84 protein-coding genes and 1 tRNA gene (1 of these 85 running past the window's edge) are annotated in these 115,343 nt (G+C 57.9%); 47 read left to right on the forward strand and 38 right to left on the reverse strand.

The genetic code is table 11. The annotated features are described in order from the left end of the window. The first annotated feature begins 171 nt into the window (after positions 1-171). The 11 genes from HY011_06220 (at position 172) to HY011_06270 (ending at position 11,443) form a co-directional block, all read left to right on the forward strand. Complete coding sequence (locus HY011_06220; protein ID MBI3422517.1) at positions 172-513, forward strand: hypothetical protein; 342 nt, start codon at positions 172-174, stop codon at positions 511-513. Further along, on the forward strand, positions 486-722 hold the full coding sequence (locus HY011_06225; protein ID MBI3422518.1) for a hypothetical protein: 237 nt from the start codon (positions 486-488) through the stop codon (positions 720-722). Before HY011_06220 ends, HY011_06225 begins: the two co-directional genes overlap by 28 nt. A gap of 63 nt (positions 723-785) precedes the next feature. After that, a complete protein-coding gene (locus tag HY011_06230; GenBank protein MBI3422519.1) occupies positions 786-2,525 on the forward strand; it encodes a protein kinase in 1,740 nt (579 codons plus the stop codon). A gap of 18 nt (positions 2,526-2,543) precedes the next feature. Beyond that, on the forward strand, positions 2,544-4,028 hold the full coding sequence (locus HY011_06235) for a hypothetical protein (GenBank protein MBI3422520.1): 1,485 nt from the start codon (positions 2,544-2,546) through the stop codon (positions 4,026-4,028). A 465-nt stretch (positions 4,029-4,493) separates the two neighbouring features. Next, on the forward strand, positions 4,494-4,883 hold the full coding sequence (locus HY011_06240; protein MBI3422521.1) for a hypothetical protein: 390 nt from the start codon (positions 4,494-4,496) through the stop codon (positions 4,881-4,883). Positions 4,884-4,908: 25 nt separating this feature from the next. After that, complete coding sequence (locus tag HY011_06245) at positions 4,909-6,012, forward strand: polysaccharide biosynthesis/export family protein (GenBank protein ID MBI3422522.1); 1,104 nt, start codon at positions 4,909-4,911, stop codon at positions 6,010-6,012. Positions 6,013-6,078: 66 nt separating this feature from the next. Then, complete coding sequence (locus tag HY011_06250; protein MBI3422523.1) at positions 6,079-8,526, forward strand: polysaccharide biosynthesis tyrosine autokinase; 2,448 nt, start codon at positions 6,079-6,081, stop codon at positions 8,524-8,526. A gap of 225 nt (positions 8,527-8,751) precedes the next feature. Continuing rightward, the gene (locus HY011_06255) at positions 8,752-9,948 is read left to right on the forward strand and encodes a phosphoglycerate kinase (GenBank protein MBI3422524.1); all 1,197 of its coding nucleotides are present in this window, start codon (positions 8,752-8,754) and stop codon (positions 9,946-9,948) included. Between the two features lie 104 nt (positions 9,949-10,052). Then, positions 10,053-10,814 carry a triose-phosphate isomerase gene (locus HY011_06260; GenBank protein MBI3422525.1) on the forward strand — a complete coding sequence of 254 codons (762 nt, stop codon included), beginning with the start codon at positions 10,053-10,055 and terminating at the stop codon, positions 10,812-10,814. Positions 10,815-10,853: 39 nt separating this feature from the next. Continuing rightward, positions 10,854-11,327 (forward strand): preprotein translocase subunit SecG, encoded by a 474-nt coding sequence (gene secG / locus HY011_06265; GenBank protein ID MBI3422526.1) that lies wholly within the window; start codon positions 10,854-10,856, stop codon positions 11,325-11,327. A 34-nt stretch (positions 11,328-11,361) separates the two neighbouring features. After that, positions 11,362-11,443 (forward strand) — tRNA-Leu (locus tag HY011_06270). 249 nt (positions 11,444-11,692) lie between these two features. Here the strand turns inward: HY011_06270 and HY011_06275 are convergent. The 8 genes from HY011_06275 to HY011_06310 all read right to left on the reverse strand — a co-directional run bounded on the left by HY011_06275 (position 11,693) and on the right by HY011_06310 (position 25,162). Continuing rightward, entirely contained in the window at positions 11,693-12,619 is a 927-nt protein-coding gene (locus HY011_06275; GenBank protein MBI3422527.1) for a PHB depolymerase family esterase, read from the reverse strand. Positions 12,620-12,727: 108 nt separating this feature from the next. Further along, the gene (locus HY011_06280) at positions 12,728-14,251 is read right to left on the reverse strand and encodes a long-chain fatty acid--CoA ligase (GenBank protein MBI3422528.1); all 1,524 of its coding nucleotides are present in this window, start codon (positions 14,249-14,251) and stop codon (positions 12,728-12,730) included. A gap of 92 nt (positions 14,252-14,343) precedes the next feature. After that, the gene (locus HY011_06285) at positions 14,344-17,787 is read right to left on the reverse strand and encodes a TonB-dependent receptor (protein ID MBI3422529.1); all 3,444 of its coding nucleotides are present in this window, start codon (positions 17,785-17,787) and stop codon (positions 14,344-14,346) included. A gap of 289 nt (positions 17,788-18,076) precedes the next feature. Further along, positions 18,077-19,453 (reverse strand): sigma-54-dependent Fis family transcriptional regulator, encoded by a 1,377-nt coding sequence (locus HY011_06290; GenBank protein ID MBI3422530.1) that lies wholly within the window; start codon positions 19,451-19,453, stop codon positions 18,077-18,079. 10 nt (positions 19,454-19,463) lie between these two features. Further along, a complete protein-coding gene (locus HY011_06295) occupies positions 19,464-21,365 on the reverse strand; it encodes a GAF domain-containing protein (GenBank protein ID MBI3422531.1) in 1,902 nt (633 codons plus the stop codon). Positions 21,366-21,375: 10 nt separating this feature from the next. Beyond that, a complete protein-coding gene (locus HY011_06300; GenBank protein ID MBI3422532.1) occupies positions 21,376-22,368 on the reverse strand; it encodes a ketoacyl-ACP synthase III in 993 nt (330 codons plus the stop codon). Positions 22,369-22,620: 252 nt separating this feature from the next. Continuing rightward, positions 22,621-22,833: a hypothetical protein gene (locus tag HY011_06305; GenBank protein ID MBI3422533.1), complete on the reverse strand. Its 213-nt coding sequence runs from the start codon at positions 22,831-22,833 to the stop codon at positions 22,621-22,623. Between the two features lie 115 nt (positions 22,834-22,948). Further along, positions 22,949-25,162, reverse strand: coding sequence for a PD40 domain-containing protein (locus HY011_06310; GenBank protein MBI3422534.1), 2,214 nt, complete (start codon positions 25,160-25,162; stop codon positions 22,949-22,951). 226 nt (positions 25,163-25,388) lie between these two features. On the opposite strand from HY011_06310, the gene HY011_06315 reads away from it, so the two are divergent. From HY011_06315 to HY011_06355, 9 genes are all read left to right on the forward strand, one after another. Beyond that, on the forward strand, positions 25,389-28,511 hold the full coding sequence (locus HY011_06315; protein MBI3422535.1) for a TonB-dependent receptor: 3,123 nt from the start codon (positions 25,389-25,391) through the stop codon (positions 28,509-28,511). Positions 28,512-28,571: 60 nt separating this feature from the next. Then, the gene (locus HY011_06320) at positions 28,572-29,438 is read left to right on the forward strand and encodes a hypothetical protein (protein MBI3422536.1); all 867 of its coding nucleotides are present in this window, start codon (positions 28,572-28,574) and stop codon (positions 29,436-29,438) included. Beyond that, positions 29,408-29,914, forward strand: coding sequence for a hypothetical protein (locus tag HY011_06325; protein MBI3422537.1), 507 nt, complete (start codon positions 29,408-29,410; stop codon positions 29,912-29,914). Before HY011_06320 ends, HY011_06325 begins: the two co-directional genes overlap by 31 nt. A gap of 14 nt (positions 29,915-29,928) precedes the next feature. After that, a complete protein-coding gene (locus HY011_06330; protein ID MBI3422538.1) occupies positions 29,929-30,432 on the forward strand; it encodes a cytochrome P460 family protein in 504 nt (167 codons plus the stop codon). Positions 30,433-30,453: 21 nt separating this feature from the next. Next, entirely contained in the window at positions 30,454-30,894 is a 441-nt protein-coding gene (locus HY011_06335; protein MBI3422539.1) for a hypothetical protein, read from the forward strand. An 89-nt stretch (positions 30,895-30,983) separates the two neighbouring features. Continuing rightward, complete coding sequence (locus tag HY011_06340) at positions 30,984-31,877, forward strand: hypothetical protein (protein MBI3422540.1); 894 nt, start codon at positions 30,984-30,986, stop codon at positions 31,875-31,877. Positions 31,878-31,939: 62 nt separating this feature from the next. Next, complete coding sequence (locus tag HY011_06345) at positions 31,940-32,251, forward strand: transposase (GenBank protein MBI3422541.1); 312 nt, start codon at positions 31,940-31,942, stop codon at positions 32,249-32,251. Then, complete coding sequence (locus tag HY011_06350; protein MBI3422542.1) at positions 32,248-33,087, forward strand: IS3 family transposase; 840 nt, start codon at positions 32,248-32,250, stop codon at positions 33,085-33,087. The genes HY011_06345 and HY011_06350 overlap by 4 nt, the downstream gene beginning before the upstream one ends. A 136-nt stretch (positions 33,088-33,223) precedes the next feature. Then, positions 33,224-33,559 (forward strand): VCBS repeat-containing protein, encoded by a 336-nt coding sequence (locus HY011_06355; GenBank protein ID MBI3422543.1) that lies wholly within the window; start codon positions 33,224-33,226, stop codon positions 33,557-33,559. Here the strand turns inward: HY011_06355 and HY011_06360 are convergent. Then, positions 33,552-33,866: a hypothetical protein gene (locus tag HY011_06360; GenBank protein MBI3422544.1), complete on the reverse strand. Its 315-nt coding sequence runs from the start codon at positions 33,864-33,866 to the stop codon at positions 33,552-33,554. The two genes, HY011_06355 and HY011_06360, sit on opposite strands and share 8 nt — an antisense overlap. A gap of 50 nt (positions 33,867-33,916) precedes the next feature. On the opposite strand from HY011_06360, the gene HY011_06365 reads away from it, so the two are divergent. The 3 genes from HY011_06365 to HY011_06375 all read left to right on the forward strand — a co-directional run bounded on the left by HY011_06365 (position 33,917) and on the right by HY011_06375 (position 40,927). Next, positions 33,917-37,222: a hypothetical protein gene (locus HY011_06365; GenBank protein ID MBI3422545.1), complete on the forward strand. Its 3,306-nt coding sequence runs from the start codon at positions 33,917-33,919 to the stop codon at positions 37,220-37,222. 263 nt (positions 37,223-37,485) lie between these two features. Next, positions 37,486-38,682 carry a DUF3500 domain-containing protein gene (locus HY011_06370; protein ID MBI3422546.1) on the forward strand — a complete coding sequence of 399 codons (1,197 nt, stop codon included), beginning with the start codon at positions 37,486-37,488 and terminating at the stop codon, positions 38,680-38,682. 214 nt (positions 38,683-38,896) lie between these two features. Then, positions 38,897-40,927, forward strand: a complete 2,031-nt coding sequence (locus HY011_06375) for a S9 family peptidase (protein ID MBI3422547.1) — start codon at positions 38,897-38,899, stop codon at positions 40,925-40,927. Between the two features lie 68 nt (positions 40,928-40,995). On the opposite strand, the gene HY011_06380 is transcribed toward HY011_06375, so the two are convergent. The 8 genes from HY011_06380 to HY011_06415 form a co-directional block, all read right to left on the reverse strand. Continuing rightward, entirely contained in the window at positions 40,996-41,166 is a 171-nt protein-coding gene (locus HY011_06380) for a hypothetical protein (protein MBI3422548.1), read from the reverse strand. 234 nt (positions 41,167-41,400) lie between these two features. Continuing rightward, positions 41,401-42,615 (reverse strand): PQQ-binding-like beta-propeller repeat protein, encoded by a 1,215-nt coding sequence (locus HY011_06385; GenBank protein MBI3422549.1) that lies wholly within the window; start codon positions 42,613-42,615, stop codon positions 41,401-41,403. Next, positions 42,603-43,745 (reverse strand): iron-containing alcohol dehydrogenase, encoded by a 1,143-nt coding sequence (locus HY011_06390; GenBank protein ID MBI3422550.1) that lies wholly within the window; start codon positions 43,743-43,745, stop codon positions 42,603-42,605. Before HY011_06390 ends, HY011_06385 begins: the two co-directional genes overlap by 13 nt. 65 nt (positions 43,746-43,810) lie before the next feature. Then, the gene (locus HY011_06395) at positions 43,811-44,869 is read right to left on the reverse strand and encodes a Glu/Leu/Phe/Val dehydrogenase (protein MBI3422551.1); all 1,059 of its coding nucleotides are present in this window, start codon (positions 44,867-44,869) and stop codon (positions 43,811-43,813) included. A gap of 13 nt (positions 44,870-44,882) precedes the next feature. Beyond that, positions 44,883-46,391: a PQQ-binding-like beta-propeller repeat protein gene (locus HY011_06400; GenBank protein ID MBI3422552.1), complete on the reverse strand. Its 1,509-nt coding sequence runs from the start codon at positions 46,389-46,391 to the stop codon at positions 44,883-44,885. A gap of 53 nt (positions 46,392-46,444) precedes the next feature. After that, positions 46,445-46,777, reverse strand: coding sequence for a type II toxin-antitoxin system PemK/MazF family toxin (locus HY011_06405; GenBank protein MBI3422553.1), 333 nt, complete (start codon positions 46,775-46,777; stop codon positions 46,445-46,447). Beyond that, positions 46,758-46,955: an antitoxin family protein gene (locus tag HY011_06410; GenBank protein ID MBI3422554.1), complete on the reverse strand. Its 198-nt coding sequence runs from the start codon at positions 46,953-46,955 to the stop codon at positions 46,758-46,760. Before HY011_06410 ends, HY011_06405 begins: the two co-directional genes overlap by 20 nt. A 25-nt stretch (positions 46,956-46,980) precedes the next feature. Then, positions 46,981-49,272: a PQQ-like beta-propeller repeat protein gene (locus HY011_06415; GenBank protein ID MBI3422555.1), complete on the reverse strand. Its 2,292-nt coding sequence runs from the start codon at positions 49,270-49,272 to the stop codon at positions 46,981-46,983. Between the two features lie 270 nt (positions 49,273-49,542). On the opposite strand from HY011_06415, the gene HY011_06420 reads away from it, so the two are divergent. From HY011_06420 to HY011_06450, 7 genes are all read left to right on the forward strand, one after another. After that, entirely contained in the window at positions 49,543-50,346 is an 804-nt protein-coding gene (locus HY011_06420; GenBank protein ID MBI3422556.1) for an ankyrin repeat domain-containing protein, read from the forward strand. A gap of 212 nt (positions 50,347-50,558) precedes the next feature. Next, positions 50,559-51,884 (forward strand): PQQ-binding-like beta-propeller repeat protein, encoded by a 1,326-nt coding sequence (locus HY011_06425; GenBank protein MBI3422557.1) that lies wholly within the window; start codon positions 50,559-50,561, stop codon positions 51,882-51,884. Positions 51,885-51,934: 50 nt separating this feature from the next. After that, the gene (locus tag HY011_06430) at positions 51,935-53,302 is read left to right on the forward strand and encodes a PQQ-like beta-propeller repeat protein (protein ID MBI3422558.1); all 1,368 of its coding nucleotides are present in this window, start codon (positions 51,935-51,937) and stop codon (positions 53,300-53,302) included. Between the two features lie 6 nt (positions 53,303-53,308). Further along, positions 53,309-53,782 carry a Uma2 family endonuclease gene (locus HY011_06435; protein ID MBI3422559.1) on the forward strand — a complete coding sequence of 158 codons (474 nt, stop codon included), beginning with the start codon at positions 53,309-53,311 and terminating at the stop codon, positions 53,780-53,782. Positions 53,783-53,902: 120 nt separating this feature from the next. Beyond that, on the forward strand, positions 53,903-55,252 hold the full coding sequence (locus HY011_06440; GenBank protein MBI3422560.1) for a PQQ-binding-like beta-propeller repeat protein: 1,350 nt from the start codon (positions 53,903-53,905) through the stop codon (positions 55,250-55,252). 21 nt (positions 55,253-55,273) lie between these two features. Then, positions 55,274-55,768: a hypothetical protein gene (locus HY011_06445; protein ID MBI3422561.1), complete on the forward strand. Its 495-nt coding sequence runs from the start codon at positions 55,274-55,276 to the stop codon at positions 55,766-55,768. Positions 55,769-55,865: 97 nt separating this feature from the next. Continuing rightward, a complete protein-coding gene (locus HY011_06450) occupies positions 55,866-57,233 on the forward strand; it encodes a PQQ-binding-like beta-propeller repeat protein (protein MBI3422562.1) in 1,368 nt (455 codons plus the stop codon). Between the two features lie 123 nt (positions 57,234-57,356). On the opposite strand, the gene HY011_06455 is transcribed toward HY011_06450, so the two are convergent. After that, complete coding sequence (locus HY011_06455; protein ID MBI3422563.1) at positions 57,357-60,569, reverse strand: TonB-dependent receptor; 3,213 nt, start codon at positions 60,567-60,569, stop codon at positions 57,357-57,359. A 470-nt stretch (positions 60,570-61,039) separates the two neighbouring features. On the opposite strand from HY011_06455, the gene HY011_06460 reads away from it, so the two are divergent. Next, complete coding sequence (locus tag HY011_06460; GenBank protein MBI3422564.1) at positions 61,040-62,059, forward strand: methyltransferase domain-containing protein; 1,020 nt, start codon at positions 61,040-61,042, stop codon at positions 62,057-62,059. Positions 62,060-62,152: 93 nt separating this feature from the next. Here the strand turns inward: HY011_06460 and rsgA are convergent, their stop codons facing one another. The 4 genes from rsgA to HY011_06480 all read right to left on the reverse strand — a co-directional run bounded on the left by rsgA (position 62,153) and on the right by HY011_06480 (position 67,187). Next, positions 62,153-63,244 carry a ribosome small subunit-dependent GTPase A gene (gene rsgA, locus HY011_06465; protein MBI3422565.1) on the reverse strand — a complete coding sequence of 364 codons (1,092 nt, stop codon included), beginning with the start codon at positions 63,242-63,244 and terminating at the stop codon, positions 62,153-62,155. Positions 63,245-63,815: 571 nt separating this feature from the next. Then, positions 63,816-64,784 carry a substrate-binding domain-containing protein gene (locus HY011_06470; protein MBI3422566.1) on the reverse strand — a complete coding sequence of 323 codons (969 nt, stop codon included), beginning with the start codon at positions 64,782-64,784 and terminating at the stop codon, positions 63,816-63,818. 139 nt (positions 64,785-64,923) lie between these two features. Further along, the gene (locus tag HY011_06475; GenBank protein ID MBI3422567.1) at positions 64,924-66,087 is read right to left on the reverse strand and encodes an alcohol dehydrogenase catalytic domain-containing protein; all 1,164 of its coding nucleotides are present in this window, start codon (positions 66,085-66,087) and stop codon (positions 64,924-64,926) included. A gap of 119 nt (positions 66,088-66,206) precedes the next feature. Further along, positions 66,207-67,187 carry an NAD-dependent epimerase/dehydratase family protein gene (locus tag HY011_06480; protein MBI3422568.1) on the reverse strand — a complete coding sequence of 327 codons (981 nt, stop codon included), beginning with the start codon at positions 67,185-67,187 and terminating at the stop codon, positions 66,207-66,209. A 476-nt stretch (positions 67,188-67,663) separates the two neighbouring features. Here HY011_06480 and HY011_06485 point away from each other — a divergent pair, with 476 nt between their 5' ends. Both HY011_06485 and HY011_06490 read left to right on the forward strand, forming a co-directional pair. Continuing rightward, positions 67,664-68,506, forward strand: a complete 843-nt coding sequence (locus HY011_06485; protein ID MBI3422569.1) for an outer membrane lipoprotein-sorting protein — start codon at positions 67,664-67,666, stop codon at positions 68,504-68,506. 39 nt (positions 68,507-68,545) lie between these two features. Next, a complete protein-coding gene (locus HY011_06490; protein MBI3422570.1) occupies positions 68,546-70,819 on the forward strand; it encodes an MMPL family transporter in 2,274 nt (757 codons plus the stop codon). 87 nt (positions 70,820-70,906) lie between these two features. Here HY011_06490 and HY011_06495 read toward each other — a convergent pair whose 3' ends face one another. The 12 genes from HY011_06495 to HY011_06550 all read right to left on the reverse strand — a co-directional run bounded on the left by HY011_06495 (position 70,907) and on the right by HY011_06550 (position 87,977). Further along, a complete protein-coding gene (locus HY011_06495; protein MBI3422571.1) occupies positions 70,907-72,391 on the reverse strand; it encodes a hypothetical protein in 1,485 nt (494 codons plus the stop codon). Positions 72,392-72,405: 14 nt separating this feature from the next. Then, positions 72,406-73,593 (reverse strand): GNAT family N-acetyltransferase, encoded by a 1,188-nt coding sequence (locus HY011_06500; protein ID MBI3422572.1) that lies wholly within the window; start codon positions 73,591-73,593, stop codon positions 72,406-72,408. A gap of 36 nt (positions 73,594-73,629) precedes the next feature. Continuing rightward, entirely contained in the window at positions 73,630-74,475 is an 846-nt protein-coding gene (locus HY011_06505; protein MBI3422573.1) for a proline dehydrogenase, read from the reverse strand. Next, positions 74,472-75,701, reverse strand: coding sequence for a GNAT family N-acetyltransferase (locus HY011_06510; protein MBI3422574.1), 1,230 nt, complete (start codon positions 75,699-75,701; stop codon positions 74,472-74,474). Before HY011_06510 ends, HY011_06505 begins: the two co-directional genes overlap by 4 nt. A gap of 155 nt (positions 75,702-75,856) precedes the next feature. Beyond that, positions 75,857-76,942, reverse strand: a complete 1,086-nt coding sequence (locus HY011_06515) for a glycosyltransferase (protein MBI3422575.1) — start codon at positions 76,940-76,942, stop codon at positions 75,857-75,859. A 126-nt stretch (positions 76,943-77,068) separates the two neighbouring features. Next, positions 77,069-77,827, reverse strand: coding sequence for a WecB/TagA/CpsF family glycosyltransferase (locus HY011_06520; protein MBI3422576.1), 759 nt, complete (start codon positions 77,825-77,827; stop codon positions 77,069-77,071). A 315-nt stretch (positions 77,828-78,142) separates the two neighbouring features. After that, on the reverse strand, positions 78,143-79,198 hold the full coding sequence (locus tag HY011_06525) for a polysaccharide deacetylase family protein (GenBank protein MBI3422577.1): 1,056 nt from the start codon (positions 79,196-79,198) through the stop codon (positions 78,143-78,145). 16 nt (positions 79,199-79,214) lie between these two features. Further along, positions 79,215-81,857 (reverse strand): glycosyltransferase, encoded by a 2,643-nt coding sequence (locus HY011_06530; GenBank protein ID MBI3422578.1) that lies wholly within the window; start codon positions 81,855-81,857, stop codon positions 79,215-79,217. Next, positions 81,854-83,317 (reverse strand): O-antigen ligase family protein, encoded by a 1,464-nt coding sequence (locus HY011_06535; protein ID MBI3422579.1) that lies wholly within the window; start codon positions 83,315-83,317, stop codon positions 81,854-81,856. Before HY011_06535 ends, HY011_06530 begins: the two co-directional genes overlap by 4 nt. Before the next feature lie 197 nt (positions 83,318-83,514). Then, a complete protein-coding gene (locus tag HY011_06540; GenBank protein ID MBI3422580.1) occupies positions 83,515-84,912 on the reverse strand; it encodes a sugar transferase in 1,398 nt (465 codons plus the stop codon). Between the two features lie 203 nt (positions 84,913-85,115). Then, a complete protein-coding gene (locus HY011_06545; GenBank protein MBI3422581.1) occupies positions 85,116-86,759 on the reverse strand; it encodes a hypothetical protein in 1,644 nt (547 codons plus the stop codon). A gap of 450 nt (positions 86,760-87,209) precedes the next feature. Then, positions 87,210-87,977 (reverse strand): polysaccharide export protein, encoded by a 768-nt coding sequence (locus HY011_06550; protein MBI3422582.1) that lies wholly within the window; start codon positions 87,975-87,977, stop codon positions 87,210-87,212. Between the two features lie 426 nt (positions 87,978-88,403). Between HY011_06550 and HY011_06555 the strand changes: the two genes are divergently transcribed. Continuing rightward, positions 88,404-90,635, forward strand: a complete 2,232-nt coding sequence (locus tag HY011_06555) for a bifunctional (p)ppGpp synthetase/guanosine-3',5'-bis(diphosphate) 3'-pyrophosphohydrolase (GenBank protein ID MBI3422583.1) — start codon at positions 88,404-88,406, stop codon at positions 90,633-90,635. A 148-nt stretch (positions 90,636-90,783) separates the two neighbouring features. Beyond that, positions 90,784-97,044, forward strand: a complete 6,261-nt coding sequence (locus HY011_06560) for a hypothetical protein (protein MBI3422584.1) — start codon at positions 90,784-90,786, stop codon at positions 97,042-97,044. A gap of 424 nt (positions 97,045-97,468) precedes the next feature. Here the strand turns inward: HY011_06560 and HY011_06565 are convergent, their stop codons facing one another. Both HY011_06565 and HY011_06570 read right to left on the reverse strand, forming a co-directional pair. Further along, positions 97,469-98,074, reverse strand: a complete 606-nt coding sequence (locus tag HY011_06565) for a TerB family tellurite resistance protein (GenBank protein ID MBI3422585.1) — start codon at positions 98,072-98,074, stop codon at positions 97,469-97,471. Between the two features lie 498 nt (positions 98,075-98,572). After that, positions 98,573-99,694, reverse strand: coding sequence for a DUF1611 domain-containing protein (locus HY011_06570; GenBank protein MBI3422586.1), 1,122 nt, complete (start codon positions 99,692-99,694; stop codon positions 98,573-98,575). On the opposite strand from HY011_06570, the gene tgt reads away from it, so the two are divergent. The 12 genes from tgt (at position 99,644) to HY011_06630 (ending at position 113,159) form a co-directional block, all read left to right on the forward strand. Continuing rightward, on the forward strand, positions 99,644-100,927 hold the full coding sequence (gene tgt / locus HY011_06575; GenBank protein MBI3422587.1) for a tRNA guanosine(34) transglycosylase Tgt: 1,284 nt from the start codon (positions 99,644-99,646) through the stop codon (positions 100,925-100,927). The two genes, HY011_06570 and tgt, sit on opposite strands and share 51 nt — an antisense overlap. A gap of 112 nt (positions 100,928-101,039) precedes the next feature. Further along, positions 101,040-101,375, forward strand: coding sequence for a preprotein translocase subunit YajC (gene yajC / locus HY011_06580; GenBank protein MBI3422588.1), 336 nt, complete (start codon positions 101,040-101,042; stop codon positions 101,373-101,375). A 68-nt stretch (positions 101,376-101,443) separates the two neighbouring features. Beyond that, a complete protein-coding gene (secD, locus tag HY011_06585; GenBank protein MBI3422589.1) occupies positions 101,444-103,084 on the forward strand; it encodes a protein translocase subunit SecD in 1,641 nt (546 codons plus the stop codon). Between the two features lie 85 nt (positions 103,085-103,169). Then, on the forward strand, positions 103,170-104,546 hold the full coding sequence (gene secF / locus HY011_06590) for a protein translocase subunit SecF (protein ID MBI3422590.1): 1,377 nt from the start codon (positions 103,170-103,172) through the stop codon (positions 104,544-104,546). Positions 104,547-105,037: 491 nt separating this feature from the next. Continuing rightward, positions 105,038-105,808: an energy transducer TonB gene (locus HY011_06595; GenBank protein MBI3422591.1), complete on the forward strand. Its 771-nt coding sequence runs from the start codon at positions 105,038-105,040 to the stop codon at positions 105,806-105,808. A gap of 153 nt (positions 105,809-105,961) precedes the next feature. Next, positions 105,962-106,714 (forward strand): MotA/TolQ/ExbB proton channel family protein, encoded by a 753-nt coding sequence (locus HY011_06600; protein MBI3422592.1) that lies wholly within the window; start codon positions 105,962-105,964, stop codon positions 106,712-106,714. 176 nt (positions 106,715-106,890) lie between these two features. Then, positions 106,891-107,337, forward strand: coding sequence for a biopolymer transporter ExbD (locus HY011_06605; GenBank protein ID MBI3422593.1), 447 nt, complete (start codon positions 106,891-106,893; stop codon positions 107,335-107,337). A gap of 39 nt (positions 107,338-107,376) precedes the next feature. After that, the gene (locus HY011_06610) at positions 107,377-107,805 is read left to right on the forward strand and encodes a biopolymer transporter ExbD (GenBank protein ID MBI3422594.1); all 429 of its coding nucleotides are present in this window, start codon (positions 107,377-107,379) and stop codon (positions 107,803-107,805) included. A 127-nt stretch (positions 107,806-107,932) separates the two neighbouring features. Continuing rightward, positions 107,933-108,790 carry a hypothetical protein gene (locus tag HY011_06615; protein MBI3422595.1) on the forward strand — a complete coding sequence of 286 codons (858 nt, stop codon included), beginning with the start codon at positions 107,933-107,935 and terminating at the stop codon, positions 108,788-108,790. 292 nt (positions 108,791-109,082) lie between these two features. Further along, the gene (gene gyrA, locus HY011_06620) at positions 109,083-111,560 is read left to right on the forward strand and encodes a DNA gyrase subunit A (GenBank protein MBI3422596.1); all 2,478 of its coding nucleotides are present in this window, start codon (positions 109,083-109,085) and stop codon (positions 111,558-111,560) included. A gap of 86 nt (positions 111,561-111,646) precedes the next feature. Then, the gene (locus HY011_06625; protein MBI3422597.1) at positions 111,647-112,468 is read left to right on the forward strand and encodes a tetratricopeptide repeat protein; all 822 of its coding nucleotides are present in this window, start codon (positions 111,647-111,649) and stop codon (positions 112,466-112,468) included. Between the two features lie 193 nt (positions 112,469-112,661). Then, the gene (locus tag HY011_06630) at positions 112,662-113,159 is read left to right on the forward strand and encodes an RNA chaperone Hfq (protein MBI3422598.1); all 498 of its coding nucleotides are present in this window, start codon (positions 112,662-112,664) and stop codon (positions 113,157-113,159) included. Between the two features lie 76 nt (positions 113,160-113,235). On the opposite strand, the gene purH is transcribed toward HY011_06630, so the two are convergent. Together purH and HY011_06640 are read right to left on the reverse strand one after the other, a co-directional pair. Beyond that, complete coding sequence (gene purH, locus HY011_06635; GenBank protein ID MBI3422599.1) at positions 113,236-114,918, reverse strand: bifunctional phosphoribosylaminoimidazolecarboxamide formyltransferase/IMP cyclohydrolase; 1,683 nt, start codon at positions 114,916-114,918, stop codon at positions 113,236-113,238. A gap of 53 nt (positions 114,919-114,971) precedes the next feature. After that, positions 114,972-115,343, reverse strand: the 3' end of a protein-coding gene (locus tag HY011_06640) for a sigma-54-dependent Fis family transcriptional regulator (protein ID MBI3422600.1). The gene runs 975 nt beyond the window's last position; the window shows 372 of its 1,347 coding nt (coding positions 976-1,347); the start codon falls outside the window, past its right edge; the stop codon is at positions 114,972-114,974.

Consider the following 115,343-nt stretch of genomic DNA (forward strand, 5'->3'; position numbering starts at 1 on the left):
CGCCGCCGTGACCCGACGCGTCACTCGCCCTTTGCGGATTTGAACGGTTTTGTTTATCACCAGAATTGGTTACACAACTTGCTGATTGCCGCTTCGCTCGGCGGCCATAGATGCTGACCCACAAAATTCGATGGGATCAGGGAATTTGAACTGGAAGACACGGGCGAACATTTGCGCGCCCGCACTTTGCCGAACAAAGAGAGCGTCGCCGGGCTGTTGCTCATAGACGATCTGGAAAAGGCGCGCCAGCAATGGTTGGGACAGATACTGTGGTGCCGGCAGATGCGGCTCTCGACGTATGACGATGCGACCGACCAGTTGAGCAGCCTGCCGCTTGCCAAGTACGCCCCGCTCAAAGTCATCGCGATCCAACCCGGCTGGGATGAAGAGAAGCCCTTGCGCTTTGTGCTGCAAACGAGTGAGGGCAAACAGGGCTTTTTGGATCTGAATCTCACGGCACCAATGTGCAGCCGGAGGTGCGGCACTTGCACCGCTTCGACGAGTATTTCCTGACCGAAGACCCCAAGGCCAAATACAAATGGCCCGCGCGGATTTGGACGGCCATCGAAAACAACCGCGTCATTTCCGGTATGACCGCAGAGCAAGTGCGCATGAGTTGGGGCGAGCCGGAGAAAACCGTGCGCACGGCAATGGGCGAGCAATGGACGTTTGCGGCAGGCGTGCTGACCTTCAGAAACGGCGTGCTCACGGGGATACAATGAATTTACAAGCGTGTGTCTGAGTGCGGTTGACACGCAAAAGCGGCTCTCATACTGTACGCCGCGATGGCCGCTAAATTCTGTTCCTATTGCCAGCAAAGCTTTCCGACGGCGCACACGGTTTGTCCGCACGATCAAACCGTGTTGTCGTTGCCCGATCCCTATCAAATGATCGGGCGCACGCTGCTGGAAAAATACCGCGTCGAAGCACTGGTGGGTTTGGGCGGCATGGGTGCGGTGTATTGCGCCTATCACACCGGCCTGGATCGCCGCGTCGCCTTCAAGATTTTGCAACCCAACATCGCTGTGGCCGACGAACACCTGGTTGAACTGTTTGAACGCGAAGCCAAAGTCGCCGGGCGTTTGTCGCACCAAAACATTGTGGATGTCAGAGACGCCGGACGCACGCCGGACGGCACGGCTTACATTGTGATGGAATGGCTGGAAGGGCGCACGCTGGACGAAGAGTTGCGCGCGCAGGGGGCGTTAAGCTTTGCGCGCGCCGGCGAGATTTTGCGGCAGATCACCGCCGCCCTCGCCGAAGCGCATTCCAAACAGGTCGTGCATCGCGATTTGAAACCGGCGAATGTCATGCTTGTGCGGCGCTCTTTCGATGGCGAAGGCGGGCGCGAAATTGTTAAGGTGCTCGATTTCGGCATCGGCAAGATTCTCACAGAGACAGGCGCTTCTGTTTCCGCCGTGATGGGCACGCCGAGTTATGCCAGCCCGGAGCAATTGCAACTGGGCGGCAAGATTGACGGACGTTCAGACATTTATTCGCTCGGCGTGATTCTCTATCGCATGCTGAGCGGGCAGTTGCCGTTTCAAAGCGGTTCGTTGTCGGATTTGGTGCAGATGCAATTGGTGATGATGCCCGCGCCCTTGCGTTCGTTGCGGCCCGAGACGCCCGCGGTGTTGGACGAACTGGTGATGCAGATGCTGGCCAAAAATCAGGAGCAGCGTCCGGCGAGCGCGCTGGAAGTGGCGCAACGTTACGACCAGGCCTTGGGCGCAATCGGGGAAGCCAATACGCTCAACTGGGCCGCACAGGCGCCGACGCTTTTACAGGATAGCGGACGCAGTGCGCTACCACCGCCGCCCTTGTTTCAACGCACCGAATCACTGCCGAATGCGCCGACGCCGCGCCGCTTCGAAGTCAAAGCCGGACAGACGGCCAACGCCCAACCCGCCGAGTTGCCCTCACACGCCGTTGCACCACCGCGTCGTTCACTGTTGGCGCCTGGCGTATTGTTGGGTGCGGCTTTGGCGGGCGGCAGCTTGATGCTCTATCGCTACGGGTTTGACGCGGGCGCGAACAGTCGTCGTGACCTGGCCATGACGCTGACTTCACCAACGCCGCTGCCCACGCCCAGCGTGACTGTTACGCCCACGCCTAAGCCGTCGCGCCCCGTGAGCGAAGTGAAAACGCGACCGGCGGAAAAAAAAGCAACGCCGACCCCGACGCCCTCACCGACTGCCTGGCCTGGGCCGCCTCGTGACTTCCGGTTTGGCACACCACCGGATCGGCGGAATGGACGACGGCCTGGCTTTGGGGAACCACGCGTGTCTGTCAACGGGCGACCGTCCGAATCGCCCTCGCCCGCTGAGCGCGAACAGTTCAACCGCCAATTCTCGCAGCAACAATTGTCAGTCGCGCGGCAGCTTTATCAGAAGGGTCTCTACAAAGGTGCACTCCGCAGTTGTGAGCAAGCACTGCGTCTTGATCCCAACAATACCGAAGCGGCTACCCTGCAAAAGAAAATCCGCGAGGCAGTGAAGATTCTCAATGACAAGAATGAGCAATAGCCGGTTGCGCCCTGGGCTATGAAATCAATTAAGCTGAACTTGCCAATCTTTTGTCTCTGGCTCGCGTTGCTGCCGGCGGTCTTGGCCAGCATGGCACGGCCTTTCCAAACGGAGGTGCCGCTCAAACTCAATCAAATTGAACGCCTCCTGGAAATCAAATTTGAAGATGAATTGCTGGCCCGTGAAATCAGCCGGCGCGGCTTGGCCTTTCGCCTGGACGACCGTACTTGGGAGCGGTTGCAGAAACGCGGCTTGGGGGAACAAGCGCACCGTGCCCTCAAGCAGCAAGAAGAAACGCAAGCATACAACGCTTTCGCCAGTGCGGCGGATGATCCGGCCAAACGGCTGGCCTTTGGCAAAGCCTTTCTACAGCAGCATGCGCAAAGCACGCGCGCACCGGAAGTCAGCGCCGAAGTGCGGCGCTTGGAGTTGGAACTCTTCAACCACAGCTATCAACTTTACATCAGCAATCCTGATACGGCGAAGTTGCAACAACTCCTGCAAGCCGGGCAGGTGTTGCTGAAAGAGCATTCCGATGTTGCAACATCCTTGAACGTGACCACGCTGTTGGCCTTGGCGACGGCCAAAGCGACTGTCGAAGGCTTTTATCAGGAGCTTGAACAAAGCCAGGCGCTGGTCGCGCAAGCCATTCGCTTGTTGGTCAATGACGCCGCCGCCGGAGAGGCGCGCGCGTTACAACAGGAATTACGTGTGCGCGCCTTGGGTGAACTTTATCGCGCGCAGGCGCTGTATTTCTTACGGCAAAGCAACTCCGATCCGGAGCAGGCCTTGGCGGTGTTGAACAACGCCATCCAGGCGGCCCCGCTGACCGTGGGGAAAGAGGCCCGGACGTATTGGTTGCAGGCCCTGGCCCGTGAGCAGAGTTATCAACGGCAGTTCAAAGAACTCGCGACCCTGAACGATGAGGTGACAGGGAGACCGGTTCTTTGTGCGCGCCTGACAGAACTCCGAACCAAACTGGTTGAAGATTACACCCATGTAGTCGCACTGAGCGCGGCGGAGGTCAGGGAACGGGCTTTACACGAAGAAGCCAGCGCCGCGCTCAAAAAACTGGTGAACTCCGCGCCGCCGTGCACCCCAGCCTTGCCCGAAACGCATACGCCAGCGCCTCTGGCGCAGCGGGCGCGCAAGGTCAATGAAAATGCGCCCAAGCTGCGAACGATCTTTATTCGCTCAAAGACCGTTTACCTGAAACCCAATCAATTGGAAGCCGCCTTGCTCAAACGGCCAGACTTTCAAGCCGGCGAGTGGCGCATCATTCGCAATGAAAAGGAGGCGGATTTGGTCTTGGAAATCGCCCTGCCGTTGCTGACCTGGAATTGGACGTTTGAGCTTACCCAACAGAAAACCACGGCCTTGCTGGCTACCGGCAAGATCAGGGAAGCGACGGCGGGCACCGCCGTCCCGCGCTTGGGAGATGAAGTGGTGCTGGCGCTCAAGCAAATTCGCCAGCAAGAGCAGGCCGAACCGCAAAAACAATAAGGCGCAAGTGAGGAGTGATTGCCGCCAACCTGTGGGAAGGGCCGATATTCTTTGTTGACATCAATTAAGCAGGCGTGTTAGAAAGCGGTCGGTTGTCGAGGTTGGAACCAGCGCTTCAGACGACCAAGCTCACACGCTACATTCTCTTAATCGGTTCCACCTGAATAAATTTCTTCGATCCCCGTGTTCCTCCTCTTCCCGCTAAATAAAGCAAATGTCTTTGTGTTGTGATAAGCATTGTTCGGGCAAGCATATTGACACAGGACAGGCGCTCGTTGTTCCCAGCGCAGCCGGGAAGGCCGTGAATTAGGGATTGCTGGTTGCAGACTGGCATTGGTTTTTAAGTAACTTGTTAGGCCACATCCCCTCTCGTGATGCTGTTCTTGATTGATAAGCTGGGTTGCCAGTCGGGCTAATTCAGTAAGGTCAATTTAGGTGTTTGGTGAACTGTTAAGGTGAGAAGCGGTGCGCGCTGCTTCCATAGAACTCATCAAGATGACGATGGTTTTCTTTCCAAAGCTTCAGGCTCGATACTTCGGACAGCTCGCAAAAGTTGCCCGCTGGTTCGGCAGGCAAGGTATCTGCGTGGCAGCACCTCGACCTCACCTTGCAAAAGAATTATCGGCAGACAACCCGCTGATTCTTTTTCCTACTCTGAGGGCGTGTCCGTTTTCTAATCTCTTCAATACCAGCGTCGGCTTGCGTTGGCCTAAAAATAAGCCCCATTGGATTTTTACTCTTTCAGTATGCTTAAGAGATGGCGCTCAATGTTTGACCCGAAACAGCGACGCCGAGAATGAGCTTGCATTCAAATCATCTGTGGCCAAGCGGCTGGTTGGTAAGGCCGCGATCTGATAAAAGAACAAAGGAGGGTTTTGCCGTGATTCAATTTATGTATGCGAGACAAGCGATGAGACAGGATGAAACAGCCTTTCCCAGGTTGGCGGTGGTTCGCCAAGTCATGTCATTGGCGTTACTGATCGCCCTGGTTGTCATCCCGGCGCGGGCACAGAATCGGCAAAATCCGGCCTCCCAGCCCGCTCCTGCAACTACGTCAGGCCCGACGGCGACGGCGGGGAATATCTTGGTTGATCCGAATGAAGATTACCGGTTGGCACCCGGTGACACGATTGATGTTTATGTCGAAGACGCCACGGAATTGACTCAGACTTATCGCATTGCTGCTTCGGGGGCTTTTGAAATGCCCTTTTTAGGCGCGCTCAAGGCGCAAGGGAAAACCACGCAGGAATTGACGCGGTTCATTGCCGACAATTTGCGCGAGCAGGATTATCTGAAAAAACCTGTCGTGCGCGTAACGGTCAAGCAGTACAGCGGGCAAATCTTTTTTATCCAGGGGGCGGTGCGCTCGCCAGGCTTATATCAGTTGGAAGGTCGGCCTTCGTTATTGAAGCTGATTAGCTTGGCGGGCGGGCTGCAAGAAAATTACGGGCCGCACGCGCTGATCCTGCGCCCGGTGAAAAAAAATGGAGCGCAACTGGCGGCGGTGAGCACTAATCCGGGCGCGGCGCAAGACGAAGCCGCTGACAATGATGATTACGAATTGATCAAAGTGGCGCTCACGCCCATTGTGCAGGATGGAAATTTCGATCAGAACGTCAAATTGGAGCCGGGCGATATTGTCAATATCCCTGCAACCAAGGTTTTTTATGTCGCCGGCGAAGTCGTGGCACCCGGTTCGTTTCAACTAAAAGAGGGGACGACCTTGCGGCAGGCGATCTCGCTGGCGCAAGGCACCACCTTCAAAGCCGCGCTCGGCCGCGGCGTGATCTTCCGTGATGAGCCGGGTACCGGGAAACGGCAAGAAATCCCCGTGGATGTCGCGGCCGTGATGAACGGGAAAAAAGACGACATCGTGATTTTTCCAAACGATGTGATTATCGTCCCCAACAGCCGCGTGAAATCGGTCAGCAGTACGCTGCTCAATGCTTTCGGCGTGAATGCCGCAAGGATTCCGATTCGTTAATGACCCACTGGTAAAGCAGTCTGTGCTACGCGCGCGTAGCCGACGCAAGGAAACAACAGGTGTCCTATGGAAATCGTTCCACTGCCGTCTGATGACAATCGGCGGCCCGAACTCAAACAAGTCTTAAACGGTCAAACCGGGCAGCCGGCCTTAAATCAAAGTGGTTTCATTGTGCCCCCGGTTTATGGCGAAATCGGCAATGGGCCTGGTTCCTATTATCCCTCCTATGACAAACCTGAAAAGGAAGAAGCCTTCGATCTGCGCGAATTCTGGCGCAAGGTCATGCGGCGCAAATGGTTGATTCTGGCGATTATCGCCATCGCCACGACCGTCACGGCGCTGAAGATTTCGCAAGCCCGCAATATCTACCAATCCACCGCCACTATCGAAGTCGGTCGCCGCGTGCCGAAGCTCGGCAAAGACAGCAGCATGAATCTGTTTTATGACTTCGATAACTCCGAGATCAAAACGGCGATGTTTTTGCTGAAAAGCACGCCTTTGTTGGAAGACGTCGTCGTCAATCTCAAGCTCGACGAGAACGAAAAATTTATGGGTGGTGCGGAGGTGCGCTCACTCTCCAGTATTTTTAAGCGCAAAGAAACCCCAGCCGAAACCAAGAAAGCGGACTATCCGACCGATACGCTGAATGAATTGGATGGCGCAGATCCCAATGTGAGCTTGAATCTGCGCTCGCGGGAAGAACGCGATAAATTGGCTCCTTACGTGGGTATGTTGAACAGTGGATTGCAAGTGACTGAATTGCGAGGCACTCGCCTGGTACAGATTGCCTTTAACCATACCGATCCGGAAATGGCTGCCATCGTGACCAATGGCGTGGCGCAAACGTTCATTGAACGCGTTTACTTAAAGCAGAATGAGAAAATCGAGAAGACCTCGACTTGGTTGGATAAATCAACGCGTGAATTGCAAGCCCAGCAACAAAAGGCCGAGCAGGCCCTACAGGACTACACGCGCAATAACAATATGTATTCAACCGCGGAGGGCAAAGACGATTTAACCACGACCAAATTGGCTGAATTACATGGTCAAGAGATGAAGGCGGAAACCGACCGCTTGCTCAAGCAATCGCTTTACGAAGAAGTCAAACGTGGCAATGTCTCTAAATTGCCAGAAGCTTTTTCTGATCAAACGATCAATGAAGTACAGAAAAAACTCGGTGAGCTAACGGTAAGCGCCGCGCAATTGAGCGTGAAATACGGTTCCCGCAACCCGAAGTTCATCGAAGTCCAACAGCAAATGGAGGCGCTGCGCAAAGAGATTGACGAGAAAGTCGTCAAACTTGAGGATCGCCTGAAAGCGGATTATGAGCGCGCTGTCAGGGATGAAAACTCCCTCAAAGCTGCTTTGAATCGGGCCAAGGGGGAAGCTGTCCAGCAAAATCAAACCTCGATTCAGTACCGAATTCTCAAGCAGAATGTTGAGACCGCCAAATCGCTTTACACGGACTTTCTGCAAAAAACCAAGCAAGCCGAGATCGAGAAAGCCGAGACGACGCGGCACATCTCTGTCGCCCAACCCGCGACGCGCGGCTATCTGATCGGCCCGAAACGGCTACAGACGGTTTTTATGGCTCTCTTGTTGAGCCTGGCCGCAGGCATTGGGCTGGCCTTCTTACTCGATCACTTGGACAACCGTATCAAGACGGTGGATGACGTGAACCGTTATGTGCGGTTGCCCGCGCTGGGGGTGATCCCCGAAATCAACTCCAATGCACCGCGTAAATTGCTGGGTTCGCGCCACGGCAGCGGAAAGCAGGAGCAATCCGGTTTTGCCATTGCCGGCGGATCAAATGTCACGTCGCTGGCTGATCGCCGGGCCGCGCATTCCGTGGCTGAGGCCTACCGCTCATTGCGAACCTCGGTGCTTTTGGCCGCCGCTGGGCGTCCGCCGAAAACGATTTTGGTTACCAGCAGCCAGCCCGGTGAGGGCAAAACGACGACGATCGTGAACACCGCCATTTGTCTATCGCAACTCGGCGCCAAAGTTTTGCTGATTGACGCCGATATGCGGCGTCCGCGTGTGCACAAAGCTTTCGGCATCAAAAACCGCCGCGGCCTCTCGACCTATCTTTCCAATGATGTGCGCTTGCGCGATTTGATTCAGCCTACCAGCATTCCGAATCTGTCAGTCTTGCCCTCCGGGTTGGTGCCGCCCAACTCAGCGGATTTGGTCAGTTCGGAGAAGATGCGTTATATGCTGCATAAGCTGTCGGCGTATTATGACCACATCCTGATTGACACCCCGCCGGTGCATAGCGTGACTGATCCGATCATTCTATCGCGGCAAGTGGATGGCGTGATGTTGGTCGTGCACGGCGGCAAGAGCACCCGCGAAATGGTGCGCCACGCCCGGCAGGAATTGATCAATGTCGGCGCGAAAATCTTTGGCGTCGTGCTCAACAACGTCAACGTTCAGCAGGATGGTTACGAGTACTATTACCATCGTTACTACTACGGTCAGCAGGATGAAAAGAACCAGGTAAGAGGCGCATAGCGCAGCTTACCTTCGTTCGTTACAAAACAAGCGGTAGCCGCGTGGCTCAAACAAGTTTACCCACGCGACTACCGCTTAATCTTTTGGCTCGCCGTTGCGCCGCTGATTCTGACTTGGCTGCCATCGCGCAGGTCTTTTGCCCAGGCGCGGGGCCGTGTGTTAGCCTCTGCCACTACTTCAGTCTGACCACTAAATCCAAAATTCTTAAACCGCTAAGGAAGAACCATGCCCAAGCTTTCAATTCGTGACCTCGCTTTGCAGGGAAAAAAAGTTTTCATTCGTGTGGATTTCAATGTGCCGCTCGAAAACGGCCGGGTTGCCGACGATACGCGTATCACGGCGGCGATCCCGACGATTCAATACGCCACCGACAAAGGCGCGCGCGTGATCCTGGCTTCGCATCTAGGTCGCCCAAAAGGGCAGCGCAATGCCAAATACTCGCTCAAACCTGTGGCAGAGCATTTGGCCAAGGTGCTGGGCAAGCCCGTAGCTTTCGCGACGGATTGTGTGGGAGAAGCCGCGTCGAGTGTAATCAATGCGCTGAAGGATGGTGAGATCGCCTTGCTTGAGAACCTGCGCTTTTATGCCGAGGAGGAAGCCAACGCGCCCGCCTTTGCCGCACAGCTTGCGAGCCTGTGCGATGTTTATGTCAACGACGCCTTCGGCACCGCGCATCGTGCCCATGCTTCCACCGAAGGGATGACAAAGTTTGTCTCGCAAGCGGCAGCCGGTTTCTTGATGGAAAAGGAACTGCGCTATTTGATTGAAACGCTGAAAAGCCCGGCGCGCCCTTTCGTCGTCATTCTCGGCGGGGCGAAAGTCTCTGACAAAATCCAAGTCATCGAAAACCTGCTCAAATCCGCCGATGCTGTGCTGATCGGCGGCGCGATGGCCTACACATTTTTGAAAGCGCGCAGCAACGAGATTGGCAAATCGTTAGTCGAGTTGGACAAGCTCGAACTCGCGCAACGACTCGAAGCGCAAGCCAAAGAGCGCAACGTCAGTTTACTGTTGCCCACCGATCACCTGGTGGCCGCCAACCCCGACGACGGGGCGAACGCGCAAAACGTCAGCGTCACCGCGACGCCGGCAGATCGCATGGGCCTGGACATCGGCGCGGCCACACGCGCGGCCTATGCCGAAACGATTGCCAAGGCGCAAACGATTATTTGGAATGGGCCGATGGGCATGTTCGAGAAAGCGCCGTTTGATCAAGGTACGCGCGCCATTGCCCAAGCCGTGGCCGCCGCTTCGGAGCATAACAACGCGACCTCGATCATTGGCGGCGGTGACAGCGTCGCCGCGATTCATGAGACGGGCCTGGCAAACAAGGTCACGCATATCTCGACCGGCGGCGGGGCCACGTTGGAATTGTTGGCCGGCGATGTCTTGCCGGGCGTGGCGGCGTTGACTGAAAAGTAACTTCACCCAATACACACTTATCCACGGAGTCACACGAAGAGCCATGCCATAAACGCAAGCTTCTTCGTGCTTCTTCGTGCGACTTCGTGGGAAGAAAGAGAGAAATGAGAAAACCTGTTATTGCCGGAAACTGGAAAATGTTCAAATTGGTCGGCGCGGCCATCGAAACGGCGCTGGCGCTGAAACCGCTGGTCGCCAATGCCAATCATTGCGAAGTCGTCATCGCCCCGCCTTACACGGCGCTCAAAGCTGTCGCGGATCGCGTCGAAGGCTCGAATCTCAAAGTCGCCGCGCAGGATGTCTCGACCGAGATCAAACACGGCGCGCACACCGGCGAGGTTTGCGGCGATATGCTCAAAGATGCGGGCGCTGCGCACGTCATCATCGGCCATTCCGAGCGGCGGGCGCTATACGGCGACACTGATGCCAGCGTGAATCGCAAGCTGCGCGCGGCGCTGCACTTTGGTTTAACGCCCATTCTTTGTATCGGCGAAACGCTGGCTGAGCGCGATGCCGGCCAGGCTGAAAACGTCGTCAGCGCCCAATTGGCGGGCAGTTTGGCTGAGTTGACAGCCTCAGACCTGGCACGTATTATCCTCGCCTACGAACCGGTATGGGCGATTGGCACAGGGCGCACAGCCACTCCAACACAAGCCCAACAAATGCACGCATTCATTCGTCAGTGGTTGACTGAAAAGTTCGGCGCAGAGGCTGCCAACGCAATTCGGATTCTGTACGGCGGCAGCGTCAAACCCGAAAACATTGCTGAATTGATGCGCGAAGCCGACATTGATGGCGCGCTGGTCGGCGGGGCGAGTTTAGAAGCCGACAGCTTCGCGCGCATCGTCAATTACATCGGGCATTAAAGCCGGTAAAACAAGTCTTTCATCTGGTAGGTAACCGTTTTGTTTTTCTTAGCCCTTACACTCAAAGTGATTTTCGTGCTCACCTGCGTCTTTTTGATTCTGGTGGTGCTGTTGCAATCTGGCAAAGGCGGCGATGTGGCTTCGGCCTTTGGCGGCGCGGGCGCGCAATCGGCCTTCGGGCCGCGCGGCGCGTCCAAACCGCTAGAAAAGGCGACCGTGGTTGCGGCGATTCTGTTTATGTTTCTGGCGCTGATGTTTTCATTGCCAGGACTCAACGGACAAAGTTCCGTAGTGCGCGAAGGTGCTGCCGTGGCGGTGCCAACGCCTGGCCCGGCCTCCAATCCGGCGGTTTCACCTTCACCCGCTGCTTCGCCTGAAGCCAGCGCTAGCCCTGCTGCTGGCAAGGCTGACGCAAAGAAAGCGGATGACAAAAAAGGTGACAATAAAGCGGCAGCAGATAAAACGGCGGGCGCAAAAGACGCTAAACCCGCAGCCACGCCAGATAAAAAATAGCTCTTTGCTTGAAGCGTCGCGTCGCTTCCTAAATGCCGAAGTGGTGGAATTGGTAGACACGTACGTTTGAGGGGCGTATGGGGCAACCCGTGGGGGTTCGAGTCCCCCCTTCGGCATCCCCCAATTTTGGGGTCGAAAAATCTCGAAAGCTTTGTCCTGCAATTTTTGCTTTTGTCACTGAACCGCTGCAAGTGGCGAGTGTGACAGGAAGGGGACAAGACTTTCGAGATTTTTTTCATTGCTTGTTTACTCCTGGGAGTCTGACGGGGGAGGTAAGATTGATGTCGTGCTGATTGGCGAATAGTTTCAGCCAGAGTCTTCACTGTGCCCGGCATTGAGTGTGTCGAGTCACGATTTACGTTCGCTCATGCGCTGAAGAAGTGCCACATCGCCTCGCTGGCTGACGGCCCCAATGGATCGGTATAGCTGCCTGCCGCAGAGCCGCCCGACCAGGCGTGCTTCATTCCCTGCACGAGCCATTTTTCCAGCACGGCGTGGCCGCTGTGGTCGCGGTAAATTTCCCGCGTGTACGCCCGCGTGTACGAATGACCCTGTTCGACTGCGCCCCGGCTGACGCTGGCCGGGTTCAATTCAATCCCGGCGGCTTCGTGCACGCCCTCAACGCAAGCCCGCGTGCGCGCCCACTGCGCTATCACCTGAGTGGCATTGAGCGGTGCGACAGTCGCGTCTGCCGTTCCGTGAAACACGATCACGCGCGGCTTGTGGTTGCCTTCCCCCCGTGCCCGAAACGCCGCCAGCCCTTGTGCGCACGGGTCGGGGCCGCCTGCTTGCTGTGCTTTGAGCGCTGAGGGGACATCGCTCGCCGCCCTGTATTCCAGCCCCGAATGCACGCCGAGCGCGGCGAACAACTCAGGACACGTCGCGCCCAAAATCACCGCCATCGCCGCGCCTGCCGAAAGCCCGGCGACAAACACCCGCGCCGCATCAACGTTGTAGCTGGCTTTGATTTGCCCAACCAGGGCGGCAAGCTGCGCCGGTTCGCCGCTGCCGCGCGACTGATGCGCAGGCGCGAACCACTGCCAGCAGCGGAGCGCATTGCTGTGCGGAGTCTGTTCGGGATAGGCAACCAGAAAGTTGTGTTGTTCAGCCAGTTCATTCATCCGCGTTCCGGCGGCGAAATCATCAGGCGTTTGCGTGCAACCGTGCAGCATCAACAGCAGCGGCACGCCCCTGGCTCCATTATATTGCGACGGAATAAAGAGCTTGTACGTGCGCGCTGTGCCCGCGTGAACGATCCGCTCCTCGCTCCACTGTTTTCCACTCGTCGTCATCAGCGCTTCGCTTCCTCTTCAACGCTCCGCAACCATTCGGCTGTAAACCGCTTGAATTCTGCTTGCGAGAAAACCTTCTTCAGTGTGAACGCGCGTTGGTTCATCAGCTCACTCACCGTTCATCACCTGTTCCTTGATGACTCGTTTGAGGATTTTGCCGGAGGCGGAGAGCGGAAACTCTTCCGCAAAAAAGATGCGTTTCGGAATCTTGTAACGCGCGAGCCGGCTCTGACAGAACGCGATGATCTCTTCAGCAGTGACCGCCGCGCCGGGGCGTTTGATGAGCGCGGCCACTGCCCGTTCACCCCACTTCGCATCGGGCAGGCCGAAGACGGCGGCGGACGCGATGGCCGGATGTTCGTGCAGGATGGCTTCGACTTCCGCCGGATAGATGTTTTCGCCGCCGGAGATAATCATGTCCTTCACGCGCCCGGCGATGTAAAAGTAGCCTTCCTCGTCCTGCCGCGCCAGATCGCCCGTGAAAAACCAGCCGTTGCGCAGCGCGGCAGCCGTGGCTTCGCGCTTGCGCCAATAGCCAGAACAGACGTGCAGGCCGCGCAGCAACAACTCGCCCGTGTCGCCGCGCGCGACATCCTGACCGTGTTCATCCACGATGCGCGCTTCGGTGTGAAAGTTCGGAAAGCCAATGGAACCGGCCTTGCGCACCGAATCTTCGAGGGCGAGCTTGAAGCAGTTGGGGCCGACTTCGGTCATCCCGAACCCTTGTGTGAAAACGACGTCGCGCCGTTGATACGCCTCGATCAATGGCACGGGGCAGGGCGCGCCGCCCGTAATACAGAGGCGCAGCGAACTGAGATCGGCCTCGGCAAAGCGCGGCGCTTCCAGCATCATCTGAAACATCGTGGGCACGCCGAAGACGATGGTGCAGCGATACCGCTCAAGCGCTGCCAGCCATTGCGTTGCCTCGAAGCCGCGCATCATCACCAACGTGCCGCCGATATGCAGCAGCGGCGTCGTCAACACATTCAGGCCGCCCGTGTGAAAGAGCGGCGCGTGAATCGTCGTCACGTCGGACGAAACCAGGTCGAGCGCGAGATGCGTGTTGAGCGAATTCCACAGCAGCATCCGGTGCGAGAGCAGCGCGCCTTTCGGATGGCCGGTCGTGCCGGAAGTGTAAATAATCAGCAGCGGCATCTCAGCGTCGAAGTGTTCGACTTCCACCGGCGCGGCGTGCGACGCGGCAAGCGCCGTTTCGTAATGCGGAGCAGTGACGGAGGAATCGAAGGCAAGGTAATGCGGGATGGAAACGATTGCGCGCAGCCTGTCGGTCGTTGCCGCGAATTCCGTTTCGTAAAGCAAAACCTTTGGCTCGCAATCTTCGAGGATGTAGGCGAGTTCGGGCTGCGTGAGCCGGTAATTGAGCGGAACCAGAATCGCCGTGAGTTTGGCGGCGGCAAAGAGGGCTTCGAGCGTTTCGGCGCGATTCAGCGCCAGCACGGCGAGGCGGTCGCCGCTCCTTACGCCGCAGCGATCGCGCAGGTAATGCGCCAGCCGCGTTGCGCGTTCATCGAGTTCCGCGTAACTCAGGCGCGCGCCGGTCGCGGCGTTGATGATGGCTGTTTTCTGAGGCGTGAGCGCGGCGCGGCGCGCCATCCAGTCTCTGACGTACATTGCTTCTCGAAGGCGGAAGGCGGTAGTCGGTAGTCGGAATCCGGCAGTCGCTGCCCTCTTCCGAATTCCGAATTCCGGCTTCCGCCTTCGCCTCAGTAATTGAACTTGAACGCGAACTGAATGATGCGCGGATTGGTCGTCACCGAGATGATGCGGCCAAACGACGCGCCCGCGTTGAAGTCGCTCAGCGGATTCGCCAGGTTGACGTGATTGATGACGTTGAAGAACTCCGTGCGGAATTCAAAGTTCCGCGTCTCGCCGAAGTAGAAGCGCTTGAAGACCGAGAAATCCACGTTGGTCTGGCGCGGCCCGCGCAGGATATTGCGCCCGACGCTGCCGATGTCCGTGCCGGCGGCGTCGGCAATGAATTTGCCGCCCGAGCTGGGAATCGGCTGCCCCGCCGCGATGGTCGGTCGCGCGAAGGCTGCCGGATTGAAATAGTAACCCGCTGGCACGTTGCTCAGCGCCGTTTCGCGCGTTGCGCCCGCCGCGAAGTTCGGACGCGCGAGCGGCGCGCCGCCGCCCGACAAGCCGTAGAACGAACCCGCGCCCGTGTCCACGATGTCAATCGGCAAGCCCGACATCGCCGTCACAATGCTGGCAATCTGCCAGCCGCCCAACGCGATTTTGGCCGCACCGCCTTTCGGCCCCGGCAATTCATAAAATCCGCTGAAGACGAAACGCTGTGTGCGGTCAAAATCCGAGACGCCGCGATTGGCGCGGTTGTCGAGTTGATTGCCCAGCACGCCAATGGTTTCGCCCACGCCGCCGGGATTGATGACGCCGCCGATGCCTGCGCCGCCGCCCTGACCCGAAGCGTTGTCAATGGATTTCGCCCAGGTGTATGAGGCCAGAAATTGCAGCCCGCGCGCCAAGCGTTTGGTCAGACTGGCTTGCAGCGCGTGGTAACTCGATTGCGCCGTGGATTGATTGAGCGAGAAATTGTTGATGCCCACGCCTTGAAAGGGCGCGCGCAAGGCCGCGTTGGCCGGTGTGTTCGTCGTGATGGTCGCGCCCGTGGCTTCGTTGACGATGGGCGAGGCCGTGCTGGCGAGCCGCGCCTGATTGAGCGCCACCTGCCGGAACAGATTCAACCCGCGCGTGCCGACGTAACCGGCTTCAAACAATAAATCTTTCGCCAGTTCATATTGCACGTTCGCGTTGTATTGATGCAGGTACGGCGTGCGGATGTTGCGGTCAAAGAGATTGCCCGATAACGCCACGCCCGGCACGAAGGTCGGAAAGGCGGATTGCGGCGGGGCGGGGAAGAACGGATCGGCAACCGGAATCGGCGTGGGAATGCCCACGCGCGCGCCGAAGACGTAATTGGGCGGCGCGATCACATTCAGCGTGATGTACTGAAACGACGTGCGCGAATAAAACACGCCGTAACCGCCGCGCACTGCGAGCTTGCCCGAAGCGAGCGGCGAATACGCGAAGCCGATGCGCGGCGCAATGTTGTTCGGGTCAATGCTGTTGAGCACGCGCTTGCCGACATTCGGAATGTCGGGCGAATCCTTGACGGCATTACCCGCTTCGACGAAACCGGCGAGCGGCGCAATCAAGCCTGTGGTCGCCGTGTTGCTCGCCGGGCGCGCTTTGTAAAGCGTCGGATCGAAGGTCGCCAGCCGTCCGCGCGTGTCGTATGGCGGCAAATCCAACTCGTAGCGCACGCCGAGATTGAGCGTCAGCTTGCGCGAGACCTTCCAGTCGTCCTGAAAGAAAAAGTTGTAATCGTGCGCGCGCAAGCTGCGGTCGCCGTTGCCGCTGCCGAAAACCGAGACGAGCACCTGCCCCTGCAAAAAGCTCTGGAAGCTGGCGAAGTCGAGTTGGCCGCGCGTGAAAAAATTCAGCGTGTAGTTGTTTTCGTTGTAGCGGAACTCCGCGCCTGTGCGCAGCGTGTGCGCGCCTTTCGTAAGCGAGAGCGTATCGGAAGCCGTTGTCGAAGGCGCAGTCGCCTGCACGTCAATCGTCGCCGAAGTGCCGAAGACGATGCCGCCGGCGGCGGGTGCGATGCGAATCAGGCCGAGGCCGGGGAAAATGCCCGCATTGGCGCGGCGAATGCCGAGGTCGGCGTCATTGAGCGGCTCTTGCGGGAAGGCGTCCACGCGGATGAAGTTGTAACCGACGCGCGCTTCGTTGACGACGTTCGGTGAAATGACGCGCGTGTATTGCAACACGCCCAGCCGGTTGTTGTTTTTCTGAAAATTGCCGAAGCCCGGCACGTTCGGCCCGCCGCCGAGAAAGCTCGGCAACGCCAGCGTCTGCGGCGCATTCGAGAAGAAGAGTTTGAAAGCGAGCGTGTTCTTCTCATTCAAACGCCAATCGAAGTTGGCGTTGAATTGATCTTCCTGAAACTTAGAGACCGCCGACCCGCTGTAACGCCCGCTGGCCTGCGGCGTCGGAATCAGGAATTGGCCGTTGTCGAGTTTGAAATTGAGCAAGCGCAGCGCCACCGGATCAAGGCGCGTCCCGGCGGGCGTGGTCGGCAGGAATGTGCTGAGCAGCGTCGCCTCGGAACGGTTGTCAGTCAGCCCCGGCGCGACCAGCACATTCGATGACAGGCTGTTGATCGGCGACGCGCCGTTGTCTTCGCGCATGCCCTGATATGACAGGAAGAAAAAGAGTTTGTCTTTGACGCCGGGGCCGCCGAGCGTGAAGCCAAAGACGTTGCGATCAAGCACAGGCCGCTGGCCGCCGACTGATTTCAAGACCGGACTGTTGGCGTTAAAGGAATCGTTGCGCAGGTATTCATACGCCGTGCCATGAAATTCACCCGTGCCGCTTTTGGTCACGGCCTGCACGTTGCCGCCGCCCGAACGTCCGAACGTCGCGTCATACAACGAAGTCTGTACCTTGAATTCCTGAATCGTTTCGGGCGCGGGCACGGAAAGTGAGGGCGCGGAATTCGTCCCCATCGAATTGGCGTCCACGCCGTTAATCTGGAAATTGTTGTTCGTGACGCGCGCGCCATTGACCGAGATGTTTTGCGAATTGCGTCCGACCGAAGTGTGATCGGGCAGATACGTCGCCGCGCCCGGCGAGAGACCGAGAATCTGCGTGAAGTTGCGCGTGGCGAGCGGCAGTTCGGCGACCGTGCGCGCATCCACGACGCGGCCAAGCTGCGAGCTTTCGGTTTGCACGGTTGGCCCGGCGGCAGCGATCGTGACGGATTCCTGTGCGCCGCCGACAAGCAGGTCGGCGTTGATGACGGTCGTCTCGGTGATGGCGACGCGCACGTTGTCGAGCGCGGCTTGCTTGAAGCCCTGCGCTTTGATCGTGACCTGATAAAGGCCGGGCGGCAGCAGCGGCACGATATAATTGCCGTCGCCGCCGGTCGTCGTGGTGCGCGCGTCGCCGGTGGCTTTGTTGCTCGCGGTGACTTCCGCGCCCGCGATGAGCGCGCCTTTTTCGTCTTTGACAGTGCCGGTAATACGGCCCGTCGTCTGGCTCTGCGCCAGCGCCGAACTGCTGCATAGGATGATGCTGCAACAAACTGACAGGCACAGTGACAAGACGTCCTTGCTGGTGATCATTGGCTTTTCCTCCTGCGGCCCGTGCGGAGCCGGTGAAAGTTGCTGGACAAATGCTTGAAATCTCGCAGTGCAAATGGAGTGCAAGCCAAAGTCCCTGCAAACGGGATACCAAGCCGGGTGTGCGCTGGCGAGGTGGCGCGCTGCCCGGACAAACCAGCAATGTACCTTGGATTTAAGTTGGGCTTGCTTGTGCTTCGAACCGGCGCGGGAGCAGGCGACGAGAATGGCCTTGTGTAATTTCTGAGCAACCGCGTTGCACACTGCGCAAGAATTGAGCAGCACGAAAACCTCAAGACGCTGTGAGGTTGTATTTGCGGAGTTTGCTGTAAAGCGTGTTGCGCGTGATGCCGAGCAGTTCCGCCGCGCGGCTCAGATTGCCGCCGGTGGCGCTAAAGATGCGCTCAATGTGCAAGCGTTCCAGTTCTTCGAGCGAGAGAAATTGCTCGCCATCGGCGGCTGGCGCGACGGTCAGGTTTTGCTGGTCGCCCAGCGGCAGGTCGCTCGCGTGAATCAGGTCGCCGCCGCAAAGAATCATGGCGCGTTCGATCACATTGCGCAGTTCGCGGATGTTGCCGGGCCAGTGATAGCCGAGCAGCAGCGCTTCGGCTTTCGGCGTCACACCCGACACGCGGCGATTGAGCCGCTGATTGAAATGCGCGATGAAGTGCGCGATGAACGGCAGGATGTCCGCGCGCCGTTCGCGCAGGCCGGGCAGCGCGAGCGGCATCACGCTCAGGCGGTAAAAGAGGTCTTCGCGAAAGCGGCCACGTTTGATCTCGGCGGGCAGATGGCGGTTGCTGGCGGCGATGATGCGCACGTTGACTTCTTTTTCCTGCACGCCGCCGACGCGCCGAAAGCGTTTTTGTTCCATCACCGTCAACACGCGGGCCTGGATGGAAGGCTCCATCTCGGCAATCTCATCAAAGAAAATCGTGCCCGCGTGCGCTAATTCGAACAGCCCCGCCTTGCTCGTGACCGCGCTGGTGAAGGCTCCTTTCTCGTGGCCGAAGAGTTCGCTTTCGAGCAGTTCACGATTCAACCCGGCGCAGTTGATCGTCACGAACGGTTTGTCGCGCCGGTCGCTCAAACGATGAATCAGATGCGCGACCATGCCTTTGCCCGTGCCGGTTTCGCCCTGCAACAGCACCGTGGTGTCTGAAACGGCGAGCCGTTCAAGTGTCGCGTGCAGCCGCTGTATGGCTGCGCTCTGCCCCATAAAATATTCAGCCGCGAACTGTTGTTGCGCCAACCCGATCAGCAAGCGTTCGCGGCGCGCGCGGCTTTGTTCCAGCGTGCGCGCGATGAGAATCAACAGGCTGTCGGCGTCAAACGGCTTGGTCAGGAAATTTTCCGCGCCAGCTTTGAGCGCGCGAATGGCCGTCTCAATCGTGCCGTGCGCGGTGAGGACGATGATCGGCGCTTCGTCATCAATCGCCCTGATTTGCGGTAACAGCGTCAGGCCGTCGGTGTCGGGCAAACGCAGGTCGAGCAGGATCAATTGCGGCGCTTGTTCAGTAATGACGGCCAACGCCTGCGCGCCGGTTTCGGCTTCCAGCACGCGATAGCCTTCCGCTTCGAGCAGATTGCGCAGCCCGAAGCGCACCGAAGGCTGGTCATCAATGATCAGGATTTTATCCGGCAGAATTTTGACTTTGTTGTCGGGCATTGAGTTTCAATTATGCGATGAGCGGCAATTGGATGACAAAGCGGGTTCCGCTCTCAGGCGCTGAATGCACGGTGATCGTGCCGCCGTGATCGTGAATCGTTTTGCGCGTGATGGCGAGTCCCAGCCCCGTCCCTGTGGCGCGCGTGGTGAAAAACGGCTCGAAGATTTTCTCGATGTCAGCGGGCGCGATGCCAGAACCGGTGTCGCGGACTTCGATATGCAATTGCCTGGGCGCGTCATCCGGCGACGTGAACGCGGCGATGCGCACCGCGCCGCCCGGCCCCGTGTGTTGCAGGGCATTGTCGAGCAGGTTGGCGAATACGCCGTGCATTTTGCGGCGGTCGAAACGCAAGCCGGGCAGAGCGGTCTGACAGTCACAGCCGAGCGTCACGCCTTTGGCTTCGGCCTGCGGTTTGAATTCGGCCAATACCTCGTGCAGCACTTCGCCGATGTCGGCTGGCGCGGCTTCCAAACGCGGCGGGCGGCTGTGTTCGAGCAGTTGTTCCATCAGATGATTCAAGTGGTCAACTTCGCTGTTGACGACGGCGAGGAAGGGTTGGGCGATTTCGCGGTCTGCGAGTTTGCGCGCCAATGCGCTGAGCGTCGTCGTGATGCCGAAAAGCGGATTGCGGACTTCGTGCGCGACGCTGGCGACGAGTTCGCCGACCGCCGCCATGCGTTCGCTCAAGATCATCTGCTGAAAGAGCTTCACATGCGCCAGCAACTGCGCCGCCTGCGCCGCGAAAATCATCGCCAGTTGCCGGTCTTTTTCCAGAAAGCCGCCTGCTTTGTTCAGCACGGCCAGCGAGCCTAAATGTTGCTCACCAGCCTGCAACGGCGCGGCGAGCATTTCGCGCACGCCCAGCAAGGCGGCGGCGGCGCGGCTGATGTGCGGATCGCTGGCGGCGTCATTCGTCAGATACGGCTCGCCGGTTTTCAGCACGTGCGCGACGATGGAGGGCTGATGCAACCCCGTCTGCAAGCGGCTGAGTTTTTCATCGCTGACACCATACCCCGGCGTTTGTGCCCGCAGTTGCCGCGACGCTTCGTCGTAAAAGAGCAGGATGCACATTTCGGCGCCGAGCAAGCGCGCCACCTTGCGCGTCAGCAATTCGCACACGCGGCTGGCGTCATTGCCCGCGCCGATCAGCAGCGAGATGTGATACAGCCCGCTCAGCCGTTCGATGTCGCTGTGCAATTGCCCGGCGGTTTCATTCAGCAGTGCGGCCAGACGGCTGATTTCATCCTGCCCCGCGACCGTCACCGGGTCGTAATGGCTGCCAGTGGCAAGCTGGCGCGTCATCCGCTCGACCTGACGCACAGGCCGCAACACTTTGAAGTAATGAAACGCCGTCGTGAACGTTGCGCCGCCGAGCCACAGCAAAGCCGCCAGCATGAGCGCGCCGGTTGAAATCTGTGTTACGACACCGGCGACAAGCAGAATCATCAGCAGCGCCAGCCAGCCGGCCAGCAGTTGCGCGAGCAGGCTGCGGCGCGGATTGAACAGCGTCCAGCGCGAGTCCTCGGTTGCCGCTTGCAGGTGAGTTTCGATTTCCTGAATCGCGCGGATGGCTTCCGCGCGCGTGGCGAAGATGTTTGATTCGAGGTCTTGCGCCGCGCCCAGATAGCGCAGCATCGAACGCGTGAACCCGCTCGAGGAATATCGCACGGTCGCCAGCCCGTAGCGGTCGTGCAGCCCTTTGATGCGCTCGCCGTAGTAATCAATCAGCTCCGGCGCGATCTCCGTGCCTTCGTAATTAACGACCGCGTAAATTCGGCGGCCTTGTTGGTGGTAGGCCGTGCGGACGTATTGCTCCATTTCCTCCACCTGCGCGCGGCTCTCGATGCGCAGCCCGGCGAAGTTGATGAAGAGAATGTTCCGCGTCTCGTCGAGAATGAATCGTTCGCGCATCGCGTTTCCGTTACGTCCAGCGAAAAGCCAGACAGCCTAAAGCCACGCCGCCGCCTGAACCGCACAGGATAATCACATCACCTGATTTCAGCTTGCCCTGTCGCGCCGCATCGTCCAGCGCCATCGGGATGCAGGCCGAACCGGTGTAACCCCACTTGTCCATAATCGTGTGCGCTTTTGCCAGCGGCTGCGCGAGCGTTTTCATCACCGTTCTGATGGTACTCAGGTTGAGTTGGGTGAAGAAAAACATGCCGACGTCGTCGAGCATCAGGCCGCTGCGTTTGAGTACTTGCCCAATCATCTGCGGCCAGCGTTCGAGGTTGAAGGACGAAGGAATCTTCTGCACGAATTCCAGCAACTGCTCGCGTTGCGCGGTCTGAAAATGATTGAGCGGCTGCCGCGCGCCGCCCGCGTAGATGCCCATGTGGCCGTAGTAATTGCCGTCCGCCGCCAGTTGCGAAGCCAGGAAACCGGGACCGTCAGTGCTGGCCTGCAAGACAACTGCGCCCGCACCGTCGGCAAAGAGCGTACAGGTTTTCTTGTCGTTCCAGTTCAGAAATTTGCTCATCGCATAAGCGCCAATCACCAGTACGTGATTGTATTGCTCATCCGCGCTGATGAATTTCGCCGCCGCGTCGAGCGCCGTGACAAAGCCCGCGCACGCGCAATTCACATCAAATGTGGCGGCATTGATCGCGCCGAGCCGGCTTTGGACGAGGGAAGAGGTCGCGGGCGAGATGAACTCCGGCGTGTCTGTCGCCAGGATGATGAGGTCGAGTTGTGCGGGCGCAATTCCGGCTGTGGCCAACGCCCGCTCGGCCGCCCGCACTGCCAAATCCGCCGTGCTTTCGTCCTCCGCGCAAATATGGCGTTCGTTGATACCGATAACGCCGGAGACGAATTCATTGATGTCTTCGCCCAGCATCAGGCTGAGATCGTGATTGGTCAGCGTCTTTTCCGGCGCATACGAGCCGGTTCCGGCAATTCTGGCGTAGCGGGTCATGCGGTTCCTTTCTCTCTTTGAAGTGGGACAAGTGTGGCCCGGCTTACTGCGCGGCGCGCTTGTCCCAACGTGTATTCGTACAGGGTCTTCAGGGCGTTTGCAAAGTCGCCAGCGCGCGCGCTCAAACGGTTTGACTGACTCCCGATTCCTGGTTCCTGATTCCTGACAAATTGAAAATCAGCCGGTATTTTCAGTTTAGCAGGAATCAGGAGTCGGGAATCAGGAGTCAGTCAAAGGTCTTTGGCAGATATTTTAAGGACTTTGCAAAAGCCCTGACAGGGTCTTCGAATCCGCACCGCTGAATTTTACGGTCAGTGTGCTGGCGTCGGCTTCGAGCGTGATGAAGCCGTAGGCGCTGCGGGCAAAGAGCGAACGTTTTACGTTGCGGTCTACGCCGCGAATTTTCGCGTCGCCGCCGCCGTTGACGAAAAAGTGTAGGCCGCCTCTGGGTTTGAGGTATTGCATATCGTGTTCGTGCCCGGCGAAGTAAATGTCTGCCTCTAATGAGCAATTCTCTCAAAGCGCCGAAGCCACGGTGCCAAGCACACCGGCACTGTCTGTCGCGCGGTCACGAAGCCAGTTATTCGCGGCGGTCGTTGGCGAACAAGACGACATCGCTAACCATCAGCCCGCGTTCGCAGGCCAGCGTCTTGCCGTCGCGCGACCAGGCGAAGCGGAAGATTTGATCGCTCGTGAAATGCGTTAGCTGTGAGGCGGCGCTGCCATCCAGTGGCTGGCTCCAAAGATTGGATACACCGTGTTGCGTGACGATATAACAAAGCGCGCGGCTGTCGGGCAGCCAGCGCACCAGGCTGTATTCGGGCAAAGTTGCGGTCTCGATCACGGCCGGTTCGCCTCCGGTAAAAGGCAGTACCGCGAGTGTGAGTTTGAACTGTTTTTCGTCCAGCAAGAGACAAGCAATCCATTGGCCATCGGGCGAGACGACAGGACGCACGGCGGTTTTATCGGTAAGTTGAATCGGCGCTCCACCCGCCATTGGCACTTTCCACAACGTAGGGTGGTCGTTGCTCCACGACGAATAAACGACCCATCTCCCATCGGGCGAAAGCGAAGGTGCGGTGTCGCCTTTGCCGCGCGTCAATTGCAATGGGTTATTGCCGTCCACCTCCATGCGCCAGATGGCGCGCGCGCCGCTGCGATCCGACACAAACACTACATAGCGCCCGTCGGCGGAAACCACCGGCAGCACATCGGTGTGCTTGTCCCGCGTTACTTGTTGCGGTTGGCCGTCAACACTACTCATCCAGAGATCGAGATTGCCGCTGGCGTGCGAGGCATAAACCACACGCCCGTCCGGCGTCCAATCCAGCCCGAATTGCTCGCTGAAGTTATCGCCAAAACCGGCTTGCATCTGTGTCGCCCGGTCGTCAGTCAGCCCTACGTTTTGCGCGGGTAAGAGCCAGAGGCGTGAGACGCGCGTGATTTGACGCGAGACCAGCGTCGCCGCCTCAGACGGCAGACTGACACCGTCGTAATTCGTCAGATCGTGCGTGAGGCGGCGCGCCGCGCCTTGCGGATAGGTCAGCAACCAAAGCGGGTCGCCATAGACGGCGGAGCTGCTGCGCCAGGCATTCATCACCAGCCCGCTGCCATCGCCGAGCCAGGCAAGTTGCCCGACTGCCGACCAGGCTTCGCGCCCGATGGGACGCGCCGCGCCATCTGCCGGATTGACCGCCAGAATTTGCAACGCGGCTTCACCGCCGAGGCCATCACCCGCCGCACAGGCAATCAGCTTCCCGTCCGGCGACCACGCGGGGCCGTGCAACGAAATCATCTCAGGCCTTTTGCGCGTCAGCAGCTTGCGCTCTGCCGCGTTCTCCAGGTTGGCGACGACCAACGCATCTTCTCTTTGCGCCGGGTGATGGCGCACGAAGGCTGCGGCTTGTCCGTCCGGCGCTAAGGCGACCGGGCCATCCACGCCGGACAATACCTTTTTGGGCAGACCGCCCAGCAGTGGAATTTGAAACAACGCGCCCGTCGCTTGCCCGCGCGGCTGCGCAACGTAATAGACCAGCGTATCGTCAGGTGAAAATGTCACGCCCAGGAATTTCGTATCCGCTGCCGCCCAAAGCGTGACCTGACTCGCCACGGTGGCCTGCCGGATGAGCAGGCTTTGCGCATCGCTCGTGCCTTCGACGTAAGCCACATACTTGCCGTCGTGCGAGACGGCCGTGCGCAAGACTTGCCCCGAAGTCGTCAGCTTCGCCATCTGAAATTGCTGGAAGGCCGTGCTGGCCTGCGTCGCCGCGCGGTGTGGCAAAAGAAAATACCCCAGGCTCAATACGATCAATCCAACGCCAGCCGCTGCCGCCCAACGCAGGTAAGTTTTCTGACGCAACGGCGCGTCAAACACAACAGGCAGAGGCGGCAAGACTGGGGCAGCTTTCACTACAACTGCGGACATCGGCGCGCCGTTGTTTGGTTCGACGGCGTGGCCGTTGGCCGCTTCGACCTGCACGGGCGCGGCGAAGCGGTAACCGCGTTTGGGTACCGTCTCGATCCAATCGCCCTCGCCCAGCACGCGCCGAATCTGCGAAATGTTCTGGGTCAGATTGCTTTCTTCCACGAAGCTGTCCGGCCAGAGCGACTGCATCAATTCTTCTTTTGGCAGAATCCGCCCGCTGTTTTCGACCAGCACCAGCAAGGTTTCAACCACCTTGGGCGAGAGCGAAACGATCTTGCCGTCCCGCATCAGCAGCCGTTCGGCAGCATCCAGCAGGAACGGGTCAAAACGGTATAAGTGCTGGTTTAAGTCATTGATTTGGTTTTGCATACCGGTCAAATCAGGCGTCTTCAGAAGTTGCTTGGAATTCTCTGGGGACTCGCTTCTACCCATTTTTCAGCCTTTCTTTAGGACTTTTCGCGGGGGCTTCCAGTTATATGCCGCTGCGCCGCGCAGATCAATACACCATTACATACACGCTTTGCTGGGATGAAAAGACGCAAAACCCGTGAGCGGCAATTCGCCGCTCGCTTTTTCTATCCACAGGAGGAGAGTCATGAAGTCATACGTTTTCATCGCAATCTTGCTGCTGCTGTTCAGCGGATTGAACGCTGCGGCGCAAACCATCAACGGTTCCATTTCAGGCAGTGTCGCCGATCAGAACGGCGCGAACGTCGCCGGTGCCAGAATTACCGCTACGCACCTCGCTACGCGCGCCACCCGCGAAGCCGTCACCAATCAGGACGGACTCTATCGCATCGCTGGGCTGCCCATCGGCGCTTACTCGGTCAAAGTTGAGATGAGCGGGTTTCAACCGCAAATCAACGAACGGGTTGAGGTCAGCGTCGCCGTGGATTCCGCCGCGAATTTCACGCTCAGCGCGGGCACGGTGCAGGAAGTCGTGACCGTGACGGAATCCACGGCCTTGCTGGAAACGACGCAAAGTCAGGTGACGAAAGTCGTCAGTGAAAAACAGATTCTCGAACTGCCCGGACGCAACAACCTGAACGGACTGGCGCTGCTCAATCCGGGCGTGCTGCCGAATCAGAACGGACGCCCTGGCTCCGGCTTTGCCGTCAACGGCAATCGGACGCGCTCGAATAATTTCACGATGGATGGCGCGAATAACAACGACCAATCGCTTTCGATTCCGCGTCAGGTGCTGCCGCCCGAAGCCATCGGTGAATTTCAGATGATTACCAACACCTTCGCCGCCGAGTTCGGACGCAATTCCGGCGCGTTCGTCAACGTGATTACGCGCTCGGGCACGAACGATTTTCACGGCATCGGGCATTACACCTGGACGGGCAACGGGCTGAATGCGCTGACGACGAATGAGCAGCGCACTTACACAGCACAACGCGCGGCGGGGCTGGCGGACAAGCAAGCCTTGCGCGCCGCCCGCAGCGTCACCGTACAAAATCTGTGGGGCGGCACGTTGGGCGGCCCCGTCAAAAAAGATCACACGCACTTTTTCACCAGCTTTGACGAAGCGCCGTTTCGCACGACGGTCAGCAGCGTCTCGCGCGTGGCAATGACGCAGCAGGCCGTGAATAACCTGAAAGCGAATGCCGCGCTTTTCGCGCCCGGCGCATTGGATTACCTGCTGAAAAACTTTCCCATCGCCAACGACCCGACGCCGCAGGGTTCCGTCAACATCACTGATCCGGTGAGCGGCGCAACCATCACGAGCGTGCCTTTTCAGCGTTACAACCGCACGCTGAATTCCGGGCTGGCTTACGGCACGGATTTCTGGCGTTATCTGGCGAAGGTCACGACGCGCCTTAACAGCAAAGACAATCTCTCGTTCCGCTACCTGATTGATAGCTTCGACAACATAGGCGCTCCGACCAGCTTGCCCGGTCAGGAAGTCGGCCAAACGACGCGCAACCAGTCGTTCACCATCAATGATGTTTACGCGCTCACGGCCAAACTGGTGAACGAATCGCGCCTGACTTACAGCCGCCGCAATATCAACTTTCCCGAAAAGCTGGGGACGGCTTTGGCGGTGACGGGCACCGGCGGCGCGTTCACGCTCGGCAACACGAACTTTCCGCAATTCCGCGTGGACAATTCGTATGAACTGACCGACAACGTTTCATACCTGACCGGCAATCACTCACTGAAATTCGGCGTCAACGCGCTGCGTTACGACTTGAACAGTTTCTTTGCGCCGAACCTGCGCGGCTCGATCAGCTATCCCAGTTTGTCGGCGCTGCTCTATGACCGCAACGCTTCGTTTTCGCAGTACGCCGGCACCGGCTCGGTTCCGGCGCGCACGTATGAAACCGGCGTGTTTGCGCAGGACGATTGGCGCGTGAATGCTGATCTCACGCTGAACTTGGGCTTGCGTTATGAATACGTGACGACGCCGTTCGGCTTTTTCTCGAAGGCCAAATCCGACCTGAACAACTTCGGCCCGCGCGTAGGCATGGCGTGGAATCCGAAGCGATTTTTTGACGGGCGTTTCGTGCTGCGCTCAGGATTCGCGCTGAGCTACGATCAGGTGTTTCAAAACATCCTGCTCAACGTGGCGCGCAACTATCCGCGCGGTGTCAACGTGACGACCGGCCCGGTCAATGGCGCGCGGCCTTACGACGGATTGCCCGCCGCACCTGCGCCTGAAGAATACGTGCGACGTGGCGGCGATCCGAATCTGCTGGCGTTGCGGCTCTTCTCACCGAACAAACGCATCGCGCAACCGATGTCGCGGCAATGGACGCTGGGCGTGCAATATCAATTGGGGCGTGATTACGTCGTGAAGCTCGATTACATCGGCACGCAGGGCAGCAACCTGGTGCGCGAGTTCGAGCAGAACATCGGCTTCAACGCGCCGCTCGGCAACGGCCAGCGCAAAGACCCGTCGAAAGGTTCGATTCTGGTGGGCGACGGTTTCGCCAGTTCGATTTATCACGCCGGACAGGTGACGCTCGAAAAACGCCTGAGCCAGGCGCACTTTGGCGATTTCACCTTCAACGCGAATTACACCTGGAGCGCCTTTATCAGCGACAGTGACGACGTGCTGGGCGGACAAGCCAATCGCACGCTGCCCGCTGACCCGCGCAATCCGAAACTGGATCGCGCGCGTTCGGGCTTCGATCAACCGCACCGCTTTATTTTGAGCGGCGTTTACACCGTGCCGGAGCTATTCGCCGGCAGTCCTGTGATGCATCGCATGCTCAGTGGCTGGGAATTGAGCGCCATCACGACGCTGGCCTCCGGCACGCCTTACACCGTGCTGAACGCCAACAACGCGCTCGGCATTTTGCCCGGACAGGTCGCCACCATCACCGATTCGCAGCGCGTTTCGATCAATGCTGGTGGGCAGTTCCCCCTCGTCACCGGCGTGCGCGCCGACGGGACGCTCATCAATCCGAGCGCGTATTTCATCGCCAACCGCGTCAATTCCGGCGTCATCGGCACGCTTGGCGCGAACACCTTGCGCACGGGCGGCACGGTCAACGCGGACTTGTCGCTGGTCAAAAACCTCAAGACCTTCCGCGAAAGCCAGCGGCTGCAATTGCGTTGGGAGATGACGAATGCGTTCAATCGCCGCAACTTCACCGTCATTCCGGCGAACGTGGCGAGCGACAACACGAACCTCGATCTGTTCCTCAATCTGGGACAGACCAATGTGGCGGGACGCACGATGCTGTTTACGATGCGTTACTTCTTTTAAGGCCAAGGCGAAGGGCTGTCGCATCACACGGCAGCCCTGCGGCGAGAAAAAGGAAAAGTAATGATGAGCAAGTTACTAGCTTGGGGGCGGCTGTTCGTCGCGGTGGCGATGGTCGTCTTCGGGATTCAGCATTGGGTTTATTTGAATTTCGTGACGCGCGTTTTTCCGAAGCCGCCGCTCTGGATTCCGGGCCAATCGCTGTTGGCTGGGGTGGCTGGAGCTTTTCTGATCGTCGCGGGTGTAGGAATCGTTGCCGAACGACAGGCGCGCACCTTGGCCTTGCTGCTGGGCGGCCTGATTCTTTTGTCGTTCATCGTGTTGGGCCTACCTGCGGTGTTAGCGCGTCCTTCAAATGGTGGCGCGTGGACGAGCGCAGGCAAGGCGCTGGCATTGGCTGGCGCAAGTCTGCTGGTGGCCAGCAGCCTGCCGCCTGGCTTGGCTGAGGCTGCGGGCTGGCGGACTTGGCTGGTGCAGCTCATTCCGGCGGGCCGATTTTTTCTGGCGTCGTTTTTCGTGCTGGGCGGAACCATGCATTTCATCTACACGGCCTTCGTGATCAGCCTCGTGCCTGCCTGGATACCCGGACGATTGTTCTGGGCGTATTTCACCGGCGCGGCACTCATCGCTGGCGGGCTGGGAATAATGCTGCCGTGGACGGCGCGGCTGGCGGCGACGCTTTCAGGCGGCATGATTTTTCTCTGGGTGCTGGTGCTGCACATTCCCAGAGCGCTCGCCAGCCCGCATAACGCGAATGAACTGACAGCGGTGTTTGAAGCGCTGGCGATGAGTGGCGCGGCGCTGCTGGTGGCGACAACGTTCCCTCGCTGGCCTCCGCTGAGGCACGCGCAACCGTGGCTGGCAGCACGGCTATTTTTTGAAGCGAAAGGAATCTCGTTATGTTCGACAACGCACTTGCACAACCATTGAAAGACGCTACGGCCAACACAGGCGCGCATCATCTGCTGACCATTCTTTACGGCGGCTTGCTTGCCGGAGCGCTGGACATCACCGCCGCCTTCATCAACAGCGCGCTCCACGGGCGCAGCCTCATCGGCGTGCTGCAATCCATCGCGGGCGGCTTGCTGGGGCGCGGCGCTTATCAAGGCGGATGGAAAACGGCGACGCTCGGCTTCGTGCTGCATTTTTGCATCGCTACGATTTGGGCGGCGCTCTATTACGCGGCGAGCCTGAAGCTGCCGCTGCTCACACGCCACACGATAGTGTGCGGATTGCTTTACGGCGTCGTGGTCTATGCGTGTATGTACCTGATCGTGCTGCCGCTCTCGGCGTTGCAATTCAAGTTTTTCAATCAACCAGCCGACGCCATCCTCACCGGCGTATTGATTCATCTGTTTTGCGTCGGCTTGCCGATTGCGCTGACCGTGCGTTGGCGCACGCAATAACCAGGAGAAATTCAATGATCGTGAAAAGAACCGTCACTCTGATCGTACTGACTACGGCGTGTTTGCTCGCGCCCGTGCTGTCGGGAATGCCCGCCGATAAGGTCGCTTATCCGCAAGGCTATCGGCAGTGGGTACACATCAGCAGCGCCCTCATCGGCCCAGCCAATCCCGCGTTTGCCACGTCCGGCGGGATTCATCACATCTACGCCAATGAAAAAGCAATGGAAGGTTATCGCACCGGAAAGTTTCCCGATGGCTCAATCCTCGTGGCGGACTTCCTTGAAACACGCGAGAGCGCGGCGCAGCCCGGCATCACGACCGAAGGCGCACGACGCCGCATAGATGTGATGATGAAAGACAGCAAGCAATTCGCTGAGACGGGCGGCTGGGGCTTCGAGCAATTCAAAGGCGACAGCCAGACAGAACGCATGGTTATGGCTGAAGGCGCGGCCAAATGTTTCGCCTGCCATTCGACACAAAAAGGAACGGACGCCGTGTTCAGCAAATTTCGCCCGTGATGAATTAAAGGAACAAAACCTATGAAACGAACCTTCGCTCTTATTCTCGCCGCCCTGGCTGTAGCTTCTCTGTTCGGGCTGCTTGTGCATGCTGTGCTGGTGGCCGCGCACCTTTCGGAGCCAGCCGCCACCACGGTTTACGGCTTGACTCCCCGGCGACTCTGGGCCACCACGGCCATTGTGCTGGCGCTGGTCGGCGTGGTCATCGGTGGGCTGGCTCTGGCCCGCCCAGCCAGTCGTTTCGGCCCCGCCTCTGGGCGGCTCGGAGCCATCGTGGCCCTGGTGGCGGGGCTGATCGCTGCGGTCAACGGCGGGCTGAATTTGGCCATTGCCAAAGGTGGTCCCGGCACCGGCAACGGAGTAATCGGTGGTGCCGCGGCCTTGGTGCTGGGGCTGATCGCCACAGCCCTCGGCGGGCTGGCTCTGGCCCGCTCCCGCCGTTCTGGAAATGGAAGTCGCTGATATGCCGTATAGCGGCCGGCAGGGCGGAAACATCTGGTGGATTTTGCAGCGCCTCGTCAATGAGCCGTATTTTTGAGGTAGCCGCACCTATGCTTTCAGCAACAAATTTCTGGATGTGTTTTGCCGGGCTTATTTACCTTGTCGCCGGAATTATTCTATTTCGCCAAGAGATCGGCGCGGCGCGCGGCTGGGACAAGCTCATCGCCCTGGGCGGTGTTTTCATTGCTGCTTCACTCGCCGCCTTCGCGCCGGAGCATTTCAGCGGCCCGGAGTTTATTCAGAATATGGTTCCGCCCTGGATGCCTGCGCGCTCGTTCTGGACGCCGTTTGTCGGATGTGCGCTGTTCGCGGCAGCGACCAGTCTCACGGTGAAGAAGCTCGTCCGCTTGTCGTCCACATTGCTCGGACTGATGTTCTTTCTCTTTGTCTGCATGATTTATCTGCCGAGCGCGCTCGCGCATCCCACCTCACGATTGGCGTGGACCTTCGTGCTGAGAGAACTCTCTTTTGCCGCAGGCGCCTGGGCGCTCGCCGGATTGCACAGTCGCGCCTCGTCACCGCAACTATCGCAATGGATGATTTTATTCGGGCGCATCGTCATCGCGGTGGCTGCGCTCTTTTTTGCCGTACAACATTTTCTTCACCCAGATGTTGCGCCCGGCATTCCTTTGCAAAAGCTGACGCCCGCATGGGTTCCATTCTCCGGCGTATTGGCCTACCTGACGGGAACAATTCTGCTGGTCGCGGGGATCGGACTGGTACTGAACAAACGGTCGCGGACAGCCGCAACCGCGATTGGCGCATTGATGACCGCCCTCACGGTATTCCCCTATCTGGTTATTTTGCTCCTCGCTCACGAGCCAACGGAGATCAATCAAGGGATAAATTACGTCGCGGACACAATGCTCTACGCCGGAGCAGCACTCGCCCTAGCATCAGCATTGCCGCGCGATTTTGATCGCGTGGGGAACAAGCAACTGTAGTGGTCCCCAAAACTGGACACTTAACTGGGGTAAAATACCCCATCCAGATAAGGAGACCATTGATGCCAAAACAACGTGAATTCAAAGCTGCACAAAAGTCGCGTGCCGTCCTCCAAGTTCTGACCGGACAGAAGAGCGCCGCCCAAGTCTGTCGCGAGCTTCAGATTCGCGAGAATCTGCTCTCACGATGGAAGAAACAGTTTGTTGAGCAAGCCAGCCTCGTCTTTGAAAAAGAATCCGCTTCTTCTTCCGATGATGGGCGCGTTGCTGATCTCGAGCGTCTGGTCGGGCGCCTGACCTTGGAACTGGAGGCCTCAAAAAAAGCCTCGCAGCTCTTGCTCTCTCACGCGCGTAAAAACGGGAGGTCATCTTGAAGTTACAACCTGACTATCCCATCAAACTGCTGTGTGACCTGCCGGCCTTGTCGCGCAGCAGTTGGTACTTCAAGGCTGCCGAATGCGAGGAGGCGGACTTGAAGCAAGCCATCGAGCAGGTCATCAAACAATTCCCGGCTTATGGTTCACGGCGCGTGACACATCGCCTGCGGCGAGACCAGTCTGAATTCAGGACCAGCGGTCGCAAGCGCCTGCGCCGCGTGCTGGGCGAGATGGACTTGAAGCTGCGGCGCAAAACCATCAAGAAACAAACGACCGATTCGCGGCATTCGTTTCCGCGCGATCCGAATCTGGTCAAGGAACTGGAAATCCTCCGGCCCGAGCAGGTCTGGGTTGGAGACATCACTTATGTTCGCTTGGGAGATGGCAGCTTCGTTTACCTGGCGATCCTGATGGATGTCTTCACGCGCATCATTCGCGACTGGGCGCTCTCACGCGGGCTGGGCGGCGAACTAACACTGGCCGCACGCGCACGCGCGCTGAGCCACGCACGACCGGAAATCCACCACTCGGATCAAGGCGTGCAATCCGCCGCGACCGCTTGCGTGGCCGCGCTCAAAAAACGCAAGGTCAAAGTCAGTATGGCCGCCGTCGGCCACGCGGAAGAAAACGGCTACGCCGAGCGAGTGAGCCGGACGATCAAAGCGGAAGAAGTAGCTTTGAACGAATACCCCGATCTGCTGTCAGCGCAGCTTCACCTGAGGCGATTCATTGACGACGTCTACCATACCAAGCGCATTCATTCCTCGCTAGGCTATCTGACGCCGGCAGAGTTCGCTCCGTGTCCAGGTTTACGGGACCATTACACTGAGTAGCCCGTCAAGCGAGCCAGTTAGACAACTCATTGGCATTCCCGAAGCTGAGTTACAGCAGCTTGCCGCCTACCTTCCCAAAGGTGGTTCCATCGCCACCTTTCCGGTAGGTGAGACGCAAACCAGAGCGGCTAAAGCCGTGGCGGCCTTAGACAAAACCGGGCGCGTTTTGACTGTGCTGGTCTACTCGATTGGCGGGCGCAGTGAGCCGCTCGAATTAGGGGTTTTCGCTTTTGAAGATGGCAAACTGACAAAGCTCGCTTCGACCAAGCTGCCGGGGAGCTACATCTACACCAACATCTATGACCGTTTCGCGGCCCTCTTCGGTATGGCGGACGTAAATGGGGACGGTCTGCCTGAGATCGTCGTCACTTCCAGTCAAGGCGCCAGCCTCGGCGCGCAATTGCGGTCTTTTCCTTCGACGGAGAAAACCTCAACCAGATTGCCGAGGTGGACGGTCATCAAATTCAGATGATCGGCACCGGCGTCGGCAGGCCGGTTGTTTTCAAGTCAAAATCAAGGGAAGAGGATAAAGAACATAGCTTCGCTTGGAAGGCTGGCAGGCTTGAGGAAATTAAGTAGCCGAGAGTATTCCGTTCAGTGGCGCTGGATTTACTGAATCCAGTGCCGCCTTTGTTCATCATCGAATTCCCCCCGCCTGTTTCTCCCGCACGCCGCTTTTGCCTTTTGGCCCCAGGTCGGCGTAACCTCAGCCCGCATTTCAACGTCACAACAAATGAAACCCAGAAAATCAGACCCGCTGCAAAAAGCGCCAGAGCCATCCGTATTCGCTTGCGCCTTTTGACGGCAGTCACGTACCCGGAGGCTCAAAATGAAACGCTTGCTGTTGGCAGTCCTTTCCTTTGCACTCTTCGCAACCATCGCGCCGCTTGTCGCGCAACAACAAACCGCCCAAGCGCCCGAAGCCGCCGCGCTCGCCAACCTGAAATGGCGCAGCATCGGCCCGGCCAATATGGGTGGGCGCGTCACCGACATCGTCGGCGTGCCCGGCGATCCGTTTACCTATTACGTCGCGGGTGCCAACGGCGGCATTCACAAGACGACGAATGGCGGCACGACGTTTAAGCCGATTTTTGAAAACCAGGAAGTCTATTCCATCGGCACCATCACGATTGCGCCGTCCGACAACAACGTCCTTTGGGCCGGCAGCGGCGAAGGCGATCCGCGCAACAGCGCCAGCTTCGGCAACGGCGTTTATCGTTCGACCGACGCGGGCGAATCGTGGAAGTATCTGGGTCTGGCCGACACCGAAAAAATCAAACGCATCAAGGTGCATCCGAGCGACCCTGACACGGCCTGGGTCTGCGCGCTGGGCCACGAATGGGGGCCGAATGCCGAACGCGGCGTGTTCAAAACCACCGACGCCGGCAAGTCGTGGCGCAAGGTTTTGTACCTGGACGACACGACCAGTTGTTCTGACCTCGACATTGATTCGCAAAACTCGCGCATCCTTTACGCCGGGATGTGGACGAACCGGCGCAAGGCCTGGACGTTTGAATCGGGCGGCGGCAGGACGGCGCTCTATCAATCCAAAGACGGCGGTGAGACGTGGAAGAAGCTCACGCAAGGCTTGCCCAAAACCGATATGGATCGCATCGGCGTGGCCGTCGCCGCTAGCAATCCGAACATCGTGTACATCGTTACCGAGACCAAGACCGAAGGCGTGCTCTTCCGTTCCGAAGATCGCGGCGAATCGTGGCGCGCGGTCAATTTCGATCCGAACATCAACTTCCGGCCTTTCTACTACAGCGACCTTCGCGTTGATCCGAACAACCCGGACGCGCTGGTCAGTCTGAGCGGCAGCTTGAGTTTGTCGCGCGATGGCGGGCGCACCTTTGCGCGCATAGCCAACAACGTGCACGGCGATCATCAGGCGTTTTGGTGGGATCCGAAAAATTCCAATCGCATGCTCAGCGGCAGTGATGGCGGCTGGCAGGTCTCGAACGATTACGCGCGCACCTTTGAGATCATCAACAACGTCGTGTTGTCGCAGTACTACCACATCACCTACGACATGCAGCAGCCGTATTACAGCGTCTACGGTGGCTTGCAGGACAACGGCAACTGGGTCGGCCCCATCGGCACCGGCTTCCGCGAAGGCATACGCAAGAGCGACTGGGCCACGGTCAGCGGCGGCGATGGCTTCTTCGTACAGCCCGAACTGGACGAGCCGAACTTTGTTTATTCCGATTCGCAAGGCGGTTCGTTGTCGGTGATTGATACCAAGACGGGCGTCTCGCGCACGATCAACCCGTACCCCCGCAACGTCGGTTCGACGGGCGGCGCGATTGCCGATTACAAATACCGCTTCAACTGGAACCCGCCCATCGTCGCCTCGCCGCACAATCCGAAGGCGATCTATTTCGGCGGCAACGTGATTTTCAAGACGACCAATCGCGGCCAGTCGTGGGAAGTCATCAGCCCTGACCTCTCGACCAACGACAAGAGCAAACAGCAAAGCAGCGGCGGCCCCGTCGGCGTGGACAACACGGCGGCGGAATTCCATTGCACCATCCTGACCATTTGCGAATCGCCCGTAAAACCGGGCGTCATCTGGGCCGGCACCGACGACGGCAACGTGCAAGTCACACAGGACGGCGGCAAGACGTGGAAGAACGTGATCGCCAACATCAAGGGACTGCCCGCGAATACTTGGATTCCGGCGATTGAGGCTTCGCATTACGACGCGGGCACAGCCTACGTCGCTGTTGATCGGCATCGTGATGACGACCTGTCGCCGTATGCGTTTATGACGACCGATTTCGGCGCGACCTGGAAGCCGATCAAAGGCAACCTGCCCGCCAAAGGCTGGGTGCACGTCGTGCGCGAAGACCCGAAGGTGAGGAACCTGCTTTATGCCGGAACTGAACTGGGCGTGTTTGCCTCGTGGGATGGCGGCGCGCGCTGGGTTTCGCTGCGCAACAACCTGCCGCCGGTCGCGGTCAACGACATCGCGATTCATCCGCGCGACAACGACCTGATCGTCGGTACGCACGGACGCGGCGCGTGGGTGATGGACAACATCGCGCCGTTGCAGCAACTCGCCGCCGCAATGGCGAGCGATGCTTTGGCCTTCGACATTCGCCCCGCGATGCGGATGCAGTTGTGGGGCAAGGATGCTTCGCTCGGCAGCAAAGAATTCGCCGCGCAAAACCCGCCGCAGGGCGCGCTGATTGACTATTACCTGAAGGCCGATCAGCAAGGCCCGATCACCATCACCATTGCCGACAGCAAAGGCCAGACGATTCGCACCATTCGCAGCATGGCGAATAAAGCGGGTGTCAATCGCGCCATCTGGGATTTGCGGCACGAAGGCCCACCGCCGGGCGCAGGCGGCTTTGGCGGCGGCGGGGGCTTTGGCGGTGGCGGAGCAGGCGGCCCTGGTGGGCGTGGCGCAGGCGGCTTTGGTGGTGGCGGTCAACGTGGTGGCGGGCCGGGCGGCGCTGCACCCGGCGGCCCGGCTGGCGGTGAGGTAGCGGCTGAATTGGCCGAACTGGCAGGCCGCTTCGGCTTTGGCGGTGGCCCGCCCGCGTTGCCCGGCGATTACACCGTGACCATCAACGTGGCGGGCAAGAAGCTGACCAAGACCGTCAAAGTCCAACTCGACCCGCGCGTCAAAGTCAGCGACGCCGACCTGGCCGAACAACTCGCGCTCGGCAAGGAGGCCGGCGATCTCTCGAACAAAGTCAACCGCGTCGTCCAGCGCGTCGAAGACCTGACCAACCAGTTGAATGCGCTGGCCGAGAAGATGCGTGGCGGTGGGCCGGGCATGCTGGCCGGCGGTGAAAATGCCGGCAACGGTTCATCCGTCAACGCTGCCGACCTCAAAACCGCGCAGGATGATTTGAAGAAGCTGCACACCAAGCTGGTGCGCGCCTGCAATATGGGCTACCGCTGCCAGGGCATGTTGCGCGAAGAGGCGCAGTCGCTGGCGGGCGGCATCAATAACGCCATCGGCGCGCCGACCGTAGGGCAAAAGACCGTCTTGCGCGAATTGCAAAGCGAGACCGCGGCGGCCATCGCCGAACTCAATCGCATCAGCGAGGCTTCGCTCAAGAAGCTCAACGAACAACTGGCGGCGCAACCACACATCACAACTGGCGCGCCGATCAAGTAAGGTTTGTCCCTGGGTACGCAACGCTTCCAGCGTGCGGGCTTGGCATTAGACGGGCAGATGCCGAAGGAAAACCCTCCGGCATCATTCGGTTTGAAGCCAAGACCGCACGCTGGAAGCGCTGCGTACCCAGGGACGTGCCGCTTCTAGTACTCCATCAAGCTGAAAATGAGGGATGTAGGGCGGGATTAAATCCCGCCCTACATCCCGGATGCTCTCTCAGCATCCATCACTTACAGCTTGATGGATTACTAGCAAGAACCATCATGAAAAACTTCATCACCTTTGTCTGCTGCAATCTGTTGTTGCTCTCGCTCGTTTGGTTTCACGCGGCCCAGAGCCAAGCGCCGAATCGCAACCAGCAATTCGAGCAACAACTCAAAACCTTTCTGGCTGAACCGTTCAAAGGCCTCACCACCGACGGCAAGATTCAGCCGGGCCTGTTCAAAGGGCGTTCCACCGGCGTCTCGACGCAACCGGTGCGCAAGGCGGCGGAAGCCTTGCTGACTGGCCTGAACGACGAGCAACGCAAACGCACGCTCTTTGCCGTCAACGATGACGAATGGCGCAAGTGGGACAACCGCCACTTCCCGCCGCGTCAGGGCGTGAGCTTCAAAGAGATGACCGAGGCGCAACGGCAACTCGCCTTCGGTTTGTTCAAAGCCAGCCTGAGCGCAAAGGGTCTGAAGAAAACGCAGGACACGATGAAGCTGAACGGCACGCTGGCCGAGTTGATGAACGATTACAACCAATACGGCGAGTGGCTCTATTTCATCACGATCATGGGCACGCCTTCGGACAAACAACCGTGGGGCTGGCAGCTCGATGGGCATCACTGCATCATCAACTACTTTGTGCTGGGCGATCAGGTCGTGATGACGCCGAACTTCATGGGTTCGGAACCGGTGCGCGCCGAGGGCGGCAAATTCAAAGGCACGGTCATTTTGCAAGACGAGCAGGACAAGGGCTTCAAGTTTTTTGCCGCGCTGAGCAAAGAACAGCAAGCCAAGGCCGTCATCAACGGCGAAAAGAAAACCAACAACAATTTGACCGAGGCTTACAAAGACAATGTCGTGATGGATTATGCGGGCATCCCGGCGGCGCAATTGAACGCCGCGCAAAAGACGTTGCTGCTTGACCTGATCGCTGAATACGTCGGCAACCTGGATGACGGCCACGCCAAGGTGAAACTCACAGAAGTGCGGCAGCATCTGGATAAAACCTATTTTGCCTGGATTGGCGGCAGCGATCCGCAGGGCGTGTTTTACTACCGCATTCAAAGCCCGGTCATCCTGATCGAATTCGATCATCAACGGCCCGTCGCGCTGGCCCGCACGCCGGAGCCGGTGCGCTATCACATTCACACCGTCGTGCGCACGCCGAACGGCAACGATTACGGCAAGGATCTGCTGCGCCAGCATTACGAGCGCTTCCCGCACAACGCAACGGAGACACAACGTTGACTCGAAACGTCCGAGTTTGGAGCAATGACAGAAATGCGTGCACCGGCGCGCAGGTGTTCAGAGTTCCGCCTTTAGGCGGTCGCGGCGCGTAGCGCCGAAAACGCGCCTGCGGCGCGCCACCGCCTAAAGGCGGAACTCTGAACACCTGCTGCCACGGCGCGTAGTTAACGGGTAAGCTATTGGAAGCGGCTTGAACGCTGCACAAGGAGCATCAATGACCAGATCACGTTTCGTCAGTTCCATCCTGCTGGCGCTGTTGTTCGTCGCGCCGGCCCTGTCGCAAAACAAACCACGGCTGCTCGACAAAGAGACCTTCATGGACATGGAGTCGGTCGGCAGCCCGAACATCGCGCCCGATGGCAAGACGATTCTGTTCACCCGCACCTGGGTGGACAAAGTCAAAGACCAGTCGCGCAGCAACCTCTGGATCACCGATACCGACGGCACGCGCGTGCGCGAATTGACCAGCGGCGCGCGCAACGACAGCGCGCCCGAATGGTCGCCCGACGGCAAGCGCATCGCGTTTCTGTCTGACCGCGACGGCACCAATCAGTTGCACGTGCTCTGGCTGGACACGCGCGAGATCGCGCAGTTGACGCATCTGGAACAAGCGCCGTCGAATACAAAATGGTCGCCCGATGGCAAATGGCTGGCCTTCACCGCCTTCGTGCCCGACACCGATCCGATCTTGAACATACGGCTGCCCGAACGTCCGCGCGGGGCCGAATGGGCGCGGCCCGCCGTGCTGGTTGATCGTTTGTCGTGGGCGGCGGATGGGCGCGGGCCGACGCCGAAAGGCAACATACACGTGTTTGTGATTGATGCGGCGCTGGGCGGCACGCCGCGTCAGATCACCAGCGGCAAGTTCAGTCACAACGGTTTTGACTGGTCGCCCGACGGCAAGACGATTTATGTCAGCGGCATTCGCAAACCTGACGCCGAATATACGCGCAACGACAGCGAAATTTACGCGGTGGATGTGGGGACGCTCGACATCAAGCCGCTGACCGATCGCAAGGGGCCGGACAGCAACCCCAACGTTTCGCCCGACGGCAAGCTGGTCGCGTATATCGGCTACGACGAAAAGAATTACACCAACCACGTGTCGAGCCTGTATCTGATGAACAACGACGGCACGAACAAACGAATGATTGCGGGCAACCTGGACAGTACGCCGCAAAACATCGGCTGGTGGGCAGCCAGCAATGGGCTGTATTTCACTGTCGAATCAAAAGGCAAGACCGATATTTGCTGGCTCAGTCTGGCAGACGGCGCCGTCAAGAAAGTCTCGACTGGCACGCACCTCGCGGGCTTTTCGGTCGCCAACAACGGCCAGATCGCCGCCATCAGCAGCACGCTCAAAGAACCCAACACGCTCGTTACGTTCAAATCCGATGACGTGACGAAGCTGAACAAACTGGTGGACGTGAACAAGGACGTGCTCGCGGGCGTCAAGCTGGGCGAGCCGGAAGAGTTGTGGTTCACGTCGAAAGACGGCTTGAAAGTACAGGGCTGGCTCATCAAACCGGCGAATTACGAAGCGGGCAAGAAATATCCGCTGGTGCTCTGGATTCACGGCGGCCCCTGGTCAATGTATTCGACCGCGTGGAGCTGGTCGTTTCAGAACTTCGCCGCGCAAGGTTACGCCGTGCTGTTCACCAACCCGCGCGGTTCGACCGGCTACGGGCAGGACTTCGTCAACGGCATTCAATACAGCTATCCGGGCAAAGACTACGACGACCTGATGGCGGGCGTGGATGCGGCGTTGGCGAAAGGCTTCATTGACGAGCGCAACCTGTTCGTTTGCGGCGGCAGCGGCGGCGGCGTGTTGACGGCGTGGATTGTCGGCCACACGGAGCGTTTTGCGGCGGCGGTTTCGATGCGGCCCGTGATTGATTGGCATTCGTTCGTCGGCACGACTGACGGCGCGAGTTGGTACTATCAATTCGACAAGTATCCGTGGGAAGACCCAATGCAATATGCCGTGCGTTCGCCGCTGCATTACGTGGCGAACGTCAAGACGCCCACGATGGTCATGACGGGTGAAGCCGACTTGCGCACGCCGATGGGTCAGAGCGAAGAGTTTTACCGCGCGTTGAAGATGCTCAAAAAAGAAACGTTGCTGGTACGTATGCCGGAGGAATTTCACGGCTGGCGGCGGCCTTCGCATCAGATCGCGCAACAGTTGTATCTGATGGCGTGGTTTGAAAAGCATATGCGCAAGGAACAGGCGGCAGGGCGTTGATTGCAAGGATGGCCGAAAGTACGAGTGGCTGTTGCCGCAGCCACTCGTACACCTTTCTTTTTGCCTTCCTATCCTCTGGCCGACGTCCCTGCAATCCCACCCAAAATTGCCTGAAAGCCTTCCAGGTCAGCTTCCAGATTTTCGATGACCGCTTCGGCCAGTTCGCCCGGGTTGGGCAGGTTGTCCAGATCGGCCAGCGATTGATCCTTGATCCACGAAATGTCCAAGCTGGTTTTCAATTGCGGTTAGGCAATCTTGGCAATGGGCCGACACTCCGCACGCGTATGTTGCTCAGGATGCGCGCGGATTTCGTCAATGGCGCGGATGACCGATGGTTCAAGATAGGTCATTCCGCACCACGCACCTGGCGCGCACCGCTTGGCGCATCTGGTTGAGAATCTGCTGATACATGGCGCGGAGTCTGGCCTCGAACGCAAGGGCGGAAAAAAGTCGAGCCAGTTATGCGGCAGGCTTTAGCCAAAGCAATACAGCTTCCCATCCTGCGCGCCAATTACCACACGCCCGCCCGCAATCGCCGGGGAAGCCGAGACGGCTGCGCCCGCGTTGAACTCCCAGACCTTCGCGCCGGTGTTCAAATCCAGCACGTAAAAGCGCCCGTCGTTGGAGCCGATGTAAACGCGGCCACCGGCTATGGCAGGCGAAGACTCGACGCGGGCGTTGGTGCGGAACGACCAGAGTTCTTTGCCGTTGGCGGCGTTGAGGCAGTGGACGACTTTGTCGCGTCCGCCGAGGATCACTTTGCCGTCAATGACCGCCGTCGAAGAGTAAAAGGGGAACTGGCGTTGCGGGTGCATGTAGCGCCAGACGCGGCGGCGCGTTTTGAGGTTGATGCTCAGGACTTCGTTGGCGAAGTTGCCGAAGAAGGCTTGCAGCCCGGCGGGCGTGTTGAGAATCGTGACCGAGGCGCCGGTGTTGCCGATGCCCGCGAGGTGCGTCACTTCTTTGCCGTCGCTGATGCGGATGCCGTGGAAGATTTCGTCGCAGCCGCCAAAGTAGGCGATGCCGTCCACGATACAGGGTGTGCCGTGGACATAGTTCTCGGTCTTGAACTGCCAGATGGTCTTGCCGGAGCGCGCTTCAAAACAATAGAGCGAACCGTCGTAAGAGCCGATCAAAACTTTGTCGCCAACAATGACCGGTGAGCATTTGATTTCGCCACCGCTTTTGTACGTCCACAGGCCCTGGCCGTTCGTGGCGTTGACGGCGTGAAAGGTGCCTTCCAGATCGCCTACGAAGACGAGGCCATTGGCGACGGCGGGGGAGGATTCGCCGACGGCTTCTTTGGTTTTGTATTTCCACTTCGGCTTGCCCGACCAGAGGTCTACGGCAATGAGTTCGCCAGCGTTACTGTTCGACCCGGTGCCGACGTAAACGGTGGCATCGGCGATGGCGGCGGACGATTCGATGATCTCGCCCGCGTTGAGCGACCACATCTGTTTCAGATTTGCATTGATGGTCGAAGGCGAGACGCCGGTTAGGTTGTAGTTGCCGCGAAATTGGGGCCAGGCGTCAGACGATTGCGGATTGCGGATTGCGGATTGCAGATTAGCGGGATTGAGCAAGCTGTAAGTTGCCGCAGTCATTGCGCTGGCGAGCCAGGTTCTGCGGCTTACGGAAATCCGCAATCCGCAATCCGCAATCCGCAATCCGTTATTCAGTATGCCCATTCGTAAAGCTCCTTTGCTCCTGCCGCGCTAAACGTGCGCGGATTAAATGTGCCCGTCCATTGTTTGGACGCGGCTGTGGCTAATGTTGGTAAATCAGCGTGGGGAATTTCAAGTGCGGTGAGGCTGCTCGGCAAGCCGCCCACATGCGCCAGTTGCGCGAGCCGTTCGGCTAATTGTTCGGCGAATGTGAGGCCAATGACTTGCGCGAGTTCGGCGTAACGTTCACCGACGGTGCCCGTGTTCCAGCGGACGACGTGCGGCAGCATGACGGCGATGGCGATGCCGTGCGCGGTGCCGTAATGCATGGTCAGCGGATTGGCGCAGGCGTGCGTCGCGCCGAGCATCGAATTTTCAATCGCGATGCCCGCGTAATGTGCGCCCAGCAGCATTGCGCCGCGCGCTTCGATGTTTTGCGGTTCAACCAACACGCGTTCGTAGTTGGTGGCGAGCAAGCGCCAGGCTTCTTTGGCGAAGAGGTCAGAGAGCGGATTGCGGTTGAGTGTGACAAAACTCTCGACCGCGTGCGCGATGGCGTCGTAGCCAGCCGTGGCCGTGAGTTCCGTGGGTTGTGTCAATGTCAAGCGCGGGTCAAGGATGGTGATTTTGAAGGCGGCTTGCGCGTCGCCACAGGCCATTTTGACGTGCGTTTCGGCGTCCGAAATTAGCGCGTAAGTTTGCGCCTCGCTGCCCGTGCCGGCGGTAGTTGGAACCCCGATCATCGGCAGCATGAGGTTGCCAGCGGGGTTGCCGGAGACTTTGTCGTGACCCCAGTAATCACGCATCGTGCCGCCGTTGGTCAGCACGAAGTTGATGCCTTTGGCGGTATCGAGCGAACTGCCGCCGCCAAGGGCGATGATGGAATCAACGCCGTGTTCAGCGGCGACAACTCTTCCGGCTTCAACCATTGCGGTATCGGGGTTCTCGCCAAAGTCGTGAAAACGGAAGGCCGTGACGCCCGCTTGGTTGAGCAGTTGGGTGGCTTCGTCAACGTAACCGCAAGACAGAATGCCGCGATCTGCGACGAGCAGCGCGCGTTTGAATTCGAGTTCGCGCGCCAGCATGCCGAGTTGGGCGAAGGTGCCGTCGCCGAAGATGACACGGGTGCGCGGTTGAAAATCGAAAGTCTGCATAAGGATTTGAACAGCGCTTGATGTGGAGTGCCGCGCCGAGCCACAGCACACTATAGCGTGCCGTCTTAACCAGCCAACTTTTCTGCGACCAGACGCCGCGCCGCCGCTTCGGTCGTGATGTCTTCAGCCGCGGCCAAAGCGTAAATGCGCGCAAGCGTTTGGCCGATGTGGCGCACTTCGCTGTCGGCGCGCTCAGCAGGCCAGCCCAACGCTTCGAGGCCGGTGATGGCGATGGCGCCGCCGCTGTTGATGGCAAAGTCGGGCGCATACAGAATGCCGCGCGCGTGCAAACGTTCAGCATCGGCGGCGGTTGCCAATTGGTTGTTGGCCGCGCCTGCGACGGCGCGGCATTGCAGGCGCGGGATCGTCTCTTCATTCAACACGCCGCCTAGCGCGCAGGGCGCAAAAATATCGCAGTCCGTCTCATAAACCTCTCCCTCAGTAAGGCAGCGCAGGCCTAGCCCGTGTTGAAAATAATCACGGGTGCCCGGTTCGGCCTCGCTAAACCAAACCTCGGCCTCGGCACTCGCCAGCAAGCCCAGTAAGGTGCCGCCGACGCTGCCCGTGCCTTGCACGATGATGCGGCGTCCAAAAAGCGAGGGAGTGCCGAAAAGCTGCTGGCAGGTGGCCTCCATCGCCGCGAAGACGCCCAGCGCAGTGGCCGGGCCGGAACTGCCCGCTCCGCCATTCAATTGCGAACAGGAATGCACGAAGGGCGCGCCATGTTCGGCGATGATGTCCATGTCTTCAGAAGTCGTGCCAACATCGGGGCCGGTGTAATACAACCCGCCGAGTTGTTGAATCAGCGCACCATAGCGGCGCAACAGATCGGCACGCGCGGTTGAGTCGAAATCCGGTGGTAACGCGATGACCGCTTTGCCGCCGCCGCGCGGGAACCCCGCGACCGCGAATTTATTGGTCATCCCGGCGGAAAGCTGCAACACATCGGTCAAGGCAGCTTGCCAATCAGAATAGTGCCGCATCCGCGTGCCGCCAGTGGCTGGACCCAGTTTAGTGGAATGGATGGCGATGAAAATCCAGGCACCAGTGGGCTGGTCGAAGCGGATGATCACCTCTTCGCCAGCCCACTCTTTGATCAAGGCTTGTGTGTCGTGTTGGTTCACGCTGAATGGAATACTAATTCGCCCCTTTGCTGGCCGTTGGCGTGGGCGTCGGTTTCGCCATCGTCGCCCCAGTTGCCAGCGAGAACAGTTGATTGCGATTCATGATGAATAGCGCGCCATTCGCCGGGACGGGCGAGGAATAGACCGAACTGCCCAGGTTCGTTTCGGTCAGCAGTTTCTTTTCCTTGCCGGCCTGCATCACGACGACGTCGCCGTCTTCGTCGCCGAGATAAACCTTGCCGTCAACGACCAACGGCGAACCCCAGATCGCGGCGAACATATCGTGCGTCCAATAGGCCTGGCCAGTCTTGGCATCCAGGCAATGCAGGAAGCCGCTGAAATCGGAGTAGTAAAGCAAGCCGTCGGCTATCGCGCCGGTCGAGACCGTGCGGCGAATTTTGTCGTATTGCCAGAGCAGTCCCGATTTGGTGATGTCACCGCGTTTGGTCGGATCAATGCAATAGAGGTGGCCGACGCCTTCGCCGTGTTCGGGGTCTTGGCCGTTGGCGATGTAAACCTTGTTGTCCCAGAGCACCGGCGTGGCGATGACTTCGTTGCGTGTCTTGGGCCAGACCGAATCTTTTGGATTGGTGTCGAATGACCAGAGCAACTTGCCATCGGCGACCGTGTAGCCGCGCACGCAACCGTCGCCTTCGCCGATCACGACCTGTTCGACATCGCCGAGCTTGCCGACCGCCGCCGATGACCATTGACCGTGCAAAATCTTGTCGAAGACGTTGTTGACTTCCCAGACCAGTTTGCCGGTTTTTTTGCTAATCGCGATCATCGAGGGCGCTTTGGGTGAAGGGATGTTGACGTGGCTTTCATCCTGGCCGTTCGAGGTGCTGATGATGATCAAGTCGCCCCAACTCACCGGCGACGAGTTGGACATGTTGTGCGGGTGCGCGCCGACTTCGTCAATCATGTCGAACTTCCAGAGGATGTCGGCGTCGAACTTGCCTTTGAATTTTTCGTCCTGCACCGCGCCGTCGTTCTTGTCGTCGCGGAAGCCTTTGGTGTCGAGGCACATCAATTCGCCGCGATTGGTGACGTAATACAGCTTGTCGCCTTCGATCAACGGCGAAGAGCAGACGCCCTGATACGGCCAATCGTTGACGCGCCCAGCGGTCAGTTTTTCATTGGTCTGCTGCCAGAGAAATTCGCCGGTCTTTTCGTCAAAGGCCATCAACACGCCGCGGTCGCCGCCCTGTTTGGGATCGCGCAGGCCTTCGTTGTTGGTGCCAATATAAACCTGGCCGCCCGCGACGACCGGGTTGCCGTAACTTTGCGAACCGAGCGCGGCGACCCATTTGATGTTGGTCTTCTTCTCGACATTCCAGGTTGTCGGCAGGCCTTTCATATTCGAGACCATGTTGCGGTCGGGCGTACCACCCCACATCGGCCAGTCACCGCTGCCGGGGTCAGAAGCCACAACCGCACCGGTACCGGTGTAAGAAAGAAAGACCCCAAGCAATGCGAAGGTGCTCAAGATCAACGAGGCTTTTAGCAAAATAGATTTCATCGTAACTCCTTGGTTGGGTGTTTCATTCCTTACCCAAAATAGCGCGACACAATTCAGTGTAACCCTAGCCAGTCACGCAGCGACTGTTCGAGGGTGCTGCGGTCATGGCTCGTGAGAGAGCCAATCGTTTTTACAATCAAACTCTTCTCAATGGTATAAATCCCTCGTTTAACTGCCGACGCCACATTCAAGCCTGCTCCTTGCCAATCGTGCAGGACAAATTCGGTGGGCAGTAAGCCGGTAATACGGCTGGTTAATGGAACTATCAATAAATCATGCGAAATGTGTGGTGCATTGACCACGACAGCAGGCCGTACCTTGCTGCCTGTTAAATTGGAAAACGGGTAACGGACAAGCACGATCTCACTATGCGAGTAACTCGGCATAGACATCATCCTCTTGATTGTCCCAAACATTTTCCAGCGCAACCTGACTGGCATTCAGCCAAAAGGTAGATTCGTCCAACAACGGCGTTACTAGAACTTCCGTGCCTTCGGGAATTTCAATCTTTTCGAGCAATTGAATCTGCCCTCCTTTTATGACTGCCCGTATTGTGTTGAGCATCTCAACTCCTCTGGCTCATTAACGACTACTTGTTCGGTGTTACCTTGATGTTATCAAAATAGACTTCGTTCTGATTGTCGGTAAAAACGCCCGCGCTGCCTTTGCGGTTGCCGATGGGATCAGTCCATTCCAGCATCCAGTCGGCTGGCTCAGCCTCGCCGACCGCCCAGGCTTTGCCGCGCGCGCGCGTTTTGCCGCCGGGCAGGTTTTGCACTTCGAGTTTCAGCCGATACCAGGTGTTCGGCTTCATCGCGAAGGGTTTGCTGAACGAACGTTTCGGTTCGATCTGCCAGGAGCGCAGTTCCAGTTTTTGCACGTTGCCGAACAAGACCAGTTCATAACGCTGCGCGACGACGCCGATGTCGCCCATCTGGCGGCGTTTCTCGACGGCGCTGACATCGGCTTCGATGGTGTAATTGGATTCGGTCACCGCGCCGAAGAGCGAGCGCGTGCGTTTGAAAATGCCCAGGTTTTCTTTCTTGGCCAGAATCTTGTTGCCATCCACTTCGCGCACGACATATTTGCCGCCCGTGTTGAGCCAGGTGCCGGGCGCTTGATCCACGGCGATGCCGGAGAAATCTTCGGCGGTCGGCAGGGGCGAAATCACGCGGATGCGCGAGACGCCGGTGACGCCTGCGACGGTCGCTTTGAGTTGTCCGGCTTGAATCACTTCGTTGGCGGCGGCGGTGAATTGCAGGCCCGTGGCATTGCCTTTCAATCCGGCGAGCGACCAGGTCGGGTTGGTTTCTTCGCGGATGAAGCGGCCTTTGTCATCAAACAAGCGGACACGGAATTTGTTGGTGGCGCCGGGTTGCAGCACCAAATCCGCCGGAATGACTTGCACGTGGGCGACGGTGGCGGTGGCAGGCGCGTTCTCGGCTTTTTCAGGCGCGGGCGGCAAGGCAGCGGCTTTGGTCTTGCCGATGCAATAGACGTGCTTGGTCGAGACCAGGTAAACGCGCCCGCGTGAAATCGCTACGCCGCCGATGATCTGTTCATTTGAAGCGATGGCTTCGTCACCGGCTTCAGTGGTGAGTTCCACTTTGGTGATGGGTTCGAGTTCGACCTTGCTCAAAATCGTCGCGCCGGTCGGGCCGGGTTTGACGATGTAAAACGCGCCGTTTTCGGTGCCGACATAAATTTTGCCATCCGCAAACACGGGCGAGGCCTTTTGAATCGTGCCCAGGTTTTGTTCCCACAGCTTTTTGCCGTCGGTCAGGTTGAAGGCGAACAGGTTCGCGCCCGCGTCCACGTCATACAGGATGTTGCCATCAATGACGGGCGAGCCGGGGCCAAGCTGGAAATTGGTGATGGCGTATTTGATCTTGTCCGCATTCAGCAGCTTGCCCGCCGCGTCTTTGCCGATTAGCCCTTTGGCCGAAAGATCAAGCGCGGCCAGATGACCCATCTCGCTGACTTCCAGATTCTCTTCCTGATGGCTGACATAGGCGATGCCGTCTTTCACGACAGCACCCGGATTGACGCCGCGTTTGCTCATCGGATAGCGCCACACGGGTTCGCCCGTGGCGACTTTCATCGCACAAACCGAACCGTCGCCGCCGCCCGCGATCAAGATGCACGTGCCATCCGGCGCGGTCGCCACAACGGGCGTTGAATAGGTTGTGTCATACGGACGTTCGCCGGGTGTGCTGATCCAGACCGTTTCGCCCGTGCGCTTGTCAAAGGCGTAATAGCGGTGCCGCCGCGCTTGAATGTCGCCGAAACCATCCGTCACGGTGCTGACGATGACCAGATCGCCTTCGACAATGGGCGACACGGTGCGTCCGCCGTGCGTCGTCCACGAACCGAATTCGTCGGTGAACGAGCGATCCCAGAGCAATTTGCCGTCGAAGGAAAGCGCCACCAGATCATTGCACGCGCCGAACGCATAAACATTGCCGGTGGTCGGATCGCCGACGGGCGATGACCAGGCCACACGGCGCGGCGGCACGTCGGTCGAATACACGTCGAATTTGTATTCCCAGACGACCTTGCCCGTGTCGGCATCCAGCGCCATCACGCGCTCCTGCAAGGTCTCGCCTTCGCCCGCGCTGTTAAAAACGAAGACGCGATTGTTCATCACAATCGGTGCTGAACGGCCTCCGTAAGGCACTTTCCATAAGAGGTTCTCGCCCTGCGTTGACCATTTTTCAGGGAGTTTCTTTTCCAGCCCAATGCCATCGCGGGTCGGGCCGCGCCAATCGGCCCAATCGCTGCCTGATTTGGCGCGCGCGGGCGATTGCGCAAAGCTTGTCGCAACGAGAAAAAGCGTGAGTGCCAGCGTCAGCCAGGTGATGTGCTTGAACGAAGTTTTCATAAGCGGATACCGTGAAGGTTCTTTGGAATTTGTGTTACTTGAAATTACTAAGACCGAATTTGCGTGATGTCGGTTGCGCGGAATTTAAGTCTTCTTGACCCGATTGCACCGAAACTATAATGTCCCGCCGTACACAGTTCAAGACGGACTTTCCCGAAACCTGCTGGAGGATTTCAGCGTTCAGGCAAACGTCCCCCATCACAGCATCAAATCAATCCGGCGATGGAAACAAAATCACAAGATTGGAAGCTCACTTTAGGAGGCCACGCTATGCGACGCTCGCGCTATCTTTTTCTGCTCTTCGCCCTGCTCTTTGCCGGCACCGCCTGGGCGCAGAGCCTCAATGAAGACTTACTGGCCGCCGCCCGCAAAAGCGATGCCGCCGCCGTCAAGGCGTTGCTGGCCAAGGGCGCCGATGTGAATGCCAAATCGCCTTATGGCGCAACGCCGCTGTTTTTTGCCTGTGATCGTGGCAGCGCCGAGGTCGTCAAAATCCTGCTCGAGGCGGGCGCGGATGTGAACATCAAAGACACCTTTTATAAATCCACGCCGCTGACTTGGGCCATCCAGCACGATCATGCCGAAGTGGTCAAACTGTTGGTGGCGAAAACACCGTCGAGCAAAGAATCCGCCACCGCGCAGGCCGTGGCGCAAGGACAGCCCAAAACGGTCAATGCCTTATTGGCGCTGGGCGGATTCAAACCCGAATCGCTGTCGCTGTGGCTGACGATGGCCGAGAAAAACGACGCCAAAGAAGTCGCCGAGGCGCTCAAAGCCGCGGGCGCAAAACCGCAGCCCAAGACGGAATTCAAAGTCGAACCGGCGCAGTTGAAGCGTTACGAAGGCACCTATAAAAACGAGCAGGTCGAACTGAGTTTTCGCGTCAAAGACGGCAAATTGATCGGCACCTCGAACGGGTTCGATTTTGCGATGCTCCCCCAGGCCGCGCATACCTTTGAGCCGGAAGGCCAACCTTCCACCGTGGTCTTCAAACTCGAAGGCGAAAAAGTCGTCGCCCTGACCATCAAAGGCGCGGGCGGCGAATTGACGATCAAAAAAGTGGAGGCGAAATGAAGCCTAAAGCGTTTTCGGTTTGGCTGTACGGCAGGCTGCCAGCCTGCTGTACCTTGGGCGAAGGGCGCAGTCAATTTGGCTCCATCAGTGGCCGAGCCGCAGCAGGCTGGCAGCCTGCTGTACTTTACGAGCGTGGGCTTAATGCTCAACACGTAACGCAAAAACGCTGTAAATTAATTGCGCCTGTTATTCTGGTTATTCTGAACGCTACTTTGTTGTTACCAGCGTTCGCCCAAAATTGGCCGGGCTTTCGCGGCGCCAATGCCGCTGGCAATGGCGACGGCCAAAATGCGCCGGTCAGTTGGGACGTGACCAAAAACACCAACGTCGTTTGGAAAACGCCGATTCCCGGACTTGCCCACGCCAGCCCGATTGTCTGGGGCGATAAGCTATTCGTCGCCACCTCTGTCAGCAGCGCGCCGCAAGGCAAGTTTCGCATCGGGCTTTACGGCGATGTGGATTCGGACAAAGACCTTTCCAAACACGCCTGGAAAGTTTATTGCCTGGACAAGAAGACCGGCAAAATCCTCTGGGAACGCACCGCCAGCGAAGGCGTGCCCAAGGTCAAACGCCACATCAAATCCACGCATGCCTCGCCCTCGCCGGTGACGGATGGCAAATATGTCGTGGCTTTCTTTGGTTCCGAAGGGCTGTTCTGTTACGACTACAAAGGCAAGCTGGTTTGGAAGCAAGACCTGGGCATCTTGGATTCGGGTTGGTTTTTTGACCCCGATTATCAATGGGGCATGGCGAGTTCGCCGATCATTTATCAGGGCAAAGTGATTGTGCAATGCGACCAGCAAAAAGGCTCGTTCATCGCCGCCTTTGACGTGAAGACCGGCAAGGAAGTCTGGCGCACCAAACGCGATGAAATCCCTTCGTGGGGTTCGCCGACGGTGTTTGAAAGCAAAGGCCGCGCAATGATCGTCACGAATGCGACCAAACGCATTCGCGGTTATGATCCGGCGACAGGCAAAGAGTTGTTTGAGCTTTCCGGCAATTCCGAAGTCACCGTCGGCACGCCCGTTGTCGGCCACGATCTGGTGTTTGTGACCGCCGGGTATCCACCCATCCAACCAATTTACGCCATCAGGCCGACCGCGACGGGCGACATCACGCTGGCTGAAGGCCAGGAAACCAATGATCACATCGCCTGGAGCAAGAAACGCGGCGGCACCTACATCCCCACGCCCATCGTTTATGGCGATTACCTATACACTTGCTCCAACAATGGCGTGCTGACTTGTTACAACGCTAAGACGGGCGAGCGGCTGTATCAGCAACGCATCGCTGCGCAATCGAATGCCTTTACCGCGTCGCCGATTGCTGCCGATGGCAAGCTGTATTTTGCCGGGGAAGACGGCGATGTATTTGTTGTCAAAGCCGGCCCGCAATACGAATTGCTGGCGACCAATCCGGTGGGCGAATCACTGCTGGCGACACCTGCAATTTCAGCAGGCATGATCTTTGTGCGTAGCGTCAGCAACCTATACGGCATTGCTGACGCCAGTGCGGCGAAACAAAAGGCCGCGAAATAATCCAGGCATATTCCGTTCGCACCAGTTCTTCATTCAGGAGCAACCGACCTATGACTCGACTGACGCTCAAATTCACCTTTGTACTTTGTCTCTGCCTGCTGGCACTCTCTGCCTCGCGCCTTACCAGCAGCAACGCGGCCACCACGTCCAACTGGCCGCAGTGGCGCGGCCCCGACAGCCAAGGCATCTCAACTGAGAAAAATCTGCCGACGGAATGGAGCGACACCAAGAACGTGCTCTGGAAAACGCCGATTCCCGGGCTGGGCTATTCGCAACCGATTATCTGGGAAAAGAAAGTCTTTTTGACCACCGCCATTGAAGGCGGCCCCGCCCCCGCCGAGCATAAAGCGCCCAAACACATGATCGGCGAACAGGAATACAAGCATCCGGATTGGTACGGCTCCGACAAGCTTCACACCTTCAAAGTGCTTTGCCTCGACCGCGACAGTGGCAAGGTCATCTGGGATAAGACTTCCTACGAAGGGCCGGTCTTCGATCATCGTCATCGGCGCAGTACGTATGCGGGCGCGACGCCGGTGACCGATGGCAAGCTCGTGGTTGCTTACTTTGGCCCCGAAGGCGTTTACTGTTACGACTTCAGCGGCAAATTGCTGTGGCAAAAAAATCTCGGCGGCATTGATACCTTTGGCTTTGGCACAGGCACCTCACCCATTCTGTATAACAATTTAGTGATCCTGGTTTGCGATCAGAGCTTGGCCGTGCCGAAAGGCTCGTTTATGGTCGCGCTTGACAAAACAACGGGCAAAGAAATCTGGCGCGTCGCCCGCCCAATTCAGGGCAGTTGGTTCACACCCGTGATCGTGACCGTCGCGGGCCGCACCGAAATGATCACCAGCGGCAACGAATTCCTGATTTCCTATGACCCGGCCACCGGCAAAGAACTCTGGCGCACAGGCGGTTTGAAAAGCCACGCCATCGCGACGCCGATTGTCGGCCACGGCTTGGCCATACTTTCATCAGGGTTTCCTTCCAAGGTGGTGACGGCGGTGAAACTCGGAGGATCGGGCAACCTGGATGGTACTGAAAAGATCGCTTGGCGTTACAGCAAAGGCACGGCCTATGTGCCGTCGCCGATTTTGTACGGCGATTATGTTTACCTGATGAGCGACGCGGGCATCTTGACATGCCTGAATGCCAAGACGGGCGAGGTCGTTTATGAAGGTGGCCGCGTGCCGATTGCGACCAAGTTTTATGGCGCTTCGCCGGTGGCGTTTGAAGACAAGCTTTTGCTGACCAGCGACGACGGCGACACCTTTGTGATCAAAGCCGGGCCGAAGCACGAAGTTTTGGGCACGAATTCATTGGGCGAGCCGTGCCGGACTTCGATTGCGATTGCGGATGGCAAGCTGTTTATTCGGGGCGAGAAGAATCTGTTTTGCATTGGTAAGAAAGGGTGATGAACCATGACATGGGACGAGATTATTAACAGCCCTTATCTGCAAGATTTGCCGTTCAAAATTGAGACCAATCGCTTTGGGCAAATCCTGATGAGTCCGGCATCGAACAAGCACGGTAGAATGCAATTCGATGTGGGTTATGGAATGCGTCGCAAGAGTAAAGGCGGCCAAGTGATCACCGAGTGTGCGATTGAGACGGCTGACGGTGTCAAGGTGGCGGATGTCGCTTGGCTGTCAGATGAGTTTTTTGCGGAATATGGTGAGGTCACTCCATACCCCAAAGCGCCGGAGATTTGTGTCGAGGTCGTTTCTCCCTCCAATTCCAAGCTGGAAATTAAGCAAAAGGTTGAGTTGTACCTTGCACGTGGGGCACAGGAAGTTTGGGTGGTGAGTAGCAATCATCAAGTTACTTATTATGGTCACACCGGCCAACTCAAAAAATCGCGCATCCTACCTGGCGTTAAGTTTTGGAAAAATTGAGCTACAGGCTTGAACGCAAGTCTGCATCTTGCTTTTGTCGTAACGTAGTTTTACGAACACCCTGCTGTATGCCTGACCGTGATTGAATCCTGCACAAGAACGACTCAGGAGAAACATAGAATGAAACATAAATTCGTTTGGTTGTCGGCGTTGCTGAGTTTATCCGCAGCGCTTTTTGTGTTACCCGCCTTGCACGCCGCGCCCAATAGTAACTGGTCGGCGTGGCGCGGCCCGGAAGGCAATGGCGTCTCGACCGAAACCAACCTGCCGGTCGAATGGAATACCTCCAAGAATATCAAATGGAAGACGGCGATTTCCGGTCAGGGGCATTCTTCGCCCATCGTCTGGGGCGACCGCGTTTTTCTGACTTCGGATGTCGAGGGCGAAGTATTGGCAGGCGCAGCCGCCGTCAAGCACAAGCTGGAAGGGCAGGATTTCATTCACCCCGACAGTCGTGGCGCCAATCGCAAACATGCTTTCAAAGTGATTTGCCTGGATCGCGCGTCCGGGAAAATTCTCTGGGAGCAAGTCGCCTACGAAGGCAGCGTTTATGACGACCGCCACAGCAAAGGCAGTTACGCCGCGCCCACGCCCGCGACCGATGGCACGCACGTTTACGCCTGGTTTGGCGGCGAAGGCGACGGCTTGTATTGCTATGACTTCAGCGGCAAGCAAGTCTGGAAGGCCGCGCTCGGCAAGATTGCTTCGATAGGCATGGGCCCGGGCGCTTCACCCGTCTTGGCGAGTAACGCAGTCATCCTGCAATGCGACGAAGACGAAGGGAAAAACTCCTTTATCGCCGCCATAGATAAAAAGACGGGCAAGCAACTCTGGCGCGTGCCCCGCCAAGTGCAGGCCAGTTGGTCAACCCCGCTGGTCATCAAAACGGCGCAACGTGCGGAAGTCATCACCAGCGGCAATGAATGGATCATTTCGTATGATCCGCAAACCGGCAAAGAGTTGTGGAAGGTGCCCGGTCACCAGAGCAACGCCATCGCTTCGCCGCTGATTGGTCATGGGTTGGTCTACGTCTATGCCGGTTACCCGGTCAAAAAGACGGTGGCGATTAAATTGGGTGGCGCGGGCCAATTAGATGACAAGAGCATCGCCTGGAGTTACGACAAAGGCACGGCCTATGTGCCGTCCTCGATTCTTTATGGCGATTATCTGTATCTGATGAGTGACCGCGGCATTATCACCTGCCTGGACGCCAAGTCGGGCAAGATCGTTTATGAAGGTGGGCGCGTGCCTGTTCCGGCCACGTTTACAGCTTCGCCGGTGGCCTTTGATAACAAGCTGTTACTCACCAGCGAGGATGGCGATACTTACGTCATCAAAGCTGGCGCGCAGCACGCGGTGTTAGCCACCAATTCGGTCGGCGAACCGGTTTATGCTTCGCCAGCGATTGCGGGCGGTAACATCTTCATTCGCGGCGAAAAATATCTTTATTGCATTGGCGCTGGCAAGTAACTTAAACAAAGGAGGTACACGATGAAACTAAATAACACACTTGGTAGCTTGCTTTGTTTGTTACTGGCCGGATTGGCGCTGGCGGACACCAAGCCGAATTTCAGCGGCAACTGGGTGCTCGATAAAGATCGCAGCAATGGCAAGCAGCCCGGTTTTGACCAAACGATTAGCGTCAAACACACGGGCGATCAACTGACACTGGAAACGAAACAGAAGACCGCCCGCGGCGAAGTCGCCTTCAACGAAAGCTACGCTTTCAATGGACAGGAAATGGATTTTGAACCCCAAGGTATGCCACCTGGCTCAAAAGGCAAGCGTAGCGCTACTTGGTTGCCCAATGGGCGGGGCATTCTAGTCAACGATACGGTTACCGGGGCAGATGGCAAGTTAGTGCGGAAGATGACCCGCAAATGGCAACTTTCCGCTGACGGCAACACGCTGACCATTGATTACTATATTGACGATCCGCAACGCGGTGAATATGAAATGAAGCGCATCTTCAATAAGACCCCTTAACAACCAACTAACCTGAAACACCGAAGACAGCGAGCGGTATTCACCGCTGTCTTCGGTTCATTCAATCCACCAGAAAAGCTTCAATTTAAGGAGCGCGATGAGCAGAACTAACAGCACCCGTTTTGCAGTTACTCTCTTTTGTTATCTGGTCAGCCTGAATTGTCTGGCGCAAACCAACTGGCCCCAATTTCGCGGGCCGCAAGCCAGCGGCGTGGCCGAAGGCAAAAACTTGCCTGATGAATGGGGGCCGGACAAAAACATCGTTTGGAAAACGGAGTTATCCGGACGGGGTCATTCTTCGCCGATCATTTGGGGCAATCGCATTTTCCTGACCAGCGACCTCGAAGGCGAGGTTATCCCCGGTCAAAAAGCCATCCACCACGTGCGTAACAAAGAAACCTGGGTGCATCCCGATGCATTGTCGGGCGACAAAAAACATACGTTGAAACTAATTTGCCTCGACCGCGATACCGGAAAAATTCTCTGGGAACGCATCGCGCACGAAGGCGCTGTGTTAGACGACCGGCATAAGAAAAACACCTATGCCTCGGGCACGCCAGTAACAGACGGCAAATTTGTCTATGCCTTTTTTGAAGCCGAAGGGCTGTTCTGTTACGACTTCACCGGCAAGTTAGTCTGGAAAACCAGCCTGGGCCAGGTTGCCAAGATGGGCATGGGGCCGGGCACCTCGCCGGTGCTTTACGAAAACCTGCTCTACCTGCAATGCGATCTGGAAGACGGCGGCGCGGGCGGCTTCCTGGCCGCCGTAGACAAGCGCACCGGCAAAGAGGTCTGGCGCGTCAGCCGCAATCATCGCAAAACGCACGCCACCCCCCTGATCGTGCAAAACGGCCAACGCACCGAATTGATTGCCAACGGTTGGGAGACCATCGTTTCTTACGACGCGAAAACCGGCCAGGAACTCTGGCAATGCGAAGGCGTTAAGGCCTGGGGCATTCCCAGCCCCGTCGCCGGGCACGGCATGGTTTTTCTGGCCGCCGGTTACCCCAGCAAACGCGCCATCGGCGTCAGGCTCGGCGGCACGGGCAAGCTTGATGGTACACCGAATGTCGTTTGGAGTTACACCAAAGGCACGGCCTATGTTACTTCGCCGATCCTTTACGGCGATTATCTTTACCTCGTTAGCGAAAAAGGCATCCTGACCTGCCTGGATGCCAAGACCGGCGAGATTAAATACGAAGGCGGCAGAGTCCCGACGCCTGCGACCTTCTTTGCCTCGGCTGTGGCTTTTGACGGCAAGTTATTCCTGACCAGCGAAGACGGCGAAACTGTTGTCATCAAAGCCGGGCCGGTGCATGAAGTGATTCGAACCAATAATGTTGGTGAGCCGGTGATGGCTTCTCCGGCCATTTCCAATGGGAAAGTGTTTATCCGTGGTGAAAAGCATTTGTATTGTATCGGTGCGAGTGAAAAGGGGAGTAACAAGCTGAGCGCGAGTAAATAACTGGTAAAGCACCGCGATTTGCCAACTTGTTGTATTCGAGTTGGTAAATCGCAAAGAAGGCCAGGCGACAAACCTAGAATTTGCTTGTCGCCTGGCCTTCTTTGTATTGATGATTGCCCAGCCTCAAAACAACAGCTTCACGCCGAATTGCACTCGGCGCGGACTTTGCGCCGACCGTATGCTGCCGAACGAGGGTGAACCCAGGAAGTTATCCGGCAGATCGAAGTTTACCGTGTTGAAGAGGTTGAAAAACTCCGCGCGCAATTGCAGGTTCAGATGTTCTTTCAACGCCGTATTCTTGACCACCGAGAAATTCACGTTCTTGTAACCCGGCCCGTCCAGCAGGTTGCGGCCTGCGTTGCCAAAGGTGCCGGGGCGCGAGAATTGAAAGGCTTGGGTGTTGAACCAGCGTTCAGGCGTGGGGTTATCGAGGCGCGCTTGGCCAATCAGGTTCGGGCGATCATTCGCGCCAAAGCCCAGATTGGAGCGGCCCGTGTTGCTGTTATCAATGTCCGACAACAGCGCGACGGTGAAGGGGCGGCCCGTCTGCAAGGTGATCACACCATACGATTGCCAACCCGCCAGGAAGCCTTTAGCCAAACCTTTCGCGCCTTTGCCGAAAGGCAGATCATAGGCGTAGCTCAACGAAAAACGATGACGCAGATCAAAGGCCGAGCGCCCGCGTTCGGCGCGCAGATTCAAACTGTCCTGCGGGAAATTTGGATCGCCCGCGCTGGTGAACAAGCCCGACGCGTTGTCTATGGATTTCGACCAGGCGTAAGACGACAACACTGACAGCCCGTCCGTCAGGCGTTGTTGGAAGCTGGCCTGCAAGCTGTGGTAAATCGAGTTCGCGCTCGATTCCTGATAGGTGATGTCTTCGTAACGCGGATCGGGGCGCAGGTAAGTAATCAGCGGATTGGGCAGCTTTGGCCCCGGACGCGGCTGATTGATGTCGCGCGCGGCGATCAGCTTGGTGCCTTTGCTGCCGACGTAGCTCAGCTCAAACAAACGGCTCGCGCCGAGTTGGCGTTGGATGCCCAGATTCCAGTGCTGCACATACGCCGTGCGCAAATCGCGTTGGAAGGCGTTGGCCGATTGCGGCAACGCGATAGGGAAGCTGGCCGGGAACGGATCGTTGACCAGCAGCGGCAACTGTTGCAGCGGGAAATAGAGCCGCAAATTGAAATATGGCGCGTTGAAATAGAGACCTTCGCCGTAGGCCATTGGCGCTTGGTCGTAATAGACGCCATAGCCGCTGCGCACGACGGTGTTGGGAGTTAGTGTCCAAGCGACACCAAGTCGCGGGGCGAAGTTATTCTTGTCCGCCAGATAACCAGCGCGCGGGACAGTGCCCGTGCCGACAGGCGTTAGCGTGCGCGTGCTGACGTCATACACATTGGCGCGGTCGTGGGCGTCCACGGCGGGCGAATTGAATTCGTAACGCAGCCCCAGCGAAAGGGTCAGATTGCGCCGGATACGCCAGCCATCATTGACGAAAAAATTATAGCTTTCGGTGCGCAAGGCCTGCGGGTTATCCACCTTGGCGCCGCCGGTGAAAATCGGCGCACCGAGCAACAAGTCGGCCAAGGCACTGCCCGTGATCGCCGGAATCGGGCGGCCGTTGTCATCCAAACGAAACGCCGAAAACGTCAGGAAGCCGCGTGATTGCACATCGCGGAAGGCGTTCTGCTGCGCTTTACGAATGTCTGCGCCAAATTTGAAAAGGTGCTGGCCGTGCGACCATGTCGCGGTGTCGAGCAGTTGGAAGACGTTGGTCACGCTGAATTGCGGGTTGTTGTATTCGTCGCCGATGGGCGAATAGCCGGTCAACGTGATGAAGCTCAAACCAAAATCGCGCGGCCTAGTCGCCAGGCTCGCCATGCCGACTTGCTGGTTGATGTTGCGGCCTTGATTCTCTTGGTTGACGCTCGACGACGTGCGGCTGAAGGCCAGGCGCACGTCGTTGATGAACGCGGAAGAGAAGATATGCGTTTCGCCGAGCATCAGGTTCTGTCCACGGCGCGGCACGTTGTTGCCGTAACCGGGAATCTGCGCAAAGTTCGGGCCGGAAAATGGCTCGAACAGCAGGCGATCATTGAAACTGTAACGCGCGGTCAATTGCGCCGCGGTGCTGAGTTGATGATCCAGCCGCACATCGAAGAGATCATTGCGGTCGCGTTGCGTGGGTGACGAAACGAAATTGGCGAACGGTGTGCTGCGATTCGGCAGCGGATAAAGCGCGGCAATCTTTGCCCCAACCGGATTGATAAAAAACGACGGCAGTTGATTGCCGGGAAAGGGAAAGCCCTCGCCCGGCTGGCCCGGCGGGATGACCGGTTTGGGCAATACGCTTTGCGAAAAATCGCCGTTACGTTCGGCCAGCGTCGGCACGTTGGTCACGCGCGTGAGGCCTTCGCGCAAACGTGTGCCTTCGTAATCGGTGAAGAAGAAAGTCTTGTCTTTGCGCACGGGGCCACCCAGCGAAAAGCCGAATTGATTGCGCTGGTATTGCGGCGCGGGTTCGTTGCGCGGCGCAAAGAAGTTGCGCGCGTCGGTGACTTTGTTGCGCAGAAATTCATAGGCGGTGCCGTGCAAACCGTTCGTGCCGGATTTAAGTACGACATTGACCTGCGCGCCCGCGCTGCGGCCAAACGAAGCGTCATAGGTGCTGGCGAGGACTTCAAACTCGCGCACGGCATCCACCGGCGGTTTGACGCCGAAGCCGTTGAGCTTGGGGTCTACGTTATAGACGCCATCAAGCAGAAAGTTGTTGGCGTCTTCACGCGTGCCGTTGATGTTGAAGGCGAAATCACCGCGCACCGAACCGGCAGAACCTTGGGCGGCGGGCGACGCGCCGGGGACGAGCAACGAGAACTCAAGGAAGTTGCGGCCATCCAGGGGCAAGCCCGTGATTTGAGGATTCTCCACAACAGTGCTGCGCGCGCTCGAACCTTGTTTCAGCAAGCCATACTCGGTGATTTGGACCGGCAGGTCGGTGGCAGCCGCGACATCCAATGACGCATCATGGCGGATTTCCTGGCCGACCGAAACGACGATGTCGACGACGTGGCGGCGAAAGCCTTTGCCTTCAATCGAAAGTTGATAAGCGCCAGGCCGCAACAACGTCAGGGCAAAATCGCCGCTTTGATTTGAGGTGACGGTGCGGGTTTCGTTGGTTTCCTGATGCGTGGCTTTGACCTGAACGGCAGGGATGACAGCGCCCTGGCTGTCAGTCACACGTCCGCGAATGGCGCCACGATAGTTTTGTGCCGAGGCCGGAAGGGCGAGCAGCAGCAGTGAGAATATGAGTCGCAGGAAAGAACCGATCTTCACGTAAAAGCCTTTCTGGATAGTCCGCCGCCGTGGACGTGTTGGGCACGTGTGCAAGGTGGCATTGGTTGAATTTCTGTAGTGCAGGAGATGACTCTGTATCAGCAATCGCGCCGCATCATACAAGCCGGATTGCCCTTGTCACAAACCGGATTTTGTTTTGTGCATGCGGTTGGTCAGCCTATAAGAACGTCACGCCGCGCGGTTGGGTTTCGGCCAACCTTGGGAAAAGCTGTCAAAATGCCAGAAACAAGGCGGCTGGGCGAACGTCGCGCAACCCGCCGAAGTTGCGCGACGTTCGCCGCTGGCTCCCAGGTGTCCCAAATGGCTCGTTAGTGCCTTGCAGGACGCACAAAAAGACGCTAAGGTCTGCCCCGTTTCAACGGGCGAAACATCTCATCAATTCAAATACTTTTCTGGTCAACTTACATTTGGCAACCGGCTTTCGGTTCTCTACTTCTGGGGGGGAGTTTATGAACGAGCAGGCTGTGGCGCCTTCGCCAGCACTGTTTTTTGAGGCGGTCAACGCCTATCAACGCACGGCCGCCATCAAGGCCGCCGTCGAATTGGAAGTCTTCACGGCCATCGCCGAAGGGAACTCTACCTATTACGCCGTCGCCGCGCGTTGTCGCACTTCGGAACGCGGCATGCGCATCCTGCTGGATTATCTGGTCATCATCGGCTTTTTGACCAAGTCCGGGGATCAATATGCTTTGACGCCGGATTCAGCGCTGTTTCTGGACAAGCACAAACCGACGTATGTGGGTGGCGCGATTGAATTCCTGCTGATGCCGGAAATGATCGAGGCGCACAGCAACCTGAGCGAAGCCGTGCGCAAGGGCGGCACGGTGCTGGGCGAGCAAGGCACCGTTTCGACGGAAAATCCGGTCTGGGTGAATTTCGCGCGCGCGATGATGCCGCTGATGATGCTGCCCGCACAGGGCATCGCCAAGATCGTCGAAGTCGAGCAAACGCGCCCGGTCAAGGTGCTGGACATCGCCGCCGGGCACGGCATCTTCGGCATCGCCTTTGCCCAAGCGAATCCGAATGTCGAGGTGACGGCGCTCGATTGGCCGAAGGTGTTGGAGGTCGCGCAAGAGAATGCGCAGAAATTCGGCGTCAAAGATCGCTTTGCCACGTTGGCGGGCAGCGCGTTTGAATTGGATTGGGGCAGTGGTTACGACGTAGTGCTGGTCACGAACTTCCTGCACCATTTCGATGTGCCAACCTGCGAAGCGTTGTTGCGCAAGGTGCACGCCTCGCTCAATCCCGGCGGACGCGCCGTGACGCTTGAATTCGTGCCGAACGAAGATCGCGTCACCCCGCCGCAATCCGCCGCTTTCGCGTTGACGATGCTCGGCTCGACCCCGGCAGGCGATGCTTATACGGCGGTCGAATACAACCTGATGTTTCGCAATGCGGGGTTTGCCTACACCGATTTATTTCCGGTGCCGCAAACCGTCGAGCATGTGCTGGTATCTGTGAAAGGATGAGGGATGAAGGCGGAAGGATGAAACAGAAGTTCCGGTTCATCCTTCCGCCTTCATCCTTCATCCTTCATCCTTCATCCTTCCGCCTTCATCCTTTCATTCATTTCCCCGTCGTTTCGCGCGTCCGCGTTCCTCGCCTGCCCGCGCCAGCTTCTTCATCTTCTGCTTTTGCTCGTTCAACTGTGCGTAAGACTGTTGCCGTTTGGTCAGGTGCGCGAGTTCCTGTAGCATCTTCTGGTAATTTTCCAGACGTGAACGCGTGAGCGTGCCGTCGGCGATGGCGGCGCGGATGGCGCAGCCCGGTTCGCGCCCGTGTCCGCAGTTGCTGAAGCGGCATTGCAAGGCGAGTGCTTCGACATCGGTGAAGACTTGTTCGATGCCTTCATCGCCTTCCCACAACTGCAACTCGCGCATGCCGGGCGTGTCGAGTACGAGGCCGCCTTGCGGCAGCAAGATCAATTCGCGGTGCCGTGTCGTGTGCTGGCCGCGTTCGTCGCTCTCGCGTACCTCGCTGATCTTTTGCCGATCAATGCCAAGCAGGCGGTTAATCAGTGTGGACTTGCCGACGCCAGAGGTGCCGACGATGGCGATGGTCTGACCCGGCGCAAAATAAGCTTGCACCTCGGCGACGCCTTGACCGTGTTTGGCGCTGATGGCGTGGACGGGCGCGCCGTTGCTGACGGCTTCCATTGCGGCGACTTTGCTGGCGACGTCTGCGCAAAGGTCGGCTTTGCTGAGCAGCACGACAGGTTTGACGCCGCTGTTGACCGCGACTGTCAGGTAACGCTCCATGCGGCGCGGATTGAAATCCTGATTGAGCGACGTCACAAGCAGGATGGTGTCAATGTTCGCGCCGACGACCTGCTCTTCGGTTTTGGCGCCGGCGGTCTTGCGCGTGAATTTGCTGCGGCGCGGCAGGATGGCGTGGATGCGCGCGCGCGGCTGATCGGGCCGTTTCTTCAACGCGACCCAATCGCCCACGGCGGGCAGGTCGGCACGACTCTGCGCCTCGTGCCGCAACTTGCCGGTCGTCTCGGCCAGAATTTCGCCTTCGTTGGTGAAGACGCGATAGAACTGGTTGTATTCCAAAACCACGCGCCCCGGGTGGCAGCCTTCTTCGGCGAAGGGTTGAAAGTGCGCGGCGAATTCTGCGTTCCAGCCGTAGCTGGTCAAATGCTCGAAACTCATTGCTGGTTATCTCCTAAAGTTGGTTGGCCTGGTTGATTTGCTTGGGTGGCGTTGGCGAGCGCGAGTTGGTTGCCGCACGCAAAGACACTTCCGGTGTCACGCGAAAGGCAAACGTAGTAGGGCGTGCGCGGGAACAAACAACTCACTGATTAGGAGACAGTCATAGGCGTTTTGTAAACGAATCAAAATGATGGCGCATTGTACGCAGCCGCGCGCGCCTTTTTCAAATGCAGCCGGAAGCAAGAGGGCCAAGGTCAAAGCGAGCGGTGGGCGACCTATGGAATGCGGGGACTCGTCAGCGCTTTTCGTTCTTGCCTAGATCGGATTTCATTTGCGTATATGGCAGGGCGTGCAATGTTGGTACGGTACCGCGCGCGTCAGCAAGCGGAGACGCCGCTGCTAAACCAGTTCGCCTTGCTTAACGCGCCGCTTGCTGACGCGCGCGGTACCGTATCGCTGCGCGGCTTTTACCTTACACCGAAGTGAAAAACCGATCTAAACGTTCGCGGTTCCGCTGAAATCTCAAGGGCGAACGCAAAGCGGTGACGAGTCCCACTCCATAGTGCGCAGGTTACTTCATCAACAAAGGCTGCATCTTGGGCGAATCCATATTTTCTTTGGTCAGCAACTCGACGCCGGTGTCAATGCGCCGTTCGGGTGTTTTCCCGGCCAGTTTATCCACGATGGTCTTGACGCCTTCGTAACCCATCTTGAACGGGTTTTGCAGCACCAGCGAATCAATCGCGCCGTCCTTTACGTCCTGGCCCAGCTTGCTGGTGTAATCGAAGCCGACCAGCCGCACCTTGCCGACCAGGTTGCGCTGCTTGATGGCCTGTACCGCGCCCACGGTCGAAGATTCATTTGACGCAAACAAGCCCGTCAAATCGGCATTACTGGTCAACACATCTTCGCAGGCGGCCAGGGATTTGGCGGCGCTGGCTTCGCCATAAAAGATCGGTTCGATGACTTTGATGTTGGGGAAATCTTTCTTGATGGTGGCGATGAAACCCTCTTCGCGTTCGTCGGTCGAAACCGAGCCTTTCTTGACGCCGAGCACGGCGACCTTGCCTTTGCCGCCGAGGATTTCGCCCATGCGTTTGGCCGCCTGCGCGCCGCCCGCGCGATTGTCGGTTGAAACGTAAGACAGATAGTTTTGCGTCGAGATGCCCGAATCAAAAATCGTCACGGGAATGCCGGCCTGTTGCGCCGCCGCGACCTTGGGCACCAGCGCGTCACCGTGCGAAGGCGCGAGCACGATGCCATCCACACGTTGCGTGATCATGTCTTCGACGATGCTGACCTGTCCGGCGTAATCGGTTTCTGAGGCCGCGCCTTTCCAGATGATTTTGACATTGAGGTCTTTGCCCGCCGCTTCGGCGCCCGCTTTGACAGTTTGCCAGAAGGCGTGCGAGACGCCTTTGGGAATGACGGCGATGGTCGGTTGTTTCTTGCTACCTGACTCGCTGCCTTTGTTACAAGCGGCCAGCAGCGCGAGGGCGAGTGAAAGGGAAATGCAGCAGAAGAGTTTTGCTTTGGTCATCAGTTGTCCTCAGAGGTGGTTTTGAGAAAGCATTGCCACAGAGTCACAGAGAAAAGACTTGAAAGACCGGGAAACTATCTCTACCGCTCTGTGACTCTGTGGCAATGCTTCCGGCATTTGCGTCAGTCCAATCTTTTCTTTAATCAAAAACTGCCACGCCCTTGATGAAATCCGCGCTGAAACGCTCTGTGGCAAAACCGCGCGGCACTTCTTCCAGCGTGTGATAGCGATGCGTGATGAACTTGGAAACATCTATGCGTCCGGTGCTCAACAGGTTCAACGCCTGACGATAGGTGCTAGGCCGGCCATCCGCTTCAAACCCGCCCGAAGCGCCGACGGGCGAAACGAACGTGGGTTCGAGGAACTGCACATTGTTGAGCACGCCCAGGTCTACGCCGTGGTGGCCGTGGCCGTACAGCAACACGGTCGCCTGTTTGCGCAACAGCCCCGGCATCTGTTTGAAGAGTTGCGCAATGCCTGCCGATTCGATCAGGTAATGAATGCGTTCGCCCTGCGTTAGGTCTTGCACGGCGGCAACCAGATCCGTATGCAGTGGATCAAGCGCCGCGCTTGCGCCGTAGCCCAACACCAACGCACGCCGCTGCGCGCTGGGTTCAGTGACGATCAGCGTGCCGTCAAAGCCGACGACGTTGCGCAGGTATTGCGTGAACAACAACCCGGCTGGCCCCGCGCCGCAGATCAGTACATTGCGAATCGGACGCTCGCCGCCGAAGGTGTAACGGGCTGTCACGGCGCGCATCATCGTCGTCGAGTGGATGATGCAACCCAGCGGCTCGACCAGTGCACATTGTTCCAGCGACAAGTCGCTTTCGACCTTAACGACATTGACGGCGGGCACGGCGATATATTCAGCCAGCGCGCCTTGCAAGCCGGTGATGCCGTGCTCGGCGTAATTGGCGCACTGATGCGAATTGCCCGTCGCGCAGTATTCGCAAAGCGTCTGCGCATAACTGTGGCAGTTCAAGCCCTGATCCACCGCCACGCGGTCGCCTACGTTCAAGTCACCCACTGCCGCGCCAAGTTCAACCACCGTACCGCCGAACTCGTGCCCCAGAATCAGCGGATGGTCAGCGAGCGGAATCGGGCGGCCTTGCGCGTCGGTGTTGTAGTTCGCCTGACCCAAAAAGATGTGGAAGTCGGTGCCGCAGAGGCCCACGCCGCCGACTTTGATCAGCACGTCGCGCGGACGTAACGCAGGCACGGGGATACTGCGCGTTTCCATCGTTTCGGGCGCGGTGAGCGCCAGAGCTTTCATTGAAGAGAGAGTGGAGCGTTCGTTCATCGCCATTTCAAATTTCAAATTGGAGATTGGGACAGTACCGCGCGCGTTAGCAAGCGGTGATCTAACGGCTCAGCCGCTAACTGTAGCACGCGGTACCGTCCCGAAGCTGGCGGCCCGCTTCAGGAATCCAAATCCTTCGTGTCCAAACGGTCTTCGCGTTGCAGCAATTGGAACCGTTCGATGGTTTCGCGCACGCCCGCGGCCAGCGAAGTCGCGGGCGGCAATTGCAGCGCCGCCCGAATCGCCGTGTCATCCAGTTTGGAAGGCATCGGAATCGGATTGGGTGCGCACGTCAATGTGCCTTTGGCCGCCGGAATAAGTTTTTCGATTTCGGTGATGACATCGGCGACGGCTTCGGTTTCGCCGGCGATGTTGAAGACGTGCGCGCCTGCGAGTTCGGTCGTCGCCGCGCGGATGAAGCCCTCGGCGCAATCGCCCGCGTATAGAAAATCCGTCTTGCCGCCAAAGCCGATATGATAAGGACGCCCGACGACGGCAGCTTTCATCGCTTTGGTCGGGCCGGAGGTGATGCCGAAATCGCGGCCTGCGCCGTAAACCGTCAGGGGCCGCAAGCCTACGCTATGCAAGCCGTGATCGAGGAAATAGACGCGCGCGTTGTCTTCGTTGCAGCGTTTGAACGCGCCGTAATGCGTCGCCATCTTGCCGGCTTCGTCTTCTTTGGCGGCGTGGCCTTCCTCGGCTTCGCCAAAGACGGCGGCGGAACTGGCGTAGGCGATGCGTTTGACCTGGCCGCTGGATTGGCGCGCGGCCTCAAAAATGTTGAGCGTGCCGACCACATTAACCATTGCGCCTAAACGCGGGTTGGCGCGGCAGACGGGCACTTGCACGCCCGCCAGGTGGATGATGTTGGTGATACCGTGATTATGGACGAGGCCGATGACGGTGGCTTCGTCGGTAATGTCGCCCGCGACGAACTGGGCGCGCGCGATTTCGTCGTCGTCCATAATCAGGCGCAAGCGTTGCGGATCGGCGCTCTGATCGAAAATTACGACCTTTACGTTTTGGGCTAACAGTTTTTTGACGACCCAGGCGCCGATGAAGCCGTGCGCACCCGTCACCAGAAACGTTGGAGTTGACATGCGTTGATTGCCTTTATGAATGATGTTTGTAGGAGCTTTTGTAAAGCCCGCGCATCATAGCACGCGAGGCGGGATTGCGGAACGCGCGGGATAAAAGTCTGGGGCAGTTTCAGTAGTTCCAAAGATTGGAGTGCAACGTAGACTTGTGGGACTCAAACAGATTCCTGATTCCTGGCTCCTGATTCCTGACCAGCTAAAAATGATGGCTGTTTTTCTGTTGATCAGGAATCAGGAATCAGGAGCCAGGAATCAGCCCCCAAGTCTGGCACTTCGCCACAAGCTGAAATTTGGAACTACTGAGATTTCCCTCGCCTTCTCCAGACTTCCTCCCGCTTGACGCTGATGCGCGGCATCGGTGAGTATGCCGGGCGTTTCCCGCTGCAACGTTCAACCATTCATGCGTAGGATCATAAGACTGTGCCGCTGCTGGCGCGAGCCTGCTGGCTGCGAGCAGTGCGAAAGAAAAGGACATCATAATGTTGCAACACCTGACCAAAGTGCTGCTGCTCGGCGCGGTTTTGTTGACCGCGTGTGAAAGCCAACCGAAACCCGCGCCGACGCCTGACCCGATTATGCAACCAGCGGCGCTGCCGGATGTGGCGCCCTGGCTCAAAAAACTGGCGACGCAAGACGGCGTCAAAGACGCGAGCGCCGAGATGCGCATGGAACTCGAAGAAGCTAACGGCAAACGCGCGCAATTGGAGTTTCAGTTGCAGCGCAAATATGGCGCCGACCACACCGCCACCTTTTTGAAAGTCAGCGCGCCGCGCGAAGATTCCGACAAAGCCCTGCTGGCTATCGAAAAACCTGAAGCAGCGACCGAAGCGACTTCCTATCTAGCCGGCTTGAAAAAGCTGGCGAAGCTGGGGTCGAGCAATACGCTCAGCTTCCACGATGCCAAAGTCACCGTGCAGGAGTTGCTGGGGATGGAACTGGGGCAATACAGCTTCAACGCGGGCGAACGCGTCACTGAGGCGGGCGTTGATTTGATCAAGGTGGAGGGGAAAGCGCCGGCCGAACGCAATCTGGCCTATCCGCGCGTGTTGGTCTATTTCAACGCGGCCAAGCAGCAACCCGCGCGTTTTGAAATTTTCGATGAGCGCAATGAGTTGGTAAAAACGATGCGCGTCGAAGAGGTCAAGCCCATTCAAGGCCACCAGACCCTGACCAAACTGGCGGTGGAAGAACATCAGACCAAACGCCAAGTGCGGCTGGAAACGCGCGCCATCAAATACGATCAAAACCTCAGCGACAAAATTTTTACCGAAGAAAATCTGAAAAGCGTGGTCACCAGCGCCAGCCAGCAATTGACGCAATAAGGGGGCGTGCCGGAGAGCGGAATGCAGCCAAAGAGTGAAATGCATAAAGATTCAAGCTTCGTGCGGTTCGTGATCGCCCATCCGCGCTTGCTGGTGCTGTTAGTCGTGCTGGTGACCGTCGCCCTGGGCGTTGGTTTGCGGCGCGGTTTGGTGTTGGATGTCTCGCCGCAAAGTTTCATCGAACACGCCAGCCAGGCGCGCCTTGATTTTGAACGCACGCGCCGCCAATTTGGCGACGACCGCGTGATGATCATCGCGGTCGTGTGCGACGATGTCTTCACACCCGCCAATTTCGCCAAGCTGCGCTCTTTGCACGAAAAGATCAGCGCGCTCTCAGGCGTGGCCGAAGTCCTCAGCCTGAGCAACGCCCCTTTCGCGCACAGCCTGGCCGAAGGGGCGGCGCTGGAGAAACTGGTTCCCGCCGGCCCGCTCGATGCGGCGCGCTTGCGTGAGGCGCGCGAACTCGCCACGCGCGACCGGCTCTTTGCTGGCAACCTGGTATCGCCCGATGCCAAAACGGCGGCGCTCAATGTGTTGTTCAAACCGACCCTGGCTTCCGAAGAGCAATATCAGTTCACCGAAATCATTTACGACCTGACGCAGCAGGCGGGATTTGCCGCCAATTACTTCGCGGGCGATCCCTATTCGCAATGGCGCAGCATCTCGACGATCAAGCGTGATTTGAAGCTGTTTTTGCCGCTGACGCTGATTCTGATTGCGCTCTTGTTGTGGCTGAGCTTTCGCTCGCTCGCGGCGGTGTTGCTGCCGTTGCTGACGATTGGCATCGGGCTGATCTGGCTGCTGGGATTGATGGCCTGGCTCAAGGCGCACTTCACGATTTTGGCCTTGATGTTGCCGACCTTGATGCTAGCGATTGGTTGTTCTTACCTGATTCACGTGCTCAATCAGATCGGCATCGAGGCAGCGCTGACACCTGATCATCCACCCGAACAATGGATCGCCCAGGCCTTACGCTTTATCACCTTGCCCGTCGTCGTTTCGGCGCTCACGATCCTGGCCGGATTTCTCTCGCTGGCGTTTACCAAAATTCCCGCCATTCGCACGACGGCGGTTTATGCCGCCATCGGCGCGTTGATCACGATGCTGCTGTCCTTGACCTTTGTCCCGGCGGTGCTGCTCTTGTTGAAGCAGCAAGCCAAACCCCTGCGCATCGGCTTGGCGGGCGGCCTGGTGCGCCGCTTGGAGGCGACGGGCAAGTGGGCCACCGATCACCAAAATTTTTTGTATGTATTGACCGCCCTGATTGCGGTAGTCAGCGCCATCGGTGTCGGGCGCATTCAGGTTGAAATTGATTACTTCCACTTCTTCAAAGCCAATTCCGAAACCACGCTCAGTTTGGAAGAAGTCAATCGCCGCTTGGCGGGCGTGGTCACGATTGATCTGGTGATCGAGGGCCAGCAGCCCGGCGCTATTGAAGACGCGCGCGTGCTGCAACGCATTGCGGAGTTACAAGCCTTTGCCGAACGCCAGACCTGGCACGGGCAGGGCATTGATCATTCGCTTTCCATCGTGGATTTCATCAAACATTCGAACCGCGCCTTCAATCACAATGACGAACGGTTTTACAGCCTCCCGACTGACAATCGCGTGATTGAGGAATTGCTTTCCGAGCGTGATCAATTGAAAAGCTTTCTCACCCGCGATGGCCGCAGCGCGCGGATTTTGATCCGCAGCAATCTGTCCCGTTCCAGCCTGATGGCCCAGGTCTTACCCGAATTGGAAAAGAAAGGCCGCGAATTACTGCCGGAGTTTCGCGTCTATGCTACGGGCACTTTTGTGTTGCTCAACCGCACCTCCGATCAGATTGCTGGTGAACAGGTGCTGAGTATCTCGCTGGCCCTGGTGACGATTTACCTGATGCTGTCGGCGCTCTTTCGTTCCTTGCGCGTGGGTTTCACCGCCCTGGTGCCCAATCTGATTCCGGTGCTGTTCTTTTTTGGCTTTATGGGTTGGCGGGGCATTCCGTTAAATCTGACGACCAGTCTCGTCGCCAGCGTCGTGCTGGGGTTGGCGGTGGATAACGCCGTGCAATTCATCGTGCGCTTCCGCCGTGTGCAGCGCGAAGATTCGGACTTGCAACAGGCGATCATCGAAAGCATGCGCTTGTCGGGCCGACCCATCATTTATGCCAACATCGCCTTGGCCGTGACCTTTGCCATCTTTGCGCTTTCGGATTTCGAGCCGGTCGCTTCCTTCGGCCTGCTCTCGGCGATTACGATCCTCGGCTGCCTGATCGAAGACTTAGTGCTGTTGCCCTCGCGCCTGACCTCACCGATCTTTCGCGCCAAGTAAGCCACGCTGTTTCCGCCGCAGATAAACGCAGAAAAACGCGGATCACCATTGGCTTGATCCGCGTCTTTCTGCGGCTAAAATCTCGCGCTACTGCGCAAACCGCGCCAGCACATTGCGCGTGATTTGTTGTGCGGCCTCATTCACGCGATAGGGATGTGACCACCACGCAAAATAATCGTCCAGCCCCCACGACCATTGCATGCTGCCGGTGGCGAAAACATTCGCGCCGCTGCTGTGCTGATAAAGCGCCATATCCGAAGCGCCGGGGCCGTTCTCGTCCACCAACGGCGAATGCGCCAATTGAATCACATTGGCCGGGCTGACGCCGGGGATGTTGTAAATGCGATCCGCTTCGTAGCCGCATAAACCAGGCAGCGTGTCGCCGTTGCGCAGCCCCGTATTGGCAAAGACCCAATGGTTGGCATTGCTGATGACGATGTCGGCGTCCACTGGATAGTAAGCGTATTGCAAACCCAACAGCGCCTCTTCGGCGCGATTGACGATAGGGTCGCGCCAGGTGGTCGTGGTGTATTTGCGCTTCGTGGCGTCGTTGTAAAAGGGGTCTTGCGCATACGCGCCCTTGTAACAAACCTGCGTGCGATTGGCCGCGCCGTTGTAGCCGTTCTCCAAGCGGATTTGCCAATACGCCGCGTTTGACGTGAAAAAGCCCAGGTGCTTGCCGCCATTGCGTCCCGCTTCCAGGCGGTCGCGCATTTGCCACGACCAGTATTCATCGTGGCCGACCGAGAGAAAGGCTTTGCAATTGCTGAGTTGGTTCGCGCGCGCGTGCGTGTCAATGTTGGTGCAATAGGCCACGTCGAAACCTTCGCGTTCGAGAAAGCGCAGCATGTTCAATTCCCAGCCCGACCAGTCGTTGATCAGATCGCCCGTGCCCCAGCCGTCACTGTAGGGCCGGTTGAACGAAACCTTGTAAGCGCGCTGGTCAAAAGTGCTGTTGAAATCATAGAGCGATTTGCCGCCCCAGCCGTTGTAGGCCTGCATCGTCGTGACGCTGGATTGGAACAAATACGGCGCGACCCGCGCGTCATCGCGTACGACAAACGGGATGTAGCGTTGCGGGCCGGTGTTGGCCGTTAGTTTGGCGACATAAATCCCGCTGGCCCAGTTGGTGGCGTCGCTGGTGTTGGGGATGGTCAGCGTATACGGACTCGTCCAGCGGCATTCGACCAAGCCCGTGCCGGCGGTGGGTGTGGGGATGTTCTGCCGCACGCCGTTGCGCGTCACGGCGTTGGTCATGCGCCGTCCGCCCGCGCCGTTGTACCAACCCAGACGGAAGATTTCGATGGTGTACTTGCTGGCCGTGGTGTTGACGTAAAAGCTAATGCTGCCGCCGCGTGGGACGCTGTCCTTGCTGGCGTAGCCTTCGATGACATTGTGCCCGGACCAATCATCCAGCTCCCACTCGGTGGTGCCGGGTTTGTTGTTTTCCAGCGTGATGGGATTGTCGGCAACCGCGCTGGCCGCGTGGCCGCGTTGACTGGCGAGTGACAGCCCGACCAACGAAGCGGCGGAGCTTTTGAGGAATTCTTTGCGGGTAATTTTTTTGGTCATGACACTTCCTTGGTTTAGATGTGGTTGGGAGCAAAGCTCTGTTGGCGGCGGGCCACGCGCACGCGCTTGCGTAACGTGGCGGCCAGGGGCGCTGGGAGCGCCTGCTTGGCAAAGTCGCGGCAGCGTTGCCAAAGTTGTTCCTGGGCGAGCAAAAAGGTGGCGGCGGCGCTGCGGCGTGTGAGCGTTACGTGTACCGTCGCGCGGCTGGTGTTGGCCCAGTCGAATTTATAGCTCTCGTCGCCGCGTAAAAAGTCGTAGCGTTGCAGGCCGCGGGCACAGGCGGCTTCGATGGAAAGACCGAGCAGCACTAGCCCCGGGCTGGCGTGTTGCCAAGCCTGGTCGTAACCCGAGTTGTAGTAACAAAACTGCTTGCCATCATCCAGCCCGTAAATCGAAGCCACGCACTGGCCCGCGAGCCACAATTCTTCAAAGCGCAGCAGCCTAGTTTGAGCCAGCCGTTGCGCCAGGTCTTGATGGAAAGCGCGCAAGGCGTCGTGACCGCTGAAATCGGAACCGCCCTGCGCGGCCCAACGCGCTTCGTGCAAGACAAGGAAGCGTTCCAACGCGGCGTCAACCTCGTCTGGCCGCGTGAGCGCGCGATAAGCAAAGCCCTCGTATTTGCGCGCCTGTTTCAGCCGCCGTTTGAAATTGTCGCCACGCTTGCACTGTTTCAGCAGCGCCGGCCAATCGCCCTTCAATTCGATTTGCGGGCAGTCGTAACGCGGCTCAATGCGTTGGCGAATGTTGCCCGCTTGGGCGAAACAGTTTGTCAGGCTCACTAGCGTTGGCGAATCCGCCGCCAGCCCGTCCAGTTCCAGCAGATCGAATTGCCCGGCTTGTGAGAGATGCGCCAGGAAGGCGTCAGTTACTGCCGCCGCGTGTTCAGGCCGCACCAGCACGTCCAGGTAATCGGCTCCGCCAAACCCCGCGCCCAGCAGCGACAATTTGCGGAGTTGGTTCGACACGCCCAGCAGCGGCAGTGTTTCAACGCCCAGTGCCAGCAAGCCCACCAGTTTCCCCGCAGCACGTGCGCACAGCAGGTAAGGCGTGCGCGTATGGTTCAATGAATGCTGCCAAGCTGAGAGCCATTCCCACGAGAGAAAGGGCGTCATGTTTGCTGCCTGATAGAGTTCCTGCCATTCCGGGCGGAGCGTTGCAAAGGCGCTGGCATCTTCAAAGACTTCGATGGATAAGTTGTTCATGCGATTTCCTGTTTGAGCCGCTCTTTGAAAATCTCGCTAACTGGTTTGCAGCGCGTCACGCATCACCCACCACAAAACGCGCGGGTTCCGGCGCACTTGCGACAAGCGATAGGGCAGCCAGGCTTCGCCGTAAGGCACATACAAACGCACGGGCACGTTCAACGCGCGTGCCACTTTCAGCAGCGCCTTGCGGGGCAAGCCGTAAAGCAATTCGATTTCGCAGGGCGTGCCTGAGGCGCGCAACAATTGCACCGCTTCGCAGGCCAGAAACGGATCGTGCGTCGCAACGGCGACGTGTTGGGCACGCCCGGCCAGCCGTTCGATCACGGCCATGAAACCCGCGCGCGGATCGAGTTCAGGCTGTTGCGGGTCGGCCCATTGGCCTTTGACTACGCGCACGCGCAAGCCCAACTGGATGGCCTGCTCGGCATCCGTCAGGCTGCGTTGCCAGCGGCCCGGCAGGGTGCAACCGACTTTGGGCGTTTGTTGGCGCGCCGCCGCAATCAACTCAAAAGTACGGTCGGCAACTTCCGGCCCCAACGCATCGAAGTGCAAACCTAGATTGAGGCGGCGGCCTTGTTCGGCCAATTCGATGACCAGTTCGTTTGAGAGACCCAGCGCGGGCGCTTTGATCGAGAGGTAACTGTTCAAGCGCTCGTCCGCCAAGACGGATAGCGCGCTCAGATAGGTGTCGGCGACAAAGCGGGGCGCGTCGTGGTCGCTGTTCCAATAGGCGATGGTGTTGCTGACGCCTTCGCGGGCGAATTGATGACAGACCCGCACGGCGCTGGCTAATTCGTCTCCGGCCACGTAAGCGCGGCTGGCGCGTTTGTTGAAGGCTTGCCAGCACGAATGCAGTTTGCTTGCGAGTGCAGTTGTCATGCCGCACCTCCGGGTTTCTGTTGTGACCGCTCCTGCCACTTTTCTTTCAGTCGTTTGAGCAGGACGCGCGCGCCATCGCTGGCCAGTTTGGCTGCGCCTGAGAGGTTGAAGGGATACGCGCGCAAGGCGACGCAGGGGCGTTCCAGCTTTGTCCATTGACTCGTCCAGGGTTCGGCGGAGCCGAGCAGTTCATAAGATTGCAGGCCGCGCGTGGCGGCATAGCGCACGCTGTAAAGCATCAGCAAAGTGCCGGGCGAACAGCGCGCGTATTTTTCGTCGTAGCCAATCTTGAGCAGCCAGAAACGCTGGTTGTATTCCAAAGCGAATTGCATCGCCACGGCGCGCCCATCAAGGCGCATAAAGCAGAGGCGCAGATGTCCTTGCTCGGCTGCCGCGATGGCGTAGCGGCGGTAAAACGCGCCGCGTGTGGTGTCGCGCGAAAGCGCCGTGCCCGTGGCGCCTTTCCATCCCGCGCATTCGACGGTGTATGCCTCTTCCAACAGCGGTTCCAATTCGTCCGGCGTGGGCGCGCGCATCTCGTAACTGACCGCGCCAAACTGCTCGGCGTGCCGTTGCGCGCGCCGGAAATCAGAACGGCGGCCTGCATTGAACTTCAGTTCGGGTTCGCACCAACTCGCGTCCAGCGGCAGCGACGGTGTTGGCGCTACCTCAGCGAGATGTAACCAGGCACGTCCGGCAAAGGCTTTTTGCAAGGCGGGAATGGTGGGCGAATCGGCGGGGAGACGGCCTAACCGCAGCGGCGTGCCCAGCGTCGCGAGTTGCGCGGCCAGTGTTTCCAGCGCTGGTGCATTCGCGTAAAGCAAATCAGTCGGTTCATAAAGCTCAGCGACGCCGAGCATTTCCAAATGCTTCAACCAGCCGCCATGTTCGACCAGCGGCGCAATGGCTGACGGCGCCGCTTTGTCGCCCGTTGCGATTACGCGCAGTTTGTCGGCCGTATTAAAAGCCGCCGCGCACGCGCGCGCCCAGGCGTGGCTTTGCATCGGGCTGGCCGCGTGCCCGGCTTGTGCGGAAAGGGCCTCCCACGCCGGAGCCATTTGCGTGAGGGCTGCCACAGTTTCGCTTTCCCCGGTGGATGCTCGCACAGTTGCCTGGTCGTCGAGATGATGTTGCAGCAGCAGGGTGTTTTGTTCAGCGAGTTGCACGTGATTGTCCTCGTGTTTGAATGAGTGTCCGCAAGACGGAATCGCTAGATTGTTTTTCACTTCAGTGTGCGGGAAACCCCGCAGTGCGGTACCGCGCGCATGAGCAAGCGGGTGTCAAGCTTGTGCCATTGGCCGAACCGCCAAACCTCCGCTTGCTCACGCGCGCGGTACTGCACCGGCGCCAACTGCTTCCATAAACGCAATTGCAAACTGATCTAATTGGGCAGCACGACCGGGCGCGAATACGCGATTTGCAATTCGGGTTGCGCTGCATTTTGAACGGGCGGCGCTGCGAGCGTTTCAGTGTTGCTCGCGCGGTCAAGGCCCGGTTCGATGACATCGCGTGGATAAGCAGCAGGCGCGGCGAGTTGATGGACGAACAGTCCCGACAACAGTCCGAGGCCGATCAACACGTGTATGCCTACATATTCGACCGGCCCGGCGAGGCTGCGCTTTTTCAACGTCACGGCCAGCATCCAGAGGGCCAAGAGCGCGAGAAAAGGCCAGGCGTAAGTTGTCTGGCCCAACGCCAACAGCGCGAGGCCGGGACTGAGCAACAATGTCAGCAAGCCAAAGAGCACTGTCGCGCGTTGTTGTTCGCGGCAGAATTGCCAGCCACAGCCGTATTGGCAGGCGTAACGCCACGTCAGGCCCACGCCGCTGACACGCCCCAAACGCAGGTTGCGCCACATGCCGCGCAATTGAGAGTGACCGCGCCGATGGCTGCCCATCGGGAAAGGCAGGTGCAGCAACTGCCAATTCGCTCCGCGCAAGCGCAACGCCAGTTCGGCTTCCTCTTCAGAGCGCAAGTGCGGATTGAATGGGCCGACCTCTTCCAATGCCGTGCGCCGATAGGCGGCAATGCCGCGCAGGGTGGTGAGCGGTTTGACGACGGCGGCGCGTTCCCCGACGAAGGGGATTTCGCGGCCTTGTGCGTCGAGGTCGTTCAGGTATCCCGCCACGCCCGCGACAGACGGTTCCGCAAAAAAGGCCAGCGCGCGGCTCAGCCATTGCCGTTCGATGATGCAATCGCCATCCACAAACATCAGCAATTCACCGCTGGTGTGATGAAAGCCGATGTACCGGCCCGCTGCCGGCGTGTGCTGCCATTCCGGGCGCAAGGCCAGCACGCGCACGCCGAGCGCTTGCGCAATCTCGACCGAGTGATCCGTGGAAGCGGAATCTACGTAAACGATTTCAGCATTGCCGATTTCCTCAGCGGCGACCAGGACGGAGCGCAAACAATCGCCCAGATGGGCCTCTTCGTTCTTTCCGATCACGACGATAGAAAACAATTTCACCTCAGAACCTCAACTGGTACGGCAGGCTGGTGAGCCTGCCGCGGCCTCAAACACAGACGTACAAGAGTCGTTGGCTGCTATTGGCCTTTATCCCTCAGCAGGCTCGCAGCCTGCTGTACAAATGGCTCAACGCAGCAGCCGTTGGCGCGCGACTTCGGCGAGCAGGTGCACGACGAAGGGGCTGTCTTCGACCAGATAGCGTTTGCCCAACCGGCGCGGCTCTTGCAGCATGCGATGGAACCATTCCAGGCCGTTGTTCTGCATCCATTGCGGTGCGCGCGGTTTGTCGCCCGCGATAATGTCGAGCGCCGAACCGCAGCCGATGCCGACGACCGCGCCGCATTCGCGCATGTTCTGTTTCAGCCAGCGCTCCTGTTTGGGCGCGCCCAAGGCCGCCAGCACGATCTTGGCGTTGACCGTTTTGATTTGCCGGTTCATTCCGGCCAGGGCCAGGTCATCCAATTCAAACGGCGTCGGGATGGCGTAGACGGCGGCGGACGGAAAACGTTCGCGCATCTGGCGGGCGGCGCGTTCGGCCACGCCCGGTTCCGCGCCCACCAGCGCGACGCTGCAACCCAAATCCGCTGAAAGCTCGGCGCATTTCCAAACCAGATCGGTGCCGTTGACGCGCCCGCGCAAGGGTGTGTCTAACAGCGATGCCGCCCACAGAATCGGCACGCCATCGGCGGTGATCAGATCGGATTGCCACAGCTCACGCGCAAACTCGGGATTGCGTTTGGCCTTCATCACAAAATCAATGTTGCCGGTGACGATGTGCAGCGGCTGATTTTCCAGCACCGCGCGCCGCATCAGCGCGACCGTCTCATCAAACGAGACGGCATCGAACGGGCAACCCAGTACGTCAATTCGTTTCAGTGTTTCCATTGTTATCCCTCGAAAGTTGGGGGGGATTACAAGGAAAGAGCAGGATTGTTCATTGTTCATTTGTCAGCGCGGTTGCTTAGATCAGGTTTCAATTGCGTGTACGGGAGCGCGCGTAGCACCGGGACGGTACCGCGCGCGTGAGCAAGCGGCGCGTCACGGCTAGCGCGATGGGGCAGCGGCGTAGCGCTCCGCTTGCTCACGCGCGCGGTACCATCCCACTTCGCGGCTTTGCCCGATACCGAAGTGAAACCGCTCTAAACAACGCGAAAACAATGAACAATGCTTGCACCGCAGCATTTGTCTGCGGTGCTTATTTCAAACCGCCAGCCGCAAACGCGCGACGGCTTCGGAATAGTGGCCCGTCAGGCCACGGGTGGATTCTTCGCACAGACACGTTCGCCCTAGCGCCAACAGATCGCCGCCGCGCCGGTTAATACGCTTTTCGGTGGTCACGGCGAGGTCAAAGCCGAGCCGTTGCACCGCCGCTTTGACCGCCGGGCTGTAGCTGCCGTTGGGATAGGCGAAATGCGTGATCGGCATGCCCAGTTGCGTTTCCAGACTGTGCCGCGCTTCGGCGATTTCGTAATCAACGGTTTCGGGCGTTTCGAGTGTCAGCACAGGGTGATTGACCGTGTGCGCGCCGAAGCTGAGGCCGCCCGCCGCGAGTGCGCGGATTTGTGTCCAGTCCAGCAAGCCGAAATCGCTTAGCTCCGCCGGTTCCGGTTCGCCCAAAAACAAGCGCAATTGATGCAGGATGGCTTGCCGCCGCGCCAGTGGCTGATAAATCAACCGTTCGCAAAGCTGTTGCGTGTCTACCTCGGCAGTGATCTCGACCACTTCGCGCAAATTGAAGCCGGCTTTGACCAGCGGCACGCGCAAGCTCAATCCCAGCAACTTGGCTTGCCGCGCGAACCTGTACAGCAGATCGTGATCCAGCAGTTGATTGGCGCCGATGTAACCGGGGTTGAGAAAGACCGTGGCGGTCAGCCCCAATTCGCGCAGCACCGGCCAAGCCTGGTCGTAAACGCTGCGGTAACCATCGTCGAAAGTGAGCACCACCGCCGGACGTGCGGTGTCGGCTTCGCCGCGCAAGACCGCGCCCGCTTCGGCTAGCGAAAGCACCTCGTAACGTTCGCGCACGAATTCCATCTGCCGCCGGAAGGTGTGCGTGGAAATCGCCATGCCGGGGATGGCCGCGCGTTCGGCGTGGGCGATGTCGGCGGCGATCTGGTGATAGCCCAGCAGCATTACTTGATTGGCGCGATGCCGGTCGCCTTCCAGCCAGCGCTGGCCCGACAGCAGCCCCGACAGCAGGGGCGCGGTCGAAGATTTGAGCGAACGGTTTTTGATTTGCCGCAATTTGGTCAGCATCGTTGATAAACCTCCTTCAATTTGAACTCTTTTCGATCATTGTGCCGAGCGACAACCCCGTCGCTTCGGCCTCTTGCCGCAATTCGTCGCCCAGCCGCGCCAAAACGTGTTTCAAGTCAAAGCGAGCTGCCGTCTGCAACGCGCGCGCGCCCATTGCCTGGCGCAACTCAGCCTCGCGCAGCAGTTGCGCCAGCCGCGCTGCCAATGTGCGAATGTCGCCCGGCTCGATCAGAAAACCTTCTTGGCCGTCGCGCATCAATTCCGGAATGCCGCCGACCGGCGTCGTCACGCAGGGCAGCCCCGCCGCCAGGGCTTCGATCACGGCGATGGGCATGCCTTCGGCGTAAGTGGGCAACACGAAGATGTCGGCGCGTTGGAAATAGCCGATGCGCTCAGTCAGCGCGACCGGCCCCAACTGATCTATTTGCGATGCCAGCCCGGTCGTCTGGCATAACGCGCCGATCTCGCCGCTGAGTTGTCCGAGCAAGTCCAGCCGGAAGCTCAAGCCGTATTCCGCCTTGACGATTTGCAAGGCGCGCAATAAATCCCCTTCGCCTTTCAGAAAGCCCATCTTGCCAATGAAAAGCAGACGCGGGGACGGTTGTCCGGCGAGCTGCCAGCTTGTCGAAGCGTCGTCATTGAGCCATTCGGTTTTGCCTGGAGACTTCGACAAGCTGGCAGCTTGCCGGACAACTAAATGCGTTTCCGGCGGTGCGAAGAGTTCCGTGCGCACGCCATTCGGAATGACGGTGATTTCCGCTACAGGCCAGAGTTCGCTGAGCCAACCGGCCATCTCTTGCGACACCGCGATGAATTTCCGGCTTAACCCCAAGCCGCGCAGAATGCATTGCTTGCCAAACCATGATTGCTGGTTGAAATAAGGCGCGAAGTTGCCCGCATGAAAATGCGCCAGCACGCGCCATCCGGCCAAGCGCGCCAGTGTGATGAACACCCCTTTGCGATACAAACTGGCATTGCCGCCGACATGCACGTAAACAACATCGGGACGCCAGCGCAGCAGGATGTAACCGAAACGCAGCAGCGCGCCGAGCATCAGCGTCAGCTTGGCGAATTTGCCGCCCTCGTCCATTTGCGAGACGACGTGTTTGAATTCGAATTCCCGCGTGAGACTCGAACCGAGAATGTCGCTGATGAGCGTGCTGATGCCGCCCAGCGTTTTGGTGGGATGCGCGCCCAGCATCAACACACGCGGTTTGGGTTGCACTGGTTGAGCAGCGGTCAGCGCGCCGCGATTCGGCTTCAATTGCGGCCAAATCCAGGCCAAGCCGAGTAGATAACTGATGCCGCCCAGTGCCAACGAAACACCGAAGCCCGCGTTGTAACTCAGCAAAATGACATCCAGCATCACAGCCAGCGGCCAGCGGCAAAGCCAAAACGCTTCCCAGACGCGCAACGAAAACAGCGGCACCGTGCCCCAGCGCACTTCGACCACGGCCATCGCCGTCAGCGACAGGAATTGTGCGCAAGCCGCGCCCGCCGCGCCAAAACGCGGAATCAACAGCAGGTTCGCCAGCAAATTGACGACGACTGCCACCAGATTGGCGAGCAAATCAAGGTGTTGCCGCTGGGTGGCGATCAGCCCGCGCGAGGCGATCATCACGATGCCAAACGGCACGATGCTCGCCGCCAGAAAGCCCAGCGCCAGCGATGCGCCGGCATAATTCGCGCCGAATAGCAGCACTAGCAAATGCATGCCCAGCGTCAATCCGCCGACGGCCACCGGCAAGGCCAGCGCCAAAACTAGGCGCAAACAACTCGCCAGAAACTCGCCCAGCTTAGGCATGGATTCTTGCGCCAGGCGCGCGGCGGTGGGCTGAATCACGCTGACGTAGCTCCACAGCAGAATCATCGCGGGCACCAGAAAGCGCGCGGCCACGGCAAAATCCGCCGCCGCCGTCTCGCCGCCCAGGCGCGCCGTCAAGACGGTGCCCAGTTGCCAATGCAACGAAGCCAGCAGCGTGACGCCCGCGAAAGTCGGCGCGGCTTTGGCGATTTCGCGGATCAAAGCTTGTTCGGGTAACGCGGGCAGGCCGAAGCGTTGCCAGGCCGCCAGGCCGTACACCATGCAAGCCGCCACGCGCACCAAAACAAAAGAAGCGCAAATCACCGGCAAACTGTGGCCGCGATAGAGCAGCGCAAGCGGGATGATCGTGCGCAACAGATTTTCGGTCGTCGTCGCCAGCGCGATGACGCGGGCCAGGCCGAAGGCCGTGAAGACCGCTTCGCCGATGCTCACGATGCCGGTGGGGATGATGGCACTGCTCAGGATGAACGTTGCCGTTTGAGCGCTCGCGGCTTGGTTGGTGAACTGACCGGTCACCAGCATCGCCAGTGTGCAAACAATGGACGCTGCAAAAATGAGCAACGCCGCGCTGGATAAAAAGCGCCGCCGGTCTGGCCGCCGCGCCAATTCACTGGCCAGATAGGGCGTCAGGCCCAAACCGCACACGGTGATGAAAATGGTGTAGAGGCTCATCACCGTGGCGAATTGGCCGACTTCGGCGGTGGTGCGCCAGCGGGCCAGCGCCATCCACAACACGACGCTGTTGGCGATGTTGATCGCGCCCGACCACGCCATCCACAGCGTGTTGCGCAAGATCGAAGTACCTGGCCCGGTTTTCAGCATTGCCGCGTTCAATAGTTCAACTCCTGTGCGTGCGCATAAATGTCGTGGCGGTGAATACGGCCCAGCGCCAGCAACAATCCGCAGCAGAAAAAGCAGACGCGGAATTGTGGCGTCCCCAGCGAACCAAGCTCTTTCAATCCAGTGACCAGATAGGCCAGCACGCCACAGATCAAACCGATGGCGAGGGCTTGCACCAAACGGTCTTGGCTGCGCAGCACTTGCCAGCCTTGATACAGCGCCAGTGCGAGCAGCAACAGAAAGAACGCCAAGCCGGGCAAGCCCGCTTCGGCGGCGGTGTGCAAAAAGATGTTGTGCACGGGCCAGGGGAAATCTTCGGTGATGCGGTCGGGCGTGTGATCGTAGCGGCGCATCTCGGCTTCGTAATTCGACAGCCCCACGCCCAGCAGCGGATTGGCTTCGATCATGGTCTGGGCGACTTGCGAGAGCGGCACGCGCGAATAGGCCGAGCCGTTATCGTCTTCGGTCAAGCGGATGACGATGGGGGCGAGGAAGGGCAGGCACAGCGTGCAACCCAACAGCACCATCATCGCAATCTGTTTGCCAAAGCGTTGGCGTTCAACCGTGGGCAACACGCGATAAGAGAGCGCCAGCAGCAGCGCGAACGCCAGCGCAAAAGCAATCCAACTGCCGCGCGCATACGTCAGCAGCAAGGCCAGCAAGCCAGCAGCGGTCGCCAGCGCCAGACCGCGCCGTTCCCACCGGCTGAAAGCGCGCACGCGCAAAATCAGCACGGCCAGCAGCGTGGGCAGCAGCGTGACCAGAAACCAGGCGAACGAATTCGCCATGCCTTGCAAACCGGTGGCGCGCGCGATTTCGCCGTCGCCGAACGACTGGCGGTTTTCTTCTTTGGCCGCGCCGAGCCAGGTCAAATCGGTCAACGCGCCGGTCGTGGCTTGCAGTGTGCCGATGACGCCATTCACGCCGACGATCAGGGCGATGACCAGCACGACCGTGCGCAAACGATCACGTTGGCCGAATTCGTTGGCGACCGCAAAGGTGAACAGCAAGCACGACGCCAGCGACCACCAGGCATAAAACGCCAGCAGCTTTTCGGTGCCGGCCAGGATGCCGAGCGCGCACCAGAGCAAAAGTGCAAAGGCGCTGAAACTGAACGAGACGGGGAAGACCGCTGCCGCCGGTTGGTCGCGCCAGCGCGCCAGCCCATGCGCCAACACCAACGCGATGCTGGTCAGCAGCATTAACGAGACGTTCAAGCCGGGCAGCCCTTCGTTGTATTTGAAGAGCGGGAAAAGATTGATCTCCAGGCGAAAGGCCAAGCAGGCGAGCAGCAGGACGCGCAAGATCGGCACGATGGGCCAGCTTGCCGCCGCCCACGCCAACACGCCCAACAAGCCGCCAACGGTGATGAACACACCCGCCAGTGTTTTGATCGGCAGTCCGCCAAAAGATGCCAGCACGGCTCCGAAAAACAGCGCTGTTGCAATCATCATCAGGGGCGCAAGCCAGCGCACCGTCGGCCCGCTAGAGTGATTAGCGCGGTTGCCGTTAAATCTTTGGGTAAATTCCTGCATTAGTTCATGTACAGCAGGCTGGTGAGCCTGCTGGTGCCTTGCCGAAAAGCGCAGCCGCTTCGATTACGTTATTGAGCCAGCCACAGCAGGCTGGCAGCCTGCTGTACAGCGTGAGATCACATCGCGCCCGTGCCGCGCAACACGGCGGGGATCGTTTGCAACAGCAATTTCACGTCGAGCCAGAGCGACCAGTTGTCTATATATTCGAGGTCTTGTTTGATCCAGTGGTCGAAGCTGGTGTTGCTGCGCCCGGAAACCTGCCAGATGCAGGTGATGCCCGGTTTGACGCTGAAGCGCCGGTTGAACCAATAGGCATCGAAGCGTTCGTAATCGCGCACCGGCAACGGACGCGGTCCGACCAGCGACAGTTCGCCGCGCAGCACGTTGAGCAGTTGCGGCAATTCGTCGAGACTGGTCTTGCGCAGAAAGTGGCCCAGCGGCGTGATGCGCGGATCGCGGCGCATTTTGAAGACCGGCCCGCCCGCTTCGTTAAACTGTTCGAGTTCCTTTTGCAGCGCCTCGGCGTTGGTGACCATCGTGCGAAATTTGAACATCGGGAAGCGTTGTTTGTTCAAGCCCAGCCGTTCCTGCACAAACAGCGCCGGGCCTTTGGAAGTCAGCCGGATGAGCGCCGCAACCAAGAGCAAAATGGGCGACGTCAGAATGAGCAGCGTTGCCGCGCCGAGCACATCCAGCCCGCGTTTACAGACGGCGCGCCAATCGGGCGGCGGCGCGGTGAACAGCGTCAGCACTGGGATGTCGTCCAGTTGCTCAGCGCGCGCGCGCGCCAGCTTGGGGCTGAACAATTCAGCGTGCACCCGCACGACGATGCCTTGCTCTTCGGCCAGCGCGATGATGTCGTGGATTTCGGTGTAATAGCTTTTGACCGGCAGCGCGAGCATGACTTCATCCACAATCTGTTCGGCCAGGATGGCGGCGAATTGATCGAGCTTGCCGATCACGCCGGGCGCTTTTTGATCGTCAATGAAACCCAGCAGGTGATAGCCGAGTTCGGGATGCCGGTTGATGACTTCGGCCATGCGTTGACCGCGCGGCCCCGCGCCGACGATCAGCACGTGATGCAGATTGCGTTCGCGCAGCCGCACCTCACGCAGCACGAAACGTTTGAGCAGCCGGAAGGAAAACAATCCCAGCGAAGCCGTCAGCCAGAACACGGCCAACAATGCGCCATCCAGCCATTCCCAATGCAACAGATGTGAGAACGCCGAGAGCGTTAACGCGCACAACCCGACCGCGCGCATGACATCCAGCAGGTCTTGATGCCAGCGCGTCAAACGGCGGCTGCCATACAGCGGCAGGGAAGAGAGGCATACATTCCAACCGGCCCACAGCAGGATGAGCACCGTCAGCGCGCCCAGATCAAATTGCGCCGGCAGGGCCGCAACCGGCTGCTGCCAGACCAGCAAGGTGGTCAGCGCTAATGCGCCAGTGAGAATGGCCAGATCGAAGAGCTTCTGGGTAACCGAGAGTGAAGACCATTTGAATTGCGTCACGGGTAGTGTCTCCTCAAAGAATCCAGGGCTATTCATGCTCGAAAGTGTCCGACAAGCTGCCAGCTTGTCGAAGTCTCGGCTCGCGCACCAGTGGGTAGACTGCCACGCCCGCGACAAGCTGGCAGCTTGTCGGACAACCGGGCAGTCTGCGCAGCGGCCCTGTCAAAGAACCGGGCGGTGCTGCGTGATGAATGCTCCTTCGTTCAAGCGCTCGTTTTGCCGGAGCGTTGCCGTTGCAGCTTGTGTCGCATGAAGGTCAGCGATCTGACGTTCGCCACGGCTGCCGGCAGGTGGTTTGAACGATGCCGGGCCGGGGCGGGCGCTTCGGCCAGCAACTGCCATTCGCGTTTTTGCAAGCGTGCGAGCGCCAGCGCGAGTTGACCTTGCGGGACAGGCGCCAAGGCTTGGCTCACGGGTGCGTGGCGCGTGAAGCGGTGGCGTTCGAGCGTAAGCACCGTGGCGAGGCCCGCCAGCAAGCCGACGACGGCCAGCACGGCGACATTCAGCAATGGTTTCGGACTGATCGCTTTGTGATTGAGCGTGGCCGGTTGCGCCAGACTGATGTTGGCGATCTGGGCCTGATTCATCACATTCGAGATTTCCGCCTCTTGCGCTTTTTTGTTGTAGAGCAAATAGGCCTCTTCCCGAATCGTGCGATTGCGCTCCAGTTCCGTGCGTTCCAGGCTTTTGACATCAAAGGTGGCGATTTGCGCCTGATACTGTTTGGTCAAGGCGGCCAGACGCTGCTCGCGTTCGTTGAGCGCGGCCAGATTGCTTTGCGCGCCCAGCAGGTCGGTGGTCAGGTGGCGATGGATTTCGTTGGGCATCGTCGCCTTTTCCTGGGGCGGCGTTTGCTCTTCGCGGGCCAACAAGGTGCGGGCCTGGGCGAGGCGCTCTTCGACATCTTTCACCAGCCGATGCGTGGGCTGGTATTTCTGCCGCAATTGGGTGGATTGCATTTCGAGCGCGAGGATTTCGTCTTTGATGCGGTCGCGCGCGCCGGTGTATTTGGTGCGCACTTCGGATTCGATCCGTTCCGGCGTGACCGTCAGTTGCTCTTTTAGCGTTGTCAGGCGTTGCTGGGTTTCAAGCTTTTCGGTGCGTGTTGCATTGAGTTGCTGCTGCAACTGAAAAAATTGTTGCAGCAGCAACTCCCGCTGAGCTGGGCTGCCAGCGAACCCATTGGCCAGATCGAAGCGTTTGAGCGCTTCGGTGGCCTCGTTTAATTTCTGATTGAACTCGGTGCTTTGGTTGCGAAAGACGGCGGCGGCTTTCTCATCCTGATTCAGGCGCAAATGATGCTCGGCATATTTTTGATAGAGCGTCTGCAACACCTGGGCGGCGCGTTCCGGCGTTTCGTCCTGATAACTGACTTGCAGGATGCGCGATTTCTTGATGGGTACGGCCTCCAGGCTTTCGCTCATGCGCGTGACTACTTGTTCGAACTGGGAAGCGGGCGCTTGTTTATGCAAAGAGCGATACCACTCGCCCATTCTGCTGGCCGGGGCGGCTTCACCATCGGGTTGGCCCCAGCCCAGTTGTTGCGCGGTGGCTTCGAGCACGGCGCGGCTTTGCAGGATTTCGAGTTCGGAGTTGAAATCCTCTTCGGTCAATTCGCCGCGCATCATGTCATTGGTCTTGTCTGAAGAACTGACCTGCGGGTCGAGCCGGTTGCGCGTGATCAAAATCTTCATCGTGGATTGATAGCTTGGTTTCATCCGTAAGGTCACGAGCGTGCCCGCGCCGACGACGGCAGCGAAAATGGCGAACAGCAACACTTGCCGCGCCAGCAAAATGCGCCCGATGTCGGTGATGGTGATGGGCATGTTCAGGGGCCGTTCATTCATCTGGATTCTCGCTTCAAATACGCAAATTGCGACGAGCCTCGGCGCGCGCTTCGCGGGCAGCCAAGCCGGTTGCTAAACTGGATGAACGTTGGGTGCTGCGCTCGCAATGCGCCTGGTCTAACGCTGGCGCGCGAGTAAAAAGGCAGGGGTGGCGTGGACAGTGAGTGTTTAGCGTTCAAACCGTTCTGCGCCGTTGCGGCTACAGAGGGATGCAACTTTGAACGCCAAACACCTACTGCCGCGCGCCACACCCGCAAGTGTTTAGGAGCAGTACCAACGAACGAAAATGTCTTTGCTAAAAGGTAGCGTGGTGGTGAGGCGCAACGTCTCGCCTTGCTGCGCCTCACCTTTTTCGCGGGTCGTCATCGGGTGTGCACCAGCGGCCTTCGAGCGGCACGGCCGTTAGCGCGGGGAACGCCATGACAATTCAAACTTTCAATCGGATGCGCTTTAATACAGCAGGTTCGCGGCGGGAAGCACCGAGCGGAACGCATCCATCACCCGGGCAATCTTCGTGAGCTTTGAATCCGGCACGAAGATGTAATCGCCATCCTGCAACTGTAAGTCATAAGCTTTCTTGGTATCTGAAATCATCGTCAGGGCATCGTGTTGCGTGACGCGCAACTTGCCGTCGCCCGTGGGCCGCGCGTGCAGCACCAAGCGGCGATTGGCGTCATTGGTGAAGCCGCCCGCCAGCATGACGGCTTGCAGCAGCGTTTGCCCCGAGCGCAATTCAAAGCTACCAGCTTTTTGCACCTGACCACCGACAAAGACGTGCGCCATTTGGAATTCGATCAGATTGACTGAGATGAGCGGGTTGACCAGCACTTCGCTATACGCTTTTTCGAGTCTCTGTTTGACTTGCGGCACGGTCTGGCCGCCCACCCGCACCTCGCCAATTGTCGCCAGCGTGATGTAACCATCCGGGCGGACAACCAACGAAGGCTCATCCAATTCGGTGTGATAGGGAAACTTGATGCTCAGCTTGTCGCCGCTGCGGATCAAATACGATTCATCCGTTTGCGTAGCGGCTTTGCGTTCGAGCATTTTCTGCGCGATGACTGGGACTGCGGCGACCAAGGCGATCAATTCCACGCAAAACCAGGCACGCACGAGATGTTTTTTCAGCGGGGTACGATGGGAGTTCGCTGGCACGGAATGGTTGCGGCGTTGTGTCAGCTTGAAATTATTGAAGAAGAGCTTGTTTCCGTTCACCATTGTTACCCTCACCATAATGCTCGTGGAGTAAACGGGCCGTCCCTGTCCACCTCGCCGATCACCGTTCCAGTTCAATCTGTTTGGGTGGTTTCGTTAACGGCCCGTTCGTTAAGACGCTCGCCTGCGAACGAGCCGTTAATCCCCCCCAAAACTAACTGCGTCTGCCGTCCTAGCGACGCAGGACTATGAAACCATAATTGTTTGATTCAAGAATCGGATGCGCGAACCATTTTGAGAAGAATTAGTATGGCTAAGTAGGACTGTTTTGGACATTGTGGCACTCAGCGCCTACGCATGAAGACGGTGCGAGGGTGAAATCCGGGAATTTTGCCTGGCCTGGCAATTTGATGTGGCATCCCATGCCGAAAGGTTCGCCGGAGAGTGCTGTACACGAGCTAACGACCCGATGCTATAATCCGCCCGCCCATGATTCGAATCGAAGATGTCGTCAGAAAAGTCGAGCGGTTCCATCCCGACGCAGATCTTGATCTGTTGCGCCGGGCGTATATCTTTTCGGCCAAAGAACACAAAGACCAGGTGCGCGCCTCGGGCGAACCCTATCTGATTCACCCGCTGACAGTTGCCGAGATTCTGGCCGAAATGCGCATGGATGTCGTGACGGTCAGCACCGGCCTTTTACACGATGTCGTCGAAGACACACTGACGACGCTCCAGGACATTGAGAAGTACTTCGGCAAAGATGTCGCCCATTTGGTGGACGGCGTCACCAAGATCAGCAACCTCGGCAAGAAATCCAAAGAAGAAGCCCAAGCCGAAAACCTGCGCAAGATGGTGCTGGCGATGGTGGATGACATCCGCGTCGTGCTGGTCAAACTGGCCGACCGGCTCCACAACATGCGCACGCTGCAATACCTGAAGCCGGAAAAGCGCAAGCGTATCGCCCAGGAAACGCTGGATGTTTACGCGCCCATCGCGCACCGGCTGGGCATGGGCAAACTGCGTGTCGAACTAGAAGACTTGGCGTTTCAGTATCTCGACCCGGAGGGGTATACCCGCTTGCGCGAAGCGGTCGAAAAGCAGCGCGCTTCGACCGAAGCCTTTCTGGAAGAGGTGCGCAACCGCATCGCCGAAAAGCTGGATCAAGAAGGCGTGCCCTTCGTGCGCATTGATGGGCGCGTCAAACGGCTTTACAGCATTTATCTGAAATTGCAGCGGCAGAAAATCCCGCTCGACAAGGTTTACGACCTGGCGGCGGTGCGCATCATCACCAAAGAGCCGCGCGATTGTTATTACGCGCTGGGCGTGATGCATCAGTACTGGAAACCCTTTCAGGCCCGCATTAAAGACTTCATTGCCGTGCCGCGTGAGAACGGCTACCAATCGCTGCATACCTCGGTCATTGGCGAAGAAGGCCACCATTTTGAAGTCCAAATCCGCACTGAAGAGATGCACCGCATTGCCGAAGAAGGCATCGCCGCGCACTGGAAATACAAAGAGGGCAAAGGCACCGACAACAGCGAAGACGAAATGATGAACTGGCTGCGACGCTTGGTCGAATGGCAGCAGGACACAGCCACCAGCGCGGTGGATTTCATGCAGGCCTTCAAACTCGATCTCTTCCCCAAAGAGGTTTACGCCTTCACGCCCAAAGGCAAGGTCGTGCAGTTGCCGCGCAAAGCCACGCCCATTGATTTCGCCTTCGCCATTCACACCGAAGTCGGCAACACCTGCACCGGCGCCAAAGTCGGCGGGCGCATTGTGCCGCTGAAATACGAAATCAAGAATGGCGACGTGGTCGAAATTCTGACGACCCCCGGTCACAAACCCAGCCGCGACTGGTTGAATTTCGTTGCTACCTCGCGCGCCAAGAGCAAGATCAAACACTGGCTGACCGAGCAGCAGCGCGAGAAGTCCATCGAAGTGGGCCGCAAGCTGTTTGAAAAAGAAGCCCAGCGCTTGCGGCTCAAGACCCGCACGGTGATTGAAAGTGATCAACTCAATCAGGTCTTGAGCGATCAAGGCATCGCCAAGCTCGAAGACATGTTCGCCGCCATCGGTTATGGCAAGCTGTTGCCGCGTACCATCCTGTTGCGCTTCATCGCGCCCGAAGAGTTGGAAAAGATCGAACAGGGCAAACAGACGCGCTTGCAACAGGTCGGCGACAAGGTGACGCAAGCCGTGCGAAAAGCCTTGCGGCTGGGCGATGACAGCATCGTCATCAAAGGCATTGACGAAGTGCTGGTGTACCGGGCGCGCTGCTGCAATCCGATTCGCGGCGAAGAGATCATCGGTTACATCACGCTCGGCAAAGGTGTGGCAGTGCATCGGCAGAGTTGCAAAAATGTGGCCAACCTGATGGTGAATCGCGAGCGCGTCGTCGAGGTGGATTGGGCGGGGCCGGATGGCAAGGTCAACGGCAAACCCGAACAATACGCGGTGAAGCTGGTGGTCACGACCGAAGACCGCCAGGGCATGCTGGCGGCGCTGACCAATGCCATCGCCAACATCAAAACCAACATTACTGAGGCGCGCACCGAGATTTTTAACGACGGCAGCGCGCAAATTGACATCACCGTGGACATCAGCGATGTCAAACACCTGGATCGCGTCGCGGGCGCGTTGAAAGGCGTGGCAGGTGTGATGGCCGTCGAACGCGCCGAAAGTGTCCGGCAGGCTGCGGGCCTGCCACAGGCTTGAGCTTCATCCCCGCCGGCATTCAATGAAATGCCCGGAAGTTTGTTACCACCGCAGGCTGCCCCTCCGGCTGCATTGCATCCTATTTCAAAATTCAGGTTCAAAACTGTGGCAAACGAATGCTTTGCCATTCTCAAGAGGAGATTCCTGCATGATCGCTCGCCTAACGCAACGCCAGTCAGGACTGGTTCTGACTTTGCTCGCCAGCTTCGTCATCAGCCTGGTCGCCAGCCCGGCCTGGTTTCCCACCAACGCCAGCGTAGCCGCTGCCGCCAGCGCCCACGCGCAAGAACGGCGGGAACGGCACCGCGAACGGCGGGAGGAACGGCAGGCAGAAAAAGAGCGCGGGCCGCGCCGGGAACGGAAAGAAGATGAAGAGCGCTCAAAGCTCTTTGAATTGGATTATCCGAGCAGCGGCAGCGCTTCGCTGCGTTACGACTCACCCGCCGAAGCCGCGCAATTCTTCAAGCTTAAACGCCTGCCGGAAGGCGCCAAAGAATTGCCACTCGAAAAGTATGAAGACGCCTACACGCAAATGCGCCGGATGCCCGTCTTCGCCACCGCGACCGAGCAGTTCCTGACTGAAGGTTCGGCTGTCACCGCGCCCTTGCATCGTAGCGCCGCAGAACCCGCGCAACTCAACCAACCGACTTGGAATCCCTTAGGGCCGGGCAACATCGGCGGCCGCACGCGCGGGCTGGTGATCAACCCGCAAGACCCGAATGTCATGTTTGCCGCAGGCGTTTCCGGCGGTTTGTGGAAAACGACGAACGGCGGGCAGGCCTGGGCGCCGATTGGCGACCGGCTGGCCAACCTGACCGTCAGCGCGTTGTTGCTCGATCCCACCAACGCGAATGTCATTTATGTCGGCACGGGCGAAGGCGTCTCGGTGTTTACCGAAGACACCCAGGGCGATTTTCGCGGCGCGGGCATTTTCAAAAGCACGGACGGCGGTGCGACGTTCAGCCAACTGGAAGGCACGCGCAACGAAAATTTCTACTTCGTCAATGATCTGGTCATCAGCCCGGCCAGCAATCAACGGCTGTATGCCGCCACGCGCGCCGGTGTTTATCGTTCGCTGGATGGCGGCGGCACCTGGACGCGCGTGCTCAATCCGCTGAATGTGGACGGCGACCCGGTGACGGGCGGCTGTTTCGATTTGGCGATGCGCACCGACAAGCTGGATGCCGATGTCGTGTTCGCCGCCTGCGGTTCGTTTGAAGATGCCGCGATTTACCGCACCAAGAACGGCGCGGGCGCGGATGCCTGGTCGCAGGTGTTCACCGAAGCGGGCATGGGCCGCACAGCCCTGGCGCTGGCCCCGTCGAATCAAGACATCATTTATGCGATTTCCTCGGAAGTGGAAGATCGAACCTTCGTCAATCAATTGCACGCAGTCTTTCGCTCGACCAGCGGCGGCGATGCCAGCACCTGGACGGCGCGCGTGCGCAATACCAGCGCCAACAAACTGAACCGCTCGATCCTCTCGTTCGCGATTGACAGCTTTGCTACGGATTGCGGTTATGCGCTTCAAGACGGGTACTTCGGCCAAGCCTGGTACGATTTGGTTTTGGCCGTTGATCCGGTTGATTCCAATCGCGTCTGGGCGGGCGGCGTGGATTTCTTCCGTTCGGATGATGGGGGCGCAAATTGGGGTCTCGCCACGCAGGCCTATCAAGACCCAGCCAATGCGCAATACCTCCACCCCGATCAGCACCTGCTGGTGTTTCATCCGCAATATAACGGCACGACCAATCAGGTGCTTTTTGTCGGCAACGACGGCGGGTTGTGGCGCACCGAGAACGCGCGGGCGGGCGTGGCCACCGGCCCCACCGCGCCGTGCCAAGCCAGCAATACGGCGGTCACCTGGCGTTCGCTCAACAATGGCTATGGCGTGACGCAGTTTTATCACGGCACGGTCACGCCCGATGGCAAAAGCTATTTCGGCGGCACACAGGACAACGGCACCGTGCTCGGCACTGACCAGCAGGGCGGCAACGCCTGGCGCGAAATTTTTGGCGGCGATGGCGGTTACGTCGCCATTGATGTGAATCGGCCCGCGACGCTCTATGCCGAAAGCACGGGCTATTCGCTGAATAAGAGCACCGATGGCGGCGCGACGTTTGGCAGTGCTTTGTTCGGCATCAGCGGCGACAGCGGCCAATTCATTACGCCGTATGTGATAGACCCCAGCGACCCGAATCGTTTGTGGACGGGCGGCGCGTTCATTTGGCGCACGACCAGTGCGGCTTCGCTTTGGACGCGTGCCAGCAATATCGCGCCGGGCAATGGCGATGTCAGCGCGCTGGCCGTGTCGCCGACCGATGCCAACTATGTGCTGGTGGGCCTGAGCGATGGGTTTATCGCCCGCACGGCCAATGGGCTGACGACCAATGCGGCGACCAACTGGGCCAGCACGCAGCCTCAGCGCGGCTATGTGTCGTGGCTGACGTTTGATCCGAACAACAAAAATATCGCTTATGCGACCTTCTCGACTTTTGGCAGCGGGCACGTCTATCGCAGCCAGGACGCGGGCGCGACGTGGACGGCCATAGACGGCACGGGCACGGGCGCGCTGCCCGATGTGCCGGTGCATTGCTTGGTGATTGATCCGAACAACACGGCGCGGTTGTATATCGGCACCGATGTGGGCGTCTTTGTGACCAACGACGGCGGCGCGAATTGGGCCGTCGAAAACACAGGCTTCCCGAACGTCATCACCGAGTCGTTGACGCTGCAGGTCGTCAACGGCGAAACCTGGCTCTATGCCTTTACGCACGGGCGCGGCGCCTGGCGCGTGCGCTTGAACGGCAATGGCTGCAATTACGGCATCCTGCCCGCCACGGTCAGCGTTGGCGTCAGCGGCGCGACCGGGCAGGTGAATGTCAGCGCACAACCCGGTGGTTGCAATTGGACGGCGACCAGCAATGCCGTCTGGTTACAAGTCACGGGCAGCGGCAGCGCCAGCGGCACGGTCAGCTACACGGCCAGCGCCAATACCAGCATTACGGCGCGCACCGCGACGGCGACCATCGCCGGGCGCAGCTTTGTGATTACGCAACCCGGCGTGCCCGATTTGACGCCGCCGACCATCGCCGTGACTGATCCCAATCCCAATACCACCGCGAACGATATTCTCGGTTCGATCCCGGTGCGTGGCACCGCCAGCGATAACGGCGCGCTCAGCGCCATCACCTGGAGCAACAATCGCGGCGGTAGCGGCCTGGCGACGGGCACAACCGCCTGGACAATTAGCGCGCTGCCGTTGGCGAGCGGCTTGAACACGATCACGGTGACGGCTACCGACACGGCGGGCAATGTGGCGCGCGCTTCTTTCAATGTGAATTCGCGTCCGGCTTCCTTGATCCTGAGTATCATCGGCAATGGCCTCAGCGCGCCCGCCGGGGATGGCGGCTTGGCCACGCTGGCGCAAATCGGACAGCCCAGCGCCCTGGCATACGACGCGCTGGGCAATCTGTATATCGCGGAGACCTTCAACGACCGCATTCGCAAGGTGAACGCCAGCGACGGGAAAATTTCGACCGTCGCGGGCGGCGCGGGGAATGGTTATGCGGGCGACGGCGGCCCGGCGACGGCGGCGCGTTTGAACTGTCCGACCGGCGTGGCGGTGGATGCGCAGGGCAACATTTATATCGCCGACCGCGACAACCATCGCATCCGGCGCGTCGCGGCGGCGGATGGATTGATTACCACCTTCGCGGGCACCGGCACGCCGGGTTCCAACGGCGATAACGGCGACGCCAAGCTCGCGCAACTGTTTTCGCCCTTCCGCGTCTTGGTGGACAAGCAGGGCAATCTGCTCATCGCCGACACCGACAATCATCGCATCCGCAAAGTGACGAGCGATGGCAAGATCACGACGATTGCCGGGACGGGCGTGCTGGGCGTGGCGGGTGACGGCGGCCCTGCGACTTCGGCGCAGTTGAATGGGCCTGAAGGCATGGCGCTCGATGCGGACGGCAATCTGTTTATCGCGGACACCGAGAATCACCGCATTCGCCGCCTGAATGCCAGCAACGGCATTCTGACGACGATTGCCGGCACGGGCGTGCGCGGCGCGACGGGTGATGGTGGCGATGCCGTGGCCGCGCGCATCGGCTTGCCCGAAGGCGTTTGGGTGGACGCACAGAAAAACATCTTCATCGCCGACACCTTTAACGACCGCATCCGGCGCATCAACGCCAGCGACGGCAAGATTTCGACGGTGGCGGGCAACGGCTTGAACGGTTACAGCGGCGATGGCACGTCGGCCACGGGCACGCGCCTGAATTGCCCGACCGAAATCATCACCGACGCGGCGGGCCGTTTGTTGATCGCCGACCGCGACAACCATCGCGTGCGCAGCGTGCAAACGGTGCCGGCGGGCGATACCACCGCGCCCACGATTGCGCTGACCGCCCCGACGACCAATCCCACGTTTACCACCAACATCAGCCCGTTGACGTTGAATGGCACCGCCACTGATGCGAACGGCGTCGTGCAGGTGCAATGGGTCAATGATCGCGGCTTCAGCGGCACGGCGGCGGGCACCAATGCCTGGGCGGCGCTGAACATTCCGTTGCTGCTTGGCGCGAACAACCTGACGGTGACGGCCTTTGACATCAGCGGCAACGCCAGCAGCGTGCAATTGGCTGTCACCTTCAATCCGCAACAACTGGTCAGCACGCTGGCCGGGAACGGCACCTTTGGCGGCGCGGGTGATGGCGGTGCTGCTGTCGCGGCGCAACTCTGGTCGCCCCGCGCGGTGGCCGTGGACGGGCAGGGCAATGTGTATGTCGCCGACACGCAAAATCATCGCATCCGCAAAATTGCGCCCAGCGGCGTCATCACGGCGTTTGCGGGCACAGGCATACTAGGTTCCAGCGGCGATGGCGGCCCAGCGACAGAGGCGACGCTGAACGAACCGCGCAGCGTCATTGCCGATTCGGCGGGCAATGTTTACATCGGCGATTACCGCAACCACCGCGTGCGCAAGGTCACGCCTGACGGCAAGATCAGCACCATCGCGGGCACCGGCGTCGAAGGAGATGCAGGCGACGGCGGCCCCGCGACACAAGCCCAGATGAGCACGCCGCTCGGCCTGGCGCTCGACACCCAAGGCAACTTGTACATAGCCGAAACCGGCGGCAATCGTGTGCGCAAGGTGAACGCCGGCGATGGCAAAATTTCGACGGTGGCGGGCACGGGCGATGTCGGCTTCAGCGGCGATGGCGGCCCGGCGACGGCGGCGCGCTTCGATTTTCTGTCGGGACTCGCCGTTGATCGCCAGGGCAATCTGTATATCGTTGACCAGGGCAATTACCGTCTGCGCAAGGTCAACGCGAGCGATGGCCGCATCAGCACCATCGCGGGCACGGGCATTGCGGGTTATAACGGCGATGACATCCCGGCCAGCACCGCACGCCTTAACGAAACCCGCCTGCTCACGCTTGATAATGCAGGCGACCTCTTGCTGGCCGACCAGGGCAACAATCGCATCCGCAAAATCACCCTTGCCACCGGCGTCATCACGACTGTCGCAGGCAGCGGTGTCGGTGGGTTCAGCGGCGACAATGGCGCGCCCACCGCTGCCATGCTCAGTTTTCCGACGGGCATTGCCGTGGACGCGCAAGGCAACATGTTCATCGCGGATGGCGGCAACCATCGCATCCGCAAAGTGCAAGCGGCCTCGAACGTGCGCACGGTGGCTTCGATTTCCGCCGCCAGCTTCACGACCGCGCTGGCGAGCGAAGCCCTGGCCGCCGCCTTCGGCGTCAATCTGGCGACCACCACGCAAGCGGCCACGAGCGTGCCGTTGCCCACTGTTTTGGCAGGCACCAGCTTGCGCGTGCGCGACAGCCAGGGTGTCGAACGCTTTGCGCCGCTCTTTTTCGTCTCGCCCGGTCAAGTCAATTACCAAGTCCCGGCGGGCACGGCGAACGGCCTGGCGACAGTGACCGTCAACACCGGCGATGGCGGATTGCTGACAGGCACGGTCAGCGTCAACACGCTGGCGCCAGGGCTGTTTTCGGCGAACTCTGACGGACAGGGCGTACCGGCGGGCATTGCCGTGCGCGTCAAAACCAGCGGCGAGCAGACCTTTGAACTGATTTCGCGGTTGGAAGGGAATCGCTTTGTCCCCACGCCGATTGATTTGGGGCCGGATGGCGAACAGGTCATCCTGGTGCTGTTCGGCACCGGCTATCGCAATCGCAACGCTGGCGGCACGGTCAGCGTGCGTATTGGCGGTGTTGATGCCGAAGTGCTTTTCGCCGGGCAACAGGGCGATCTGGTCGGAGTGGATCAGTTGAACGTGCGCCTGCCACGCACGCTGGCCGGACGCGGCGAGGTTGACTTGGTGTTGACGGTGGATGGCCGGCCGGCGAATACGGTGCGAGTGAATGTGAAGTAATTGAAGGGAGTGCGTAATTCAGAAAGCGCGTGCTCCCTGGGTACGCATCGCTTCCTCCGGCAGGAAGACGTCCGTCGCCGAGACCGCACGCTGGAAGCGATGCGTACCCAGGGAGCGCCTCCTGGCCCTGATTTCAAAGGACTTTTATTCGCACAGGCTTCAAGTAATTGAAGGGAGTGCGTAATTCAGCAAATTCCGCATCCGGCTCCGGAGGAGCCAAATGTTTATAGAACCCGCGTGGTGATCGCGCCCAAGCTCAGGAGGAACGGTATGTGTCAGATGTCGCTTCTCCGGAGCTTGGGAAGCACTGCCTACCGAAACTATAAACAGGCCGCGCCGCTGGCGCTAAAAGCCCTAAAAAGAAAACGCGCTGGCTTGCACTCACGCAAACCAGCGCGTTGTTTTACGGTTACCAAGTGCGCGCCTATTCGGCCAACACCTGCTCGACGGCCTCAGCACGATCTTTGGAAAGCTCGTTGGTGATGCGTTCCAACGTTTTGCGTTCGGCGTTGGACACCGAACCGAAGCCCAGAAAACCGCCGGAAGCCTCGGCAATGCGCGAACAGTAGCTGAGCAAATCCTGCCGTGCATCAACCTGCTGATTCGGGGGCAACGCCGCCACGAAGATGCGGATGGCGCGCAATGTATTCTCAAAAAGTTCTGCGGGTGGTTGCGTGGTCAGCCATTCATTAAGTTGCAAATGAGCCTTGCTCTCGGGTTGCACGCCGCGCGTGTAGGCGAGTTGCGTAATCAACTCACGCTCTTCATCGCTGATGTCCCCCGAAGCCCAGGCCACCTGGAGGAGCGGCACCAAATGCAGCAATTGCACCGTCTCGGGTGTGTAGCCTAATTCCTGTAAGGCTTCGATAACCTCTTCATCGTGGATGCCGGTGGCCTCTTCCATCTGCGCGCGCAGCGATTCGTCGGCCAGCTTGGCGTGCATTTTTTCAATCAACTCGCGCTCTTTGCGCAAGAAATACTCTTCTTCCATACCGCGCTCGCGTTCAGCGAAAATATCTTTGGTGGACATGGTGACTCCTCTTACGTTCGGTTTCTTTCTGCCAATCTCAAGATGAAAAATGACTGGGTGAATTGAAGCAAAGTTCCCCGCATTGCACAAGCCAACGCCAATTTGATTTCCTAGCTTGACGGGTGCGATTGAAAGCAGGACTGAAAATCAGTCCGTTCCTTGACGCCGCTTTTGCCAGTATGCTTCCCATTCGCCGTTCGCTCACTTGACCCGCAGCGCGGGCATCTTTTCAGCATTCTCTTCTTTCCACCACGCACCGGCACGTTTGAGCCGCGCTTGGATCACAGAACGGTGCGCGCTTTCGATCCGATTGGCAAGTTGCGGTCATCCAAATGCTCGCGCTGGCTGCTCGGTTCGCGCATTTGCTCTTTGTAGGCGGGCACGCGCGGTTTGCCGGCAAGGCCAAGGCTGCCGGTTCGAGGTGGACGACCAGGTTAAGCAAGAGTTGTTTCAAGGCCTGTGGCGTAGCGTCAGAGCTTGGCGTGGCTGGTTGATTCATCAGAGCAGCGCGCGCACGGCGGCAACCAGTTTGTCGCAACCGCCTTTCAGCAACACATCAGTGACGGGCCGTTGATAGGTAGTTTCGTAGTCGGTAATGGTCGCTTGAACTTCCGCTTCGGTCATTCCTTCGTGGTTGATGGTCAGCGCGAGCACGGGCTTTTGCGCGAGTAATTCCAGGATTTGGATTTCGCGGTCGAGGCTGCTGAGCGGATAGTTTTCAAACCCGTCATAAAACTTGCGCGCCGGGGCATGTTGCAGAATCACGCCGTCCACGCGGCCTGCCGCAATTAGCTCGAAGCCGCCGGGATAGGCGGGGTGGGCGATGCTGCCTTGGCCTTCGAGCAGGATCACTTGCGGGCGCTCATTCATCCACGCTTGATAGATTGCATTTTCGATCTCGCCGGTGACGAAATCATTGATGAGCGCATCGAGCATAAGGCCATATTTCACGCCCTGCATCCACGAGGTTTGCCCGGTGCCGATCAGTTCGCTCTTGATGCCCGTGTCGTTGAGCGCCTGATTGAGCCGCACGGCGGTGGTGCGTTTGCCGATGGCCGAATCGGTGCCGAGCACGGCGAGTTTGAGAGCTTTGACTTCGGCGATCTTGCCGCTGAAAAAATGCAGTTGCGCACGCGGCGGCGGGCGGCGAATGTCGCGAATTTGCACGTTGTACTGGCGCGCGAGGGCCTGGAATTCGGAGTCTTCGGAAAGGAATTCGTGCAAGCCGCTGTCAATGTGCAGGCCTTGCTCAAGGGCGCGTTTGAGGGTGCGGCGCGCTTCTTTGGGCAAGCGTCCGCCGTCGGGGGCAAGGCCGATTACCAGATAGCGGGGTTTCATCATCGTGCGGGCCAATGCCTCGTCCAGACTGGCGTATATGGGGATTTGCTTGAGCTTGTTTTCGAGCACGCCGCCGGCATCGTAGCCCGCGTGGCGGCTGTCAATGACGCCCATGACCAGATAGCGGGAAGTATGGCGCACCAGCCCGTTCGCCGTTTTGCCGTTGGGTGTGCCGAAGGCGCCTTCGCAGTAAATGAGTGCTGTGCCGTCCATAATTTTCTGAAAAATTGAATGCGTTTGATTGTGCGCGGCAGCATAACAGCGCCGCCAAATTTCAGCCATAGCGATTCGCCAGAGTTAAGAAGCCTGCTATGCTTGCGGCTCTTTCAAAACCTGGCAGACGTATTCGCAGAGGATTTAGAACCGGTGGAACATCTTTCTTTTGAAGTCATCCAAACAGACAACCAATCGCAAGCCCGGCTGGGCCGCCTTGTCACGGCGCATAGCGTAATCGAAACACCGGTTTTCATGCCGGTGGGCACGCAGGGGACGGTCAAGGCGTTGACGCAGGAGATGCTGGAACAATTGGATGCGCGGATCATCCTGGGCAACACCTATCATCTGTTTTTGCGGCCTGGGCTGGAGGCGCTGCTGGCTTTGGGCGGCTTGCATAAATTCAATGCGTGGCCGCGCTCGTTGCTGACCGACAGTGGCGGCTTTCAGGTCTTCAGCCTGAGCGACATTCGCAAGCTCAAAGAAGAGGGCGTGGAATTTCGCTCGCATCTGGACGGCTCGAAACAGTTCCTCTCGCCCGAAATCTCAATGCGGATGCAACACGCTTTGGGGTCAGACATTGTGATGTGTTTTGACGAGTGCACGCCGTATCCATCAACGCATGAACAAGTGCGCCAGTCGCTGGAATTGACTTCGCGCTGGGCGGCGCGTTCGCGGGCAGAGTTTGATCGGCTGAAAAATACGCCGGCTTCGAGCGGTCAGGCGATGTCGCTGTTTGGCATTGTGCAGGGCGGCGTCTTTCAGGATTTGCGGCGGCAGAGTTTGGATGAATTGGTCGGGATTGGCTTTGAAGGCTACGCCATCGGCGGCTTGAGTGTGGGGGAAGAGAAGTCGCTGATGTATGACACGACCGAGTTCATTGCGCCGCAGATGCCAGTGGACAAGCCGCGCTATCTGATGGGCGTCGGCACGCCCGAAGATTTGGTCGAATCGGTGGCGCGCGGCGTAGATATGTTTGATTGCGTAATGCCCACGCGGAATGCCCGCAACGGCCAGGTCTTTACGGCAATGGGCAAAGTGAACATCAAGAACGCCAGGTATGCGCGCGACGAGCGGCCCCTGGATGAAGAGTGCGTGTGCGCTGTTTGCGGTCGTTATTCACGCGCCTATGTGCGGCACCTTTATCAAGCCGGTGAGATTTTGGCGAGCATTTTATGCTCCTATCACAACTTGGCCTTCTTCCTTGACACGATGCGGTGCGTGCGGCAAGCTATCGCGCTTGATGGGTTCGCTCAATTCCGCACAAGCTTCCTAGCAAAATTACAAAGCGGTGCCGATTGAAAAATCGCGGCCCCATTGCGTCTTTTGCGTCTGGCCGGAGCGACAGGTGAGCGGCTCTTGACGACGACGCAAGACAATCAAATCTTTTAGCAAAGGTAAACCCGCCCCAGTGATGTCATCAACTTTCACTTTGTTCTTGTTGCAGACACAAGGCGGCGCAGGCAGTTTTCTTTTTAGCCTGTTGCCGATGGCCTTGATCTTTGTGCTGTTCTACTTCCTGATTCTAGGGCCGCAGCGCAAGCGACAGAAGCAGATGCAGGAATTGCTGGATGGCTTGAAGGTCGGCGATCAGGTGGTGCTGAATGGCGGCTTGACCGGAGTCGTTACACAGTTTTTGGAGGACAAACGCTATGTGCAGTTGCGCATTTGCGAGAGTCCGGCGGTGCGGGTTAAGGTTTTGCGCAGTGCGATTGCCGAACGCTTGCCCGAATCGGCAGAGAAAAAATAGTTTTTTTGCAGTTGGAAATTTTGGCTGCTTGCGAAAGCGCGTAGCGGCAACAGTACGGTGGTAAAGCTATGAATAAGAATCTTCGTACACGCGGTATCGTGATCGGTTTGGTCGCGTTCTTCTCTTTACTGATGATGTTTGGGCCGTGGAATCGTCCCAAAGAGGCTGGCAAACTCAAAGCTAGCGATTTCATCAAGCTGAAACAGAACCTGGGCGAAAACATCAAACTCGGCCTCGACCTCAAAGGCGGCACGCATTTGGTGTTGCAGGTGCAAACCGATGACGCCCTCAAAGCGTTGACTGAGGGTAATCAGGCCAAGGCGGTTGAAATCCTGAAGAAGGAGAACATCGTCTATAAGGATGTCAAAGCGCCAACCATCGGCCAAGTCGTCGTTGAGACAGAAAACACGAACGATCATGACAAGATCAAAGACAAATTGCAGACTGATTTCACCTCAGACTGGGAAGTCCGCACGAATGCCAGTCCCGCCAGTGTAACTTTCAACTTGAAGACTTCGGCGGCAGACATCATTCGCAAACAAGTGACCGACCAAGAGAAAACGATTATTGAGCAACGCATCAATGCGTTTGGTGTCGCCGAGCCGACCATCCAACTGCATGGGAGTGAGGAAGACCATCAAATCCTCGTCCAAATGCCGGGTTTGGATAATCCTGATCGCGTGAAGGAACTCATCAAGGGCCAATCCAAGCTTGAATTGAAAGCCGTCGTCGGCACTCTTTATAAAACGAAGGAAGAAGCCGAAGCTGCGATAGCTGGCGCGACCGACAAGGAAGCGGTGGAGATCAACGAGAAGCGTAACGACGGGTCGAGTGCAATGAATGGCTGGTATGTGGTGGAAAAAATCCCGATCGTTTCCGGCATAGACTTGCGCAACGCGCAGGGGGTGCCGAATGGGCAGGGGCTGGGCTACAAGGTTAACTTTCAACTCAAGCCCGCCGGGGCCGAAAAATTTGGCACGTGGACAGGTGCGCACATCGGCACTCAACTCGCCATCGTGCTTGATAGCAAGATCAAGAGCGCACCAACCATACAAGGGCAAATCAGTGATAGCGGCGAGATCACCGGCAATTTTACGCAACAGGAAGCCGAAGACTTGGGGTTGACGCTCCGTTCAGGTGCGTTGCCAGCTGGGATCAAGTACCTGGAAGAGCGCACCGTCGGCCCCTCGCTTGGCGCGGATTCGATTCGGCAGGGCATCAATGCCTCGATTTTCGGCTTAGGGTTGGTCATCGTATTTATGTTCTTCTACTACCGCTTCTCAGGCCTGAACGCGGTGGTGGCGCTGGTGCTGAACCTGATTATTTTGCTAGCCGGGCTGGCACTATTTGGAGCGGTGCTGACGTTACCCGGAATTGCTGGTGTGATTCTCTCGATCGGTATGGCAGTTGACTCTAACGTGCTGATCTTTGAGCGCATCCGCGAAGAGTTGAAGGCAGGCAAGATTGTTCATTCGGCGATGTCCACGGGCTTTGACAAGGCGTTGGTGACAATCATTGATACGCACGTGACAACCATCGTGTCTTCGGCGTTTCTCTACTTTTTCGGGACCGGCCCGATTCGCGGCTTTGCCGTCACACTGACTATTAGTTTGCTGGCAAATCTGTTCACGGCGATTTATGTGTCGCGCTCGATGTTCCTCTGGACGCTCAATCGTGGCGGACGCAAGGCCGAGAGTATCAGTATTTAATTTTGCCCGGACTTGGTGTGGAAGCGGAAGCTCGCCAGTGGTGGCTTCCGCTCGCTGAACCAGCGGGATTTATACAGGTGAAATTATGATTGAGATTTTTAAGCACGCGAACTATGACTTTCTGGGGAAGAAGTACCTTTTCATCGGCCTTTCTTGGGTCCTGATTTTGGCTGGGCTGACTTCAGTGCTGTATCGCACCTTCGATAGCAACAAGAGTAACTTCGCCTTCAATATGGGCGTGGACTTTGCGGGTGGCACACTGACCAAGGTCAAATTCAAAGACAAGCCCGACCTCAACAAGTTGCGCGCGGCAGTCGCGGCACAGGGGATCGAAGCTTCGCAGATCACGCTGCAAGCGGTGGGCGAGGGGATCGGCCAAGCACCAAAAAACGAAGTGTTCGTGCGCTTGCCCAACTTGGTGACGGTTGTGCGTCAGCCGGGCCAATCCGAAACGTCTGCCAAGGCGACCTCAGACACAGATGTCGGCAAACAGAAAGTCATTGCGGCACTGGCGACCTTCAACGACTCTTCGACCAAGGGCAAGATTGACCTAAATAATATCGGCAGAGACGTGTTGCGTAGCGAATTGAACGCGAAGGCCGGGCTGGATTCCACTCGTGCTGACGATGTCGCTAATCGCATTATCGAATACCGCGACAAACAACGTGGCGGTTTGATCGCCAGTCTTGACGAGGTCAAAAGCCTGAACGGCATTGAGCCGCAAGTTAGCAGCAAACTGGCGGACAACTTCTTCACGGGCGCTTCGGCGTCGAGAGGCACCGAAGCCGTCTCGCCGCAAGTTGGCGCCGATCTGCGCAACCGCGCTGTTTACGTGACGATTGTCGCCTGCATGGGGATGTTGATATTTGTCGCCTTCCGCTTCAAATCCTGGGGCTTTGGCGTCGGTGCCATCATTGCGGTTTTCCATGACGTGTTGGTGACGTTGGGAATCTTCTCGATCATGCAGTGGGAAATCAATCTTACGGTGGTGGCAGCCCTGCTCACACTGGTGGGGTATTCGATGAATGACACGATCGTGATTTTTGATCGTATCCGCGAAATGACGCGTACTAGGCGGCGTGAAAGCCTGGAAAAGGTCTCCAATGACGCGATCAATCAAACGCTGTCCAGGACGATTATCACCTCTGGGCTGACGTTCCTGACCGTGTTGGCGATGTTGCTGTTTGGCGGGGAGGTGTTGAAGAGTTTCTCTTGGGCTTTGTTTATTGGCATTATCATCGGCACCTACTCGTCAATATATATCGCCAGCCCTTTTATGATCTGGTGGGAAAAATGGCGTGGCGGCAAGAGCGCAGCGCCAACGGCTGCGGCAGTCAATACCTCCGCCGATACGATCAAAACAGGTGCGACCATTGGCAATGCTGGTGTGAGACCGGAGATGTTGGCGGCGGCAGGCGTTTCCATCGCGCCTCGCAAAGGCAGTAAGCGCGGGCAGAAATGAGTATCGGGTTCAAAATGCCAGTTGAAGAAAAGTCTTCAACTGGCATTTTAGTTATCAAAATCACCAGTGGATGTCTTGACTTGAATACAACCCGATAGTAGACTCCCTTGCGTTGCTGACCCATCACAATCGTAGTATTCACTTTTAGAACATGCAGGAAGAGTTCCTTGGTTGATTGCCTATAGCATTTCGGGCGAGCGACTTTCTGGATAAGTCGAGTTTGCTATCCCACGAAGCCTGCTTATCCGATTCGCCAAAGTTTCACTTTGTCAGTAACGATGCTATAGGATGGTGCTAGGGTCTGGTTGTTGAATCACTTCTTTCATTAACAGTCTCAAAATCTGGTTTTGCTGATTTCTATTTAACTGGGTAACTTGTACCTTGTTTGCGCTTCGTCTAGCTTTGTCTGGATGGTAGTTTGAGGCGTAGCATCTGGCAAATTTATCCTATTTGATCTATCGGCTTTGCAGTAAACGGAGGGTTACTAAGCTATGTTTGATAGCTTACCTGAATCGTCAAAGCATACGCAGGATAACACCCGTACTAGCAAGTTTTTTCTAGTGACGGGTCTGATTTATGCTGTGGTTTTGCTGGTAGGTGGAATTGCCTCGATTCTATATTTGAATCCGAGTTTGGCGGATGCGCTGGATGTTTCCACGATGCTTGCGCCGCCGCCACCGCCTGCTGCTCCACCACCACCTGCGGCACAACAAGTTATCGTTAAAAACACGCCGGCGCCGACAACTTTTACGCCGCCCACCAAACCACCGGAGAAAATTCCTGATCCTACAACTGTGGTGTCACGCCCCGTGGTAGCGGTATCGCAGGGTGTGCCAGGTGGTGTACCAGGGGGCCAGCCGGGTGGTGTACCAGGTGGTGTAGCCGGGGGAAAAGGTGATGCAGACCCGCCGCCGCCGCCGCCTCCTCCTCCTCCCAAGCCGACCCCAGAGGCGACTCCAAAACCTGAGCCGCCCAAGCAAATCAAGGTTTCAGGCGGTGTGTTACAAGGCAGCGCATTGAATAAAGTGCAGCCGACTTATCCGCCTATCGCAAAGGCTGCGCGCGCATCAGGTGCGGTACAGGTGCAAGTGACGATTTCTGAGGAGGGGCGTGTAATTGAAGCCAGTGTCGTCAATGGACACCCATTGCTGCGAGAAGCTGCGCTCCAGGCAGCTAGGCAATGGCGGTTCAAGCCGACCGAGCTTTCAGGTGTGCCAGTGAAGGTGCAAGGTGTACTGACTTTTAACTTCACGCTGCAATAAATTGTTTGCAAATTGTAGTCGGAAGTCATTGCCGGGCGGGAACAAATTTGTTCGTTTTGAGTCTACAGCGGGTAACTTAATTATCCGTTGGTTTACCGGTCAACCCTGGTTGACTATTGAAAATAGTTATCAGATCTGGAGGATTTCGACATCATGATTTTGCTTAGCCAAATTTGGTTAGCAGTTGCTCCTTTCGCGTTGGCGCTTTTGGCTGAAAGTGCCGACGCCCAGGCCCTTGATTTTTCACTGATGGGCATGATCCGTCACTTGGGCGGTGTGGCCTTGGGCGTTGTGGTCATCTTATTGATTATGTCTATCTGGTCAATTGCGATCATGGTCGAGCGATTTTTGACCTACAACTCCGCGAAGAATCAATCCCGCGAATTTGCCCCGAAGGTCGCCGCGTCGCTTAAGAACGCGAAGATTGACGAGGCGATTAGCTTGTCCGAGAAGTATAAAAAGAGTCACTTGGCGATGGTGCTCAATGCGGGCTTACAGGAATTTCGCGCCCACCAGCTTTCATCCGAGATTTCGGGTGAGGTTGTTGACGCCTCGAAACGTGCCTTGCAACGCGCCACTGCGATCAAGGTTGCTGAATTCAAGCGTGGCCTGTCAGGCTTGGCAACCATTGGTTCAACCGCGCCGTTCGTGGGACTCTTTGGTACAGTGTTTGGGATTATCAACGCCTTCCAAGGTATGCGTAGCGCCGAATCTGCCGGTATCTCGGCGGTGGCGGGTGGTATTGCCGAAGCGCTTTTCACCACTGCTTTTGGCTTGCTGGTGGCTGTGCCAGCCGTGTGGTTGTTCAATTATTTTGTCAGCAAAGTGGACAACTTTGTGGTGGAGATGGATAACTCTTCGGCTGAGCTTGTTGACTACTTTTTGAAGCAGAGAGCAAAACGGTAACATCCTGGATCAAGTCGAAACCTCCTGATACATGGAGGGGTAAGTGGCTTTTTTCGTGGTTACCCCTCCGTTAAGTTGGTTGCGCTGTCTGGAAATTTTCTATCCCAATCGCGAGCAACATAAGCTTTTGATTTGTAAGTGTGTTGTAAGTGTGTTGTAAGTGTGGAGGTTAATGTATGGGGATGTCAGCTAGTGGTGCTACCAAGGTAGAGTCGGATATCAACGTTACGCCAATGGTGGATATTATGTTGGTATTGCTGATTATCTTTATGGTTGTTACGCCGCTGTTACAATCCGGTGTCACAGTTATTTTACCGCGCGGGAAAAATCCTGTCGAAGACGCAAATATCACGAAAGATACGGCGGTGGTTATTTCTGTGCCGGAGCCTGGTTTCTTTTACGTCGGGCGCGATCCCATTCCTGGTTCAGACATGCCGAAATTGATTAGTACGATCAAGACGAGAATGGATCAACTCAAACCGAGCGATCCGCATGTGGTTTATATCAAGGGCGGGAACAATGTGCCCTATGGTGAAATCGTCAAGGTTGTTAATGCCATTCGTGACGCTGGGTTCGATCAGCTTGGCTTGGTTTCGGATAAAAAGAAAGTCGGCGAAGAGTAATTCATTTTTCAGTTTTCTTGTTAAAAAGGAGAAACAGTTATGGCAATGGGTGGCGGTGGAACTGGCGCAACACCATACATCAACGTAACACCTTTGATTGATGTGCTGTTAGTATTGCTGATTATCTTTATGGTCATCAGCCCGCAAAAGCCGCACCGCTTTGAGACCAAGGTGCCAGAAAAACCGCCTGAAGATCAAAAAGATTCGCCACCAGACCCGTTGAGTTTGTTGGTCACGATTCCCAAAACAGGTGGCGGTTACAAATTGAATCAGCAGGAAGCCAAAACCTTGCAAGAGTTGCAAGATCAGCTTTTCAAGGCGTTGAACGGCCGCCCCAATGATCGTAAAGCGGTATTTATCAAGGGACCTATCGGGTTGCCTTATGGTGAGGTCGTCAAAGTCATTGACGTGGTCACTGCGGCTGGGGCAGCGCCAATCGGCCTACAGATCGAAGATTTGGAACAGTAATTATCCTAGTAGTAGCAGTACACATTGCTGTAATAACTTTTTCGGCAAGCTTGCTGCCATTATTGATTGCCGGCGTCACGCTGGTTAATGCCTAAAATATTCTTGCACAGGGAGAATTCCGAAGACTATGAGAGTTTTCCGCACTTCCATATCGGCACTTGGTTTGACGCTGGTCGTGGCTGGGACGATGTTGACCTCGGGTTGTGAGTTTGCCAAGAAGGTAATCGCTAAGGACAAACTGAACCAGGGAACCATTGTTTACAATCAAGGCAAAACAAAAGACGCTAAACAGTATTTCAAAGAAGCAACCGAGTTGATCCCGGCCAATTCAGTGGCTTGGTTGTATTACGGTTCGGCGTTGTACAAGGATTTTCAGAACGCCGCTGGCGAAGATAAAAAGAAACTGGGTGAGGAAGTGCTGGGGATTTTTAAGAAAGCACTTGAACTTGCGCCGCCCAACGATTGCAAAATTCGTGATAGTGCAATCGGTTATATCGCCAATACTTACTCTGATCTCGAAGACGCTAATAATAATCGCGAGTGGTTATTAAAGCGTGCTGAAGGTGAGTGTGCCACGAAGGAAATTAAGGCATCCACGTTCTATTCCGTGGGGGTTAAGTACTGGCAATGTTCCTACGATCAAACGACTCGCTACCAGGACAAAGCTCAAGCAGCGACAGCCCCTTTTCATTACCGTAACATGGATTACCCCGCTGCCTTGCCTGATAAAGACAAAGCCTTGAAATGTGTAGATGAATCTATGGGGTATCTGGAAAAGGCAATTGCACAGGATGCAGAGTACTTTGACGCATATTTTTACAAAGCCTTGGTGTATCGTGAAAAGCAGAAGCTGACGAAGGAAGAGCCAAAGCGTAAAGAATATGCGGATATGGCTGAAAAGATCACCAAGCAAGCCGTCGAATTGCAAAAGAAAAAAGAAGCTCAGAAAAAGGCTGAAGAAGAGGCTAAAGCTAAACAAGGATAAAGCCGCCCCATCTCGCATGCATAAAACAGTTAGCGTTTAACTTAAAAGTTGCGCTAGCTGTTTTATTTTTTGGCAGTTTAATGAGCGGTTGCCTTGTTTAAGCGAGCTTTGCCAAGTACAATAATCCCCGCGCTGACAGCATTTAACAAAATAATGACAATGAAATAATCGCTCCTTGCTGTGAGGCTGGAATCCCTGTCGTCCGGCCTGTGCTAATAAGCAACGTCGCGCTTCGTTGAAGCCAGATATCCTCCAAAACCTAAGCAAGAGCAAGCGGAGTAACTAATCAAGCATGGACAACCCACAACGAACTGCTATCAACATTGAAGATGAAATGCGGCGTAGTTATCTTGACTATGCCATGTCCGTCATTATTGGCCGGGCGTTGCCTGACGTGCGGGATGGTCTGAAACCAGTGCATAGACGCATTCTTTACTCAATGAATGAGAAAGGATTGCTGCATAACAAGCCGTTCAAGAAATCGGCCAATGTCGTCGGTGATGTGCTCGGCGCTTATCACCCACACGGTGACACGGCGGTTTACGACACGATGGTGCGCATGGCGCAGGACTTTTCCATGCGCTACCCCCTCATTGACGGGCAAGGGAACTGGGGCAGTTTGGATGGCGATGCAGCAGCGGCTTACCGCTATACCGAGGCACGCCTGACCCGCATCGCGTCTGAATTGCTGGCGGACATCGAAAAGGAAACCGTCAAGTTCGTTCCCAATTACGACGAATCGCGCCAAGAGCCGACTGTGCTGCCGACGCGCTTCCCGAACCTGCTGGTGAATGGTTCTGATGGTATAGCAGTCGGCATGGCGACTAAAATTCCGCCGCACAATCTGGGCGAGATCATTGAGGCTACGGTTCACCTGATTCAAAACCCCAAAGCGACAGCGGCTGATTTGATGAAGATTATCCCCGGCCCTGACTTTCCCACGGGCGGGTTCATTTATGGGCGTGAGGGAATCAAGCAGGCTTACGAGACTGGACGCGGCGTGATGCAGGTGCGCGCACGGGCGGCGATTGACAAGATCGGGCGCGGCGCACAGGAACGTGATGCCATTGTCATCACCGAAATTCCGTTTCAGGTCAATAAGGCCAAACTGATCGAACAAATCGCCGATTTGGTTAATGAAAAGCGTGTTGACGGTATCTCTGAAATTCGTGATGAAACCGACCGCGAAAGCACGGCGGCCAAAAAAGTCCGTATCGTCATCGAACTTAAACGTGATGCCGTGCCGCAAATCATTCTGAACAAGTTGTATAAGCTGACGCAGATGCAAACCTCGTTCGGCATGATCAATCTGGCCATCGTCAATGGCCAGCCGCGCGTGCTCAGTCTGCTCGAAACACTCAATGAATTCGTCGCCTTTCGCCGTGAGGTTGTGCGCAATCGCACGCTCTATGAACTGAAAAAAGCCAAGGCGCGCGCGCATATTTTGGAAGGGCTGATCAAGGCGATTGACATCATTGACCAGATCATCAAACTGATCCGCGCTTCGCAAACCACCGAAGAGGCGAAATCCGGGCTGATCAAGCAGTTTGGCTTTTCCGAAATTCAGGCGCAGGCGATTCTTGACATGCAGTTGCGGCGTTTGGCTGCGCTTGAAAAGAAGAAGTTGGTGGATGAATACGAAGAAGTCATCAAAGTAATTGCCGAACTCGAAGAAATCCTCAACAACGAACGGTCGCTGCGCAGCGTCATCATCAAAGAATTGCGCGCTGTCCAAAAGGATTATTCCGATGAGCGCCGTACTAACATCGTTGATAGCGGTGTTGAATTAACTCTGGAAGACCTCATCGCGAACGAAGATGTGGTCATCACGTTGACGCATTCCGGTTACGTCAAACGTACTCCGGTGACGACCTATCGCGCACAACGCCGCGGCGGCACTGGCCGCAAGGGAATGAGCACGCGCTCTGAAGACGTCGTCTCGCACATCTTTGTTGCCTCGACGCACAGTTACTTGATGGTCTTCACTTCCCAGGGGCAGGTCTACAAATTGAAGGTGCACGAGATCCCCGATGCCCAGGCCGCCGGACGCGGTAAGGCGATGGTCAATCTGATCAATTTGCCATCCAGCGAGAAAATCGCCGGCGTCGTTCCTGTGCGCGATTTTGCCGAAGGCCAGTTCGTCGTGATGGTCACCCGCAAGGGCGTCATCAAAAAGACCGAGCTTTCCGAATTCGCCAATATTCGCTCCAACGGCATCATTGCGATTGGCGTGGATCCGGGTGACGAATTGATGAAGGTGGAGATGACCGACGGCAAGATGAAAATCTTCCTGGCCACTTACGAAGGCATGGCGATCTGTTTTGACGAAGACGACGTGCGCGATATGGGTCGCCAGGCGCGTGGCGTGCGCGGTATCAATCTGCGTGATGAAGATTATGTTGTTGGTGTCTGTGCCGTTACTGGCGATGAGCAAATGCTCTCGGTCACCAGCAACGGTTTCGGCAAACAGACGGCGTTGCGCGAATATCGCGTCACTGGGCGCGGGGGCAAAGGCGTCATCAATATCAAGACGACCGATAAAAACGGCAAGGTGATCGCCGTGATGCCGGTGAACAAAGAGAGTGGCGTGCTGATCATCACTTCGCAAGGCAAGCTTATTCGCATCGAGGCCGAACAAATCCGCGCCACCGGACGCAGCGCCCAGGGCGTCAAATTGATTGATACTTCCAGTGGTGATTTGGTCGCCAGCGCTTCATTGGTCGAACGCCAAAGCGGTCAATTGGCGGAAGATGTGATGGAGACAGCCTGAAAGCGGCAGCCGACAACAAATCATTCAACGCACGTGCAATGATTTCTCGAGACGGTCAGGCAAGTGGCAGCAGAGGGCGCGGCAGATTGTTGAGAGACAGCCTGCTCGCTCTGGCTTGCCTGTGTTTGCTCTTTTCGTTAGCTTGTCGCAAGCGTGGCACCGCCCTGCTGGAACAGGCACAACAGGCTTGGGATGGGAATGATTACGCGACAGCGGCGGCGCGCTACGAAGACTTCCTGCGGGATAATCCGCGCGATCCGCAAGCCGCGCAGGCACGGTTCAAAGCCGCCAACATCTACCTATATAACCTGAAGCGACAGGAACTGGCGATTCAGCACTACATTCACCTGATTGAGGATTTTCCGAAGGCGCCCGAAATTCCGCAGGCGCGGCAACGGTTAGCCGAAAGTTATGCCGCCGCCAAAAAACCGCGGGAAGCGATCATGGAGTATGAAAACCTGCTTCAGACCGCCCCAGGTTTTGCCGATAAGCGGCGTACTCGCTTGAATGTGGCAGACCTTTATTATGATCTAAACGAATTAGGCCAAGCGCTGGCCGAATATCAAAAAGTCATTGTCCAGGCACCTTATGACGAGTTGACGGAACGCGCCCAAATGCGCGTGGGTGGCATACACCTCATCCGCGATGAATTTGAGGAAGCCATTGCCGCTTACCAAATCGTCACCCAGCATACGCAGGATGCGGGGTTGCGCCGGATGGCCCGTTACGGATTGACTGACAGTTACGAACGTACCTACAAATACAACGAAGCCGTGAAAATCCTGGAAGGCACAGAGCCTGATCCCAAAACACCCGATTACATCAAACAGCGCGTCGCTTCTATCCGCGAATTAGAGCGCCAGCGTAACTTAACCGGGCCTGCCGGTTCACTTTCAAAACGCAGGTGATTGCCTGTTTTTTTGCCACGCAATCCCCCAAATTATTGAGGCTGCCCTTGCAATACGTCCACTGAGACCCTAGATTATGACCATTCCTTTGTGACCAAATTACGGAGCAACGTGGTCACTTCTCACGGACTATACGGGAGCAGTAATATGCTAAACCGCTCAGGTTTGGCGCACCTCATTTTTAGGAGCAAATATGGTTGCATTCAAAGGCCGTCGTCCGATGGGCGGCGGTGGCGGCGGCGGAAGGCCGTTTGGTGGTGGTGGTAGCGGCGGCGGCGGTAGCCGGCCGTTTGGTGGTGGCAGCGGCAAGCCATTTGGTGGCGGCGGTAAGTTTGGCAAGAAGCCGAAATTCCGCAAACCCTTCAAAAAGAAACTCAAGCGAAAACCGGAAGTGGCTGCTCCAGCAATGGATCAGACTGGTTTAGAGGCCCTATACCTCAAGACGTTGATGGAAGAGGAAACGCCGATTGTCGTGGTGCTGACCTCGGGCGAGAAGATCAAGGGCCTGGTGAAGTACTACGACAAAGACACCTTCAGTTTTGGACCTTCGGATGGAAGTCCCAAACTTTTCGTGCGCAAGGATGGCGTCAAGTACCTTTACGAGGAACCCTTGGAAGAGGTTGCGGAGGCTGAAGCCGAAGAGGTTGAGGACGACGAAGAAATCGAAGAAGACGAAGCTTTGGTCGCCTAACAACGTTACGGCCTGTGCGGATCGCTCGCGCACAGGCCGTTTAGTTTCTCCAGCCCGCTTCGAGTTACAAACACCCTCAGTGCTTGAAGTGGCGCATTCCAGTAAACACCATCGCTAAGCCGTGTTCATTGGCTGCCTCAATGGATTCTTTGTCCCGCATTGATCCACCTGGCTGAATCACGGCGGTGATTCCATGTTTCGCGGCTTCGTCAATGCCGTCGCGGAAAGGGAAAAATGCATCGGAAGCCAGCACGCTGCCGGGCAGGTCGAGTTGTGCTTTGGCCGCCCCAAAGCGCACCGAATCCACCCGTGACATCTGCCCCGCACCCGCGCCAATCAATTGCCCCTCTTTAGCATAGACAATCGCGTTTGATTTGACGTACTTGCAGATGGCCCAGGCGAAATGCAGCGCGCGCAATTCAGCGGGCGTCGGCTTGCGCTCGCTGACAATCTCAAACTTCTCCTCATCTAGCAGTTCAGCATCCTTTTCCTGCACCAATACACCGCCGCTGATTTTACGGAATTCGAGCGCCTGTGGATTGCTCGTCACTTCGCCCATGCGCAAGACGCGCAAGTTTTTCTTTGCAGCCAGCACCGCGCGTGCTCCCTCGGTGAATTCGGGCGCGATGATGACCTCGGCGAACATCTCCGCGATTTCCTTTGCCGCCGCTTCGTCCACGAAGTTCGTGAAGGCAATGATGCCGCCGAAGGCCGACACTGGGTCAGTGGCTTTGGCTTTATTGAACGCTTCCAATGGCGTTCCCGCCACGCCGACGCCGCAGGGGTTGGTGTGCTTGATGATCGCGCAAGCGTGCGGCAATTTGCCCAAATCAGTCGCGCCTTTGGAACGCGCTTCACGCAGAAACATACGCTTCAGTTCCATCACCAATTCCCACGCGCCATCGCTGTCAATCAGGTTGTTGTAGGAAAGCTCTTTGCCCTGCAACCGTTCGGCATTTGCCACACCCTTTTCGCCGCTGCCCGCAATGCGATAGAGCTTGGCGCGCTGATGCGGGTTCTCGCCGTAGCGCAAACCCGCCAGCGTTTGCAAATCCAATTCGATTTCATCCGGCAATTCCGTTTGCGCTTTGCCCTCCACGCCCAACGCCAAATCCAGATTGCCCGCCTGCCGCGTCCACAAGAAGCGCGCAATCTCTTTGTCATAACTGGCCGTATGCCGGAACGCCGTCAGTGCCAATTGATAACGAATGTTCAACGGCAACGCGCCGTGATGTGCATCGAGCAAAGCCGCAATCATCGCGTAATCGCCCGGATCAACGACCACGGCCACATCGTGATGATTCTTGGCCGCCGAACGAATCATTGCCGGGCCGCCGATGTCTATGTTCTCGATGGCTTCTTCCAACGCGACGTTGGGTTTTTGAATCGTCTGGCGAAACGGATAGAGATTGATCACGACTAGGTCAATCGGCTGGATGCCGTGTTCAGCCATCTTCGCCTGATGCTCGGCGTTGTCGCGAATGCCCAGAATGCCGCCGTGGACTTTGGGATGCAGCGTCTTGACGCGTCCATCCAGCATTTCGGGGAAACCGGTCAAGTCGCTGACATCGCGGACGGTCAGCCCCGCTTCGCGCAACAGCTTGGCGGTGCCGCCGGTCGAGACGAGTTCGATGTTGTGTTTGACCAGCGTTTGCGCGAATTCGGCGAGGCCGGTTTTGTCAGAAACGCTGATGAGTGCACGTTTGATTGGTTTTAGGGATTGCTCTTGCACGCTGAATGCTCCTGATTGTTGTGGCATGGCGCGAAGGCCGCGTTACGACGCGCCTTGGCTATGCTCGCGAATGAAATGGATTATTGCCCGTAGCGTTTGAGTTTACGGTAAAGCGTCGAAAGGTCAATGCCGAGTAATTCCGCCGCGCGCGTCTTGTCATCGTGTTCGCGTTCAAGCGTGTCGAGGATGTAGCGGCGCTCCAATTCCTCCAGCGTCAGCGTCTGCCCATTCAAATCACGAATCGCCAACGAAGTGGCTTGTATCTTGTGCGGCAGGTGCGCCAGTTCAATGCGTTCGTCACTGAGTGCCACGGCGCGTTCGATAGCGTTTTGCAATTCGCGCACGTTGCCGCGCCAGTCGTAGTTAATGAGCGCCTGCAAGGCTGTGTCGCTCAGCGTACGCGTTTGCACGCCGAGTTCGCGGGAATACTTGGCGATAAAGTGGCGCGCCAG

Source organism: Acidobacteriota bacterium, from assembly GCA_016196035.1.
Classification (GTDB): Bacteria; Acidobacteriota; Blastocatellia; order RBC074; family RBC074; genus JACPYM01.

Excerpts from the sequence above, each read along its gene's own strand:
- HY011_06630 (MBI3422598.1), top strand. The coding sequence starts at position 112,662 with ATGGTTGCATTCAAAGGCCGTCGTCCGATGGGCGGCGGTGGCGGCGGC.
- HY011_06470 (MBI3422566.1), bottom strand. The coding sequence starts at position 64,784 with ATGACCAAAGCAAAACTCTTCTGCTGCATTTCCCTTTCACTCGCCCTC.
- HY011_06345 (MBI3422541.1), top strand. The coding sequence starts at position 31,940 with ATGCCAAAACAACGTGAATTCAAAGCTGCACAAAAGTCGCGTGCCGTC.
- HY011_06415 (MBI3422555.1), bottom strand. The coding sequence starts at position 49,272 with ATGAAAACTTCGTTCAAGCACATCACCTGGCTGACGCTGGCACTCACG.
- HY011_06310 (MBI3422534.1), bottom strand. The coding sequence starts at position 25,162 with ATGCAAAACCAAATCAATGACTTAAACCAGCACTTATACCGTTTTGAC.
- HY011_06250 (MBI3422523.1), top strand. The coding sequence starts at position 6,079 with ATGGAAATCGTTCCACTGCCGTCTGATGACAATCGGCGGCCCGAACTC.
- HY011_06505 (MBI3422573.1), bottom strand. The coding sequence starts at position 74,475 with ATGACAACTGCACTCGCAAGCAAACTGCATTCGTGCTGGCAAGCCTTC.
- HY011_06365 (MBI3422545.1), top strand. The coding sequence starts at position 33,917 with ATGAAACGCTTGCTGTTGGCAGTCCTTTCCTTTGCACTCTTCGCAACC.
- HY011_06610 (MBI3422594.1), top strand. The coding sequence starts at position 107,377 with ATGGCAATGGGTGGCGGTGGAACTGGCGCAACACCATACATCAACGTA.
- secF (MBI3422590.1), top strand. The coding sequence starts at position 103,170 with ATGATTGAGATTTTTAAGCACGCGAACTATGACTTTCTGGGGAAGAAG.
- HY011_06385 (MBI3422549.1), bottom strand. The coding sequence starts at position 42,615 with ATGGGCATACTGAATAACGGATTGCGGATTGCGGATTGCGGATTGCGG.
- HY011_06430 (MBI3422558.1), top strand. The coding sequence starts at position 51,935 with ATGACTCGACTGACGCTCAAATTCACCTTTGTACTTTGTCTCTGCCTG.
- HY011_06475 (MBI3422567.1), bottom strand. The coding sequence starts at position 66,087 with ATGAACGAACGCTCCACTCTCTCTTCAATGAAAGCTCTGGCGCTCACC.
- HY011_06555 (MBI3422583.1), top strand. The coding sequence starts at position 88,404 with ATGATTCGAATCGAAGATGTCGTCAGAAAAGTCGAGCGGTTCCATCCC.
- HY011_06400 (MBI3422552.1), bottom strand. The coding sequence starts at position 46,391 with ATGAAATCTATTTTGCTAAAAGCCTCGTTGATCTTGAGCACCTTCGCA.
- HY011_06290 (MBI3422530.1), bottom strand. The coding sequence starts at position 19,453 with ATGCCCGACAACAAAGTCAAAATTCTGCCGGATAAAATCCTGATCATT.
- HY011_06295 (MBI3422531.1), bottom strand. The coding sequence starts at position 21,365 with ATGCGCGAACGATTCATTCTCGACGAGACGCGGAACATTCTCTTCATC.
- HY011_06275 (MBI3422527.1), bottom strand. The coding sequence starts at position 12,619 with ATGACGACGAGTGGAAAACAGTGGAGCGAGGAGCGGATCGTTCACGCG.
- HY011_06315 (MBI3422535.1), top strand. The coding sequence starts at position 25,389 with ATGAAGTCATACGTTTTCATCGCAATCTTGCTGCTGCTGTTCAGCGGA.
- HY011_06360 (MBI3422544.1), bottom strand. The coding sequence starts at position 33,866 with ATGGCTCTGGCGCTTTTTGCAGCGGGTCTGATTTTCTGGGTTTCATTT.
- HY011_06535 (MBI3422579.1), bottom strand. The coding sequence starts at position 83,317 with ATGATGATTGCAACAGCGCTGTTTTTCGGAGCCGTGCTGGCATCTTTT.
- HY011_06405 (MBI3422553.1), bottom strand. The coding sequence starts at position 46,777 with ATGCCGAGTTACTCGCATAGTGAGATCGTGCTTGTCCGTTACCCGTTT.
- HY011_06410 (MBI3422554.1), bottom strand. The coding sequence starts at position 46,955 with ATGCTCAACACAATACGGGCAGTCATAAAAGGAGGGCAGATTCAATTG.
- HY011_06335 (MBI3422539.1), top strand. The coding sequence starts at position 30,454 with ATGAAACGAACCTTCGCTCTTATTCTCGCCGCCCTGGCTGTAGCTTCT.
- HY011_06375 (MBI3422547.1), top strand. The coding sequence starts at position 38,897 with ATGACCAGATCACGTTTCGTCAGTTCCATCCTGCTGGCGCTGTTGTTC.
- HY011_06495 (MBI3422571.1), bottom strand. The coding sequence starts at position 72,391 with ATGACCAAAAAAATTACCCGCAAAGAATTCCTCAAAAGCTCCGCCGCT.
- gyrA (MBI3422596.1), top strand. The coding sequence starts at position 109,083 with ATGGACAACCCACAACGAACTGCTATCAACATTGAAGATGAAATGCGG.
- HY011_06445 (MBI3422561.1), top strand. The coding sequence starts at position 55,274 with ATGAAACTAAATAACACACTTGGTAGCTTGCTTTGTTTGTTACTGGCC.
- HY011_06490 (MBI3422570.1), top strand. The coding sequence starts at position 68,546 with ATGCATAAAGATTCAAGCTTCGTGCGGTTCGTGATCGCCCATCCGCGC.
- purH (MBI3422599.1), bottom strand. The coding sequence starts at position 114,918 with ATGCCACAACAATCAGGAGCATTCAGCGTGCAAGAGCAATCCCTAAAA.
- HY011_06545 (MBI3422581.1), bottom strand. The coding sequence starts at position 86,759 with ATGAATGAACGGCCCCTGAACATGCCCATCACCATCACCGACATCGGG.
- HY011_06550 (MBI3422582.1), bottom strand. The coding sequence starts at position 87,977 with ATGGTGAACGGAAACAAGCTCTTCTTCAATAATTTCAAGCTGACACAA.
- HY011_06600 (MBI3422592.1), top strand. The coding sequence starts at position 105,962 with ATGATTTTGCTTAGCCAAATTTGGTTAGCAGTTGCTCCTTTCGCGTTG.
- HY011_06440 (MBI3422560.1), top strand. The coding sequence starts at position 53,903 with ATGAAACATAAATTCGTTTGGTTGTCGGCGTTGCTGAGTTTATCCGCA.
- HY011_06370 (MBI3422546.1), top strand. The coding sequence starts at position 37,486 with ATGAAAAACTTCATCACCTTTGTCTGCTGCAATCTGTTGTTGCTCTCG.
- HY011_06500 (MBI3422572.1), bottom strand. The coding sequence starts at position 73,593 with ATGAACAACTTATCCATCGAAGTCTTTGAAGATGCCAGCGCCTTTGCA.
- HY011_06480 (MBI3422568.1), bottom strand. The coding sequence starts at position 67,187 with ATGTCAACTCCAACGTTTCTGGTGACGGGTGCGCACGGCTTCATCGGC.
- HY011_06560 (MBI3422584.1), top strand. The coding sequence starts at position 90,784 with ATGATCGCTCGCCTAACGCAACGCCAGTCAGGACTGGTTCTGACTTTG.
- HY011_06325 (MBI3422537.1), top strand. The coding sequence starts at position 29,408 with ATGTTCGACAACGCACTTGCACAACCATTGAAAGACGCTACGGCCAAC.
- HY011_06435 (MBI3422559.1), top strand. The coding sequence starts at position 53,309 with ATGACATGGGACGAGATTATTAACAGCCCTTATCTGCAAGATTTGCCG.
- HY011_06305 (MBI3422533.1), bottom strand. The coding sequence starts at position 22,833 with ATGCAATACCTCAAACCCAGAGGCGGCCTACACTTTTTCGTCAACGGC.
- HY011_06520 (MBI3422576.1), bottom strand. The coding sequence starts at position 77,827 with ATGGAAACACTGAAACGAATTGACGTACTGGGTTGCCCGTTCGATGCC.
- HY011_06420 (MBI3422556.1), top strand. The coding sequence starts at position 49,543 with ATGCGACGCTCGCGCTATCTTTTTCTGCTCTTCGCCCTGCTCTTTGCC.
- HY011_06525 (MBI3422577.1), bottom strand. The coding sequence starts at position 79,198 with ATGCTGACCAAATTGCGGCAAATCAAAAACCGTTCGCTCAAATCTTCG.
- HY011_06570 (MBI3422586.1), bottom strand. The coding sequence starts at position 99,694 with ATGGCTGAAATTTGGCGGCGCTGTTATGCTGCCGCGCACAATCAAACG.
- HY011_06255 (MBI3422524.1), top strand. The coding sequence starts at position 8,752 with ATGCCCAAGCTTTCAATTCGTGACCTCGCTTTGCAGGGAAAAAAAGTT.
- HY011_06595 (MBI3422591.1), top strand. The coding sequence starts at position 105,038 with ATGTTTGATAGCTTACCTGAATCGTCAAAGCATACGCAGGATAACACC.
- HY011_06300 (MBI3422532.1), bottom strand. The coding sequence starts at position 22,368 with ATGACCCGCTACGCCAGAATTGCCGGAACCGGCTCGTATGCGCCGGAA.
- tgt (MBI3422587.1), top strand. The coding sequence starts at position 99,644 with ATGCGTTTGATTGTGCGCGGCAGCATAACAGCGCCGCCAAATTTCAGC.
- HY011_06330 (MBI3422538.1), top strand. The coding sequence starts at position 29,929 with ATGATCGTGAAAAGAACCGTCACTCTGATCGTACTGACTACGGCGTGT.
- HY011_06450 (MBI3422562.1), top strand. The coding sequence starts at position 55,866 with ATGAGCAGAACTAACAGCACCCGTTTTGCAGTTACTCTCTTTTGTTAT.
- HY011_06230 (MBI3422519.1), top strand. The coding sequence starts at position 786 with ATGGCCGCTAAATTCTGTTCCTATTGCCAGCAAAGCTTTCCGACGGCG.
- HY011_06260 (MBI3422525.1), top strand. The coding sequence starts at position 10,053 with ATGAGAAAACCTGTTATTGCCGGAAACTGGAAAATGTTCAAATTGGTC.
- HY011_06485 (MBI3422569.1), top strand. The coding sequence starts at position 67,664 with ATGTTGCAACACCTGACCAAAGTGCTGCTGCTCGGCGCGGTTTTGTTG.
- HY011_06285 (MBI3422529.1), bottom strand. The coding sequence starts at position 17,787 with ATGATCACCAGCAAGGACGTCTTGTCACTGTGCCTGTCAGTTTGTTGC.
- HY011_06615 (MBI3422595.1), top strand. The coding sequence starts at position 107,933 with ATGAGAGTTTTCCGCACTTCCATATCGGCACTTGGTTTGACGCTGGTC.
- HY011_06320 (MBI3422536.1), top strand. The coding sequence starts at position 28,572 with ATGATGAGCAAGTTACTAGCTTGGGGGCGGCTGTTCGTCGCGGTGGCG.
- HY011_06565 (MBI3422585.1), bottom strand. The coding sequence starts at position 98,074 with ATGTCCACCAAAGATATTTTCGCTGAACGCGAGCGCGGTATGGAAGAA.
- rsgA (MBI3422565.1), bottom strand. The coding sequence starts at position 63,244 with ATGAGTTTCGAGCATTTGACCAGCTACGGCTGGAACGCAGAATTCGCC.
- HY011_06605 (MBI3422593.1), top strand. The coding sequence starts at position 106,891 with ATGGGGATGTCAGCTAGTGGTGCTACCAAGGTAGAGTCGGATATCAAC.
- yajC (MBI3422588.1), top strand. The coding sequence starts at position 101,040 with ATGTCATCAACTTTCACTTTGTTCTTGTTGCAGACACAAGGCGGCGCA.
- HY011_06280 (MBI3422528.1), bottom strand. The coding sequence starts at position 14,251 with ATGTACGTCAGAGACTGGATGGCGCGCCGCGCCGCGCTCACGCCTCAG.
- HY011_06340 (MBI3422540.1), top strand. The coding sequence starts at position 30,984 with ATGCTTTCAGCAACAAATTTCTGGATGTGTTTTGCCGGGCTTATTTAC.
- HY011_06390 (MBI3422550.1), bottom strand. The coding sequence starts at position 43,745 with ATGCAGACTTTCGATTTTCAACCGCGCACCCGTGTCATCTTCGGCGAC.
- HY011_06460 (MBI3422564.1), top strand. The coding sequence starts at position 61,040 with ATGAACGAGCAGGCTGTGGCGCCTTCGCCAGCACTGTTTTTTGAGGCG.
- HY011_06235 (MBI3422520.1), top strand. The coding sequence starts at position 2,544 with ATGAAATCAATTAAGCTGAACTTGCCAATCTTTTGTCTCTGGCTCGCG.
- secD (MBI3422589.1), top strand. The coding sequence starts at position 101,444 with ATGAATAAGAATCTTCGTACACGCGGTATCGTGATCGGTTTGGTCGCG.